The 115,343-nt window shown below is 33.8% G+C and carries 94 protein-coding genes; 48 read left to right on the top strand and 46 right to left on the bottom strand.

Going from position 1 to position 115,343, the window contains the following annotated elements; genetic code table 11:
* Positions 1 to 51 precede the first annotated feature (51 nt).
* Positions 52 to 2,130, top strand: a complete 2,079-nt coding sequence (locus tag QZ659_RS01815; RefSeq protein ID WP_291720999.1) for an OmpA family protein — start codon at positions 52 to 54, stop codon at positions 2,128 to 2,130.
* A 207-nt stretch (positions 2,131 to 2,337) separates the two neighbouring features.
* On the opposite strand, the gene QZ659_RS01810 is transcribed toward QZ659_RS01815, so the two are convergent.
* Complete coding sequence (locus QZ659_RS01810; protein ID WP_291720996.1) at positions 2,338 to 3,801, bottom strand: hypothetical protein; 1,464 nt, start codon at positions 3,799 to 3,801, stop codon at positions 2,338 to 2,340.
* 282 nt (positions 3,802 to 4,083) lie between these two features.
* On the opposite strand from QZ659_RS01810, the gene QZ659_RS01805 reads away from it, so the two are divergent.
* Entirely contained in the window at positions 4,084 to 5,022 is a 939-nt protein-coding gene (locus QZ659_RS01805) for a sterol desaturase family protein (protein WP_291720992.1), read from the top strand.
* Between the two features lie 206 nt (positions 5,023 to 5,228).
* On the opposite strand, the gene QZ659_RS01800 is transcribed toward QZ659_RS01805, so the two are convergent.
* The 5 genes from QZ659_RS01800 to QZ659_RS01780 all read right to left on the bottom strand — a co-directional run bounded on the left by QZ659_RS01800 (position 5,229) and on the right by QZ659_RS01780 (position 10,852).
* Positions 5,229 to 5,831 carry a hypothetical protein gene (locus QZ659_RS01800; RefSeq protein ID WP_291720990.1) on the bottom strand — a complete coding sequence of 201 codons (603 nt, stop codon included), beginning with the start codon at positions 5,829 to 5,831 and terminating at the stop codon, positions 5,229 to 5,231.
* 81 nt (positions 5,832 to 5,912) lie between these two features.
* Positions 5,913 to 6,566: a polysaccharide deacetylase family protein gene (locus QZ659_RS01795; RefSeq protein ID WP_291720988.1), complete on the bottom strand. Its 654-nt coding sequence runs from the start codon at positions 6,564 to 6,566 to the stop codon at positions 5,913 to 5,915.
* Positions 6,567 to 6,733: 167 nt separating this feature from the next.
* Complete coding sequence (locus QZ659_RS01790) at positions 6,734 to 7,516, bottom strand: DUF4249 domain-containing protein (protein ID WP_291720985.1); 783 nt, start codon at positions 7,514 to 7,516, stop codon at positions 6,734 to 6,736.
* Positions 7,517 to 7,608: 92 nt separating this feature from the next.
* Complete coding sequence (locus QZ659_RS01785; RefSeq protein ID WP_291720982.1) at positions 7,609 to 10,014, bottom strand: TonB-dependent receptor; 2,406 nt, start codon at positions 10,012 to 10,014, stop codon at positions 7,609 to 7,611.
* Between the two features lie 175 nt (positions 10,015 to 10,189).
* Positions 10,190 to 10,852, bottom strand: coding sequence for a hypothetical protein (locus QZ659_RS01780; RefSeq protein ID WP_291720979.1), 663 nt, complete (start codon positions 10,850 to 10,852; stop codon positions 10,190 to 10,192).
* Positions 10,853 to 11,013: 161 nt separating this feature from the next.
* Here QZ659_RS01780 and QZ659_RS01775 point away from each other — a divergent pair, with 161 nt between their 5' ends.
* On the top strand, positions 11,014 to 13,281 hold the full coding sequence (locus QZ659_RS01775) for a tetratricopeptide repeat protein (RefSeq protein WP_291720976.1): 2,268 nt from the start codon (positions 11,014 to 11,016) through the stop codon (positions 13,279 to 13,281).
* A gap of 6 nt (positions 13,282 to 13,287) precedes the next feature.
* Positions 13,288 to 14,151 (top strand): aminotransferase class IV, encoded by an 864-nt coding sequence (locus tag QZ659_RS01770; RefSeq protein ID WP_291720973.1) that lies wholly within the window; start codon positions 13,288 to 13,290, stop codon positions 14,149 to 14,151.
* A gap of 25 nt (positions 14,152 to 14,176) precedes the next feature.
* Here the strand turns inward: QZ659_RS01770 and QZ659_RS01765 are convergent, their stop codons facing one another.
* From QZ659_RS01765 to QZ659_RS01730, 8 genes are all read right to left on the bottom strand, one after another.
* On the bottom strand, positions 14,177 to 14,677 hold the full coding sequence (locus tag QZ659_RS01765) for a DUF4112 domain-containing protein (protein WP_291720970.1): 501 nt from the start codon (positions 14,675 to 14,677) through the stop codon (positions 14,177 to 14,179).
* Between the two features lie 189 nt (positions 14,678 to 14,866).
* Positions 14,867 to 15,955 (bottom strand): AI-2E family transporter, encoded by a 1,089-nt coding sequence (locus QZ659_RS01760; RefSeq protein ID WP_291720967.1) that lies wholly within the window; start codon positions 15,953 to 15,955, stop codon positions 14,867 to 14,869.
* 100 nt (positions 15,956 to 16,055) lie between these two features.
* On the bottom strand, positions 16,056 to 16,736 hold the full coding sequence (locus QZ659_RS01755; RefSeq protein WP_291720964.1) for a VOC family protein: 681 nt from the start codon (positions 16,734 to 16,736) through the stop codon (positions 16,056 to 16,058).
* A gap of 14 nt (positions 16,737 to 16,750) precedes the next feature.
* A complete protein-coding gene (locus QZ659_RS01750) occupies positions 16,751 to 17,548 on the bottom strand; it encodes a patatin-like phospholipase family protein (RefSeq protein ID WP_291720959.1) in 798 nt (265 codons plus the stop codon).
* A 33-nt stretch (positions 17,549 to 17,581) separates the two neighbouring features.
* Positions 17,582 to 18,301 (bottom strand): hypothetical protein, encoded by a 720-nt coding sequence (locus QZ659_RS01745; RefSeq protein WP_291720957.1) that lies wholly within the window; start codon positions 18,299 to 18,301, stop codon positions 17,582 to 17,584.
* A complete protein-coding gene (locus QZ659_RS01740) occupies positions 18,298 to 18,699 on the bottom strand; it encodes a type II toxin-antitoxin system death-on-curing family toxin (protein WP_291720953.1) in 402 nt (133 codons plus the stop codon). Before QZ659_RS01740 ends, QZ659_RS01745 begins: the two co-directional genes overlap by 4 nt.
* A gap of 9 nt (positions 18,700 to 18,708) precedes the next feature.
* Positions 18,709 to 18,912, bottom strand: a complete 204-nt coding sequence (locus tag QZ659_RS01735; protein WP_291720951.1) for a hypothetical protein — start codon at positions 18,910 to 18,912, stop codon at positions 18,709 to 18,711.
* A 660-nt stretch (positions 18,913 to 19,572) separates the two neighbouring features.
* Positions 19,573 to 21,960 carry a DUF2339 domain-containing protein gene (locus QZ659_RS01730; RefSeq protein WP_291720948.1) on the bottom strand — a complete coding sequence of 796 codons (2,388 nt, stop codon included), beginning with the start codon at positions 21,958 to 21,960 and terminating at the stop codon, positions 19,573 to 19,575.
* 552 nt (positions 21,961 to 22,512) lie between these two features.
* Between QZ659_RS01730 and QZ659_RS01725 the strand changes: the two genes are divergently transcribed.
* Together QZ659_RS01725 and QZ659_RS01720 are read left to right on the top strand one after the other, a co-directional pair.
* Positions 22,513 to 23,805, top strand: coding sequence for a hypothetical protein (locus QZ659_RS01725; RefSeq protein WP_291720946.1), 1,293 nt, complete (start codon positions 22,513 to 22,515; stop codon positions 23,803 to 23,805).
* Between the two features lie 276 nt (positions 23,806 to 24,081).
* On the top strand, positions 24,082 to 24,459 hold the full coding sequence (locus QZ659_RS01720) for a hypothetical protein (RefSeq protein ID WP_291720943.1): 378 nt from the start codon (positions 24,082 to 24,084) through the stop codon (positions 24,457 to 24,459).
* A 256-nt stretch (positions 24,460 to 24,715) separates the two neighbouring features.
* Here QZ659_RS01720 and QZ659_RS01715 read toward each other — a convergent pair whose 3' ends face one another.
* The 4 genes from QZ659_RS01715 to QZ659_RS01700 all read right to left on the bottom strand — a co-directional run bounded on the left by QZ659_RS01715 (position 24,716) and on the right by QZ659_RS01700 (position 32,147).
* Positions 24,716 to 25,177, bottom strand: coding sequence for a hypothetical protein (locus QZ659_RS01715; protein ID WP_291720940.1), 462 nt, complete (start codon positions 25,175 to 25,177; stop codon positions 24,716 to 24,718).
* Between the two features lie 97 nt (positions 25,178 to 25,274).
* Positions 25,275 to 26,747 carry a CCA tRNA nucleotidyltransferase gene (locus tag QZ659_RS01710; protein WP_291720937.1) on the bottom strand — a complete coding sequence of 491 codons (1,473 nt, stop codon included), beginning with the start codon at positions 26,745 to 26,747 and terminating at the stop codon, positions 25,275 to 25,277.
* Between the two features lie 20 nt (positions 26,748 to 26,767).
* Positions 26,768 to 27,877: an aminotransferase class V-fold PLP-dependent enzyme gene (locus tag QZ659_RS01705; RefSeq protein WP_291720934.1), complete on the bottom strand. Its 1,110-nt coding sequence runs from the start codon at positions 27,875 to 27,877 to the stop codon at positions 26,768 to 26,770.
* A gap of 79 nt (positions 27,878 to 27,956) precedes the next feature.
* Positions 27,957 to 32,147 carry a T9SS type A sorting domain-containing protein gene (locus QZ659_RS01700; RefSeq protein ID WP_291720931.1) on the bottom strand — a complete coding sequence of 1,397 codons (4,191 nt, stop codon included), beginning with the start codon at positions 32,145 to 32,147 and terminating at the stop codon, positions 27,957 to 27,959.
* Positions 32,148 to 32,514: 367 nt separating this feature from the next.
* Between QZ659_RS01700 and ychF the strand changes: the two genes are divergently transcribed.
* Complete coding sequence (gene ychF / locus QZ659_RS01695) at positions 32,515 to 33,612, top strand: redox-regulated ATPase YchF (protein WP_291720928.1); 1,098 nt, start codon at positions 32,515 to 32,517, stop codon at positions 33,610 to 33,612.
* Positions 33,613 to 33,653: 41 nt separating this feature from the next.
* On the opposite strand, the gene QZ659_RS01690 is transcribed toward ychF, so the two are convergent.
* Genes QZ659_RS01690 through QZ659_RS01680 form a run of 3 tightly spaced genes read right to left on the bottom strand, consistent with a single transcriptional unit; the run spans position 33,654 to position 38,123 of the window.
* On the bottom strand, positions 33,654 to 34,430 hold the full coding sequence (locus QZ659_RS01690; protein ID WP_291720925.1) for an MBL fold metallo-hydrolase: 777 nt from the start codon (positions 34,428 to 34,430) through the stop codon (positions 33,654 to 33,656).
* Positions 34,431 to 34,481: 51 nt separating this feature from the next.
* On the bottom strand, positions 34,482 to 35,549 hold the full coding sequence (locus tag QZ659_RS01685; RefSeq protein ID WP_291720922.1) for an acyltransferase family protein: 1,068 nt from the start codon (positions 35,547 to 35,549) through the stop codon (positions 34,482 to 34,484).
* 45 nt (positions 35,550 to 35,594) lie between these two features.
* Positions 35,595 to 38,123 carry a S9 family peptidase gene (locus QZ659_RS01680; RefSeq protein WP_291720919.1) on the bottom strand — a complete coding sequence of 843 codons (2,529 nt, stop codon included), beginning with the start codon at positions 38,121 to 38,123 and terminating at the stop codon, positions 35,595 to 35,597.
* 406 nt (positions 38,124 to 38,529) lie between these two features.
* Between QZ659_RS01680 and tnpA the strand changes: the two genes are divergently transcribed.
* Positions 38,530 to 38,997, top strand: coding sequence for an IS200/IS605 family transposase (tnpA, locus tag QZ659_RS01675; RefSeq protein WP_291720916.1), 468 nt, complete (start codon positions 38,530 to 38,532; stop codon positions 38,995 to 38,997).
* 106 nt (positions 38,998 to 39,103) lie between these two features.
* Here the strand turns inward: tnpA and QZ659_RS01670 are convergent, their stop codons facing one another.
* The 3 genes from QZ659_RS01670 to QZ659_RS01660 form a co-directional block, all read right to left on the bottom strand.
* A complete protein-coding gene (locus QZ659_RS01670) occupies positions 39,104 to 39,484 on the bottom strand; it encodes a CoA-binding protein (protein WP_291720913.1) in 381 nt (126 codons plus the stop codon).
* An 85-nt stretch (positions 39,485 to 39,569) separates the two neighbouring features.
* Complete coding sequence (locus tag QZ659_RS01665; RefSeq protein WP_291720910.1) at positions 39,570 to 40,466, bottom strand: DUF697 domain-containing protein; 897 nt, start codon at positions 40,464 to 40,466, stop codon at positions 39,570 to 39,572.
* Between the two features lie 9 nt (positions 40,467 to 40,475).
* Positions 40,476 to 40,946 (bottom strand): DUF6389 family protein, encoded by a 471-nt coding sequence (locus QZ659_RS01660; protein WP_291720907.1) that lies wholly within the window; start codon positions 40,944 to 40,946, stop codon positions 40,476 to 40,478.
* Positions 40,947 to 41,138: 192 nt separating this feature from the next.
* Here QZ659_RS01660 and QZ659_RS01655 point away from each other — a divergent pair, with 192 nt between their 5' ends.
* Positions 41,139 to 41,954 carry a hypothetical protein gene (locus QZ659_RS01655; RefSeq protein WP_291720904.1) on the top strand — a complete coding sequence of 272 codons (816 nt, stop codon included), beginning with the start codon at positions 41,139 to 41,141 and terminating at the stop codon, positions 41,952 to 41,954.
* An 89-nt stretch (positions 41,955 to 42,043) separates the two neighbouring features.
* Here the strand turns inward: QZ659_RS01655 and QZ659_RS01650 are convergent, their stop codons facing one another.
* From QZ659_RS01650 to murD, 3 genes are all read right to left on the bottom strand, one after another.
* Complete coding sequence (locus QZ659_RS01650) at positions 42,044 to 45,100, bottom strand: amidohydrolase family protein (RefSeq protein WP_291720901.1); 3,057 nt, start codon at positions 45,098 to 45,100, stop codon at positions 42,044 to 42,046.
* A gap of 253 nt (positions 45,101 to 45,353) precedes the next feature.
* On the bottom strand, positions 45,354 to 46,460 hold the full coding sequence (locus tag QZ659_RS01645) for a hypothetical protein (RefSeq protein ID WP_291720898.1): 1,107 nt from the start codon (positions 46,458 to 46,460) through the stop codon (positions 45,354 to 45,356).
* A gap of 2 nt (positions 46,461 to 46,462) precedes the next feature.
* On the bottom strand, positions 46,463 to 47,839 hold the full coding sequence (gene murD / locus QZ659_RS01640) for a UDP-N-acetylmuramoyl-L-alanine--D-glutamate ligase (RefSeq protein ID WP_291720896.1): 1,377 nt from the start codon (positions 47,837 to 47,839) through the stop codon (positions 46,463 to 46,465).
* Between the two features lie 248 nt (positions 47,840 to 48,087).
* On the opposite strand from murD, the gene QZ659_RS01635 reads away from it, so the two are divergent.
* From QZ659_RS01635 to QZ659_RS01600, 8 genes are all read left to right on the top strand, one after another.
* Positions 48,088 to 48,300, top strand: coding sequence for a DUF2945 domain-containing protein (locus tag QZ659_RS01635; protein WP_291720893.1), 213 nt, complete (start codon positions 48,088 to 48,090; stop codon positions 48,298 to 48,300).
* A gap of 21 nt (positions 48,301 to 48,321) precedes the next feature.
* Complete coding sequence (locus tag QZ659_RS01630) at positions 48,322 to 48,966, top strand: HupE/UreJ family protein (RefSeq protein WP_291720890.1); 645 nt, start codon at positions 48,322 to 48,324, stop codon at positions 48,964 to 48,966.
* Between the two features lie 127 nt (positions 48,967 to 49,093).
* Complete coding sequence (locus tag QZ659_RS01625; protein WP_291720887.1) at positions 49,094 to 49,429, top strand: hypothetical protein; 336 nt, start codon at positions 49,094 to 49,096, stop codon at positions 49,427 to 49,429.
* 423 nt (positions 49,430 to 49,852) lie between these two features.
* Entirely contained in the window at positions 49,853 to 51,130 is a 1,278-nt protein-coding gene (gene nqrF, locus QZ659_RS01620; RefSeq protein WP_291720884.1) for an NADH:ubiquinone reductase (Na(+)-transporting) subunit F, read from the top strand.
* Between the two features lie 144 nt (positions 51,131 to 51,274).
* A complete protein-coding gene (locus QZ659_RS01615) occupies positions 51,275 to 51,727 on the top strand; it encodes a hypothetical protein (protein WP_291720881.1) in 453 nt (150 codons plus the stop codon).
* Between the two features lie 205 nt (positions 51,728 to 51,932).
* The gene (locus tag QZ659_RS01610) at positions 51,933 to 53,018 is read left to right on the top strand and encodes an efflux RND transporter periplasmic adaptor subunit (RefSeq protein WP_291720879.1); all 1,086 of its coding nucleotides are present in this window, start codon (positions 51,933 to 51,935) and stop codon (positions 53,016 to 53,018) included.
* Positions 53,019 to 53,112: 94 nt separating this feature from the next.
* Complete coding sequence (locus tag QZ659_RS01605) at positions 53,113 to 56,292, top strand: efflux RND transporter permease subunit (RefSeq protein ID WP_291720875.1); 3,180 nt, start codon at positions 53,113 to 53,115, stop codon at positions 56,290 to 56,292.
* A 152-nt stretch (positions 56,293 to 56,444) separates the two neighbouring features.
* The gene (locus QZ659_RS01600) at positions 56,445 to 57,896 is read left to right on the top strand and encodes a TolC family protein (protein ID WP_291720872.1); all 1,452 of its coding nucleotides are present in this window, start codon (positions 56,445 to 56,447) and stop codon (positions 57,894 to 57,896) included.
* A 235-nt stretch (positions 57,897 to 58,131) separates the two neighbouring features.
* Here QZ659_RS01600 and QZ659_RS01595 read toward each other — a convergent pair whose 3' ends face one another.
* The 3 genes from QZ659_RS01595 to QZ659_RS01585 all read right to left on the bottom strand — a co-directional run bounded on the left by QZ659_RS01595 (position 58,132) and on the right by QZ659_RS01585 (position 61,169).
* A complete protein-coding gene (locus tag QZ659_RS01595; RefSeq protein ID WP_291720870.1) occupies positions 58,132 to 58,956 on the bottom strand; it encodes a SprB repeat-containing protein in 825 nt (274 codons plus the stop codon).
* An 87-nt stretch (positions 58,957 to 59,043) separates the two neighbouring features.
* The gene (gene rdgB / locus QZ659_RS01590; RefSeq protein ID WP_291720867.1) at positions 59,044 to 59,655 is read right to left on the bottom strand and encodes an RdgB/HAM1 family non-canonical purine NTP pyrophosphatase; all 612 of its coding nucleotides are present in this window, start codon (positions 59,653 to 59,655) and stop codon (positions 59,044 to 59,046) included.
* Between the two features lie 110 nt (positions 59,656 to 59,765).
* Positions 59,766 to 61,169 carry a cyclic nucleotide-binding domain-containing protein gene (locus tag QZ659_RS01585; protein WP_291720864.1) on the bottom strand — a complete coding sequence of 468 codons (1,404 nt, stop codon included), beginning with the start codon at positions 61,167 to 61,169 and terminating at the stop codon, positions 59,766 to 59,768.
* Between the two features lie 181 nt (positions 61,170 to 61,350).
* On the opposite strand from QZ659_RS01585, the gene QZ659_RS01580 reads away from it, so the two are divergent.
* The 5 genes from QZ659_RS01580 (at position 61,351) to QZ659_RS01560 (ending at position 64,915) form a co-directional block, all read left to right on the top strand.
* A complete protein-coding gene (locus QZ659_RS01580; protein WP_291720862.1) occupies positions 61,351 to 62,175 on the top strand; it encodes a Nif3-like dinuclear metal center hexameric protein in 825 nt (274 codons plus the stop codon).
* A gap of 61 nt (positions 62,176 to 62,236) precedes the next feature.
* Positions 62,237 to 62,692 (top strand): hypothetical protein, encoded by a 456-nt coding sequence (locus QZ659_RS01575; RefSeq protein ID WP_291720859.1) that lies wholly within the window; start codon positions 62,237 to 62,239, stop codon positions 62,690 to 62,692.
* A 292-nt stretch (positions 62,693 to 62,984) separates the two neighbouring features.
* Positions 62,985 to 64,337 (top strand): stage 0 sporulation family protein, encoded by a 1,353-nt coding sequence (locus QZ659_RS01570; protein WP_291720856.1) that lies wholly within the window; start codon positions 62,985 to 62,987, stop codon positions 64,335 to 64,337.
* A gap of 31 nt (positions 64,338 to 64,368) precedes the next feature.
* On the top strand, positions 64,369 to 64,707 hold the full coding sequence (locus tag QZ659_RS01565; RefSeq protein WP_291720853.1) for a carboxymuconolactone decarboxylase family protein: 339 nt from the start codon (positions 64,369 to 64,371) through the stop codon (positions 64,705 to 64,707).
* Entirely contained in the window at positions 64,700 to 64,915 is a 216-nt protein-coding gene (locus tag QZ659_RS01560) for a hypothetical protein (RefSeq protein ID WP_291720849.1), read from the top strand. Before QZ659_RS01565 ends, QZ659_RS01560 begins: the two co-directional genes overlap by 8 nt.
* 5 nt (positions 64,916 to 64,920) lie before the next feature.
* Here QZ659_RS01560 and QZ659_RS01555 read toward each other — a convergent pair whose 3' ends face one another.
* A complete protein-coding gene (locus tag QZ659_RS01555; protein WP_291720847.1) occupies positions 64,921 to 65,124 on the bottom strand; it encodes a hypothetical protein in 204 nt (67 codons plus the stop codon).
* A 63-nt stretch (positions 65,125 to 65,187) separates the two neighbouring features.
* On the opposite strand from QZ659_RS01555, the gene QZ659_RS01550 reads away from it, so the two are divergent.
* The 3 genes from QZ659_RS01550 (at position 65,188) to QZ659_RS01540 (ending at position 67,193) form a co-directional block, all read left to right on the top strand.
* Positions 65,188 to 65,643, top strand: coding sequence for a thiol-disulfide oxidoreductase DCC family protein (locus tag QZ659_RS01550; protein ID WP_291720844.1), 456 nt, complete (start codon positions 65,188 to 65,190; stop codon positions 65,641 to 65,643).
* Positions 65,644 to 65,732: 89 nt separating this feature from the next.
* The gene (locus QZ659_RS01545; protein ID WP_291720841.1) at positions 65,733 to 66,353 is read left to right on the top strand and encodes a hypothetical protein; all 621 of its coding nucleotides are present in this window, start codon (positions 65,733 to 65,735) and stop codon (positions 66,351 to 66,353) included.
* Between the two features lie 630 nt (positions 66,354 to 66,983).
* The gene (locus tag QZ659_RS01540) at positions 66,984 to 67,193 is read left to right on the top strand and encodes a thiol-disulfide oxidoreductase DCC family protein (protein ID WP_366935837.1); all 210 of its coding nucleotides are present in this window, start codon (positions 66,984 to 66,986) and stop codon (positions 67,191 to 67,193) included.
* Positions 67,194 to 67,330: 137 nt separating this feature from the next.
* On the opposite strand, the gene QZ659_RS01535 is transcribed toward QZ659_RS01540, so the two are convergent.
* From QZ659_RS01535 to QZ659_RS01520, 4 genes are all read right to left on the bottom strand, one after another.
* Positions 67,331 to 68,722: a serine hydrolase domain-containing protein gene (locus tag QZ659_RS01535; protein ID WP_291720838.1), complete on the bottom strand. Its 1,392-nt coding sequence runs from the start codon at positions 68,720 to 68,722 to the stop codon at positions 67,331 to 67,333.
* 389 nt (positions 68,723 to 69,111) lie between these two features.
* The gene (locus tag QZ659_RS01530) at positions 69,112 to 69,495 is read right to left on the bottom strand and encodes a hypothetical protein (protein WP_291720835.1); all 384 of its coding nucleotides are present in this window, start codon (positions 69,493 to 69,495) and stop codon (positions 69,112 to 69,114) included.
* Positions 69,496 to 69,878: 383 nt separating this feature from the next.
* Complete coding sequence (locus QZ659_RS01525) at positions 69,879 to 70,322, bottom strand: hypothetical protein (protein ID WP_291720832.1); 444 nt, start codon at positions 70,320 to 70,322, stop codon at positions 69,879 to 69,881.
* 243 nt (positions 70,323 to 70,565) lie between these two features.
* Positions 70,566 to 71,576, bottom strand: coding sequence for an RluA family pseudouridine synthase (locus tag QZ659_RS01520; RefSeq protein ID WP_291720829.1), 1,011 nt, complete (start codon positions 71,574 to 71,576; stop codon positions 70,566 to 70,568).
* 481 nt (positions 71,577 to 72,057) lie between these two features.
* Between QZ659_RS01520 and QZ659_RS01515 the strand changes: the two genes are divergently transcribed.
* From QZ659_RS01515 to QZ659_RS01500, 4 genes are all read left to right on the top strand, one after another.
* Positions 72,058 to 73,248 (top strand): fatty acid desaturase family protein, encoded by a 1,191-nt coding sequence (locus QZ659_RS01515; protein WP_291720826.1) that lies wholly within the window; start codon positions 72,058 to 72,060, stop codon positions 73,246 to 73,248.
* A gap of 249 nt (positions 73,249 to 73,497) precedes the next feature.
* Positions 73,498 to 74,385, top strand: a complete 888-nt coding sequence (locus QZ659_RS01510; RefSeq protein WP_291720823.1) for a M28 family peptidase — start codon at positions 73,498 to 73,500, stop codon at positions 74,383 to 74,385.
* A gap of 335 nt (positions 74,386 to 74,720) precedes the next feature.
* A complete protein-coding gene (locus QZ659_RS01505; RefSeq protein ID WP_291720820.1) occupies positions 74,721 to 76,040 on the top strand; it encodes a hydroxymethylglutaryl-CoA reductase in 1,320 nt (439 codons plus the stop codon).
* Between the two features lie 112 nt (positions 76,041 to 76,152).
* Positions 76,153 to 77,076, top strand: coding sequence for a GYDIA family GHMP kinase (locus QZ659_RS01500; protein ID WP_291720818.1), 924 nt, complete (start codon positions 76,153 to 76,155; stop codon positions 77,074 to 77,076).
* 62 nt (positions 77,077 to 77,138) lie between these two features.
* On the opposite strand, the gene QZ659_RS01495 is transcribed toward QZ659_RS01500, so the two are convergent.
* Positions 77,139 to 78,206, bottom strand: a complete 1,068-nt coding sequence (locus QZ659_RS01495; protein WP_291720816.1) for a leucine-rich repeat domain-containing protein — start codon at positions 78,204 to 78,206, stop codon at positions 77,139 to 77,141.
* A 277-nt stretch (positions 78,207 to 78,483) separates the two neighbouring features.
* On the opposite strand from QZ659_RS01495, the gene QZ659_RS01490 reads away from it, so the two are divergent.
* Positions 78,484 to 79,476 carry an ADP-ribosylglycohydrolase family protein gene (locus tag QZ659_RS01490; protein ID WP_291720813.1) on the top strand — a complete coding sequence of 331 codons (993 nt, stop codon included), beginning with the start codon at positions 78,484 to 78,486 and terminating at the stop codon, positions 79,474 to 79,476.
* A 4-nt stretch (positions 79,477 to 79,480) separates the two neighbouring features.
* Complete coding sequence (locus tag QZ659_RS01485) at positions 79,481 to 80,449, top strand: KpsF/GutQ family sugar-phosphate isomerase (RefSeq protein ID WP_291720810.1); 969 nt, start codon at positions 79,481 to 79,483, stop codon at positions 80,447 to 80,449.
* Here QZ659_RS01485 and QZ659_RS01480 read toward each other — a convergent pair.
* Together QZ659_RS01480 and phbB are read right to left on the bottom strand one after the other, a co-directional pair.
* Complete coding sequence (locus tag QZ659_RS01480) at positions 80,446 to 80,802, bottom strand: Rho termination factor N-terminal domain-containing protein (RefSeq protein WP_291720808.1); 357 nt, start codon at positions 80,800 to 80,802, stop codon at positions 80,446 to 80,448. The two genes, QZ659_RS01485 and QZ659_RS01480, sit on opposite strands and share 4 nt — an antisense overlap.
* A 277-nt stretch (positions 80,803 to 81,079) precedes the next feature.
* Positions 81,080 to 81,826, bottom strand: coding sequence for an acetoacetyl-CoA reductase (gene phbB / locus QZ659_RS01475; protein WP_291720807.1), 747 nt, complete (start codon positions 81,824 to 81,826; stop codon positions 81,080 to 81,082).
* A gap of 590 nt (positions 81,827 to 82,416) precedes the next feature.
* Between phbB and QZ659_RS01470 the strand changes: the two genes are divergently transcribed.
* The 4 genes from QZ659_RS01470 (at position 82,417) to QZ659_RS01455 (ending at position 87,282) form a co-directional block, all read left to right on the top strand.
* Positions 82,417 to 84,807 (top strand): N-acetylmuramoyl-L-alanine amidase, encoded by a 2,391-nt coding sequence (locus QZ659_RS01470; RefSeq protein WP_291720806.1) that lies wholly within the window; start codon positions 82,417 to 82,419, stop codon positions 84,805 to 84,807.
* Positions 84,808 to 84,965: 158 nt separating this feature from the next.
* Positions 84,966 to 85,811, top strand: a complete 846-nt coding sequence (locus QZ659_RS01465) for a class I SAM-dependent methyltransferase (protein WP_291720804.1) — start codon at positions 84,966 to 84,968, stop codon at positions 85,809 to 85,811.
* Between the two features lie 252 nt (positions 85,812 to 86,063).
* Entirely contained in the window at positions 86,064 to 86,747 is a 684-nt protein-coding gene (locus QZ659_RS01460; RefSeq protein ID WP_291720803.1) for a hypothetical protein, read from the top strand.
* A 145-nt stretch (positions 86,748 to 86,892) separates the two neighbouring features.
* A complete protein-coding gene (locus QZ659_RS01455; protein ID WP_291720801.1) occupies positions 86,893 to 87,282 on the top strand; it encodes a VOC family protein in 390 nt (129 codons plus the stop codon).
* 69 nt (positions 87,283 to 87,351) lie between these two features.
* On the opposite strand, the gene QZ659_RS01450 is transcribed toward QZ659_RS01455, so the two are convergent.
* The gene (locus QZ659_RS01450) at positions 87,352 to 89,778 is read right to left on the bottom strand and encodes an endonuclease MutS2 (protein WP_291720798.1); all 2,427 of its coding nucleotides are present in this window, start codon (positions 89,776 to 89,778) and stop codon (positions 87,352 to 87,354) included.
* 356 nt (positions 89,779 to 90,134) lie between these two features.
* Between QZ659_RS01450 and QZ659_RS01445 the strand changes: the two genes are divergently transcribed.
* The 4 genes from QZ659_RS01445 (at position 90,135) to QZ659_RS01430 (ending at position 94,480) form a co-directional block, all read left to right on the top strand.
* Positions 90,135 to 92,297, top strand: coding sequence for a 7TM diverse intracellular signaling domain-containing protein (locus QZ659_RS01445; protein ID WP_291720795.1), 2,163 nt, complete (start codon positions 90,135 to 90,137; stop codon positions 92,295 to 92,297).
* 23 nt (positions 92,298 to 92,320) lie between these two features.
* On the top strand, positions 92,321 to 92,830 hold the full coding sequence (locus QZ659_RS01440; protein ID WP_291720791.1) for a hypothetical protein: 510 nt from the start codon (positions 92,321 to 92,323) through the stop codon (positions 92,828 to 92,830).
* A gap of 4 nt (positions 92,831 to 92,834) precedes the next feature.
* On the top strand, positions 92,835 to 93,662 hold the full coding sequence (locus QZ659_RS01435; RefSeq protein ID WP_291720788.1) for a phytanoyl-CoA dioxygenase family protein: 828 nt from the start codon (positions 92,835 to 92,837) through the stop codon (positions 93,660 to 93,662).
* Positions 93,663 to 93,754: 92 nt separating this feature from the next.
* Positions 93,755 to 94,480, top strand: a complete 726-nt coding sequence (locus QZ659_RS01430; RefSeq protein WP_291720785.1) for a pyridoxine 5'-phosphate synthase — start codon at positions 93,755 to 93,757, stop codon at positions 94,478 to 94,480.
* 50 nt (positions 94,481 to 94,530) lie between these two features.
* Here QZ659_RS01430 and QZ659_RS01425 read toward each other — a convergent pair whose 3' ends face one another.
* From QZ659_RS01425 to QZ659_RS01410, 4 genes are all read right to left on the bottom strand, one after another.
* On the bottom strand, positions 94,531 to 94,746 hold the full coding sequence (locus QZ659_RS01425; RefSeq protein WP_291720783.1) for a hypothetical protein: 216 nt from the start codon (positions 94,744 to 94,746) through the stop codon (positions 94,531 to 94,533).
* A 97-nt stretch (positions 94,747 to 94,843) separates the two neighbouring features.
* Positions 94,844 to 95,386, bottom strand: coding sequence for a DUF2480 family protein (locus QZ659_RS01420; protein ID WP_291720781.1), 543 nt, complete (start codon positions 95,384 to 95,386; stop codon positions 94,844 to 94,846).
* 55 nt (positions 95,387 to 95,441) lie between these two features.
* A complete protein-coding gene (locus QZ659_RS01415) occupies positions 95,442 to 96,722 on the bottom strand; it encodes a hypothetical protein (protein WP_291720779.1) in 1,281 nt (426 codons plus the stop codon).
* 215 nt (positions 96,723 to 96,937) lie between these two features.
* Positions 96,938 to 98,233 carry an aminopeptidase P family protein gene (locus QZ659_RS01410; RefSeq protein WP_291720776.1) on the bottom strand — a complete coding sequence of 432 codons (1,296 nt, stop codon included), beginning with the start codon at positions 98,231 to 98,233 and terminating at the stop codon, positions 96,938 to 96,940.
* Positions 98,234 to 98,518: 285 nt separating this feature from the next.
* On the opposite strand from QZ659_RS01410, the gene QZ659_RS01405 reads away from it, so the two are divergent.
* Positions 98,519 to 99,058 carry a hypothetical protein gene (locus QZ659_RS01405; protein ID WP_291720773.1) on the top strand — a complete coding sequence of 180 codons (540 nt, stop codon included), beginning with the start codon at positions 98,519 to 98,521 and terminating at the stop codon, positions 99,056 to 99,058.
* 139 nt (positions 99,059 to 99,197) lie between these two features.
* Entirely contained in the window at positions 99,198 to 100,499 is a 1,302-nt protein-coding gene (gene hemL, locus QZ659_RS01400) for a glutamate-1-semialdehyde 2,1-aminomutase (protein WP_291720770.1), read from the top strand.
* A 157-nt stretch (positions 100,500 to 100,656) separates the two neighbouring features.
* Here the strand turns inward: hemL and QZ659_RS01395 are convergent, their stop codons facing one another.
* Positions 100,657 to 101,691 carry a glycosyltransferase family 2 protein gene (locus QZ659_RS01395; protein ID WP_291720767.1) on the bottom strand — a complete coding sequence of 345 codons (1,035 nt, stop codon included), beginning with the start codon at positions 101,689 to 101,691 and terminating at the stop codon, positions 100,657 to 100,659.
* 209 nt (positions 101,692 to 101,900) lie between these two features.
* Here QZ659_RS01395 and QZ659_RS01390 point away from each other — a divergent pair, with 209 nt between their 5' ends.
* From QZ659_RS01390 to QZ659_RS01380, 3 genes are all read left to right on the top strand, one after another.
* On the top strand, positions 101,901 to 102,509 hold the full coding sequence (locus QZ659_RS01390; RefSeq protein WP_291720764.1) for a superoxide dismutase: 609 nt from the start codon (positions 101,901 to 101,903) through the stop codon (positions 102,507 to 102,509).
* 228 nt (positions 102,510 to 102,737) lie between these two features.
* Positions 102,738 to 103,403: a PH domain-containing protein gene (locus tag QZ659_RS01385; protein WP_291720761.1), complete on the top strand. Its 666-nt coding sequence runs from the start codon at positions 102,738 to 102,740 to the stop codon at positions 103,401 to 103,403.
* A gap of 80 nt (positions 103,404 to 103,483) precedes the next feature.
* Positions 103,484 to 104,323 (top strand): hypothetical protein, encoded by an 840-nt coding sequence (locus QZ659_RS01380; RefSeq protein ID WP_291720759.1) that lies wholly within the window; start codon positions 103,484 to 103,486, stop codon positions 104,321 to 104,323.
* A gap of 41 nt (positions 104,324 to 104,364) precedes the next feature.
* On the opposite strand, the gene QZ659_RS01375 is transcribed toward QZ659_RS01380, so the two are convergent.
* On the bottom strand, positions 104,365 to 105,075 hold the full coding sequence (locus tag QZ659_RS01375; protein ID WP_291720756.1) for a M24 family metallopeptidase: 711 nt from the start codon (positions 105,073 to 105,075) through the stop codon (positions 104,365 to 104,367).
* 415 nt (positions 105,076 to 105,490) lie between these two features.
* On the opposite strand from QZ659_RS01375, the gene QZ659_RS01370 reads away from it, so the two are divergent.
* The 4 genes from QZ659_RS01370 to QZ659_RS01355 all read left to right on the top strand — a co-directional run bounded on the left by QZ659_RS01370 (position 105,491) and on the right by QZ659_RS01355 (position 111,481).
* Positions 105,491 to 107,506 carry a SpoIIE family protein phosphatase gene (locus tag QZ659_RS01370; RefSeq protein WP_291720753.1) on the top strand — a complete coding sequence of 672 codons (2,016 nt, stop codon included), beginning with the start codon at positions 105,491 to 105,493 and terminating at the stop codon, positions 107,504 to 107,506.
* Between the two features lie 371 nt (positions 107,507 to 107,877).
* Positions 107,878 to 108,726, top strand: coding sequence for a hypothetical protein (locus QZ659_RS01365; RefSeq protein ID WP_291720750.1), 849 nt, complete (start codon positions 107,878 to 107,880; stop codon positions 108,724 to 108,726).
* A 148-nt stretch (positions 108,727 to 108,874) separates the two neighbouring features.
* Positions 108,875 to 110,398 (top strand): AAA family ATPase, encoded by a 1,524-nt coding sequence (locus QZ659_RS01360; protein WP_291720747.1) that lies wholly within the window; start codon positions 108,875 to 108,877, stop codon positions 110,396 to 110,398.
* A gap of 63 nt (positions 110,399 to 110,461) precedes the next feature.
* Positions 110,462 to 111,481: an aldo/keto reductase gene (locus QZ659_RS01355; protein WP_291720744.1), complete on the top strand. Its 1,020-nt coding sequence runs from the start codon at positions 110,462 to 110,464 to the stop codon at positions 111,479 to 111,481.
* Between the two features lie 98 nt (positions 111,482 to 111,579).
* On the opposite strand, the gene QZ659_RS01350 is transcribed toward QZ659_RS01355, so the two are convergent.
* On the bottom strand, positions 111,580 to 115,343 hold a 3,764-nt coding region (locus QZ659_RS01350; RefSeq protein WP_291720741.1), incomplete at its 5' end, for a leucine-rich repeat domain-containing protein.

Below are 115,343 nucleotides of genomic sequence, written 5' to 3'. Positions count from 1 at the left end.
ACTGTCTTTTCATTCGTAATTAGTAATTAAATAATTCGTAATTCACAAAATATGAATATTCTATCTCAAAAAAGTAATTCTATTAAGCTCTTTGCAGCTTTGACTTTACTTTTTGCATTTTTTACAGCTTGTTCGTCTGTCTATCAGAAGGCAGAATCCGAATTTGATAGAGCAGCGTACAACAAAGCCATTACCCTCTATCAATCATATCTTGCAAAAAACCCAGCGAAGGCAGCTGAAGTCAATTACAAAATTGCAGAAGCCTATCGCCGTTCGAATCGTTTGGAAATGGCATTACCTTACTATGAAAAAGTTAAGGAAGCTGGAACAGACAAGCTCACAGCAGGCGACCGTGATACACTACGCTATTATACAGCAGAAGCCTTGAAAGTCAATAAAAAATATGATGAAGCAAAGGCACAGTTTGAAGATTATGCTAAGTTTGGCATCAATCAAAAACTCAAAACGTTAGCGCAAAGTGAAATTGAAAACTTAGAAAGTATCAACGAAATTGCAGAAGCAAACAAATATGTAACTGTTGTTCCTTGTGATGGTATCAATACAGAAAATTCTGATTTTGCACCTACCAAATGGATGAACAAACTGGTTTTTTCATCAGATAGAAGAAAAGAAGATATTTATGAAGGAACAGGACAAGGTTTTTACGACTTGTATCTCTTTGAAAATGAAAACGGCATTTCTGACACTACCAATGCTTGTATAGGCACAGTTAAACTTTGGGGAGGAGATGTTTTTAATAAAGCAGGAACACACGACGCTTCGGCTACCTTTTCTCCAGATGGAAAAATGGTAATTTTTGCTCGTAGTGGAAATGGCGATAAAAAAGGAGAATCAGATAAAGAAGTCAGTCTTTATACCTCATCTTTAAATAATGGGCTTTGGTCAGATGCACAGCCTTTGAAGTACGTAAATAGTAGCTATTGGGATGGAACACCACATATTTCTAAAGATGGCAAAACACTTTATTTTTCTTCTAACCGTGCTTCTAGCAAGGGAGGTTTGGATATTTATAAGGCAAGCTACAATGAAAGAGACAAAACGTGGTCAAATGTGCAGCGTTTGGGAGACGACATAAATACAGAAGGCAATGAAATGTTTCCTTATATCGATGAAAAAGGACGTTTCTTTTTTGCTTCGGATGGACAGGGTGGCTTAGGAGGCTTGGATATTTTTGTACAAGAAGAAATACCAAACCCAGAAGACACAGCTACAATGATTAAGAAAATTCGTAATGTAGGTGCGCCAATCAATAGTACTGGCGATGATTTTGGACTTACTTTTACAGAAAAAGACGATAAAGGAGGATATTTTACTTCAAAACGTCAAATAACAGAAACAGAGCCAATTGAAGAAGTAAATGATAATATTTATCGCTTCCATTTAGATTCTTTAGATATTCGTGAGGTGCGTTACGTACTTTGTGGAACAGTTGAAGGAGTGGATATGGTAGAAAATACTCGTGGTTTCCTTTCTGGAGTAGAGCTAGATTTAAACTTAGGGACAGACAAAATTGTAAAAGTTTCTACAGATGACAAAGGAACATTCTTGTTTGATACTTCACTTGTCATTGGAAAAATCTATGATATTGACGTGATGGCTTCTGGTTATTTACCAAAAGAAGATAATGCTTTCTCAACAGTTGGGCGTGGCTTAGATAAGAGCAAACTTACTCAAATGTACACTACAGTTTATTTTGATACGGCTTTCGTCTTGACAAAAGACTTCTTTGAAACAGGTGATGGAGAAGGAAAAGACATGCTTCCACCAGAAATTGAGATTTTATACGAATTAGATAAGGATAGACTTACTCCAGAAGCAAAAGCTAAACTAGATAACTTTGTAGTTTTCTTAAATGAATACTTAGAAATGTATCCAGAAGCAAAACTGATTATGGGTTCTCATACCGATTCAAGAGGTTCAAATGGATATAATCAACGTCTTTCTCAACGTCGTGCTAATTCAGCTGTAAAATATATCATTGAAAAAGGAATTTCTAAAGACAAAATCAAAGCAGTAGGTTATGGCGAAACTCGTTTGAAGATTCCTAGAGCTAAAAATGAAGAAGAGCATCAACTCAACCGTCGTACTACGGTAGAGGTAGTGAAATAGATGTATTATTTTATGTCAATTTTAAAAAGACACCTCATTGTTGAGATGTCTTTTTTGTTTTTACACTTTTCAAGTGAGGTTATACCAAAATAAAAGCTATTCTACCCTAATATTTTTGGTATGTTCTATGAGAATGACCTCATTTTCTACTTAGGGCAGCGCAATAAGGGCAGTACCGACATAGTGCATTTAATTTTTATTTTGGCATTACTTTACAACAATCTTTATTGTCTTTTTTCCTGTTGTTTCTCCTCTAAAGCTATTTGTAATAGTCAGCTTAGTTTTTCCTTTTTTCTTTGCTTCAAAAACATAGGTTTTGGTAGCTCGGTCGCCTCCTGTTTCTCCTTCTATCTGTACTGTATGATAGGCAAAATGAGCATCGACATTTTCTAAAACCTCCTCATTTTCTGAAGTAGTATATACCCACGCTCCCACAGAACCATGTACATCGGCTTGGTAATATATTTTTTGCCCTACTTCCAATATAATTTTATTGTCTTTGAGAGGTTCAATCTTTACCATTTCTTTTGTAGGTTCAAATTTTTTCGTTTTTTTCATTGCGTTAATAGCTTGCTTATTTTCTATAAGATTCAAGCTCAAAACCACCGTTTGATTACAAACTCTACCACTTCTTTTGGCAGGTATCCATTGATTTTCTCTTAGGTATTTTAATAAGATTTTATATAGTTTATCATCTTTCATTTGATGTAATGGATGTACTCTTACTTTACCATCTTTCAAAATTGTCAATTCAAGCGTAATATTACCAGCATAGTTTATATATCTAGAAATACCATTTCGTCTATTTTCAAAAATTAAATAGTGTTGTAGATTTTCAAAAAAGGTAGCAAAACCAATTTTAGGAAAAGCATCTTGATTAACAAAATCAAAAAACTCGGTTTCTATGGGTTCAATTTCTGGGACAGGAAAAGGGGCTTTACCTTGTAATCTATGTATAACCGAAATCAATGAATCTCTTTCCCACCTTGCTTCTTGTTCTAGTTTTTTATATTTATCTTCTGATTTTTTTGCATAATCAAAATAGGATTGTATTAATCGGTTTTCTCTCTGAGTAGGTCTTTGAGAAAGTGTGGAGATGAGGTAATGTGTTTGAAACCATTTTTTTGCTTGAAAGAGAAACTGTTTTTCATCAATTTGAAAAAAACCATTAGACAAATCATCATAATGTAAGGTAGAATAATAGAGGTTTTCTTTTCCCTTTCTAAAGATATATTCCTTACCATTATTTAATTCTAAAAATATGCTGAATATATTTTGATGGTTTGGGTAAAAAGCCTTGACTACAACACTATCATTTTTAGTTACTCTACTATATGATACTTCTAAATCTTTTTCATAGTAATAGTTGTATGAAGGTTTTGCATACACTTTTACGGAAAGTTTTTTATCTGTAAGAACAAAGTCATGATATTTTATAGGTAAAGTATCAAAGGAGTAATTAAAATGATTGACATAGAGTGTATCATCTAAATTTTTAAGTTTATCAACATCAAAACTTCCCAAGAAAGGCAAAGTACGTTTATATCTGTTTCCTATTTTGATGATAGTAGAGCTTTTTTCATATTCTAAATCTATAGAATCTGTTATATCATAAAGTTCTATTTCTACTTGATTTACTTGTGAAAAACAAATAACTGGAAACAGTAACATTAAGGTTATGTTAAGCACATTTTTACGCATATCTAGTTTTTTTATTCGAATTGTTTTTAATATTTTGTCTGCTAATGAAATTAAAGGAATTGCTTTTTTGTAGATTTAATTAGTAATAACTTATGCAAAACAAATATCACTAATTTCAGTAATTATGATGATTGTTTAAGTTGTATTCCATAAAATATATAAAAAGGCATTTCAACTTTACCAAAATCATTCTGTTAAAAACCACCACCTCTACTATATAAATAGACTGTATTTTACAAAAAAAACTTTTATATGTTACTTCTACACATTTTTTTATCTGCTCTTAGTAATAAACCTGTATTTGATTTGAGCAATTTAGAAACCTTAAACCAGCAAATCAATGACTTGAATCCTCCTCCAATTATTGTTTGGGCTGTTCCTGTGATGCTTTCCTTAGTTGCTTTAGAATATTTTTTAGAGCGAAGAGAAAAAAAAGAACATCAAGAAAAAAAAATCACCTACAACAAACACACATTTTTCCCCTCTGTTCTGATTGGCTTGGGAAATCTTATCTCTACAGCACTAGCTAAAGTTCTTACTTTTGGAGTGGTTTTGTTCTTTTTTAGTATCAGTCCATTTTATATAGAACCGTCTTGGTGGTCTTTTATCCCTTGCTTTATTGTATTAGATTTTTGTAGATATTGGGCGCATCGTATTGCACATCGCCAACGTTTTTGGTGGGCTACTCACGTTACACATCACTCTTCAGAAGACTATAATTTTACAGTTTCGTTTCGCCTTTCTTGGGTGCAGCAGCTTAAAGTGGTCTTTTTCCTGCCTGTGGCACTACTGGGTTTTCATCCTATAACATTTTTTATTTGTCATCAAGTAGCTGTTTTGTATCAGTTTTGGATTCATACCGAACAAATCAGAAAAATGCCAGCTTGGTTTGAGTATTTCTTTGTAACGCCATCTCATCATAGAGTACATCATGGAATAAATGAGCATTATATCGACAAAAACTATGGCTCTACTTTTATTATTTGGGATAAAATGTTTGGTAGCTTTCAGCCAGAAGAAGAGGAAGTTGTATATGGCATCACTACGCCAATTCATAGTACAAACCCTGTACGCCTAGTTTTTCATGAGTTTGTAGATATTGCCAAAGACTTAAAAAAAGTGCGTTCTCCAAAGCAGGCATTCAAAGTATTATTTAGCCCTCCTGGTACATATAATCCAGATGAAAAGTAATTTTTTATAGAATACTGGACATCAATAAATAGATACTTTCTATTCTGTGATTCATAGAACAGGGAAAAAATGCTGTTCGTTGGTATTTTAGCGTAACGATACCAACAATTTTTTATCTCATGTTCAGTCCTATATTTTTTTACTAAAAAAGAGCTTTAGATAACCATTGTCTAAAGCTCTTTTTTTGAGAGATTCTCTAATTTACTTTATTTCCACAATTTATACGAAAAACGAACATCAGCAGCAGGATATATCATTCCACTTTCAAAGTCCCAATCATATCCGTATCCTAAACCTAAATTCAGATTAAAAAAAAAACGTTTTCCCATAGGTCGCTGAATCCCCCAATGTACATCCCAAAGTGTAACATTATTGAGTTGATAAATGGATACATCATTAAATGTACTAGGACTTAATTCTCTTGAAGCGTATTTAAAGCGAAAACCAACATAGTTTCCACTATTATTCAATACAGATTTTCCTTTATCCCATCTTTTTTGTCTGTTGTAGTAGAGTTTGTATTTGGCTTGTAGAAAAAATGCTGGATTATTGAGTACCCAAGTATTTTCAAATTGGTTTTCAAAAATTGTATATCCACTTCCCAAGCCAGCTAAAACCTCAAAAGTAGATTTTTTAGATAGAGGTAGTTCTACCCCTAACCCAATGCCTTGAACTAAACCCACTTCTACCTTAGGAACAAATTTTAATGGAGGCAGAGAATCTGTTTCTCTCGTAGTTTGAGCTGCTAAAAAATGGGAGGAAAGGCAAAATAATGTAAGTAAAATAAAAATTGAAAAAAGATTTTTCATGGCAAAATTACGTTTAGTTTTGATTGTTTTTTCTAATTCAGAAGCTAGACGCAATTTGTATTTGTTTAGTTGCACAGCAGTTTATAATCTCTCAAAAACAAACCCTTTTTCAGAAAAATATTCTAAGTAACGAGGCAAAGTATAGAGCATGTTTTTTGCAGCTTTTATACTGTCGTGAAACGTAACAATAGAACCCGATTCAGTGCATTCAATAGACTTTTGAAGACATACTTTACGAGATAAAAATTTATCAAAATCACCTGTCAAGACATCCCACATCACAATCTGATATTCTGTCGATATTTTTTGAAACTGTTCTGGCGTAATTCTTCCATACGGTGGACGAAAAAGTGAGACCTGTTCAAACATGTCTAAATTGGAATATTCTTCTAAAATACTGGTTTTGCCCTTATTTATGTTTTCATAATACATTTCATTTTCAGTAGTCCAGCCATTTAGATGATTTTGCGTATGATTGCCGACAGAATGACCAGCCTCTACTACTTTTTTAAAAATATGAGGGTGTTTTTTTACATTATCCCCAATACAAAAAAAAGTTGCTTTTGCATCAAATTTTTCTAAAATAGAAAGTACATTTTCCGTGATTTCTGGAATGGGTCCATCATCAAACGTTAAATAAATAGTAGGCTTTTCGGTAGGCTTAAACCAAAGCAGATTTGGAAAAAGCCACCGAACAATTTTACCACTTTTATGAGGATAAGGTTTAAAACGCATTTTAATCAGTTATCAAGGTGAAACAGCATCTCTTGAGTTATTATTGTCTTTTAAGTCAAAAAATTCGTAATTCTTTCATAAAACTTTACTCTTCATCTTCAACAACCACTGTAACCGAAACCATAGAGGAAGTCATAAAAAGTCCAAGTACATTTTCACCTTTTATGTTAGTAATTGACAGGAGGAGGGCTAAAAAGTCCACCGTCATTGAAAACCACATCTACCAAATCATCATAATAATCATACGCCTCTTTGGTAATAGAGTATTGTTCCAAACGAACTGTATCGCCCAACTCATACGCATAAGGAAGCTGCAAACCATCTATATTTTCACCAACAGCATCATCTGCAGAATATAGTAAGTCACCTGCATTGTCATAAATTAATGTATCATTGACATAATTTCTCCAAAAATAATAGTCTCTTGTTTCTTGTGGTTCTTTCGCATAAAAAAACAAATAATACCCTTCATCTTGAAAGCGAGACTCTGGCACAAAACGAATTTGAACAGAATCTATATCAGTAGTTGGAAAAATTGTACTTTCAGACGTAAATGCTTCATTTTTATATTCAATACGTAAATTGTAAGTATTTCCCACAACACCTTTGTAATTAGAATCTTGAGGCAAATATAGTCCTGCTTCTTCACTACTTTCCAAAAAATCCATTTTATTTCCATTTTGGTCGGTAACAGAAACTATTGCACCAGAAACTTTGGGTTCTTCTGAAGGGTCGTAAAAGTCCAAGCTTTCCCCTAAGCGAACAAAAGAATATCCTTCTACATCTACCACTTCAGCCTCTACAATCAAGGCTGGGTCATCTTTCCCACGAAGTTCTAAATCAATAACTTCTTCACACGAAGAAAAAGCGATAATGATAAAAAGCAAAATATATGCTTTGTTTAAAAATGATATATTTTTAGCTACGCTGAGCTCATAAATTCGGTTCATAGTTTTTATTGAATTGTATTGTTGTTAAATATACAAGCAATGATTTTTTATAGCCATTGTCGGTGTCTCCACCGACAATTTATAGCTGCAAATTATTTTTTCTTTTTGTCAAATGAGAAGGTAAAGTTGTAGGTAATAGAAGGAATGATTCCAAAAAGTGTTGTCTTGACAGCTTCATATTCTCCTGTTCCTTCTTCGTTTTCATCTTGTTTTTCTCTGAAATAAATAGAAAAAGCATTTTTGCGATTATAGAAATTATAAATAGAAAAATTCCAACTTCCTTTCCAGTTTCTCCTGTGTTTGCCATCAATAGTGAGCGAAATATCGGCTCTGTGATAGTCTGGCAACCTATCTACATTTCTTGCTCCATCTTCATAATAATCTACAATCTGATTTCCTACTTTATATCTTCCGACAGGAAACGTAACAGCCACACCCGAAGTATAAATAAAATTACCTGCTAGTGTAACTCTAGGAGAAAACTGATGCGCCAAAACAATCGCTAAATTATGAGGACGGTCGTAACGAGGACTATACGCATTTCCTAAATTAATTTCATCTATTTGACGCTGTGTAGTGGAAAGTGTATAGCTTATCCAACCTGTTGTCTGTCCATAGTTTTTCTTTACATAAAACTCTAATCCATACGACCACGCATCTCCTGCTGCCAAAGCCTCCTCAATGTTGTCATTCAAGAGTAAGTCCTCTCCATCTCTAACATCAATTTGATTTTGCATAGATTTGTAGTATCCTTCTATGGATGCTTCCCACTTATTATCATCAAAATTACGAAAATAGCCTAAAGCAACTTGGTCGGAAAGCTGTGGTTCAATGTATTTATTGGTAGGAATCCAACGGTCGAAAGGAAGGGCTGCCGTATTTGGGGAAACCGTTTGTAAATACTGGCGAGTACGATTGTAGGATGCCTTTACAGACGATTTTTTATCGATAAGATAATTAATAGCCAAACGAGGCTCAAAACCTGCATAAAAACTGTATGATTCAAAACTATCATAACGAAGCGTATCTGTAATGTTTGCATCTGTTCGTGGCTGTCCTTCTGCATATTCATATTCCTCTGTTTTTCCTACATTTTGGAACATAGAAAAACGCAAACCGTATTGAAGGGTAAGTTTCTGCGCTATTTTCTGTTCATTTGCCACATAAAAAGCATTTTCAATGGCAAATTTATCACTAAGTTCAAAAGAATTGAAGATAGACTCGTCATTTTGAGGCTTAATTTCAGTTGGGTTGAAATGATGATAAATATTTTCCGTTCCGAACGTAATAAGGTTATTAGGATTTAGGAAATAATCAAAATCTAATTTGATAGAATAATCTGTGATACCAGACCTCCATGTAAAGTTTTGTGCACCATCATCTATATCAAATCCATAGTTAAATTGGCTATAAATAGCTGTTGTATTTAAAAACAATTTCTGATTGAAAATATGATTCCAACGCAGCGTAGCCGTTGAATTGCCCCAATTCAAGCCAAACCCTTCTCCAAATTTAAAAACATCTCTACCAAAATAACCCGATAAATAAATACGGTCTTTATCTGAAATTTCGTAGTTCGCTTTTGCATTAAAATCATAAAAATAAAGTTGATTTTGTCTGAGAGCTGTATCTCTAGCAAACCTCAAAAACTGGTCTGCATACGTTCTGCGTCCAGATAAAATGAACGAACTTTTATCATTGATAGGAGCTTCTACAGTCAAACGACTAGAAACTGTTCCTACACCACCCGAAGCAATAAACCTTTTATTGTTTCCATTTTTCATTCGAATATCGATAATAGACGACAAACGTCCTCCATATTGAGCAGGAATTCCTCCTTTGTAGAGCTTTACATCTTTGATAGCATCTGGATTAAATACTGAAAAAAAGCCCAAAAGGTGAGAAGCATTATAAACTGGGGCATCATCTAAAAGAATTAGATTTTGGTCGTTTGCACCACCACGCACAAAGAGTCCTCCTGTTCCTTCGCCAGCGCTCTGTACCCCTGGAAGCAAAGTAAGTGTACGCAATACATCAACTTCTCCTAAAAGAGCAGGTAACTTTTTAACTTGTTCTACCTCTAATACTTGTGTACTCATCTGTACTTCGGTTATGTTGGCATCTGCATCTCGTTCGGCTGTAACGACAACCTCTTTTAACTCACTCGCCTCACTCATTTCTACATTGAGCGTTATATCTTTTGTCAAATCAATTTCAAAAATTTGATTTTCAAATCCGATATAAGAGACCAAAATTCTGTATTTACCCTCTGAAAGCGTAAGGGAATAAAATCCATACTCGTTAGCAACTGCGCCAGTACCTGGCATTTTTTCTACCAAAACGGTTGCGCCAATAAGTTCTTCTCCACTAGCAGCATCTCTAATTTTTCCACTAAGGGTATAGCGATTTTCTTGAGCAAAGGCTGAAAAGGAGTAGAAAGTAGAAATAAAAAGTAGAATGGAAAAAACGCATAAAAAATGCGTGTAACTTCGTTTCATAAAATAGTTAAGTTGATAAAAGAAATTGATTTAGTGAATAAGTTATAATATTGTGTTGGAAGTTTGATATGCAAAGGTCGTATTTTCAAATTACTTGACGAATAATAAGTTTGCAATCCCTCATTTAGTTTACAAAAAAAACTAAGGTTTAACGTGCTTTAACTTCTTACTTATATTAGAGTAGGCTTTTCAAATACAAAATAGCAAACGGCGTAGTGAACCATAAAAATATTTGTCCTAAAATTAGAGCTACTCCGTATTTTTGTTCGAAAATATCATTCAATACAATTTCTCCTTTATTGACACGATACAAAACTCTAAATTGTGAATAAAGATTGACTAAAAATGCGATTCCTAATTGAGAATAAGTTAGCCAAGTAGTAGATTTAGCATCCAAGATTCCTAAGTAGGTTGTTACGAACGGATAGCAGCCCCAGTAGAGAAATCCACCCAAAATTAGAGGTGTGATTCCCAGTTCGTCGAAAGAAAAAAGCATCAATATAAAAATAGCTAACATCAGACAAATAGCATCAATTACTATTTTTTCTAAAACAAATTGAGTAAAAGACCCTTCTGTAAAGGCTTGATGCAGCGCAATAAGCAGAAAAACAGAACCTATTAGAAGTTGCTGAATGATTTGATGTTTGGTATTGTTTGATTTCGCATTTAGCAGTAAAGCTGAACTCATAATCTGATAAACCAGTAGAAAAAGCCAACCTATCAGAATAATTGAACCAGAAAATTCTCTATAATTCCAAAGCATTAGGATATATGCAGTCCAAGGCAAAAGACAAAGTAGTAAAATTTCTAATTGTAACAATATTTTTTTGATGCTCATTTTTGGCTGTTTGGATATAAATTTAATTAGCTCTCTATTTTTAAAGTACGAAATAATCTCTTTTAAGGAAAGAAAAGCCATCTAGCATTTTGTTAGTTTATCTACTTTGTCGTATTTTGTTTAAAAAAACTATTCTAGCTGCTTAAAATTCAAAAAACACAGTGTTTTTCCTTCCTCCAAATCTAAAAAAAGGAATTTATTTTCTAATCCTGCTACAATTATACTTAGTTGGATTTGGTGTTGATAATGCTTTCTGTCAAAATAAAATAGATAGCTTGCTGCACGAGATAAAAAACTATTCTCAAAATAGAAGCAGAAGCAATATTGTTCCGATTGCATTACTTTCTGAGCTTTCCAATGAGTATCTTCATTCTGACCCAATAAAAGCTAAAGAATACGCTCATAAGGCATTAGATTTAGCAGAACAACAAAAAAATAATACAGCTAAAATTCTTGCTCTGAGCAGTTTAGGGAGTTCGTATGAAATACGTGGAAAATATGATTCTGCCCTTACTTATTTCGAAGAAGCCTATCGATTAGTAAAAAAGACAAATAACCAAACTATTCAAAGAGGCGTTGTTTTGGAAAAAATAGGTGTAATCTACAAATATAAAGGCAAATACGATCAGGCAATAAACTACTTACTGAAAGGACTAGAAATAGCAGAAAAACTAGAAGATGATAAGTTACAAGGAAATATTCTCAATAGCATAGGAAATGTCTTTACAACAAAGGAACAACCTCTCAAAGCCTTAGAATATTATGAAAAATCTTTAGTTTATAAGAAAAAAGCAGGAAACAAGCGTGCCATTTCAAACTCAATGGGCAACATTGCCATTATCCACCAACAATTAGGAAATTATAGCAAGTCTATTCAAATTTTCAAAGAAGTATTAGAAATAAAGCAAGAAATTGGGGATAAAGAAGGAGAGGCTGGCGTTTATTTTGGAATGGCTCAACTCTACGACTCACAAGGAAAATACAAGCGAGCTTTAGAAGAATTTAAAAAAGCTGCCAAAATCGACGAAGAGTTAGATTACAAATATGTTTTGGCTGATGATTATAGACAGATGGGGATGATGTATTCAAAACTAGGAAATAATACATTGGCTATTTTTTATGTAAAGAAAGCTGTCAAGATAGCACAAGAAGTTAATTCAAATCAGATTCTATTACAGGTTTATAATACGCTTACAGATATTTATGAAAAGAAGAAAGATTATCAAAATGCTTTTGAAGCATTGAGAAAGTCACATCAATACAACGATAGCATTTTTACAGAGCAAAAAGAAAAACAAATCACAGAAATCAATACTAAATACGAAACCGATAAAAAAGACAAAGAAAACCAACTTCTGTTAGCTCAAAATAAATTACAAGAGCAAGAATTAGGCACACAAAAAAGCCTTATTGGGGGAGCTATTTTTATAATTTTCATATTTTTTGGTTTGGCAATAGTTCTTAATCGTCAGCGTATGGCAAAAAATAAAGCCAATATTTTACTTCTTCAAAAAAATAAAGAAGTAGAACAACAAAAAGAAGAAATAGAAATCAAAACAGAATACGCCAACAAGCTCAATGAGGAAATACAAAGCACGTTAGACATTGTCAATGAGCAAAACCACAACATTACCTCTAGTATAAAATATGCCAAGCGCATTCAAGATGCTATTCTGCCCACACGAAAAGAAATGCAACAATCTTTAGGAGATGACTTTTTTGTCTTGTACAAACCAAAAGATATTGTGAGTGGTGATTTTTATTTTGTAAAAGAAATAGAAAATACTACGATTGTTTGTGTGGCAGACTGCACAGGACATGGCGTTTCGGGAGCATTTATGTCAATGTTGGGTATAGAATCTCTACACAAAATCACGAATCAGAATATTACTTCTCCCTCTCAAATTTTGGCTAATCTTCATATTCAAATCAATAACCTTCTTCATCAAGACGATACGAAAGACCAAGATGGAATGGATGCTGTGGTACTGGCTTTTAGAAAAGAAAATAACAAGTTCGTTTCTGTAGATTATGCAGGAGCAATGAATCCTTTGTACTATTTTCAAAATGAGAAGCTCAAAACCATTAAGGCAACTAAAAAATCGGTTGGAGGAACGATTTATGTCAAGAAAGAAGAGGCAGCCTCAACTTCAAGTCCTGTTTTTCAAAACCATACAATTCCACTCCTAAACGAAAATAAAAATACGATTCCAACACAATTTTATCTTTCTAGTGATGGTTACCAAGACCAGTTTGGAGGAAAAAAAGGTAAAAAGCTAATGACAAAAAACTTTAGAAATCTACTACAAATATTAGCTTCCAAGCCTGTTTCAGAACAAAAACAGATGTTAGAAAATCATTTTGAAGATTGGAGAGGCAAATATGAGCAAGTGGATGATGTTGCTGTAATGGGAATAAAAATTGTCTAAAAAATTATGCTCAACCACAACGGAAAAGTTTATACAGATAAAAACACACTTCTTTTTTCTGCTCAAAACAGAGCTTTCTCATATTCTGATGCGTTCTTTGAAACGATACGAGTAATCAAGAAAAATTCAGAAAACTATCATATTCCTTTGTGGAATTATCATTTCAACAGGCTTTCAAAGGGAATGCAAGCATTTGGGTATGATAAAATAGAAAGTGATGTTCTAAAAAATGAAATTCTGAAAACAGCCATTGCTTCAAAAAATAAAGATACAGAAACTGATTTTAAAACTCGGCTAACCGTTTTTAGAAGTGAGGGAGGACTTTATACACCTACAAATACAAAATCAGAATTTGTTATTGTCTTGACAGAAATCCCAAAGCTGACAACAAACTTATCTCTTCCTATCAATAAAAAATATGTCTTTTTTGATGACTTACCTCTTTTTCCTTCTCGTTTTTCGTCTTTCAAAAAAGCTAGTGCATTATCTTATATTTTGGCTGGAAAATACAGAAAAGAACATCAAGCTGATGAAGTTTTTTTATTGAATGATAAAGGCAGAATTGCAGAGGCAGGAGCAGCCAATGTTTTTATTTTAGACAAATCAAATAAAAATCAGTTACATTTTATCACTCCTCCAGCTTCGGAAGGTGGTGTTATGGGAACGTTGCGAAATTATTTGTTAGACCACCAAGAAAATTTTGATATACGAGTTGAGGAAAAACCTATTACAAAACAACAACTTGAAAGCTCAGAAATTATTTTTACCACAAATGCTGTTCAGTCTGTACAGCTCATTAAAGTTTTGAAAAATGAGCAGTTGGAAAGAATGAAGATTTTTGTTGAGAAGGTTAATCAAATATTTAGATAAAAACAGAAAACAAATAATATAGATTTTATGGGTTTGTTGTTTGTATTCCTCCAAAAAAGCTACTCAATGCCAACCAAGTTAGATAAATAGTGCCTGCTACAAAGCCTGCAAGCAAAACAAGGAAGCCTATCGCTACAAACCAAACTACATACTTGCTAGATTCCTTGTGATTTCCAGAAGTATAATAATCTTTCAAAATATCTACATTTTTTCGGTTAGCTTTATACGCCACATCAAGAAAATCGCCTAAGAAGGGAAAAAGTCCGATAAGATAATCAAAGGTTATATTTCCTAAAATTTTCATCAATACAGACAAACTTACGCCGTGTCTCACAATCGCCACTACCATTGAAGCAGAAATAGCAAAACTTACAAAGTCGCCTGCCATTGGAAGAAGTCCGATAAGTGGGTCAAGACCAAAACGAACATTTGTCGCTGGAATTTTAAAAACATCATCTAAAACGGTTGAGGTTTTGTCTATCCATTGTAGTTCTTTGGGAAGTTCTTTTTTTGTTTCTAGTTTCATAGTTTGGTGAAATAGTGGTATAGATGCTGATTTGATAATACGAACAAAACAACAATTTGTTTTCTACTTCTAATTAGAGTACTGGACACGAGATAAAAAGTTGTTGGTGTCGCTATGTTAAAATACCAACTAACGGTATTTTCCCCTGTTCTGTGACACACAGAACAGCAACTATCTGTTCATTTCCAGTTAATAACTCTCAATTTCTTTTTCCTTATGTTTTTCCATCAAATAACCATAAGGTTCTAAGCCATTTGTATGCGAAAAGATAACTCTCAAAACACCAGCCACAGGCAATGCAATAATAGCTCCTACAATTCCCCAAAGGGCTGAAAAAACAACTACACTAAAAATAGTCATAAAAGGGTTGAGTTCTATTTCATCTCCAATAATCCAAGGAGTTAGAACGTAACTTTCAAAGACTTGAGCTATTGCCACAACGGAAAACACAATAATTCCTGCTGTAAAACCTGAATAAAGTGAAGCCAAGATAATAGCAGCTCCACCTCCAACAAGATTTCCCACATAAGGAATAATAGAAAAAAAGGCTGCAAACAAAGCTAGAAAAAGAGCATACGGTACGCTTCCAATCAAAAAACCAAGATAATACATTATAAAAAGTAAAATCATAACCTTTCCTTTTCCTAGTAGATAATGACTTACTGTTTTTCCAGATTCTTTTATAATTTTCCTCATAACACCAGTATCTTTTTCAGCAATTTTATAGAAAAAATTGTGTAGCATTTTCTTCTGTGCCAGCATCAAAACGATATAAATAAGAATGATAAAAGATTGTGAAGATAATGTAGCTAAAGAAACTGCCATTTTTTTTAGATAGCTCTTTATTTGCTCTTTCAACGATTCTGAATTTGAAGCCATTCTAACAGGATTGAAACCCAAATTTTGCTTTGACCAGTTTTCTATCTTTTCTATTTTTTCCGTAGATTTTTGCTGAATTTTATCCCAGTCTTCTGAAATATTTTCTACTCTTTCTACTACAAGCCCACCAATAGACAAACAGATAGAAAGCAACAAAAGCATAGAACAAAGAATAGCCAGCCATTTGGGAAACTTCCACTTTTTCATAAAAAACTCATTAGGCTTGTCTAAAACTGTAGCCAAAATGATAGCTAGGAAAAGAGGCAACAAAACAGAAGATGCAAAATACAAAACTATTGTTATCAGAATAACACTTAGAAGTACTTTTAAAAAGTGATGTGATGAGACGGTAAGTTTTAAAGAATTAGAACCTTTAGAAGAATTTGAATTATCAGTCATAGCAAAAAATATTTTCTATTTGAAAAAACTATACTGACTAATAATAATAACAAAGCAGATTTTGTTTTATTTTTTCTATATGATATTTTATTCTCTCAGCTTACTTGCCAACCTTACTTAGTTTTCCATCTCTGAATTGTAATTTAAAAAGACTTTTTTCTACTTCAAAACTACCATAAAAAGGAGATGATTCGGTGCTTAACTGTGTTGGAAACCATTCTTTCTTGATTTCATTGTTTACTAAGAGGAATAAACCTTCTTGTGTTCCGTTTGTCCCAAAACGTTCAAAATCACCTTTCCAAAACTTTGAACCTATTTCAGTTTCCAAAAATGTATTCGTAATTGCAATATCTTGTGTTGGAGTTCCTATTTCATTCAGACACAAAATAGTAGAAACATCAAATTCTTTATTTACTGTTTGGTTTTCTAAATCATAACGAACAATAAATTCAGCGATATTTCCAACACCATCGTAAAAATACACAGAATCAGCATTCCAACTTTCAAAATTTTGAATTATTCTATCGCCCTCAATTTTTATAATATTCAACCTAGAATCTAGCCACTTTATAGCAAATTCTAGTTGGTTAGAAGGAATCAAAAAACAGTAGTGATAGATATGTTTCTGCTCACTTTTTCGGAAAGTTATCGTTGAAAACCCTGCTTGAAAGGTAAACTGCTTGCTATCTTCTTCTGTAATTTGAAAACCTAATACATTTTTATAAAAATGAAGTTGCTCCGTAAGCTGATTGGTAAATAGTGTAATTTCTCTGATTCTCATGATATATTAATTACTCAACTTTGAATATCAAAATTATTTAAAAAACCTTTTGCATAATCATAACCTATTTGGAAAGCTAGTTCGATATTTGTGTTTGAGAACTTAACCTTAGCAATTTCATTAGGTTCTAAATATACATCACATGTTGGCTCATCTTTTCTTACAAAATATGCTCCCACAGCTTGAAAATATCGTTCAATCACAGAGCGAGTAGAAGTAGGAATAAAATTATCAGCAAGTGGATTGGTATGAATACCAACAACGAAATGCTCTGACTCTTGTTGGTGAGCTTTAAAAAATGGTTGTGTAGGCAAATTTTCTAAAAGTCCACTATCTACAAAGTCGTATTTTCCAATTCGAATAGGCGAAAAAATAGCAGGAACAGCCATAGAAGCGAGCAGAGCAGAAATTAAATCGCCACTTTCAAAACGTTCAATAGTAGCAGTTTGTAGGCAAAAAGCAGATGTAGTCAAAGGAAAATGAAGTTCTTCAAAGGTTTTGGGTAGGTAAGTTGAAAAAAGCATTCGCAGCTTTTGAATAGAAATCATTCCGTTTTCACTCCACGTAGGTCGCAACCATTTTTTCCAACTTTCTGTCTGAAAAATAGCAAGTGTTTCGTCAGCAGAATAACCAGCAGCCCACATTGCTCCCATAATTCCTCCCATACTGACACCACTTATTTTTTTGGGTTGAATGCCTTTTTCTTCTAGTGCTTTCCAAATTCCTAGATGAACCAAAGCACGCCCACCACCACCAGACAAGACAATTCCGATAGGTTTTTGAGTAGAGTTAAACAGTTGTTTTTCTGACACGTCTTTATTATTTGATATAAAAAAAATGTATGGCTAATCTACAGGAAAAAACATTGTTTCTTCTTTTACAAAGACAAATAATTTTCCATTCCAATCATAAAAAATGTACTTGTAAGGTTCATTAGCAGATTTTGTAACACATCTAAAAACAAGTTGTTTGGTCTCTTTTTTAAAATAAACTTTGGAAGTTTTATCTGATTCTATTTTTCCACATTCGTAACTAGAAAACATTAGTTTTTTATCCTTTTCTTCTTTTTTTTGGTCTATTATTTTTCGCTGAAAAATATTTTTTTCTTTATCAATTTCTATCCAAATGGCAGTAAGCGTAGTCAGACAATCACTATCGAAAGGATTTCCGATGGTTTCTGCTTCTAAAACAAGATAATTTGAATAAGAGAGTTGATGAATAGCAATAATATTCTTAAAGTTTGCTTCTACAGCTTTTGTCGTTTTTTTCTGATTATCTAAAAAATGCAAATAAGACTTTGAAACCTTCGTTATAGAAGTAGATACAAATTCGCCATTGAAAGTAAAAACCTTGAAAGAAGAATCTGGAGCATAAACAATGTTGCTTTCATCATACTGCTCATAAATATGAATGCCATAATATTTTTGTTCAAACTCTTTGCTATTCAAAACTTTTAGATATTCTTGTATCTGCAAACTGTCAGCCGAGTTGATAGAATTTTCTTGTGCCTTTGCGCTTAGAAAAGGAATTACCAATAAAAACAATACAAAAACTATTCTCGTCATACTTTCTCTATATTTTCTTCAAACCAGTGTTGTACTTCTTCCAATGTCTTGTCTCCTGCTGCGACTGAAATAGTAAAATTTATAAGAGTTTCATCAGTCATTTCTTTTTTATAGAAATATCCATTTGCCTTCATAAAAATATGAGCAGATTGCAGTCCTGTTCTTTTGTTTCCATCTTGAAATACGTGATTAGAAACAATACTGTGCATATACAATCCAGCTTTTTGATAAATGGATGGGTACAAAGGTTCTCCAAACATCTCACTATCTATGATTTCCAAAAGATAGTCCAAACCAGATTCTTTCAAAAAATTTTGAGGAGGGGCAAACTTTCCCCCAAAACCTTCTACCTGTAAGCGATTGATAGTGATAATTTGTTCTTTTGATAGATAAAACATAGACATTTTTTAGGCTAATTCTTTCCAAACTTCTTTATACTGTTCTAAATCTTGTTTTAAAAGCCGTTCAAACTCTGAATTCTCAATATGTTTTTTATCTTGATTTTCTTTTTCTAAAAGTTCAGATACAGTTTTATAAAGAGCATTGATTTGCTCATCTGACATACTTTCTATTTTTCTTATTAGCTCTTTTTTTCTCTCTTGAAGGGTCATGATGTTTTGATTGAAATGTATTTAGGCTTCTAGCCTTTTGTTGTTCTAAATATAACCTCAAATTCTTAAACTTAACTAAAGTAAATGCAAAAACCACGGCAGGTATACCGAATACTTATCTTTCTTTTATTCATTTTTTGGTAACCGAGAAAGATATGGAAAGCAAACCTATGAATTTAGATTCTGTAATTTTTGTTTTCCTTGAAATAATAATATCTTAAAGGATAGTCAGTCATCAAGATTATCAACATAGGCAGTATAGGTAGATGTGTTATAACTGAAAAGATGCTGTGCCAAAAGCCATTATTTATAAAAGCTCTGGAAATAATAGTGATTAGAAAAAAGTCAAGAATTATTAAAATAGGAATTACTCTGTTTTGAGGTGTTATTAATCTTGCAACCACGGTTGAAAAAAGAAGTAGCCCTATAATAGCATTATACTTAGGTGTTTGGCTGTCAGGATACCAATTATACGCCATGAAAGCCATTACAATCAGGTAGATACATACTATAATTGTCAATGTTTGCCAAAGTCTCATTAAAATTAACTTTCTCTTTATCATCATTTGTTTTGTCTTTACAGTTATTTTATTGATAATAGTCTCGCTCATATTTTGCGAGTGGTCAATATGTGCAAATAATAGTCATTTTCGTTCATCTTCACTCCTCAATCTTATCTTTGTATTTGTTGTACAGGAACGAAATAATAACGAGTAGCGTACCCAAACACACAAAAACAATCGTTTTGGAAATAGTAGAAAGAGCTGCAATATCGTAAAAGAAAAGTTTTACAAGTGTGATAGCAAACCAAGCCAGTCCACCAATACGCAAGTATTTTTTCTTTCTCCAAATTCCTAAGCCTACTACAAAGAGCGCATATACTCCCCATAAAATACTCAATCCTAATTTGTAAGCATCTGCATTGCTCATTAGGCTCAAAATATGGATAAGTTCGGCACTTAGAAGCCACAGCACAGAAACGTGCAAGATAAAGTCAAAAAACGGAAGGAAATTGAACTTCAAAAATTCTTGCTTCGCCAATTTGAAAAGAGTAAACAAAAGTCCTCCAACAAGCGCAAAAGAAATATAACGTATGATAAGATTAAATACTCCAATGTTATAATATTTACCTAGTCTTTGAGTTACATAGCTTTCTCTAAGTTCGCTTAGTTCATACAAGCCTAAACTCATAAAGATAAATAAGACAAAAGCAGAAGCCAAGTAATACAGAATAACAGACATTTGAGTTTCTACTTTTTTAATAATATAGAAGCCTAAACTAATAAAAAACACAAGTGTGTAGTTAAGTAACCAAACAGATAGAAAATGTCTAAAATCATAATCATGAAAAGTCTCCATACCATATTCTCCCATTACTTCTATCTGTGAAGCCTCAAAAAGCTGATTGAAATAAACCGTAATCTCAACAAACAAAGGCAAATAAATAGCAAAAAGTAGCGTCGTGGTAATAACAACTGTTACAAAACTTAAAAAACCACTTGCCTTTTCTTTAAGAGGTGAAACATATTTATCATTTTTATTAAGCCAATCAATAAAGAAAAATGAGCCTGCGAAAATAACTCCTGTAAGAAAAATTACATTGAAAATAGGTAAAACTTCATTTACAACCATTTTACTTGTCTCATAATCATATACTCCAGTAGAAGCATCAATCGCCATTGCCCAATCTTGTAGCATACTAAAAGCAGCCAAAACCATCAGAGGAAAAGAGAGCGTTTCATAAACCCCGACTTTTTTCGTCCTGCCAATCCAAAATAAAAGTGCAGCCTGCAACGACCAAATCAGCGTAACCCAGTTTCCATCTAGCTGCACAGGAACGGCAATCGTAATAAAAACCAAGACCATTCCAGAAGCGAGGTAAAACAGATTTCTGTCAGCAAGTTTATTTTTATACAAGACTACACTCACTCCAAAGTGAATAATCGCATTTCCAAGCGTGAAAAGTCCGACTAAATTTTCTGTTTGTGGATTATCAATAAGCGTTACAAAACCAATTCCGTAGAAAATAAAAGAGTTGATGAGCATCAAAATCACATCACTAATCCCAAATACTTCTTTCTTTCGGATTTTGTACGCCAAAAATGAAATATAGAAAATAAGGAAAAATAGCGTTGAGAAAATTAGAGATAAGCTAAAATGTTCTTCCTTGCTGTATTTTGCACCGTACCAACCCAAAACAATCAGCCAAGTAAGCGAAAAAGCATTGATAAATAGCCACTTCCAATATTTTTTGATAGAAATAGCCAAAATCCCTAAATTGATAATTGCCATATAGATAAACAGTATCATCACTTTTCCAGAACCATCACTTAGCAAAAATGGCACACAGTATGCGCCCACCAGTCCAATATGAGCAATAATTTGTCTGTCGTAGTGTAGAGAAGCCACTACCGTAAAAATAGTGAAGACAACCATTAGCCCAAACGCTAACTCTTTAGGATAAAGCGCATAAAAATCATATCCCATAAAGGTTACGAAATAGAAAATTGCCATTGCACCACTCAGAAGTCCTGCACTGATTTGTTCGTATTTTTTCTTCAAATAAATAGCAAATCCTAAAAGACCAGCACCCATAAAATAGCCTAATACAATTCTTGTAAGAGGACTAATCATATCATTATCGATGGCATATTTTACACCAATACCTACTCCCAAAACAATAATCAAGACACCAACAATGTAAATTACATTCTCACCAATAAACTTTTCAAGGCTAGATTTATGACGAACTTTTGGATGTTGTTTTTCAAAAACAGGCGTTTTTCTACGAATCGGCTCTTGCTTTTGCCCCTGACTTTGCTTTTCAAATTCTTTTCTTTTTGTTTCTTCTTGTTGTGGAAAGTCGGAAGGAATATCTTTAAAGATAGGTTTTGTTTTCTCTTTTGGTTCTGTTTCAAAAGAAGTTTCATTTTGTAATCCTTCTATTTCCACACGAAGTTTGTAGATTTCTCTTTCAAAAATGGCTTGCTTGTTCTCAACAATAGAGAGTTTTCGCAAAAGTTCATTTATCTGCTGTTTATTATTCATAAGTAGTGATAGTAGTCAGTTTGGTAATGGGTTGTTTTAGAAAAATACGTATTTATTCTAATAAAACGAAAAGACACTTGAAAACACTTACGCAAAATAGTATTTTTTTGATGAGGGAGATTTTACAAAAACTGACTTTTACTTTTTTATGATTGGGAAAAAAGTAGAAGTTGTTTAAAGAATATAAAAAAGGGTCTTAATTTAAGTGATAGATTAGGTTCTGCTCATTGTTTCTCGTTCAAGCATTCTACTTGGACACATTTTTTGGCTACGCCGACTTTCAGTTCGTCAGCACATGCTGACAAAACGGTAAGCACAAGATAGAATCGTGCGCTAGAAAAATATTCTTAAACAACTTAAATGAATATATTGAGGAAATAAACTAAAAAAATAAAAAGTAGCAAAACTATTTTTAGTTATGAAGAGTTTTTTTATCTTTCGTCCTTGCTCTATTTTTTATAAAGCTAGTTAAAGATATTTTTTTAACTTTACTTGTTTCAATCAAAAACAGGCATAGTTGTCTTTCAGTTTATAATTGTTTCAACCAACTAAGTGGAAATCGTTTCAGCTATTTCAGACTATTTTTCAGACTATTTCTCTACCCTAGATTGGGCACAAATCAAGGTGTTGTTGGTATATCTATCTATTCCTATCTCTAGTGGAATTATTGGTTGGGCAACCAACTGGATGGCACTCTTGATGACTTTCTATCCCTTGGAATACATAGGTATTAAACCTTTTGGCTGGCAAGGAATCATTCCTTCAAAGGCTCAAAAAATGGCAACCAAATCAGTAGAAATGCTGACTTCCAAACTCTTACGCATAGAAGAACGTTTTGAGCAACTAGACCCTCTTATAATAGCTCGGCAGATGCGCCCAGAACTAGAAACATTGAGTGTAAAGATTATAAATGAGGCAATGGAAGCACAGGCAGGTATCATTTGGGAGAACACGCCTATACCTATAAAAAAACAAATTTATCAGCGTGCAAAAGATGAGATTCCGAATGCTGTAGTGGATATAATGGTAGAACTCAACGGACAAGTTGATAAACTCTTAGACCTCAAACGTATATCTATCGAAACCCTAATGGCAGACAAGCAACTTGTCAATGAAATATTTTTGCGTTGTGGAGCAAAAGAATTTAAGTTTATAGAAGTCTCTGGTTTTTGGTTTGGAGGTCTTTTTGGTTTGGCTCAAATGGTTCTTTCCTACAATTTTCCCTCTGGCTCATGGTTTATCTTACCTGGATGTGGCTTAGTAGTAGGTTATCTCACAAATGTATTGGCTCTAAAACTCATCTTCGAACCCTTAGAACCCATCAATATTTTAGGAGTATATAAATTTCAAGGATTATTTTTGAAGAGACAAAAAGAAGTAGCAAGAGAATATGCAAAAGTAATTACAGAAAAAATATTGCCTACTGAAGTAATGACAGAGTATTTGGTACGAGGTCCTGCATCAGACAAACTAGCCCTCATTATTAGTAGAGAAGTTAATAATTTAGTAGATGAAGTAGTGGAAGATATGGCTGGAGCATCTCGTCCAATCTTCACACTTTTAGCAGGAAAACGTATGGATATTGCCAAGAATATCATTATGTTTCATTTTATGAGAGAGCTGCCTATTGTAGTAAAGCAAACAGAGGAGTATGCAAATGAGGCTCTTGATTTAGAAAACACACTTGCTGAGCGTATGGGCAATCTTTCATTCAAAGAATTTGAAGGTTTTTTACGACCTGTATTTCAAGAAGATGAATGGATTCTGATTTTGGTAGGAGCTGTTTTGGGAATGTTAGCAGGAGTATTGCAATTTGTTGTGATGTGGTATTTTGGTTTAGCATAAAAAAAGTACAATTTTTTTCAAAAATCACACAAGTAATCATTCTTCAAAAGGCTATTTTTTATGTAATTTTGAGGAAAAACACCGTTAAAATTAAATTAACACAAAAAAAATGGCTTTTTTTTGATTTGATTGCAACCTTTTTGCTGTTTTTTGGGTCATGATAATAAAGGGCATAAAAATATAATTTTTCTTAGTTAAGAACTAAATATTTTTGATAAAGTCCTATTTTTTATCTCACTTATTAATAAAACCCATCTACTTCAAAATTGTAAACTCATGAAAGCCCAGAATATTCCATTTATCTTGATGATTGTCTTGATGCTTGGAGCAGGAATATCAGCCTGTCAAAGAATTAATCCCACAGAAAAAACTTCTCAAGGAAGTTTATTTGTTCGCACTGCTACTATTCAAATCTTTGATGATAATAATAGCGAACAACAAGAAAAACTATGTGGTCATACTGTGGCTTTTTTATTGAAAGATGGAACTTATATTTTACCTACTAACTTAAACAGCTTTTTAAAAAAACCTTCTCATAATCAAGTAGTTAATATTACCTACCGTTCAGAAGATAGCAAAATTGTAGATTGTACAAATGCAAAAAGTGTTTATTTGAGCCACGTTGATACTCCTTTAGGTTCAGAATTGAAATAATCAGAAACATTTCAAAAAATATAAACGAAAGTCTTGGGTGTTTATGCTCAAGACTTTTTCATTTTATTCCTCCCATAAAAAAATCACTTCTTTAATTTCTAAAGAAGTGATTGTTGATTTTGCTCTTACTTTTTCTGTATTATACCAATATAAAAGCTATTTTACACTTTATTTTGTTGCTCTACGAGGCTGACCTGATTATAATAAGGTCAATACCAATGTAGTTTTTAGGTGTAGTTTAGTTTTTATCTTGGTATTAGTTTTCAATAATTTCAATATCGATGATAGTAATGGGTCTGCTTTCTCCCACATAAGCCATACAAACAGCAACATCTTTATATCTATCATCTTTTTTAGCAGTTACGTACTGAATTTTGAGTTGCATTTTATCTTCAATCTCCAGTTTTTCAAGTTTTGACTTGTTATACTCATCTAAAGAATAGGGCTGCAAATAAACATTCGAACCATCATTGAGCCAAAGGTTGTCCCAAACTCCTACACCACATACTATATTCTCCACCGTAACATTTGCTACATTGATAATTTCACATTCTTCTACTTCACAAGTTGGAGTAGCACACCAATCTTCTTCATCTTCACACTGGAAAGCCGAAAAAGCAAGGAGTATTCCTAAGGCAAAAACATAAAAAGGAAAATTGATAGAAAAGGCTCTTTTAGCAGAACCAATAATTTCTTGTTTTGAACTTGATTTTGACATTGTTTTGAAAATTTAATAGAGTGAAAGTTATTTTCTGTGACTTTGTATCTATACGTAAACTCTTATGAGTTTGCAGCAAAGACACTAGATATTTCACTTAAACTTTTTTCAAACCCAACTTTTCACCTTCTTTAAGCATAAAGGCAAATGCTTCTTCATATTCATTTCTAATTTCACCTTCCAAAATAGCTTCTCTGATAGCCAACTTTATTTTTCCAACTTGAGCAGAAGGTTTTAAATTGAAAGTTTGCATAATAGTTTCTCCATCAATGACAGGCTGAAAATTACGAAGCTCGTCCTTCTCTTCTACTTCTGCCATTCGCTTCTCTACTCTATCAAAATTTTGAAGATAACGCTGTACTCGGTTATGGTCTTTAGATGTAATATCAGCACGACAGAGCTTCATAAGCGAATCTGTATCATCTCCTGCTTCAAAAAGTAATCTTCGAATAGCCGAATCTGTAATGGTTTTCTTAACTAAAGCTATCGGACGCAAATGTAATCGCACCAATTTTTGTACAAAACGCATTTTAGCGTCTAAAGGAAGTCGCAACTTTTTAAAAATATAAGGAGTCATTCTTGCACCTTTGTCTTCGTGCCCATGAAATGTCCACCCTGCTTTTTTATGAAAACGCTTTGTAGCTGGCTTGGCAATATCGTGCAAAATGGCAGCCCAACGCAACCACAAATCATCAGAAACCTGTGCTACATTATCCAAAACTTGTAGTGTATGATAAAAATTATCTTTGTGTCCCTTTCCATCAATATATTCTACACCATACAAATCTGTCATTTCAGAAAAAATAATTTCTAAAAGTCCACATTGAAAAAGTAACTTAAATCCATACGAAGGAGGATTTGACAAAATAATTTTGTTCAGTTCAGTCGTAATTCTCTCTTGAGAAATAATTTTGATACGTTCTTTTTGTGTAGAAAGTGCATCAAATGTATCTGCATCAATGTCAAAACCAAGTTGAGAGGCAAAACGTACAGCACGCATCATACGCAAAGGGTCATCAGAAAAAGTCTGCTCTGGCGCAAGTGGCGTTCGGATAAGTTTTTTACTTAAGTCTCTAAATCCATCAAAAGGGTCTAAAAATTTCCCATACGTTTCTGCATTCAAACTAACAGCCAACGCATTGATAGTAAAATCTCTTCGTTTTTGGTCATCTTCTAAAGTTCCTTCTTCTACGGTTGGTTTTCTTGAATCAAAATCATACGATTCTTTTCTTGCCCCTACAAACTCCACCTCTACTTTTTGGTTGGTTTTCTCATCTTGTAGGGTAATCATTGCCGTTCCAAAACGCTTGAAAATAGAAACTTTCACAAAAACTCCGTGCGCTTTTCCATACGATTTGGCAACGTGTTTGGCAAGCGTAATTCCACTTCCAATACAGACAATATCAATGTCTTTAGTTTCTCTTTCTCTATCCAATAAAAAATCACGCACAAAGCCACCAATGACATAGGTTTCTAGCCCTAAAGCATCGGCACTTTCTTGTATCCACTTAAAAATAGAGGTCTGATGTAGTAATTCTTTCAGTTCGGCTGGTTGTTCTTTAGTTTTCATAAGGCAAAAATAGTGTATTTTTATTTTTTAGATAAAAATTCTTTCAATATCTCAAATTCTTTGTCTGTATGTTGTGGAAAATTAGCAATTCTGAATGTATTTTGTTTCCATTTTCCATAGCCGTTTCCCAAAATAATATTTGACTGATTTGCTTTTTGTTTCAAAAAACTAAGTTTTGGTGCATTTAGTTCGATTGCCAAAACAGTTTGAGAACGAACAGATTTATTTTCTATCAATACTTTAAAATGATTTTCTTCAAAGAAACTATACAAATCAGTTGCTCGTTTCTCAATCTTTTGAGACGTAGTAGAAATATTTGGGACAAACTCCATTACTTTGGAAAGCAAATAAATATTTAAAACATTGGGAGTATAAGTTGTTTGAAACTGTTTTGCCTTTTCTACCAAAAATGAAAGCTGGTTATATCTGCTAAAAACATCAACAACGGCATTTCTTTGTTTTCTTTGGTAATTATAAAAATCAATCAGACGTGGCGAAAGTACCATAATTCCCAAACCAGCAGGCAATCCAAAACACTTCTGAACGGAAGCAAACCATGCATCAGCATCTTGAAAATTTAGATGTTGTCCTCCCCACGATGAAGTTGCATCTATAAAAATAAAGTCGTCTTTTCTATTTTTTCTAACTTTCGATAAAACTTTGGGAGAGATTTGTGTAGCATTTGCCGTCTCGTTTTGGCAAAGACAAATTATATTAGGAGATTTTTTACTTTGTGTGATTTGTTGAAAAACATTTTCTTTATCAAAATTCAGTTCTTCATTAATTTCAAACTCACTTCCAAAAGTAGTTTCTGGATAATTTGCATTTCTGTAGTCAAACCACTTTTTTCCAAATGCTCCGTTGTAGAAATGGTAAGTATTTGTTGTTGAAAAATTATCATTCAAAATATGCCATGCTTCAGTAGCCGACGAGGTAAAAACAATAGTATAATCTTTTGGAATAGTATGTTTTTCTTGTAGATTTTGCAAAATATTCTCATACATTTCCATAAACGTATCACTACGATGCTGAATACTCAAAATATTTTCTTGATAGGCTTCCTCTAACCAATCTCTAACTTGTGGATATACTTTTGAAGGACCAGGATAAAAACTTATGTTTTGGGGCATTTTGCTTTTGAAATATTTTGACATAAAAAAATGGTTTGAGTAAAGCTACACAAACCATTTTAAATTATTGAGTTGAATTTTATTCTATAACAAACTTAAAGTTTTCTACACCAAAGTCTGTTGCTACATTCAAAATATAGATTCCTTTTGAAAGTGATTTTGGAAGTGAAATTACAGTAATTCCATCTACAGAAGTACGAACAGGAATATTTGCCACTACTTCTTGACCTGTAACACTTACAATACGAAGTTGTTTTATCATAGAAGCATCTACCAAACCACGCATATAGAGTTCTCTTCCAGCTTTATTTGGATTTGGATATAAGGCAGGAGGTAGGTTATTTGTAGTGCGTGTAACAGATACAATTTTTGTGTTTACCCATTGACCATTGAAATCAACTTGCTTTAGGCGATAATATGAAGTTCCTAACATCGGTTCATAATCATTGAATAGATAATCTGTACGAGTGTTTTTACTTCCTTTGCCCTTTACTTTACCAATAGCCTTAAACTGCAAGTCTTCTCCAGCACGCTCTACTAAGAAATAATCATTGTCTAACTCGCTTGCTGTTGCCCAATGCACTACTACTTTTTCAGATAAATTTTCTGCATAAAGAGAGATAAGCTCTACTGGTAAAAGGCAAGGACCAATATCAGCATTCTGACCATTGTTTGTAAAATCACACTCTCCTTCATCAAATACAGCAGATGGGTCTGAAATATCATATTGTGGAAGTCCTACGCTAGGGTCATTAGAATCAACATTTCCTAAAGCGAATACAGTAATGTTACCTCCATTAGCAGGTACACTAAAAGTAAGTGTTATTTCTGCTCCCCCAGGAGCTAAGGCTTGCCCTAAGGTAAGAACTGCTAATACATTGGCAGCACTGGTAAAAGGGTCTCCATCGAAGAATGTAATTGGAGTATTAGCTGGCAAGGTAGCATCACCTAAATTGGTTACGATAGCTGTAATAAGAATTTCTCCAGTAGCCTCACAGTTAGAGTAATCTACACTACCTGAGTTTCCTCCATCAGATACTACACTTCCAGAAATAGAAATGATGCGTAAGTCTCCAGTCGGAGTAAGAGAGTTATTATCTTGGTCAAACAAAGATACTTGCTTGATAAATGAATTGAGAGGACCGTTTACTCCAGCCGAGTACCCTACTGCTGCGTGATTTTGCTGAACGGAAGGCACTCTTAGATTATCTTCAATATTAGTTACAAAATAAGTATGCTGATTCCATACAATTCTAGAGCTAACCCAGTCAGAACCAGAACCATACACCGTTACATTACCAATGGCATTATCATTAGGTCCGTTTAAGTCTTGTGCTGTTACAATAAGCTCTGTAAAGCCATCTTTATCTACATCAGCTACTAATGGATACTCGCTACGAGTACCTGAACGAGACGTACTAGAAGAGAGCAATGCACCTGTTTCTCCATTATAAACCAGTAGATTCTCCTCATCGCTATAGATTACCTCTGCATTTCCATCGCCATTAAAGTCAAATGTAGAGCCACTGGTTCGGTCAGAAGTCTCATCAATAGTTGCATTCCACTTTTGGGTAAGTGTTGCACCTATTTCTATACAATATACTCTATTTCTACCTCCTACAATAACCTCTAGTTGTGGGTCTCCATCTACATTAGCAAGGTTTGGACGACCTCCAATAGTAGTTACCTGCCCACCATCAATAAGTTTGAAAGTAGTTCCTATTTGATTTCCTGTGTAAGGACTCCAAACAAAGATAGCTCCAGCAGCTGTTCCTGTATTATCATAGCCACATGTAACAATATCTACTGTTCCATTATTATCAACATCTGCAATACTAGCTCTACCATCTGTAATATTAGCAGGAGCTGTAGTGAGTGGAGTAAGTGTTCCAGAAAGTAAATCTACTGCATAAATGACATTGCCCGTAACAAGCTCTAAACCTTGACATTCAGGTCCACACGACCCTCCTCCTGGAAGTGGGTCTCCAGGGCGATAAATATCGTATGCTACTGGGAAAGCAGCTTGTTGGGCATCATTAGGATGAATACCAGCACTTAAACTAGCATTTGGAGGCACTAAATTTTGAAGAGTAAGAGCATTATAAATAGCATTTCCTACATAGACTTCTGGAATACCATTTTGGTCGAAGTCAGCGAGAGCTGGTGTCATTTCACTCGTTTGAACTAATAAAGTACCTGTTGAAGAAGATACAGCTACTTCATTTCCAGTAGCTGCTTGCGATGCACCGTAAGCAAGAGAAGGATCAAACTCGTACCTATAAAGCCTTCTATCGTTTCCTGTAATAAATATATCTCCATTTCCATCATCATCCACATCTGCTAAAGCTAACATACTAAATTTATCTGTAACAGGAGTAGGAATTTGCTGAATTAAAGAGCCATTATCTCCAGAAAAAATATAAATATTGGGAGAACGTGGTTGTCCGTTCCTAGGTCCCCCAGTGTAAGGTGTGTTATATGGATTTTTAGAAACTATCTCTATATGTTCATTATCATCTGCAGCAGGATAATTTGGCCAAGAATCTGGTACTACATCTCCTACAAAAACACCACCACGCTGCTCTACTTCAAAACTAAGGTCGGTTTCAAACTCTGGAACAGGGTTTACATCTGGCACAATAGGCTGACTAATTGCGCAGTCTGGTGGTACTTGCCCAAAGAAATAATCATCACAAGCAGGGTCTGGAACAGCAGCATTACCATTACAATCATTGTCATAACAATCTACCAAACCATCACCATCATCATCACAACCATTATTACAAAGACCTGTTTCATCTGCTGCTAGTGCGACATTATCTATACCTAATGTAATTTCTTTATCTCCCACAAAAAAGTTAGCAGGAATAGTAAATGAAATAAGACCAGTTACAGGGTCAAGAGTTCCTGTTCCTAAGCCTAATCTGTTCGTTGGATTTGCTAAATCACGAATATAATAATCTGTTGAATTATTTGCACAAACAGGTAATACACCTAGCCCTGTCGCATCAAAAGAGAGTACAATATCTCCTGCATCACTTCCTTGATTGGTAAAACGAACATACCAAGTTCTATTTGAGTACTGTCCTGTTCCATCAGGGGATGTTCCTACTCCTGCGTTGTGTGCAGCAAACATGTAGTCTCCTACAGTATTTAAAAAACCTCCAGTAGCAGGGTTAGCCATAAAAAAACCTCCACTACTTTGTACATTGGCATCTACACGGTCTGTATTGGTGAGTGATGCACTAGCAGATTCTCTTCCAATTCCTATCATATTAAATCTGTATGTAGGATTTTGAGGATACATATCATCAGCAGATAAGGCAAACTGATATTTTGTAGAGAAATAATTTTCTACAATCTTTCTTTCTGTATTTTTCGCACTATTGTAATAAGTAATTTCTCCTATACGTCCTTGAAAATATGTTCCTCCCAAGTCTGTTGCATTAATGTTGTTATTAGCAACAGCAGCGTTAGTAACATCAAATATTTTAGAACCTCCATTTATAGCACCAATACCAACATCATCGCCATGAGATGCAAAAGTAGCTACTGGAAGTGAGTTTCTTACTATATTATCATTTATCGTCATCTGAGTTCCATTTAAGAAAGCTCTAAACGTGCCTCTTCCAGCTGTAACAGTATAAAAATTATCATAGAGAAGTGTTACCAAATAGTCTGTATTCGGAACAATAGTAGCTCTAAAACAACGATAGTATTCATTATTAGAGAATAAAGTACTTCCTCCACCTACATTTCCCCAAGTAGCATCTCCATAATTCCAAATAGCTACATACAACTGATCTTGTAATAAATAAATTGCCATTCCATTCGTTCCTCCTCCTTCTTCGTATAAAAACTGGACATTGTGCGTAATATTAGAGGTACGAAATGTCATAGTCATCATTTTCTCATTGAGAGCTGAAGTGTTGATTGAATTATCGTCTGCAATTCCCATCCACTCTGTGTTTGTTCTATCAAATAATACTGAAGCAGAGCCATAAACTCCTGTGTTATTATAATTAGGTTGATCTGCCACTGTACCTTGTGTAGCATCATTGAGCCCTCCTACAAGGATAGCCTCATCTTCCCAAAGAATGACATTGTCTCCGTTATTGCTAGTTGTACCGACAGTATAGGCCTGTGTTGGCAAAAGCCAAAAAGGCATTTCATTTCCTCCAAAACCTCCAGGGTAAAATTGTCCATAGCTTATGGAACTCACTCCAAAAATGCAACAGACTAAAATAATAAATAATGTAATTTTCTTCATGATAAATATTGATAGTATTTTTTTTGGCATGATATATTTTTGATTAAAATTAGTTTGAAACTATCATAATATAAAACAACTTACTATTTTACTGATATTTAGGAAATTATAAAAATTGAACTTTATTAAGTTATACTTATCATGTAAAATATACAATTAATACTTAGTAAAATAGCGCATGTAGGGCAAAAAACATTCCAATGAGGCAAATATAACTAAATTTGCTACAATAAGTTTTTGTCTTGAGCTATAAAAAAATTCATTTTTACTTGGTTATTGAAATACTTTCATAAGATTTCAAACTTTTTGTACCTTTGCGCTTTCAATTTTTAGAAATTAAACAGCATCAAAATATAAAAAATAAATTATGGGATTACGTTGTGGAATCGTTGGTTTGCCCAATGTTGGAAAATCTACTCTTTTCAATGCTTTATCTAGTGCAAAGGCAGAATCTGCTAATTATCCATTCTGTACGATTGAACCCAATGTCGGTATCGTAACTGTTCCAGATGAGCGCATTGGCGTACTTGAAGATTTGATTACTCCACAGCGAACTGTTCCAGCGATTGTAGAATTTGTAGATATTGCAGGTTTGGTTCGTGGTGCAAGTAAAGGCGAAGGCTTGGGAAATCAGTTTTTGGCAAACATCAGAGAAGTAGATGCTATTGCTCACGTAGTGCGCTGCTTTGAAGACGATAATGTAATCCACGTAGATGGAAAAGTAAATCCTGTTTCAGATAAAGAAACCATAGATATTGAGCTTCAACTCAAAGATTTAGAAACTGTTGAAAAACGTCTTGCTCGTGTAGGCAAAGCAGCACGTACTGGCGACAAAACAGCAAAAAAAGAAGCTGATATTCTTGAAAAAGTAAAAAACCACTTAGAGCAAGGAAAAAATGTTCGTTCTTTGGTATTGGAAGACGAAGAACAAAAACTGGTAGATGAAGCGTTTTTACTTACACAAAAACCCGTGATTTATGTTGCTAACGTAGATGAGGCTTCTATCCACACAGGTAATGCACTTGTAGAACAGCTTAAAGAATCTGTAAAAGATGAAAATGCAGAGGTGGTAGTGGTTTGTGCTTCTATCGAATCACAGATTGCAGAACTAGAAGATGAGGAAGAAAAACAAATGTTTTTGGAGGAATACGAACTTAAAGAATCTGGACTCAATAAACTCATTCGTAGTGCCTATTCTATTTTGAATCTGATTACTTATTTTACGGCAGGCGTAAAAGAAGTCAGAGCTTGGACAATTCAGAGAGGCTGGAAAGCTCCTAAGGCTGCCAGTGTTATCCATACTGATTTTGAGCGTGGCTTTATTCGTGCAGAAGTTATCAAACTTGGTGATTATCAGCAATACAAAACCGAAGTAGCCCTCAAAGAAGCTGGAAAATTAGCTGTTGAAGGTAAAGAATATGTCGTAGAAGATGGTGATATAATGCACTTTAGATTTAATGTGTAGTATAAAACAGTTTGGTGTCCTTTTTCTCATAGGACACCATTTTAAATTTTTATCTGCAAGCCATCATAAGCAATTTCAACATTTGCAGGAAGCTCTTCAGAAACTTCTTTGTGCAGCCCCATTTTATGACTGATATGAGTCAAATAGGCTTTTTGTGGTTGTAATTTTTCTATTACATCAAGTGCTTCTTGTAATGTAAAGTGAGAAATATGTTGCTCTTTTTGTAATGCCCCCAAGACTAATATTTTTGTTCCTTTTACTTTCTCTAGTTCTTGGTCAGAAATAAAATTAACGTCTGTGATATAGGTAAAATCGCCTATTCTAAAACCAAAAACAGGAAGTTTGTAGTGCAAAACATCAATTGGAGTAATAGTTACTCCTTCTATTTCAAAAGTTTCATTTTCAATACTATGTGTTTCTACACTTGGTACACCTGGATATTTGTATTCTGCAAAAATATAGGCAAACTCTCGCTTTAGTTGTTCCAAAACAGGTTGTCTTGCATAAATAGGCATATCTTTTTGCTGTACAAAATTAAAAGAACGCACTTCGTCCATTCCTGCTGTGTGGTCTTTGTGTTGATGAGTATAAAGAACAGCATCTAGTTTTGTAATGCGTTCACGAAGACATTGCTGGCGAAAATCTGCTCCTGTATCTATAATAAAACTCTTCTCTTCGCCCTCCTTATTTTCCACCTCAATATGAATAGAAACACGCAAACGCTTATCTCTATAATCTAAAGAATTACATACTTCACAATTACATGCAATAACAGGAACGCCTTGTGATGTTCCTGTTCCTAAAAATGTTATTTTCATTTATTTTATTTTGAATTTGAACACTCTCTGTTTTTTTTCATTTTAAACTGGCTATGAATCTTTCTGTTTGGATTCTTTCTTCTTACTCCAAGAAATACGACTTGAAAGTTTCATAGAAGGTTTTTCAACTAGAAGATATAACACATAAGCAACACCAGTACTCAAACCTACAGCTATCGGAAAAAGTAGAATTTCCTCTAAATAATTTGGAATATAATGACTCGTAAAATTAAGAAATGGATCTCCAACAATAGTGTGTGTTAGGTATAAAGAATAAGAAATCAGAGAGAAAAAATGAAGTATCTTATTCTCATAATTTGTAAAGGAAATGATTAGTAGAAAACTAATAAATGTTGCAATCGTAATTTCATATCCTCTGCAATAATAAGAAGCTATAAGCGACAAAATAAGCAAACAATAAAACTCTATATCTTTAATATGCTTTACATGGCGCAAAAATAAAATTATTCCCACCATAAAAACAGGCAACCAAGAAGGAAGAAAATTTGTATTGAATCGTAAAAATGTAGATATAGCTGTTATAAAAATTATGGCATAGCCCACGCATCTATACAATATTTTCTTGTGAGCAACAAGAGGAAAAAATAAGCCTATGTACAAATAATATTGAAACTCAATCGCCAGTGACCAAAAAACACCAATAATCCATCCTTTATTTTGAAGAATTTCTGGGTAATAACCAAAATAACGGAAAATATCTTTCAAAGGAATCATATACCCAAAATGTAGCATAATTTGTTGGAAATTAGGCGTAATATCTACTCCATTTCCATTCGGATTAAGCACTCTGACATAAGAAAAAGCGATTCCTAAGAAAATAGCTACTATATAGGGTGGTTCAAGGCGAGCCAATCTTTTTATAATAAATTTTCCATAATTATGCAGCTTAAAACCCTTATTGTACATCGAATAAGGAATTACGAAGCCAGAAATTACAAAGAAAAGTGTTACGCCATGGTTTCCATATTCAAAAATACGCATAGGGCTGTACTCATGAATATGTATTTTGGTAGTAAAAAGATGGTGATGGAAACACACACTCAAAGCAGCAATAGCTCTGAGTGTGTTCAAAATAGGAATATGTTTGCTTTCTTTCACTTTAATTATTTATCAAAATTGATTTATAGAGTAAAAAATCTTGTTTTACTCTTTCTCTTTTCCTATGGTTCTATCAAAGAGTTGATAAATACGCTTGTACTCATCTGCCCAGCTGGTTGGATAGACAAAGCCATGTCCTTCAATCGGATAAACAGCGAGTTCCCAGTTTTCTTTTCTAAGTTCTATAAGTCTTTGCGATAAACGAACAACATCTTGGAACTGAACATTTGTATCTAACATTCCATGGCAAATAAGTAAATCTCCCTCTAAGCCTTCGGCAAAATAAATGGGAGACGAACGCACATACGCCAAACTATCCTCAACAGGTGTATTCAGAATGTTAGCTGTATATGGATGATTGTAATGCGCCCAATCTGTAACTGAACGAAGTGCAGCTCCAGAACGAAATACTTTTGGCTCTTTAAACATTGCCATCATCGTCATAAAACCTCCGTACGAACCTCCATAAATCCCGATTCTATCTTTATCGATGCCGTGATTTTTGACAAGATAATCTGCTCCTGCTACATAATCTACAAGTTCTTTATTTCCCATGTGGCGATAAATTGCTGTTCTCCAATCTCTACCATAGCCTTTACTTCCCCTATAATCTATATCAATGACTGTATAACCTTGCTCTCTCAAAAGATTATGAAACATATATTCTCTAAAATACGCACTCCAACCATAATGAACATTCTGCAAATAACCAGCACCATGAACAAACATCACAGCAGCTTTATTTTTTACGTTGGCATCGGGTTCATAGAGTCTTGCAGGAACTTCTGCACCATCTGGTGTTTTGAAGGTAATGATTTTTGGCTCGTACCAAACGTATGGCTTTCTTCCTTCAGTCATAGAATCAGGTAAGTCTACTAGCTTTGCCTGTATTTTTTTTCCACTACTATCTACTACCATAGTTACATCTTTAGGATACCAAGAATAATTCTTGAATTTATCAGTAATTGAATTAGTAATTTCTCGTTGTGGAGCATTTGATTTATTTGCAAAAACTACCAACTCCCACGGCTTATTAGAATACGAATAACGAGCTATCCAATATTTCTCATCTGGCGACAATACAAAATCTTCATACACTCCTTTTTGAGAAGTTATTTTTTCTAAATCGTTTTTCTTGCCAAGTTTATATAAATGATATTCGTGATGATTTTCTTTGTTGGCTCTGACATAAAACGTGCTTTGGTCTTTTGAAAGCCAAACATCAGTTACTTCAAAGTTTCCATTTGTAAGCTGTTTTTTCTCTTTTGTTTTGAAATTATAGGTATAAAGATGAGAAAAACCAGTTTTTTCAGACTGAAAATAAACAGTTTCATTGTCTTTCCATCCTAGCGTTCCTGTTTCTGAATGCCAACCACTAATTCCTTCGCCTCCTATCCAAGCATCATCTTGCTGATAATCTACCAGTTTGAGTTTTTCGTTCTCACTTGTCCAATCCATTCCTACAATCCAACGGCTTTTAGAATCATCTGCACGGACTACCATCACACCTTTTTCTCCGTTGGGAGACCATTTTGTTTCATGAATCCAAACATTTCTTGGTGAACTTCTTTTCAAATCTTTTCCATACTCTGCATAAAAAGCAGGATTTTCCATCATTTTTGGCAAACTAGACAAATCTACTTTATCATTCGCTTTTGCATATCTGTCATATACGTGCAATGTAAAATTTGCTGTTGTAGTTCCTACTTTTGCACGAGCAGGTAAGTTTTCTGTATAGCCTAGTTCATTGATATAGTTCGGAACTTCGGTAGCTTTTGAAGAATATTCTCCCAAAACATAAACTACATAACGTCCGTCGTTGCTAATCTGAACAGATGAAACATATTTTCCATTCAAGGGAATTGCTGTCAAACGATACGGTTTGGGTTGTGCATTTTTGACCGAATCTTCAGCTTTATTTATTCTAACAATTTCTAAGAGGTCGGTTTGTTGTCTATTCAGCCATTTTTCAGCATCATTTAAGTAGCTTTCTCCTTTTTTATTTGAATCTACAAAAGAAGTAATTTGCTGTGTTTGTCCTATCTGCTCACCCTGTAACCAAAAATAAAACAAATCATTTCCTTTCTGATAAACAATAGCACTATCATTTCGTGTAAAACTAGGATTTTGTTCGTTTTCTAATGTATTGGTAAGACGTTTTGAACTTCCATTCTGAATATCTTGCAAATACAAATCTCCATCTACAGAAACCACTTTATCCGTTTTGGTACTGTTATAATTTTCAAAACTTGCATTATCTCCAAAAACGTAATTTTTAGGGTTCAGATTAAAATCATTTTCAGCAATTTTGAGAGGCGTTCCAATAGGGTTTCCGTTCGAAATGCTTTGTTTGTACCACGTTGGAAGAGGCTCTAAATATGACTTTTTAGAAAAATAAATCTCTTTTCCATTGTATGACCAACGCCCATTTTCTGGCAAGACACCTACAAATTTATCGCCTTGCATAATTTCATCAATTCTATCTAAAGCCTGTTCTTGACTTTCATATTTTTGAGCAAAGGAAAATGTCGTAGTAAAAAATAAAGAGGATAAAAATAAATATTTTAATTTCATTAGATGCTGTGTAGTTTGTTCTTGATTCTGTTTGAAATGGGAAATTAGTGAAAATTCTGTTTAATTCATTATTTTAAAAAAAACCAAGTTGTAGAGTAATGTAACATTATTTTTATCAAATCATACAAAGGGCTTATTACATTTCATTGCAATACAGCTGCACAATCTTTTAATAAATTTATTATTTTAGAACAAAGCAGAATTACATTTCGTTGCGATGCAACTCTCAATCACATCAACCATTAAATGCTACAAACAGGACGTTGCGATGCAACTGAATAACCTTTTATTTTAGAACAAAGCAGAGTTGCAGAGCAACAAGATATTTGTAGAAAATTAAACATATTTTTATCAGAAAGTTGCAGAGCAACGTTATATTTTCAATAAAGTTTATCAATTACAAATTATGGCAAACGTTTATTCTCAACTCTACATTCAAATTGTATTCGCTGTGAAAGGTAGAAAGAGTTTGATTAAAGAGAGCTTTAGAGTTGAGCTACAGAAATATATTACAGGAGTTGTACAAGCAAAAGGACATAAACTACTTGCTATTTATTGTATGCCAGACCATACACATTTACTCATTGGACTAAAACCTAATCTACCTATTTCTGAATTAGTACAAGACGTGAAAACCAGTTCAAATAAATTGATAAAAGATAAAAAATTCTTACAAACAAAATTTGAATGGCAAAAAGGATATGGTGCATTTTCCTACTCAAAATCTGCATTAGACAATGTTGTGAAATATATTTTAAATCAACCAGAACACCACAAGAAAAGAAATTTTAAGGAAGAGTATTTGCTATTACTCAAAAAATTTGAAATTGAATATGATGAAAAATACTTATTTGAATGGATAGATGAGATTTGACTTTTTTTTGTCTCCATTTCTATGATAAACATATTTGCAAAAAAATAAAAAGCCAAAGGCAAGCCTTTGACCTATGATTAATTACACCTTTGCAAATCTATATTGATTAATACTGCCCAGAACCTAGCATTACCAACGTACAAGCTACTTCTACTTCAATTCCTTTTTCTCTTGCTTTTTGCATTAGCTCTGGATTTTCTGTTCCTGGATTGAAAATAATTCGCTTTGGATTGGTTTCTAAAATATAATTGTACCATTCTGGTTGATTTCGAACTCCCACATAAAGCGTTATTGTATCAATATCGTTGTGAATAGTTAGTTCTTGATTGTCTGTTTGATGCTCAATTTCTTTTCCAAAAACTTCTCCCTTTTTTATACCAACAGGAACAATATCGTGATTTTTATTTGTCAATCGTTCGGCTGCCAAGTAAGCATAACGAGATGGATTTGGTGTTGCTCCTAAGATGAGCGTTTTTTTATTTTGCATGGCTGTTTTGATTTTTAGATGAAAAAATTGCAAAAAACCGTAAACGAGTAGTAAAGCCGTCGTTTACGGTTTTTAACTATAAGAACTACAATTTTTCCATCAGTTTTGTTTTCAAGCGTTGGAATTCTTCTTCTGTCAGAATGCCTTTATCCTTCAAACTAGCAAGTTGGCGAAGCTCTGCCAACACTCCAGCCGATTCTTTAGCAGACTGATAAGATGGAGAAGATTTATCCACAGCACTGTTTGGTGGAACACCTTCTGCTTTTGGAGCTTTTTGTGAAGTGTTATTTCTTGTTGGATTTGCTTGGTGAGGTGCTTCTTCTTCTTGATTGAAGTTAGAAGTTGTCTTAGTTTGCTTTGATTCTTGTTTTTGGTATTTTTCATCCACTACTTCCTCAAAATCCATCACTTCCTCAAATTCAAAATCTTTTTCATTTTCCTGTTTTACTTCTTCTCCAGAAAATTCAGCGTAAGCAGCCTTAGCACGTTTTTCTACTTCGTCTTTCATCTGCTTGGCAAAATCTCGTCCTTTGATAAGTTGCTCATCATAAAATCCTTTTACTGCATCTGCATCAAAATCTTCTAAATCACCTCCTTCTCTAAAGTGTTTGGCAAATGTTTTTCCTGCTGCATACGTCGATGCGCCAGACAAAACAGCCATTCCAACACCTCCAGCTACACTTCCCCACCCTGGAATGAGTTTGAGTGCTTGCGCTCCTAACTTGGATAAAACACCACCAGAGAGAGTTCCAAGCCACGATTCTATATTGGCATTGTTGGCAGTAACTCCATTTATTTCTGCTAGTCTTCTGACCATATCTGCCTGAATGACCGTAACGGCAATCATATCAGCCAATGGAATAGGAATAAGAGATGCTCCCATTGCCCATATTACAGAGTTTTCAATAACTTTATCAGCACGCTCGTTGTCGTCGTCTAAGCGCATTTTGTCTTTTAATTTGTAGAGAAGATAATCCCACATAGGTAATTTTTAGTTTATTTTTAATGATAATATTTGTATAGCTCCTTCAACAGCAACAATTGTAACTGGAAGAGTAATATTTTTTGTTTCAGCTTGATTCCAAACTTCTAATAACCATTCACCAACAATATTAGAAAGTACAGCATTTACATCGAACTCAGCCTCAAAACCCATCATAGGAACATCTGGTTGAAACCCATTTCTTGTGTATTTTACTTGAAAAATATTTGCCGAACTTCTAATAGGTTTATTAAGAACATACAACTCTTTTCCTCTTAAAGATACATATATACTAAATCCTCCATCTCCCTCTTGACTAAGAAAAATGGTTAGTTCAACTTCCTTGGTTTCTTTAGGTAAAATACTTAAAACTACATTGAGTTTTTTGGCTACCTCTGTAAAATGCAAGTCTAAGATTTTTCTTAGTTTGATTGTATATTCTTCCTCCTTCACTTTGTTGTTAGCTACTTGGTTATACACAGTACGTAAAGTAATTCAAGATAGTTGGCTTTATAGGTTTTATTAACGCTAAGATAAAAAAAGGGTTATGAAATTTTAGAGAACAGCACATTATCTTTTCTACTTAGACTATTTACTTTTCATATAAATTGCTTCAAATTAAATTATTTTTGTCTTTAAAGTAAAAATTATTTTATAAATAGCTCTACCCAAATGAACTACCATACCCACATATTAAACTCTGAAAATCACTCTCACATCTTAGGCAGACAAGATGCTGTTACAGGCGATACAATCAAAGCAAATGATGAAGTTGTTTTTTGTAGTGCTTGCCAGTCTGTTTTTTTGAAGGATAGTTGGGAGTATATGAATGAAGAATATTGTGGACAGAGAGAAACACTTGGTTTTGTTCCTGCTCAAGAAAAGGAAATTAAGGCTGGAAAGAAGGATAAATTACTTTTAGAGGTTTCTGCTGATATGAAAACATATCGTCTATCAATTATTGTTATATATTTTACTTTGATTATATGCATTCCTTCAATCTTTGGATTCTTGTATATTTTCATAGAACCTCAAAGCTCATTTACAGATAAAGTATTTTTTTCAATTTCTGCACTAATTCTTAGTTTTTTACTTATAATAGCATCTAGAAATGCCGTCAAAAATGCAAAGAAAAATTATTATATAGGAACTACTCCACTTCAAGTTTATCAAGACAAAATAATCTCATTTAATAAAGTATATCAATGGAAGAACGTTGAAACAATAATTCATACATCATATAGTATCTTTAGCAAGATTCCTGATAAACTTGAAATCAAGTTAGTAGATGAAACTATTAAGATTAATTTATCTTCAAAATATCCTTACAACACTGAATTTTTGATTAAAATAATGAAGTTGGCTATAACTAAAAAGATTACTTTCTATGCTTCTACTAGTAAAGAACTTCAATTTTTATTAGAGGAAAAACAAAAACATAACAGAAAAAATATAGTGCTAATTAATAACACCTTGTCTTTAAATTAATTCAAAATCAAAGAACACAAACTGAAAATACAATTTCAATCTGTGTTCTTCGCTTTTATAATTTCTCACGCTAAAGAGTGAGCTACATTTTATTCTTCTCCTCCATTGACTGTTTTCCAATAGTCAAACTGTGTTTCTTCACAATCCCAAATATGTTGCTTTTTGAATTTGATGCCCATTGTTGGTGCGCCTCCTTCTTTAGCTGAAATCATCTTTTGAATAATTCTTTCACGTTCTGCTGCTAGTTCACGGCGTAATTTTTCGTCATTTTCTCTGTCAAAATACAAAATACCATCTACAAATGTTTTTTCTGCTTTTGCATACACAGAAAGTGGATTATCCGACCACAAAACAACATCAGCATCTTTTCCAACTTTTATACTTCCTGTTCTCTCAGCAATGCCTAACATTTTAGCAGGATTGAGCGTAACGAATTTCCACGCTTCTTCTGGAGAAACGCCACCATATTTTACTGTTTTGGCAGCTTCTTGGTTGAGTCTTCTTCCCATTTCAGCATCGTCAGAGTTGATAGAAGTAAGTACGCCAGCTTGATTCATAAGTGCAGCATTGTACGGAATAGCATCTTTTACTTCATACTTGTACGCCCACCAATCAGAGAAAGTAGAACCAGCTACCCCATGTTTTGCCATCTCTGGAGCAACTTTATAGCCTTCCAAAATATGAGTAAATACATTGACTTTAAAACCAAATTTTTCAGCGACACGCATAGTTGCCAAAATTTCAGAAGCAATATAGGAATGACAAGAAATCAGACGTTTTCCATTGATGATTTCTAAAAGTGCTTCCATTTGTAAATCAGTTCTAGTTGCCATTGGATTTGCTTTTTTAGCTGCTTCATATTCTTTTGCTCTTGTGAAAGCATCCATCATAAACTGCTCTACTCCCATTCTTGACTGTGGAAAACGGCTGTATTCCGACCAGTTTGAATGCTTTACGTTCTCTCCTAGTGCAAATTTGATACGCTCAGGTGCGCCTTTAATTTTCATTTCTTCGGCTGTTTTTCCCCAACGAAGTTTTACTACTGCTGACTGTCCTCCAATCGGGTTTGCCGAACCGTGAAGCTGTTGAATAGCGACTACACCACCTGCCAAATGACGGTAAATATTTACGTCTTCTGGATTAATAACATCTCCAATTCGAACTTCTGAACTATTTGCATATACGCCTTCGTTTACTCCTCCAGAAATAGCAATATGAGAATGCTCATCAATAATTCCACTTGTAAGATGTTTTCCTGTTCCGTCGATAGTAGTTGCTCCATTTGGTGCAGAAAGATTTTTACCTATTTTACTAATTTTTCCATTTACTAACAGAACATCCGTATTTTCTAAAATTCCATCAGCTTCGTTTGTCCAAACCGTTGCATTTTTTATCAAAACGGTTTCAGATTTTGGCTGTTCTTGGAAAGCATAAGGCGCAAAAGGAAACATAGGTTTAAAGTCTTGCAAGGTAGAATCTACTTTTGGCGCATCTCCAATATTCTGATTGATTTTCATATTCGAATCTGAATTTTTGGCGTTCCAAGTAACCCACTTTCCTCCTGACGTACGTGTTGAACCCGACCAATATTTTCCTTCTGAATCGTACCAACCTGTAAGGCGAGTGGCTTCTGTTTGGTTTTGAGGAGAGAATTGTAACGCAAAAATTCCCTTTTCGTAAGAACCTTTTGCTTTGAGCGTATCTTTTCCATCAATAACTTTATAATTTAGGTTATCTTCTTCTCCAGAAACTTCCAATTTATAAAGTTTTGGTTTGCCATCTTCTTCTAATGTCAAATCATAAATACCTGCATAGCTAGAATTTGGATATGCTGTAACTTCATTTTTCTGACCTTTTATCCAGTTTTGATACACTTTAGTTTTTGACAAAAATAAATCTCCAGAAGTAATAATAAAGTTAGCAATCGCACCTTTTTTAAGCGTTCCCAAATTGTTTTCTTCTCCCAAAAGTTTTGCTGGCGTGTAGGTAAGAGCTTTTAGAGCTTTTTCTTTTGAAAGACCAGCACCAACAGCTTTTCTAAGGTGTTCCAAAAATTTAGATTTGTCTTTCAGTCCGTCAGTAGTAAATGCAAAATCTACATCTGCTTTCTCCAAAATTCCTGCGTTGGCAGGGGCATACTCCCAATGTTTGAGAGCTGTAAAAGAAATAAATTGAGCATCTAGTGGGTCATTTACATCAAAAGCTTTTGGAAATTCAAGAGGAAGAATAAAAGCAGCACCCGTATTTTTTATCAAATCAACGGCTTGATACTCGTCTCCACTTCCTTTTAAAATATATTGCTTTCCAAACTCATCTCCTAATCTATCAGCACGCACAGCATTGAGTTTATCATCTACTTCAAAGATTTGAGGCAGATTTTGAATGTTATTCCACGATGCCAACGTCAAGTTTTTATCCTTTGCATTTCCACTAGCATACCACTTTCCATCCAAATACGTTTGGCGCAAAAGAGCCATTGAACCCATCAGAGAAGTCGGATAAGATTGTGAAGAAGAACCTTTATTAAATGAAAGCCCTACGGCTGCATCAGTTTTGTAAAGCTGTTCGTTTGCAGCTCCTTCTCCTAAGAAAACAAGAGCAGAAGTTCCTCTGACAATACCATCTTGTTGTTGTGAAAGAAGTGTTCCAAAGCCCAATTTTCTAAGTCCTTCAGCTTCTTTTTGTGTAACTTTATTTGTTGGGTCAAACATTTCACTTGCCTTGTGGTGCGCTTTCACAGCTTCATTGTTTCCAAAAGCATAAGAAGTTTGTGGAGTAAGTTGAAGTTGCCACCATGCGCCTCCTTTAGATTTTTCTATGGCTGGCATTCCATAGTCTGAATATAAATCAATGAACGACGGATATATCACTTTGCCTTTCAAATCTTCTACGATAGCACCTTTAGGAACAGTAATATTTTTTCCTACTTCCAAAATTTTTCCATCTTTAATGACTAAAGTAGCTTCAGAAATTTTGGTTTTGTAGTCTGTATAGATGGTAGCATTTGTAAACGCATAGACTGTATTGCGCTTATCTGTAATTCCGTTGGTATAAAATGTCTGTTGGGCAAACACTTTTTGACACGAAAAAATAGATAGAAAAAATGCAACAAAGACTATAAAAAGCTGATTTTTAGAGTTTTGCATATTAAATAATTACGACCTGCCAAAGCAGCGAAGCTAATTAGTAAATTAAAAATTACGAATTGAAATACGAAGTCAATTAGAAAGCCAACGGAATTAAATAATTATTTAGCAAAGCTAATTGAAAGATGGGAAAGTTAATTAGCTGTTTTCAAACAAGCCAAACCTTTTACTTCATTACTTCTTTGTAGGCAAGTTATGGAAAGCTATGGTTTTTTATATCTTAAAAAATGATAAAACCAAAATAATCTAATCTCTACTCTGCTGAATCTGCTATTTTTTTATTCGTTTTATCAAAAAGAAGTTTACGAAGCTCTGGATTTTTACCAAACTTCCAAATCAGTCCATCGATATAATAATGATAAATAACAATCATTGTGAAGGGAACAAAAAGCAGTTTTGCCCAGCCATTTGTCATTAGTCCGACAATTTCTATTGTACCGACTACCAAACCATAAATCATAGCGACACCAAACCACTTCAAGACTACATTTTTAATATGGGAAAAACGCTTTCGTTGATAGTGCATTACAAAACCTTGGTATTGAATATTATGATAAACAGTTTCTAAAGATTCTGCTACCAAAAAAGGAAGAGCTGTAAGGAAAAACACAAAATAATGCGTAGAGAGTGCAGCTACTAAAAATAATATTTTGGGAACATTGATAGGTTGCCTTTTATACAAACGCCATCCTTGGCGCAAGACAAACAACACCAAAAAGAAGATAAAAACGCTCCAAACAACCTCTGTAATCTGTGGAGGTAAGTAAGGAAAATTAGCTGTAAGCTCTCTATAAATCACAACAGGACTTTTTATATCAGAATAATCTCTAAAAAAACAAACAAACATTCCAGAATAGAAAAGCCCTAAGTCTAAGTATTCATCAATTTTTTCAAAATCTTGGTTTACTCCTTTATATGCCTTTAAAAAACCAGAGTGCTGACGGATAATATGCCAACTTCCAAAAAAAGCAGCAAAAACAATAAGTTCTTTCTCAAAACCCATAAGTGTTATGGCAAGTCCAACGACAATAAAGGCAGCCAACCCCCATGTATGCATGTGTTTTCGTTCTTCAAACTCCTCTTTATCGGCGTGTGTTCTTGAAAAGGTTTGAAAAATATGAGGATGGTCAAAAATAGCTGTAAAGACAAAATAAGTTAGAATAATTGAATCTCCGTGAGGAGCTAAATCTAGTGTTTCAGCCCATAAAAAAATAGCTAAAAAGCCTAGTGTAAAAACACAACTACCTATAAAAAAGAATCCATCGTAGCGAGAACTTACAATCCAATTCATTGAAAAACGACTAGACAAAGTTGATTTTTGTTCTTTCTTTTTGTTCTTATTTTTTATAGATGCTTCCATAGCTATACGCTTTCAGTTTCTTTTTTGTCTTTTATATTTAGGGCAAGTTCTTGTACGTAGCGACGAAACTGGTCGCCTCGGTCTTCGTAGTTTTTAAACAAATCAAAACTAGCACAAGCAGGAGAAAGTAATACTATGTCTTCACTTTCAGCCAAACTAAAGGCTATTTCGATAGCTTTTTTGATAGAATCAGTTTCTCTGATTTCGCTTACCTTTCCTTTAAAGAAAGTAATCAGTTTTTCATTATCTTTTCCCAAACAAACTATTGCACGCACGTTTTTCTTGACCGTTTCTTCAATCAGTTCGTACTCATTTCCTTTATCTACTCCTCCAGCAATCCAAATGAGAGGTTTATCAAAACTCGCTAGTGCATAAGAAACAGCATCTACATTGGTAGCCTTCGAATCATTAATAAAAGTAACTCCTTTGATGGTCTTGATTTTTTCAAGTCTGTGAGGAGCATTGACAAATGATTTTAATCCTTTTACAATTTGCTCATCTGAAAGTCCTACAATTTGTGCAGCCATTCCAGCAGCCACAATATTTAGGAAATTATGTTTTCCCTTCAATGGCAAATCAGCTATTGGAATGTCAAGCATTTGTGCAGGAGTTGCCGAAATTCGAATTTTGTTTTGCAGAGACAAATACTCACTCTGTTTTGAAATATTAATAGGTAACATTCTGCCTGCCAAACGATGGAAACGAAGGTATTTTAGTGTTTCTATATCTTCTTCATTGTAAATAAAAAAGTCTTTATTACTCTGATTTTCGTTTATCTTAAATTTGGACTGTACATAGTTTTCTATTTGATAATTATATCTATCCAAATGGTCTGGAGTAATATTGAGTAAAATAGCAACATGTGGACGAAACTCGTCAATATCGTCTAACTGAAAGCTGCTTACCTCCACAACATAATAATCATAATTATCTTCTATGGCTTCTCTAGCCAAACTTTTACCTATATTTCCAGCTATACATACATTCAAACCTGCACTTTTGAGCAAGTGATGGGTAAGCAAAGTTGTTGTTGTCTTACCGTTCGTTCCAGTGATAGCAATGATTTGCCCTGAAATAAAACGAGAAGCAAATTCTATCTCTGAAACTACTTCAATGTGTTCCAAACGAATAGCTTCCATAATAGGAGCTGTTTCAGGAATACCGGGGCTTTTGATAATCAAGTCTGCTCCTAAAATAATAGATTCTGTATGCTTTCCTTCTTCATAAAAAATTTTATGGTGTTCTAATTCGTATCTATTTTCATCAGAAAGTTTGTTTTTTTCTGAGAGCAGAACATTATATCCTTTTTCAGCAGCTAGGCGAGCTGCACCTACACCACTTTCTCCACCACCCAAAATGACAATATTTTTCTGTTTCATAGTTGCAATAATTAGAAGGACAACATAAATTTACCATACAAATGTAAACTTCCAAATTGGAATGTCTATAACTTTAATTTAAAATTTACACAAAAAATACTTCTAAAGCAATATTTGACTAAACAAGGAAAGAGAAAGTATTTTTTGATTCATTTTTACGTTGAAAAACCAATGCTTGACTCCTAAACAAGTTTCATAATAAATCAGTTGGTTTAAAAGTTTAATCACTCTAATAAAAACCTATAATTATGATTCGTACAGGGACAAACGTAAAATGGAAATGGGCAGACGGCACTGCTACTGGAAAAGTAGTAGAGACAGCCACTGAAAAAATGGTCAAGACTATCAAAGGACAAAAGGTAGTCAGAGAAGGTGAAGAAGGCAATAAAGCTCTTTATATCGAACAAGAAGACGGAACAAAAGTTCTCAAACTTGAAAGTGAAGTAGAAAGAGCTAACTAAAACTATTTGAAAACAGCAAAGATGAACGAATTTTTTACATTTATGGGAATGGGGATTGAACATGTTATCTCATTTCCAGAAGGTTACGACCACCTACTTTTTATTTTAGCTCTTAGTGCTATCTATACTTTTTCAGACTGGAGAAAAGTATTGATGTTGGTTACAGCTTTTACAGTAGGTCATTCGTTTACGCTTCTTCTGACAGTATATGACTTCTCGCCCATCCCAAGTTCAGTTATCGAATGGCTGATTCCTCTGACAATTCTGATAGTTTGTATTATGAATTTTGTGATAAAAATTGAAAACAAAACAATAATTACAGATTCTGAAATACTAGATTTATCAAATCAGACTAAAGAAGTTACTTCTCCTTTGATGCTCCGTAGATATACTATTGCTCTTTTTTTTGGACTTATACACGGTTTGGGATTTGCTAATTACTTGCGTCAGATGTTACCCAATGATTTGTTTTCTCCATTATTGGGCTTCAATATTGGTTTAGAGATTGCTCAAATTATCATTGTTTTGGTAGGTCTTCTTGTAGGTTTTTTAGTGATAAAATTTTTAAAATTTAGTCAAAACCGTTGGAAGATTGTACTTTCAACTATTGTTTTTGTATTTGCTCTACACCTTTTTGTAATGCAGAGTTTGGCTTTGTTTGAGTAGTTGTATGAACCCTCTTAAATATTTTTTTAGCAGCAATAAAAAAATTATTGAAAATTCTTTTTTTGGACAAGTTACTATTCAAAAGTTGAAACATGGTAGCTTTTCATATAGTTGCATACGCCATTTTATGCCAGTGAAGTATAAAATTTCTATATTTTTAGAGGGAAAAAATAACGATAATTTCAGTTTTGCCAATTCTTTTTTTAGAAAAATTGAATCTTCTTATCCAGAAGTAATTACTGCTATTACTCCACTTCTTGAAGATACTTTGCAGAACTGGAAAGAAAATTTTAAAATAAAAGATTTTAAACAAGAATTTCAGATTGTAAGTCTATCAATTCCTATTCAGAAAGAAGATTCTATAATTTGGGAAATTACTTTTGAAACTATACACGACCCAAATCATCAATTCACTGTCGGAATGTCTGATATGGAAGCTAAGTGGTTGAATATAGATGGCTAAATCTAATAAATTTAGAAGCTTTCCTAAGAATTAAACTTTATTGATCCTTAAGGAATTTGTTTCTCATCAAAAGTAACAGTAAATATGGATTTAAGTATTAATACATTTTTCTAATCTTGCCCCTGCCAAGTGATTGAAATACTATCCTGTTTCAACTTTATCCAAACAATTTTCTACTACATTCCTTTTTCAGAATAGCTAATACTTTTCATAAAGACTTAAAATATCAATTCAAGCCTTGTCATATACAGACTTCTATACATCTCAAAACTAAACAGATAGCAGGGCTTCAAAATAAAAACACGTTTTTTGATGCTTTTCTATTGGTATTTGAGGATTTTTGAACGTATATTTGTAGCTATTATCAATACTTATTAAAGTAATTTATTCAAACGCAAAAATAGACCTAAAAAAACAGAGTACATGATTAACATAACTGTAATTCTTGCAGGGCTTGCTGTTTTCGGAGTTGTTACACTCCTACTTGTTGGGTTGCTTCTTGTTGCAAAGGCGCAATTAGTCCAGAGTGGAGACGTAAAAATTGTGGTAAATGGCAATGAAGAAGACCCTATTGTTGTTCCTGCTGGTTCAACTCTCCTAAGTACTTTGGGAGACAACAAAATATTTTTACCTTCTGCTTGTGGTGGTGGTGGTACTTGTGCCATGTGTAAATGTGCTGTTGATGAAGGAGGAGGAGATGTTTTACCAACCGAAGTAGGACACCTTAGCCGTACAGAACAAAAGGAAAATGTTCGCTTGGCTTGTCAAGTAAAAGTAAAGAAAGACATGCAAATCCGTATTCCAGAAGAAATTTTTGGAATCAAGAAATGGGAATGTACAGTTAGGTCAAACTATAATGTAGCTTCATTTATCAAAGAATTTGTAGTAGAGTTACCTAAAGGAGAAAGCCTACACTTCGAATCGGGAGGTTATATTCAGATTGATGTACCACCAATTACAGTAGATTTCAAAAATATTGATATTAGTCCTCTTCCAAACGACCCAGCTGGAAAAGATAAATTCAGAGACGAATGGGACAAATTTGGACTATGGGACTTGAAAATGGTAAATGATGAGCTTGAATTTAGAGCTTACTCAATGGCAAATCACCCAGCAGAGGGAAATATTGTCATGCTTAATATTCGTATTGCTACTCCACCTTGGGATAGAGCAAACAACAAATGGATGGACGTAAACCCAGGTAAATGTTCTTCTTATGTATTTAATTGTAAGAAAGGCGATAAAGTCTCTATTTCAGGACCTTATGGTGAGTTCTTTATTAAAGATACAGGTAAAGAAATGATTTATATTGGTGGTGGTGCAGGAATGGCACCTTTGCGTTCACATATCTTCCACCTATTCCATACCTTAAAATCTGACCGTAAAGTATCATTTTGGTATGGAGGACGCTCAAAAAGAGAACTTTTCTATGTAGATGAGTTTAGAGCGATTGAAAAAGAATTTCCAAACTTTACTTTCAATATTGCCCTTTCAGAACCTCTTCCAGAAGATAATTGGGATGGTTATGTAGGATTTGTTCACCAAGTTTTGATTGATAATTATCTTTCTAAACACGAAGACCCCGAAGAAATTGAATTTTATTTCTGTGGACCTCCAATGATGAATGCAGCTGTAATTAAAATGTTAGACGATTATGGCGTTCCTCAAGAACATATCATGTTTGACGACTTTGGTGGATAATTTTATAGTTATCAATTATTAGTGATTAATTATTGACAAAATGCTTGAATTTTTCTTTCTTAAAAGAAATTTCAAGCATTTTTTTTGTCCTTAGCTTAACTAAAATTTTGCAAAGCCAATCCTTCTGACTACATTTGCGACCAAATGAAAAAACTTTTCAACATATCGTTTGTCTTATTAGCTTTTTTCCTCTTAGGAGGGAATCAGTCTTTGTATGCCCATACAAATACGGTAGATGAAACTAAATCTTCAGAAGATTTTTTTGAAAAGTTTTTACACAAATTTGAGCTTAATACTTCAGATACAGACCTCCAAGTAGGTATTACTATTCTTCAGTCAGAATCTTCTCACGATAGAAATACACAAAATAAAGATTTTGATTTTCCTCTCTTTGAGAAAGAAGAAAAAGAGAAAGAAGATAAATTTTCTTCTTTTGAAATAGTGTCAAAACAGCCTATTTCTCTTTTATCTACTCCTGTCGTTTTCTTTTTTGATAGATTTTACCAATATAATAAAAGCTATCTCCGAAGAAATGAAAGTCTTAATTACTTCTTATTCCACAAATGTTATGTTCTGTTCCAAGTGTTCAGATTGTAATGCCGTTTTTTCTTCTCTTTAGGTAGGAGTCAAGCTTCAATTTCCCTACCTCATTTCATATATCAGCTTTCTTAGTGATTTTTCGCACGTATTAAATCCATTATACCATTTTGTGTAATGCTTTGATTTTAAAATACCTGTGCTACACTTAGGCTGTATATATCCACTTTTTTTAGGTATTACAAAAATTATAACAAAGATTATCATGAATAAGATATTACTTGGGCTTATGTGCTTATGTATTTGTGTATGTAGCGTAAGCTGCCAATCCCACAAAGAAAAAAAAGAAGAAAAAACTCACTTTTTAGTTACAAGTCCCATCAAAATGGATACTTCAATTACAAAAGAGTATGTTTGTCAAATTCATTCTATTCGTCATATTGAACTTAGAGCGTTAGAAAAAGGCTATTTGCAAGATACGTATGTAGATGAAGGACAACTTGTAAAGAAAGGGCAAATGATGTTTCAGATTATGCCAATGCTCTACGAAGCAGAAACTAAAAAAGCACAAGCAGAAGTAGATTTTGCAAATATTGAATATCAAAATACCAAAAGGTTAGCTGATAGTTCAATAGTTTCTCCCAACGAACTTGCGCTTGCTAAAGCAAAATTAGACAAAGCCAAAGCAGAACTCTCTCTTACACAAGTGCATTTAGGATTTACAAAAATCACAGCTCCTTTTGATGGTATTATGGATAGACTAAAAGTAAGACAGGGAAGTCTTTTAGATGAAGGCGAACTGCTAACTACCCTTTCAGATAATAGCACCATGTGGGTGTATTTTAATGTTCCTGAAAATGAATATTTGGAATACCAATCTCACAAAAAAGAGGATAGTGTTACAAAAGTAAAATTGGTAATGGCAAATAATAAACTATTCCCACAGACAGGAAGAATTGATGTTATTGAAGCTGATTTTAATAATGAAACTGGAAATATTGCTTTTCGTGCTAGTTTTCCCAATCCAAATCAACTTTTAAGACATGGCGAAACTGGAAATATTCAGATGAATATTCCATTTAGAGAAGCTATCATTGTCCCACAAAAAGCGACGTATGAAATTTTGGATAATAAATATGTTTTTGTGGTGGACAAAGATAATATTGTGCGTTCTAGGCAAATCTCTATTGGAGCAGAAATGGAAGATTTGTATGCGATTAGTGAAGGACTAAAAGAAACTGATAAGATTCTTTTAGAAGGACTGCGTAAGGTAAGAGATGGCGACAAAATTACCTACGAATATAAGAAGCCTAAAGAAGTGATTTCGCATCTGAAAGTATATACAGAATAAAAATTTAGGCAAAGCGAAAAATAGCCGTTGTTGGTGTCTCCACCAACAACCAATATATTCTATCATAAAAGACCTTCTAAAAAAATAAAATATCATGTTTAATAAATTTATTCAGCGACCTGTGCTTGCCATAGTGTTATCGCTTATCATAATCTTTATGGGTATTTTGGCAATGAATACCCTTCCTAAATCACAATTTCCAGATATTTCTCCTCCAATGGTTATTGTGCGTGCTTCTTACCCTGGTGCAAGTGCAAAAGTTTTGACCGAATCTGTACTGATTCCACTAGAGCAAGCCGTAAATGGTGTTCCAGGAATGAAATACATGACTTCTGATGCTACTTCGGCAGGTGAAGCTAATATTCAAATTGTCTTCAATTTGGGAACAGACCCAAACCAAGCTGTTGTAAATATCAACACACGTATTGCACAGGTTTTAAACCGTTTGCCTATTTTAGTTCAACGTGAGGGAGTAATCGTAAACCGAATTATTCCAAACATGCTAATGTATGTAAACTTATACAGTAAAGACACAAAAGCAGATATGAAATTTCTTTTCAACTTTGCTGGTGTTAATATGCTTCCAGAGTTGCAGCGTGTTTCTGGTATTGGACAAGCAAGTATTTTGGGTAGCCGTCAGTATGCGATGCGTGTTTGGCTCAAACCAGACCGTATGCGAGCTTATAATATTTCAGCAGATGACGTTATGGAAGCCTTAGAAGACCAAAGTGTTATCGGTTCTCCTGGGCGAATTGGTAGAGGAGACGGCAAAACGTCGCAATCTTTAGAATATGTTTTGACGTATGAAGGACGTTTTAATGATGTTGAACAGTATAAAAATGTAATCATCAAGGCAAATGGGGAAGGCGAAATTTTACGATTAAAAGATATTGCCAATGTAGAGTTAGGAAGTGAATACTATGACATTTATTCTAATCTGAATGAATATCCTTCGGCTGCGATTGTCTTAAAACAAAGTTATGGAAGTAATGCTAGTGAGGTAGTAGAAGAAGTAAAAGCAAAGCTAGAAGAGCTTAAAAAAACATCCTTTCCTGCTGGAATGGATTACGAGATTAGTTACAACGTATCTGATTTTTTAGATGCTTCGACTGAAAACGTAGTTCATACCCTTAGAGATGCTTTTATTTTGGTGGCATTGGTGGTATTTCTATTTTTAGGAGATTGGCGTTCCACACTCATTCCAATTCTTGCTGTTCCTGTTTCGCTTATTGGAGCATTTATTTTTATGCAAATGTTCGGCTTGACCATAAACATGATTACTCTTTTTGCTCTTGTTTTGGCAATTGGTATAGTTGTCGATGATGCGATTGTGGTGGTAGAGGCTGTTCATGCCAAGATGGAAGAAGAACCAAATATATCGCCTTTCAATGCTGTAAAAAAAGTATTGGGCGAGATTAGTGGAGCTGTAATAGCAATTACCTTGCTTATGACGGCTGTTTTTGTTCCTGTAGCTTTCATGACAGGTCCTGTGGGAATTTTTTATAGACAGTTTTCGATTACCATGACTTCTTCCATTATTATTTCTGGATTGGTTGCTCTTACACTTACACCTGTTTTGAGTGCCATGATTTTGAAAAAACATGCTCACGGACACGACAAAAAACGTAATATTTTTACTCGCTTTATAGATGGATTTAATTTCTTATTCGAAAAATTAACTAACGTATATGTCCGTTTGTTGAATCTTATCGTAACTAGAAAATTATTAACAGGATTTTTGATACTTCTTTTTGCAGTTGGAATTTTCGGAATTACACAAATTATGCCTACTGGTTTTATTCCAAGCGAAGACCAAGGAATGATTTATGCCGTTGTTCAGACACCTCCCGGTTCAACGCTAGAGCGTACTAATGACGTAACTCGCCAACTTCAAAAAATTGCTGAAGAAATAGATGCTATTCAATCGGTTTCTGCACTAGCAGGTTATGAAGTTTTGACGGAAGGACGTGGTTCTAACGCAGGTACATGTATCATCAACCTCAAACCGTGGAATGAAAGACACGAAACAGTACACGAAGTTATTGAAGAACTAGAGGAAAAAGCAAGTGAAATTTCAGGAGCTGTTATTGAATTTTTCGACCCTCCAGCCGTTCCAGGGTATGGGGCAGCAGGTGGATTTTCACTCCAGCTTTTAGATAAAACCAATACTGGAGATTATGTAGAGCTAGAAAAAGTAAACAATGAGTTTATGGAAAGACTAGAAAAACGTCCAGAACTGACAGGTTTGTTTACTTTCTTTAGTGCCAATTATCCTCAATACGAGCTTGTTATTGACAATCAGTTGGCAATGCAAAAAGGTGTGTCGATAGGAAATGCAATGAATACACTTTCTATTATGGTTGGTAGTACGTATGAGCTTGGTTTTATCAAGTTTCAACGTTATTTCAAAGTATTTGTACAGGCTTCTCCCGAATATAGAAAACTTCCAGAAGATGTTTTGAATATGTGGGTAAAGAATGACAAGAGGGAAATGGTACCTTTTTCTGCTTTCATGACTATCAAAAAAACACAGGGAGCAAACGAAATCAACAGATACAATATGTACACTACGGCTTCTATTAGAGGAGGTTCGGCAGAAGGTTTTAGTAGTGGAGAAGCAATTGCAGCTATTCAAGAAGAAGCAAAAACTTTACCTAGAGGTTATGACATTGATTGGGGTGGACTTTCCAAAGATGAGGTTTCTCGTGGAAATGAAGCTATTTTTATTTTTGTTATTGTTTTAGCGTTTGTGTATATGGTTTTATCAGCACAATACGAAAGTTTTATTATTCCTTTGGCTGTTATTTTTTCACTTCCTGCTGGGGTTTTTGGTTCGTTTGCCTTACTCAAGTTTATGGGACTTGCCAATGATATTTATGCACAAGTAGGTCTTGTGATGCTTGTAGGACTTTTAGGTAAAAATGCCGTTCTGATTGTAGAGTTTGCCGTTCAGAAGCAACAACAAGGTGCAACAGTTTTGGAAGCTGCCATTGAAGGAGCAAGAGTTCGTTTCAGACCTATTTTGATGACTTCTTTTGCTTTTATGGCTGGACTTATTCCTCTTGTTCTGTCGCATGGTGCTGGAGCTATTGGAAACCGTACTATTGGAGCATCTTCGCTTGGTGGAATGCTCTTCGGAACTATCTTCGGTGTTATTATCGTACCAGGGCTGTATTACATCTTTGGTTCGATAGCAGAAGGAAAACATCTAATTAAAGATGAAGATGAAACTCCTCTGACAGAAGAAAAACACGCTTTAGAGACTAATTCATAAAGGTTATCACAGTTATTTGCGTAGGTCAGACTTCCAGCCTAACGAAAAATATTAAAAGACCTTATTTCAGTCAAAAATTAAGTTTTTGATTTTACAGACCAGTTTAGAAGACTGGTGTACAAATATAAAAGCACCCAAAAAACATAAAAATCATGTTCAAATTTAAAATATATAATTTCAAACTGTATAATTACCTATCAATACTCTGTATTTGTTCGTTTTTTACGGCTTGTTCCATTCCTAGTTTGGTAAATAGAAATTCTACCCTTGGCAAAACGCCAAATAATTATACTAATCAAACAGATACTACCAATTCAGCCATCGTAAACTGGAAGCAGTATTTCAACGACCAAAATTTGATTGCCCTCATTGATACAGCACTCAAAAATAATCAAGAATTGAATATTACGCTTCAAGAAATACAAATTGCTAGTAACGAAGTCAGAGCTAGAAAAGGAGAATATTTACCTTTTTTAGACATAGCAGCAGGAGCTGGAGTAGAGAAACCGAGCCGTTTTACAAGCCGAGGAGCAAGCGATGCCATTACCGAAATTGAAGAAGGAAGAAAAACGCCAGACCCACTACAAGACTACATGATAGGAGTGTATGCAAGTTGGGAAGTTGATATTTGGAAAAAGCTGAGAAACGCCAAAAAATCGGCTTATCTCAATTATTTATCTTCTATTGAAGGCAAAAACTTCTTGGTTACTCATCTGATAGCCGAAATTGCCAATGAATATTATGAGCTTTTGGCATTGGATAATCAGTTGGCTATCATCAATCAAAACATTGAAATTCAAGATAATGCGCTACGAATTGTGAAGTTGCAAAAACAATCAGGTAAAGTAACTGAGCTTGCCGTCAAGCGTTTTGAAGCACAACTTTTGAATACAAAAGGATTGAAATATGATATTCTTCAAGGCATTACTCTTACTGAAAACCGAATTAATTTTTTATTAGGACGCTATCCTCAACCCATTGAGAGAGATTCGGACAATTTTATGAATGCAGTTCCGAATGTGGTCTTAGCAGGGATTCCTTCACAACTTTTGGCAAACCGTCCAGATATTAGACAGGCAGAGTTAAAGTTACAAGCAGCAAAATTAGATGTCAATGTAGCGAGAGCTAATTTTTACCCTTCCTTGAGACTTACAGCAGGAATAGGATTGAGAGCTTTTAATCCTGCTTTTTTGGTCAAAACGCCTGAATCTATTTTATATTCTTTGGCTGGAGATTTGGCTGCGCCCCTTATCAACCGAAATGCTATCAAAGCCACCTATTTAACAGCTAACGCCAAGCAAATTCAAGCTATTTACGACTATGAAAGAACCATTCTGAATAGTTATTTAGAAGTTACTAATCAGCTTTCGTATATCAATAATTTGGAACAAAAATATAACTTAGAAGTGGAACAAGTAGAAAAACTTAATCAAGCAACAGCTATTTCTAATGACTTATTTCAATCTACAAGAGCTGATTATATGGAAATTCTCTTGACACAGCGTGATGTTTTGGAGGCTAGAGTGGAACTTATCGAAACCAAAAACCAACAAATGCACGCTACTGTGAATGTATATCGTGCTTTAGGAGGAGGATGGAGATAGTCAATATTTAATGAAAGTTTTAGAATTTGAAAAGCTCAAAAACAATAATACAAAGTTTTTGAGCTTTTTATCATAAAGAATTATATTAAATACTAGGTAACATGAACTTGGGATTAACAATACGATTTTTATTTGTTTAAAACAGATTAAACATAGTTTTTGGTCTGCTCAAGGAAACCCTAAGGGTCTTCAAGCCCCTTAGGGTGTGTTTAAGTAGCTTGTCTTCAGATAAGTGTTAGTTGCGTGGTGTACCATCTTCTACCCAACACTCTATTAACTGTATTTCTTCATCTGTAAGAGAAAGTCCTGAAGATTGTGGAGGCATAGAACGAGAAGATGCACGTGCTAAAACCCTTGAAGAATTTCTAGAGACTTCATCAAAACTTGTAAGACTTGGAGCCTGTCCTCCAGAATGACAACCCGAAATAGCGCAATTAGTATTGATAATAGAAGCTACATTATCCACATAGTTTACACCTGTTGTTAGTGTAACTTCTGCTGTTGCCTCACAGTTTTCTGTGTCCTTTAAAGTAACTCTGTATGTTCCTATTGCAAGGTTAGAAAAAGTAGCATTACTTTGAAAAGCCCCACCATCTAAGCTATATTGATAACTTCCACTTCCTCCATTAGCTATAACTGTAATAGAACCATCGTTTGTACCACAACCTGCATCTTCTGAAGTTAAGGAAATAGTTGGCGCATCTGCATTTTCAATGGTTGCTGTTTGGCTAGTTGTACAACCCTCTGCATCTTTTACAGTAACAGTATATTCTCCAGCAGCTAAATTTTCAAAAATTCCACTACTTTGAAAGTCGCCACTTCCCAACTGATAGGTAAGAGTTCCTGTTCCTCCTGCTCCTGTGGCAGTTATTTTTCCTGTATTATCTGTACAACTTGTATTTTCAGCAGTAAGTGAGAGCGTTGGAGGGCTACTACAAGGTGTGTCTATTGGGTCTGGGTCGGGTGTAGGTTCTGGCTCATCGCTGCCTCCACAGGCAAAAAGTACGATAGTAGAAAAAACAGTTAAAAATAAGAGCGACAGAAAAGAATTATTTTTCATAAAAATAGTTTGGTGTGTAGAAATAAGAGTTTATAATCAGTTTTGAAAGGGTATTTCTCTCAATTTAAGGATTATATTTTATTTAGGCTACACTTTGTTAAGTTTATTTAGAAACTCCACCAACTTTCTTGTTGCAATTGCTCTATGACTAATTTTATTTTTTTCTGATAAAGGCATTTGAGCAAAAGTTTTTTCATATCCATTGGGAATAAAAATAGGGTCATAACCAAAACCATCCTTTCCTGTTGGTTCTTCAATGATTTTTCCCTTTATAATTCCTTCAAACTGATGCTTTTCTCCATCCAACACCAATGTAAAAACAGTTTTAAACTGTGCGCTTCGGTCAGTATTTCCTTTTTGAGCTTGTTCTTGAAGATTTTTCAAAACGAGTTTCATATTTTCGTTTGAATCTCTATACGAACCAACGATTTTATCAGCATACATAGCAGAATGAACCCCTGGTTCTCCACCAAGTGCCTCAATTTCTAAACCTGTATCATCAGCAAAGCAGTTTTCATTGTAGTTTTCATAGACATACATTGCCTTTTGCTCAGAATTTCCTTCAATGGTAGGCGTAGTTTCTGGTATTTCTTCCGTACAGCCAATTTCTTTTAGGCTTACCAGTTGGATGTTTGAGGGTAGAGCTGCACTTACCTCTTCTATTTTTTTAGGGTTGTTTGTAGCAAAACAGATTTTCATAGATGTATTATAAATTATGTAATAATCAGTATATAGCCAATATAAAATTAAGAATAAGACCATCGTCAAAGGTAAGCCTTTGCCCTACATTTATAATTAAACATTAAGAACTAAATAATAGTCATTTTCTTGTCTATTTCTAAAGCCATAGCTTCTTGGTCAAGTTCAATTTTCAAGACTTTTATATAATCTACGACCTCATCAAGATATTTATTCATGTCTTTTTGTGTAACATACGTATGCACTACATAAACTTTTTCATCTACCAAACCTACTTGTTTGCTATTCCAAACGCCTTTTGCTTCCTTACTGGTTGCGCCTCCAAAACGTTCTGCCAAAAATTTCAGCGTTTGTTCTACATACTTACTTGTATCAATAGGCTTATCAACAGAAACAGTAGAAGGAATGAAAACACCAATTTGATGTGTACGTTCCAAACGGTCTATTATTGAACCTAACATTTCTTCTATCGGACGAGGAATTCTATAACCAGCATCTTCCGAATCTACCAAAGAAGGCAAATCTGGCAAATAAGGAACATCAAAATCTGAACTACCATTAAATTGTACTTTTTCGTGTTCTGGACTGCAACGGTTTATGATAGTAAAGATAGTCGCTTCATCACTTCTGACATGGTCACGGATTTGTTTATGTAGGCGATTCACAACGTGCATTCCATCTTCCAGAGGTGGCGTAACGATAATTATTTGATTGACAAACTCTAAAAGCATTGCCAAATTCTCATCGATATAAGTCTGATTTTTTAGCGTCATGATGATATTATCATAATCTGACATCATCGAATCTAAAAACAGTGTAAGGCGAGCCGAAAGTGGAAGTTCTGTATTTTCGTCTTGAGAAAGTAGAATATCATATCCCGAATTGTGTTTGTAAATTCTCGTTTTTTTACGAATATTCAAATCTGTAATCAGATTTTGAGGTGTTGGATATTCTGTGTAAACTGTACTTTGTTTGGTTTGTCCGTGCAAAATACGAGCTAGTGTATTGCCGATATTTGTTCCTCCTGCATGTGGGGTAAGACTAAAAACCAAAATCAAGCGAGCTTTTTTAGAAGCTCTTGTTTGTCTTCTATTCGATTCTACCAAATATTTCCCCAACATTTTACAAAGCCCAATACCGATTTGTGGATAATCGTGCATCATCTGAATAAAATCATCTCGCTGAATAACCAAAACATCTACATCACTAAGTGCAGAAACGGTTGCCGAACGAGGCTGATTTTCTAAAATCCCTACTTCTCCAAAGGTATTTCCAGCCATTAGGTAAGCAAAAATTTGTTCTTTGCCACTGGCAATAATTTTTTTTACTGCTACAATACCATTGATAATTAGATATAAACTATCACTCGCCTTTCCTTGCCAAACCACCGTTTCATCTGGAAAAAACTGACGCATTTTGGCTTTCGCTGCAATTTTTTCTAAGGCTTCTTGAGGCAGAGAGGTAAAAAGAGGAGATTGCTTTAGAGATTCTACTTTATTGATACGGTCTATCACGAAACTGTTTTGTTAGGCTTTTAGGAAGAATAGATTTTAGTCAGAATGAAGTCTAAAGTTACTATTTTTCTTAGTAAAATGGTAAAGATTTTTAAGTTTAGTAGTTAAATGCTAAATTTATAATTTGACATTAGAATCATTATACACTTGTCTGTGTACAAGCTACATTTTATATAAAGAAATGACATATACTTTCTCACAAATCGCTTCCTACTTAGAATCTATTGCAGCACTAAATTATCAAGAATCGTATGATAACTCTGGACTTTTGGTAGGCGAACCCAATACCGAAGTTACAGGGATTTTAGTTTCTTTAGATGCTATCGAATCTGTAATTGATGAAGCCAAAGAAAAAGGGTGTAATTTGGTGGTGGCACATCATCCTATTGTTTTTAGAGGACTTAAAAGTTTTACAGGAAAAAACTATGTGGAGCGAACAGTAATGAAGGCACTTCGTGAAGGAATAGGAATTTATGCCATTCATACCAATTTAGATAATGTAGAAGACGGCGTAAATGCCAAAATATCTGAAAAAATCGGACTGATAAACAGGGAAATATTAGCTCCTAAAAATAATATTATAAATAAAGGTATAGACGATAATCAAAAAGTAGGTTCTGGAATGATTGGCGAACTACCCACTTCCATATCTATTCATGCATTTTTAGCTCACTTGAAGACAAAAATGAACCTTCCTCTCATAAAACATACAAGTTTGGATAGCTTTCAAAGTAAGAATATAAAGAAAATTGCTGTCTGTGGTGGGGCAGGGAGTTTTTTATTAAAAAATGCCATTAAAAGAGAAGCAGATGTTTTCATTACGGCAGACTACAAATACCACGAATTTTTTGATGCTGAGAATAAGATTGTGATATGCGACATCGGACACTATGAAAGTGAGGTTTACACAAAAGATTTGTTAGTAGATTTTCTTGTCGAAAAGTTTTCAGATATAAAAATAGAGGCTTGTAAAGTCAATACAAATCCTATAGAATATTATTTTTAAAATGGTAGAGATAATGCATGCATTATCCTCCTTTATCGTTTAAAGAAATTATATTTTGAGTATGAGAATATATACTGTGTATTTTTTATTTGCAACAATTTTATTGTTTATACTGATATTAGCCTCTTGCAATCCTTTTGGAAAAACTGATGTGATGAACTATGAAGATGAGTTGAGTGATTTGATAGGAAAACTAGAAAAGTATCCTCAAGGTTATTATGATGAAGATGAAATTGATGAGGTCTCAACATTTTATCTTCGTAGGTTAAGAATTGATTCAATCATAAAAAATGGAGATAAGTCATATTGCTCATATTGTCATGGCTTTATAGAGGATAGTGACAGCTTGGTTATTTTCATAAACAAATCTGATAATATGTTTGACACAGAGAAAAGGATAATCTATGATTACAAGAAAGAGCCTCGTAATTTTAAAAATCAGATTATTAGTGGAGCAGCGTATGAGTTTACACAAGTAGGAGAAAGGTGGTATTATTCAGAAACTGGGTTTGATTAGTGTATAGGGTAAACGCACGAAAAAAAAGTATAGCCATTTAAATCAAATAGAAGCTCTTTTTTACTTTGATTATTTATATTACTCTGACAAGTAAAGTTTATTTAAAGCTAAGTGAGCTAGTATAAAAAGTTTCGTGCGTTTACCCTAATTAGTGTACAATTTCAGAATACTATTAACAAAAAATTTGTAATTTTGATGGTTATAATAGATTTGAACTTAGTCAAATCACTTTCATAAAAATAGACTACGTACGCTAAAAATATATGTTTTTAGCGTTAAAATATATAGTAAAATGAGTTGTAATTCATGTGCCACTACGGCACAAAATAAAAATATAGATGAAAAAGATACTAATAACGAAGAACCCAAAGGATGTCAGAGCAATGGAAACTGTGGAACATCTGGTTGTAATCGTTTAAATTCTTTTGACTGGCTTTCTCAAATGGAACTTCCTGACACAAAGCCTTTTGAAATCATAGAAGTAAAGTTTAAAGGAGGAAGAAAAGCATTTTGTAGAAATATAAATGGTCTTCATCTCATTACTGGAGATGCTGTAGTTTTGGAGGTGGAGAGAGGTTTTCATGTGGGGCATGTATCTTTGCAAGGCGAACTCGTCCGATTACAGATGAGAAAAAAACGCATCAAGACAAACGATGAAAGTATTTGTAATATTCTCCGAAAGGCAAGTCAAGCTGATGTAGATAAACTTATTGAGGCAAGAAACCGAGAGTTGCCAACCATGTATCGCACAAGAGAAATTATCAATCAATTAAACTTGGCGATGAAGCTCTCTGATGTCGAATATCAAGCTGATTGTTCGAAGGCAACTTTCTATTATTCGGCAGATGCAAGAGTAGATTTTCGTGAACTCATTCGACTTTTGGCAGGAGAGTTTAGAATCCGTATAGAAATGAGACAGATTAGTTTGCGTCAGGAAGCAAGCAGAGTGGGAGGGATAGGCGTTTGTGGGCGTGAGCTTTGTTGCTCTACTTGGCTAACCGATTTTAAACCTGTCAGTACGTCGGCGGCACGTTATCAAAACCTTTCTTTGAATACAGCCAAACTTTCTGGTCAGTGTGGAAAACTAAAATGTTGCCTCAATTATGAATTAGACACATATCTGGATGCTTTAAAAGATATTCCAGAGGTAAAATATTTGCGAACCCAAGAGGGAGAAGCACAGCTACAAAAGACAGATATTTTCAAAAAACTAATGTGGTTTAGTTATAATTCTGAAAATGTATGGTATTCCCTTACGATTGAAGAGGTAGAAAAAGTGTTGAGTTTGAATAAAAAGAATGAGTTTCCTTCTTCACTTAAACCGTCTGAATGGGTTTCTGATGGCGAAATATCAGATACAACACAGCAAGACAACCATATTATTGATGCTGAAGAGTTTGAGAGAAATGTTAGACGAAAAGCTGAAAAAGAAGATAGGGTTGAAATTGAAACAAAACGCCAAAGACGCACACGCAGACCACGTAGAAATATCACAAAGGCAGAAGAAGTTAGAGAAAATACTTCTAACCAACTACCTAATACAGAAAATCAGCAACATCAAACCAATAAAAATAGAAGAAGAAGAAACAATCGTTTGAGACAATCTAAGCCTCAAAACAAAAAGACAAAAAACAATGAAAAATAAACTATTTTTTTAATCAACCACTATAAAAAAGATGAATCAAGTAGAAGAGTTTAATGCGTATCGCAGCAAAATGAATGAGAAAATTATGGCTGCTGATAACAAAGTTCTGAAACGTATTTTCAATTTAGATACAAATGCCTATGCAGAAGGAACACTAGACATAAAAACAAAGGAACTCATTGGACTAACTTGTTCAATGGTCTTGCGTTGCGACGATTGTATCAAATATCATTTGGGAAAAGCAAAAGAAGCAGGAATTTCTGATGAACAAATCATTGAGGCGATGGCAATTGCTAACCTTGTAGGAGGAACTATCGTAATTCCACATCTTAGACGAGCTATGGAATATTTGGAAGAGTTAAATGCTTAAACTGATAAAAACCTATTTCAAATATTTCCTTGAAATAGGTTTTGTATTTTTTGAACTCACTCAAGGTCAGCCCCAAAGGGCAGTACTGAAGATTAAGGTAACTGGACTTACACAACATGCTGCTCTGTGTGAGCAGAGAAAAAATACCGTTCGTTGGTGTTTTAGCGTAGCGACACCAACAACTTTTATGTCATTTCCAGTAGTCTAAAGAAATTATATTTCTTTATCAATATGATATTTCCTTCTAATCTCGTTGATGAGGTGTAACTTTTGTATGACAAAGCTTTTTGGATGAACATGTGAAAATAACCTTTGCCATTCTTCAAAACGTTCTTTTTCAGCATTTTTAAAGAGGTTTACACTAATTTTTTTTGTTTGTAAAAATTTTTCAAACTCTTCTTTTAGATTTTCTTCCATAAACTTTTTAACTAATTCGCTCGTTTTAAAACTACATTTCGATACTAAAATATAAAATCATAAATGGAAACACTTGTTCAAAAACAAGAAAAATTGAATTTTCAAGAAGTAGCTCAAAACAAAACTATCATTTTATTCGATGGCGTCTGTAATCTTTGTAACGGAGCTATCAACTTTGTGATTGATAAAGATAAAAACAATAACTTTCATTTTGCTTCGTTACAATCCGAATTTGGACAAGCTCTTTTGGCTCACTTTGGAAGAGATACAGCAGATTTTGATTCTATGATTGTCTATGAAAACGGAAAAATAAGAACCAAATCGACAGCAGCTCTACGCATAGCAGCAGGACTTTCTGGTGGATGGAAGTTTTTTAGTGTCTTCAAAATTATTCCTACTGTCATAAGAAATGCAGTTTATAATCTCATTGCTAGAAACAGATACAAATGGTTTGGACAAAAAAATGAGTGTAGAATCCCTACGCCAGAACTGAAAGCTAAGTTTGTAGAAAAACTTTAAAAATAATACAATACACGGCTAGAAGCCGAATACGTATTCCTCACTTGGCACAACCGAGCGAGAGAAGATGGGGGTACAAAACCAAAAAAATGAGATATTTTAAAATTTTTCTTTTTATTGTCTTCTATGTTTGTAATGGATGTGGACATGGCAGTACGTCTTATCCAAATGAAACAAAATATAGTCAAGGTAAAATACAACGTGTAGAAAATTCCTTATTTGTAGAAAATAGCATTATTACAAAAAAAGATAGTTCTTTTCTTGAATCTTTGAACCATTTAGTTGTACTAGATTCTGAGATTAAAAGTGATATAAATTCCATTTTATCAGATAGCTTAATAAATTTAGAAATATCTTATTCTAGCTATATAGATACTATGATGCAAATTAGTAATTTAAATAGAGCAAAAGCATTGTATTTTTTTAGCAATAATTTTGGAGTTGTAATAGATGATAGTTTAAGTGTTAGAAAACTAAGTCTTACTTGTAATTTAACCGAAAATAATTATTCTTACATAGACGCAAGCAAACTTGTTAAATTAGAATCTTTGTTTGTACAATGTGATAGGTGTAAAGTTGTATTACCTAAAAATCCTATCAAAAGGTTGGTCATTCAAACTGACGAGATGGATACTTCTTATATTCAATCTGACAGTTTACCAGTTCCTGCTCGGCTGCCAAAAATAAATAAAAAAAGTAGCTCTAACTAGCTTCCAAACGAGGAGATTACCTGTTGATTCAACAACAATTAACCAACAAAAATGAAACAAGTTTCTGAACTAAAACAAATTAAAATAGAATAATGAACTCGTTTCTCAAAAAACATCGTTTCATCATATTAGTTGTATTAGCCTCTACTTTATATAGTATATATATACATTTAGACTATAAAAACGCTAATAAAAGATATTCAGTTTCTGATTACACTACTGTAACCCACACAGGAAAAATTTGGTTAATCAAATCAACTTTTATGTATAAAGGTAAAAGATACACTATCTCTAATATCGTAGAAAATAATTGCGCTAACAGAGTGATGAATAGTAAAAATCGATTTATTATTGAGTTTAAAAAAAATGAACCTAATGTAGGTACAATAATTTGCAATTATGAAGTCTTTGACAGCAACTTCGTTGCTCCCTATGAAGGTTGGAGTACAAACCCTTTACTAGTTCCTTCTTGGCTACCGAAAAATGAATAAAAACATCTCACCCTTGTTGGTGTTTTAACGAAGTGACACCAACAAAAAACTACTAAAATTTACTTCATTTTATCTGTGCCTATTTTGTTGGTCACTATAACGGCAAAGCCGAAATTAAAGACCAACAAAGGTGTAAAAAATAAGAACCAAATCGACAGCAGCTCTACGCATAGCAGCAGGACTTTCTGGAGGATGGAAATTTTTCAATGTCTTCAAAATTATTCCTACTTTCATAAGAAATGCAGTGTATAATCTCATTGCTAGAAACAGATACAAATGGTTTGGACAAAAAAATGAGTGTAGAATTCCTACTCCAGAACTAAAAGCAAAATTTGTAGAAAATCTTTAGATTTGTAAAACAATACGCTATTCTGACTGACTTTAAACATACACAGCTGGAAGCCGAATGCATAGTAAATCTGTAACTATGAAAAAATAAATACTACCAAATAAACTACAATAACCTTCATTATTAAAATATCGGCTTTATTGTACAGCTTTTAATATGTGGTTAGGTATCATTTCGTTGGGTGGTGTACTTTTTCCATATAACTTGTAGGAGTTATAGTTTCCACCTGTGAATACTGTTATCATATCAAGTTCTGGCCAAATATTTATTTTTTGTCCACCATTTCCCGAAGCCAAATAAGAGTTGTACTGCTTACCATCAACAATAAAATATTTATGTTCCCATAAATATCCATAATCACCTTTTTCCATCTCAAAACTTTTATCTATCCATTCTTTTGATAGGATTTGTTTTCCATTCCATTTACCATTATCCTTATACATTTTTGCTATTTTTATTAAATCTCTAGGTGTAATGTACATTTGACTAAATGTTTTAGAGCTAGTAGGGTTCGGTTCAAAAGTCCATTTATAATTAGTAATTTCCATTGGTTCATAGAAATATTTTTTGGCAAAATCTTCTATTTTTTCATTGGTAGTTACTTCTACCAAACTTCCCAAAGTAAGCGCACAGCCTGTACAATAAGATGAAGATTTTCCTGGATTTTGTACTATAGGCAAATCAAGAGTATATTTTACCCAATCTTCACTCTCCATCATTTTTAGTTCGTGCCCTTTACTTTCTGGATTATTGTTTTGGCAGTCCATTCCATGGCGATAGGTTAAGAAATTCTCTATTGTAATTTCCTTTTTCCTCTCATCCATATTTTGAATGTTTTGATATTTTTCTTTGAAGAATGGTAAGAGTTTTTCTTTTTCACTTTTAATAAATCCTTTGTCAATGGTAATTCCAAGTATTCCACCTATTATAGGTTTGCTGGCTGACCTTAGTTGATGTGGAGTATTTTCGTCATAGCCATAAAAATATTCCTCAAGTACTAGTTTGTTGTTTTTATAAATTAAGATACTATGTACATCCTCAAAATCTCCCTTAATGGTTTTTTTGACCATATTAATAATAGGTTCTGGATTTGTAAACTCATCTTTTAAAACACCAGTTAATAATCCATCATTTTTCTGTTGAGGTGGTTGATAAGAATATTCATTTGGGTTTTGGAAGAGACTTCTTCTTGGAAACATTTCTACTTTTTCAAATTCTTTATCAATAAGTTTGAAGGTTTCACCATTTGTCTTATAACTGATAACATTAGCCTCTTTATTTCTTTCAAAAACAACTGTTTGGTTGCTAATATCGACAAAACTATCTTTTTCAATATACTTTAATGGATATTTAGCATTATCTAATATGGCATAAAGGGTTGTGTCAAACTCTGAAGCAATAAGATCTAGTGTACTTCCTCCAACGTATTCATAATGACCTTCATACTCGCTTAGTTTTTGATAAGGAGACTTGTTTTTAGGCAATGAACATCCAATTAGTAGAGGGATTAAAAATAATAAAGTTTTCATTTCTTTTGTATTTTATTTGAAATATTTTTTTACACTAAAATAATGATTAAAAAATGGCACGCACCATTTTAGTATATTGTATATATTTATTTTTTACAAATGTAAGTTAATGAAAAGAGATAAAATGTCAAAACATCAGATATATAAAACAACAAACTGATTACATTTTGCATACCCAGTTCCTGCTCGGCTACCGAAAAATGAATAAAAAAAACGGCTGTCGCTCGTTTCCAAACGAGTGACGACTATATATTCGGCTTCCAGCTGTGTTTTTTGTATTTGCTTTACACTCGCAAATCTAAGATTTGCAAAACTGATAGGTCGTAGTCTCCACTTCGCTCAAGATAACGCCCAACACTTATTTTTTTTATTTTTCTGCTGATGGAAGACTATGGGCAACGGGGGGATTCAACTATTGAAAATATCATACCATCACATTGGAACTTGATATAACCTTGTGGTTGAAAATCAAAAGTAAAATGTACAAAGTATCTACTATCTACTTTTTCGAATGAAAACTTCGTGATTTCTATATTTCCAATACTAAAATCATTGGTATATGCGAAGTTAATTTCTACGTTATTTACTCCACGGAAAAATAAATTTGTAAAAATATTACGCATATCTATTTTATCGGAATACGATTCTTGACCACACCAATAAATTTTCATTCTAATATCTACTCCCTCATTTATCCATTCTATAGATGTAATGCTACTCTCGTCCAGAATTATACTTTCTAGTTGTTCATTCTCTATAATTATTTTTTTCATGTATTAATTTCCTCTTTTAGTTGGTTTAGCTAATTCTTTAATAATATTAATTACTTCATCGTATGTAGGTACGTGGGTTTTTTTCTTATCTACTCCAGTTCTAGTTACACCTTTTTTATCTGTATGGCTAAACGTCTCATGCGTATGAGAAGTTCCATGACTTTTGTTATCTGCTTTACTAAAATGTGGTCTTTCTTCCAGTTCCTGCTCGGCTACCGAAAAATGAATAAAAAAAAACGGCTGTCGCTCGTTTCCAAACGAGTGACGACTATATATTCGGCATCCCTGCCGTGATTTTTGTATTTGCTTTAGCTATGTTAAGAATATTGGGTTATATTTAGAATAACGAAATATAGAAGGCTGGAAGCCTAAATACATATTGCTCACTCGGCAAAGCCAAGCGAGGGCAAAAGAATATCCAATAATGCTTTATCTGTTATATTTATTCTACCTACCTCTCTGTATCCTTTTTCTTCCTCACCATTACCAAATATCCAAAATTCTGTTGGTTCTTCAGAATCTTGATATAAATCTATAACAATACTATCTGATGAAACGCATAGCTTGACATCTATCTTATTTATTGGTGAAGAGTGGTGAGGCTTTATTTTTTCTATCTCTAACAACTGGTTAATGAATAGAGTTCTATTATCACCTGTAACTTTTGATTCATTTACTGTAATAATTACGTTCGGTGAAGATGCATATCGTTTTATGTCCTCTATAGCTCTGTCATTTTTAAGATTTACAGATTTCCTAGATAACGCCAACACAATAAAAAACATTGAGAAGAGTGATAGTAAAATATAAGTATGTTTATTTTTCATCTTGTATTTTTTAAACCAAAGAAACGTTAGTTTAACTTTTCACTCTTGTTGGTGTTCTAATGACGTGATACCAACAAAAAACTACTAAAATTTACTTCGTTTCATTCCTCTGTCTGTATCTATTTTGTTGCTCACTGCAACGGCAAAACTGAAACGAAAGACCAATAAAGGTGGAAACTAACGTAGATTTTAGAGTAAAATAGTATTCATTCTAAAATTTACCCTCAAAAAACCAGAATTAGTTTATGTGTATTTCACATAATTTTCCCATTTCTCTAAAACTTGTAAAATATCATCTGGAAGCTCTGTATCAAATTGCATCCATTCTTTTGTAGTTGGGTGTTCAAAACCTAATGATTTTGCATGCAGGGCTTGACGTGGCAAAATTTCAAAACAATTTTCTACAAAAGCCTTGTATTTTGAAAATACTGAACCTTGTAAAATCTTGTTTCCTCCATACATAGGGTCGCCAAAAAGAGGATGTCCGATATGCTTCATGTGCGCTCTAATCTGATGCGTACGTCCAGTTTCCAAATTACATTGCACTAAAGTAACATAACGCAAACGCTTGATAACTTTGTAGTGTGTAACGGCTCGTTTTCCTCGCTCTCCATCTGGATGAACACTCATCACACGACGGTCATTTTTTCCTCTTGCAATGTGTCCTTTTATCGTTCCCTTGTCTTCTTTAACCTCTCCCCAAACTAAAGCAATATATGTTCTTTCAATACTGTGATTAAAAAACTGTTTTCCTATAAAATCTTTAGCTTCTAAGTTTTTGGTAACTACTAAAATACCTGTCGTTTTTTTGTCTATTCTGTGAGAAAGTCCTAAAAAATTTTCTCCGTTTTGTTGCATGTGATACGCTACAGCATTGGCAAACGTTCCTGTCCAGTTGTCGGTAGCAGGATGCGAAACCATTCCAGCAGGTTTATAAACCACCATTAAATCTTTATCTTCATAGATAACATTGAGAGGAATGTTTTCTGGTTCTACCTTCTTTAAATCTCTGACTGGTTCGGGAAGATTTACGCTAATAATATCGTGTGGTAATACTTTATAGCTCGGTTTTATCTCCTTATCATTTACCTTTATGTATCCTGCCTTAATAGCTCCCTGTACACGGTTACGAGTAACTCTAGGCAAACGTTCTAACAAGTATTTATCAATTCTTAAAAGCTCTTGTTTTCCATCTACATCTATACGATAATGCTCGTACATATTTTCATCATCGTCTTCAAAGTGTTCGTCCATACTGTATTCTTTTTTAGTCTCTTAGGTTTTTATTCATTTACAATGGAATAAAGTAAAGAGCATATTTTTCAAAAATTAGAATGCAAATTTACAAAGTATCTTTTCCTAAACAATTTTTTATTCCTAATCATGGTTATCATAGTTTCGAAGAATAGTTATTTGAAGATAAAAAACCACTCATTAGCCGTTGTCGGTGTCCCACCAACGACAGAACTCAACTCACTTGTGATTATTCTCTGCTTTTAATTTGAAAAAACTGCTAAAATCTCCTTTTTTTGATTAATTTTATAAAAAATGACTAAAATCATAGATTGTTTTTCATTTTACGGCTAAATTTGTGTATAATCTATTGTTAAATAAATTTAGACCAAATAAAAACTAGATAGTTCAATCACGAAAAATGAATTAGACATAAACAACATATTTAATAAGGAAATAAGAAAACCAACTTCACTTTACAAATAACCCTCCCTTCCCTTTTATGGAAAATCAAGTTATTGAAAAAGCTATTCAGAAAAAAGCTACACAAAGTTCATCATCTCAACAAATTACTTTTAAAGAGTACAAAGAAAAACTAGAACAAAGAAAAGCTCCTCGCTTCGACAACCAAGAGCAAAGAGATTTTGTCAAGACACTCAACCAAAGAGTAAATAATTATTTTAAAGAAAAGAACATTTCAAGAAATGCCAATGCAGAAATGATTTTCAAATCTATTTTTCACTTAACAATATGGATAGGCTCGTATAGTCTTCTTATTTTTGGTGGATTTAGTGTCGGAATTAATTATCTACTTTGGGCTATTCTTGGCTTTTCGATTGCAATGGTTTGTGTCAATATCGGACACGATGCCATTCATGGCGCATATTCCAAGTACAAATGGGTAAACCAGTTGCTTTCACATACCTTCAATTTCAATGGAGCAAGTGCCTATATGTGGAAACGTATGCACAATCAAGCTCATCACACCTATACAAATATCGACGGACACGATGAAGATATTGCACCTGTTCCGATTGTAAGACTTTCAGCAGAAGCTCCTTTGTGGTCGGTTCACCGTTATCAGCACATTTACTCGTTTGGTCTTTATTGCTTGAGTACGTTCTCTTGGGTATTTATGAAAGATTATAAAAAGTTTTTCACTAATACAGTAGGAAATTATACTGGTGAAGACCATCCTAAAAGTGAGTATTTTTTCTTGTTTTTCTACAAGTTTATAAATTATGCTCTTTTCATTGCAGTTCCATTTATTATGCTTCCTCACGGCTGGGTTCATACCTTGCTAGGTTTTTTATTGATGCATGCAGTATCTGGTTTTTCACTTGCTGTAATCTTTATGTTGGCTCACGTAGTAGAAGATGCTCATTTCTTTTTGCCTAACGAAGAAGGAAATATGGAAAACTCTTGGGCAGTTCATCAGCTTTACACCACAGCCAATTTTTCAGAGAAAAGTAAACTAATGGCATTCCTCACAGGTGGTCTAAACCAACAAGTAGAGCATCATTTGTTTCCAAATATTTGTAGTATTCATTACCCAAAACTTTCTGCTATTGTAAAGCAAACAGCAGAAGAATATGGACATCCTTACTTAACAGATAATTTTCCAAATGCAGTAGCGTCTCATGTTCGCTTTTTGAAGAGAATGGGCAATGAAGAACGTCCTGTGATGCACTAGAGAATTTAAAATGATACGTTAAAAATTAGAAACTGAAAAGAGATTTGATAAATTAGAAAATCAAATCTCTTTTTTTGTACATAAAATGTAACTCACTTTTTAAAAATAGAGGAAAAACAAATTATTGAAGGTCTGCTCTGGCGAGACTGACCTAATAAACCGAGGTCAGTACCGATAAGAATACAAAAATACATTAGCTTCGCTCGCTTTTAGGTCTTAAACAACTTTTTCATTACAAAACTATCAGCAATGAACTTCATCCAAAATATTTTTTCCAAAAACCATCATCTGAACCTGTTAGAAATTGTCCAAAAGCTAGAAAATAAATCAGATACAGAACGTTTCAAGTTTATTATTGATTTTTTAGAAGAAAATGAAATTGGTTATGAAATTCAGTATTACAAAACAGGTAGTAATATCATTGTCAAAACGAATCAAGAAAGTAGAGATAAACCTTTCATTGGAATAAGTTCACATTTTGACGTGTATCCTAACTCGGCTGGTGCAAATGATAACGGTACTGCAATTGCTGTTTGTTTGGATATTCTGATACGTATCAAATACGAACAAGAAAAGAATGCTAATTTTTTGGGTGAATTACCTTTTCAAATACGGGTGTTCTTTTTCGATGAGGAAGAAAATAAGCTAAAAGGCTCAAGAGCTTATGTACAAGAGTTTGGAAGATGGGAAATTAAAAGAGGTGAAATGCTAGGACTTATCAATCTTGAAATGTTGGGACAAGGAGACAGATTAGCCCTTTGGAATTTGGAAGAAAGCGAAAAAACAGGAATCGTTTTGGAAACCTTAGAAAAGACAGCAAAAAGAAATGGTATTTTCACAAAACGTTTTGACCAAATTGTTACTAATTCTGCCGACCATGTGAGTTTTAAAAATGCAAAATTACAAGATGCTTTTACTATCACGTCGCTTTCAGATAAGGATATAGAAATTTCTAAGAATTACTATAAAGCACAAGACGAAGGGGCAAGTATCATGACACTAATGGATATTATCCAAAAAGCTCCCATTTTTGAGCATTATCACAAACCAACAGATTTGAGCAAATTTCTCAATGAGAAAAGTATGCAGAGAGTTTCAAGTTTAATTTGGCAGACTTTGATGAATATAAATCTATAGATTACTTCCTTAGAACAAGAAAATAAATTAAGGTCAGTACCTCCAAAAATTAGTCTGCTCTACTAGGCTGACCTTATTTTCAAAAAAATGTACATTTCGTATGATTAATTTATATTTTTCAAAACTTTTTGAAACTTTTGAAAGTATAAGAGAGTGTAAACAATTTTCTTTCTTATTTTTGCTTTAAAATTACTTTTAATGGTAATTTTGCAAAAACATATCTTTCAATATCAAGTTAGTAAGCCGTATTTGCGCTTTATTGCATCTCTACTTACTCATTTGAGAATTGTTCTTTTGAGCTTTCAAAAAACAATTTTACCTTAATACAAAAAAGTATGGAATTAATTTCAGGATTTTCAAAACTCTCTAAAGAAGAAAAAATTACATGGATTGCCAGCCAGCTAGGAGAGTCTTCAGACGAGTTACTCAACGAATTTGCTAGTTTTTGGCATTCAGACCCACACAAGCAAAAAGTCTTTGATGAGTTTAGTGAAAATACACTTACCAACTATTATATGCCTTTTGGTGTTGTTCCAAATGTAGTTTTAAATGGTAAAACGTATGCTGTTCCGATGACAATTGAGGAGAGTTCGGTAGTGGCAGCAGCTTCAAAGGCAGCCAAATTTTGGCAATCAAGAGGAGGATTTCATTCTGAAATTATTTCTACAAAAAAAATAGGACAAGTACACTTTCTTTGGAAAGGCGATTACAATAAAATGTATTGTGTTTTTGATGAAGCAAAAGAACAAATGCTCAAAGACACAGCCAGTATTACCAAAAATATGCGTGAGCGTGGTGGTGGCATTTTGGATATTGAGCTTTTAGATATGCGTCATTTAGATGATAACTATTATCAAATCAAAGCTACCTTTGACACTTGTGATTCGATGGGCGCAAACTTTATTAATTCTTGTTTGGAGCAGTTTGCTAAAACTCTTCAAAACTGGGTTGCCTCAAAAGATATGTTCACAGACGAAGAAAGAGATGTTACGATTGTGATGTGTATTCTTTCCAACTACACGCCAGAGTGTTTGGTCAAGACGTGGGTAGAATGTCCGATTGAAGAACTCGGAACAGTTGATGGATTAGACGCAAAAACCTTTGCTTTCAAATTTTTTAAAGCCATCGAAATTGCAAAAAATGATGTTTATCGTGCCACGACGCACAACAAAGGAATTTTTAATGGAATAGATGCCGTAGTTTTGGCAACTGGAAATGATTTTAGAGCTGTTGAAGCCTGTGGACATACGTATGCAGCACGTTCTGGGCAATATAGAAGTTTATCAGATTGTAGCATAGAAAATGGAATTTTTAAATTTTGGTTAGAAATGCCGATTGCTGTCGGAACAGTTGGAGGGCTAACTTCTCTTCACCCACTTGCCAAACGCTCATTAGAAATGCTTGATAATCCGTCGGCAACACAACTGATGCAGATTATTTCTACAATTGGACTAGCTCAAAACTTTGGTGCAATCAAATCACTTACCACCACAGGCATTCAAAAAGGACACATGAAAATGCACCTTTTGAATATCCTGCGTAACTTTGAAGCTACAGAAAAAGAAGTCAAACAAGCAGTCGAACACTTCAAAACAAATACTGTTTCTTTTAATGCTGTAAGAGAATTTTTAGAAACAGTTCGTACCCCTGCATAAAGCCAAACCCTAAGGGTCTTCGAAGACCCTTAGGGTTTAAATATTTATAAAACACACAAAAACCGTTTATAACTAACAACTTTTTTACTCTTCCAAAATCCCTCTTTATTTTATGAATCGTTTTCACGGAAATGGAAAACTGCTCCTTAGTGGGGAGTATTACGTGCTAGATGGTGCAATGGCATTGGCCGTTCCCACTCAAAAAGGGCAATTATTACAAGTTTCGTATGCTCCATCTGAACACCGTGTGTTGCATTGGAAAAGCTACGATAGCAACGGACAAATTTGGTTTGAAGCTCGTTTTGATATAGAAACTTTTGAGGCTTTAGAAGGCTATGTTTCTCAAAAATCATTGGTTTTACAAAAAATTTTACAGACTACACGTAAAATTTCTAAGAATTTTTTAGTAGGGAAAGAGTATGTTTTGGTAGAGACTTTTTTAGAATTTCCTCGTCTTTGGGGATTAGGAAGTAGTTCTACACTTATTCATAATATTGCAAAGTGGGCAGGAATCAATGCTTTTGATTTGCTTGCTAAAACAATGGGAGGTTCTGGCTACGATGTGGCGTGCGCTGAATCTGAAACACCCATTTTGTATGAACGTCAAGATGGAATACCTCGCTCTATTTCAGTAGATTTCAATCCTCCTTTTAAAGAAAATCTATATTTTGTTTATTTGGGCAAAAAACAATCTTCAGCAGAGGGAATTTCATATTACGAAAAACTAAAGAGTAAAAAAGATAAATTAGTAAAAGAACTCTCTGGAATTACGCAAAAAATTGTAAACTCTAAAACACTAGAGGAGTTTGAAGAACTAATTTCCCAACACGAAGAAATTATTGCTAAAAATATGGCAATGCAACGAGTAAAAGAACTCTATTTTTCTGATTATTGGGGAGAAATAAAATCTCTTGGTGCTTGGGGAGGTGATTTTGTTTTGGCAACTAGCCGAAAATCAAAAGAAGAAACACAAAACTATTTCCTAGAAAAAGGAATGGATACTTTTCTTACCTATGATGAGATGGTAAAAGGGTAGTTTATTTTCTTATGAAAGCTTTAGCTCCATTCTTTCGATTTTATTTGAGGGAATGGAGTTTTTTAGTATAAATAAGTTTCTGATGTGTAATCATGCTCTTCAAGTTGTTTTAACTTATTAAGTTCAGATTCTAAGTGTTTAATTTCATTCCCTCTTAAATACAATATTCTAAGGTTAGGCATTTTATACAATACTTTTGGAAAGTTTATGATACTATTACTTTCCATTTGCAAACTTTCTAGTTTTTTTAACTTGAAAAAGTTATTAGGAAGTTTAGAAATATTATTTCTAAAGAGTTTTAATTCTTTCAAGTGTTCTAATTCTACTAATTTACTTGGGAATTCCTCTAAATTACTATCTTCGATATAGAGTTTTTCTAACTTATTTAATTGAGTTAATGTATTCAGTTCTTTAACAGAAATTTTACTGTTACTTATATTTAATTCTTTTAGGTTTTTAAAAAGGAAAAGTTCATTAGGTAAAGAATCTAATTCCATATATGAAAAGTTAAGATGTGTGATTGTATCTGGTCTTTGTTTAGATTCTGCAATAAATCTCTTCATATACAATTCTTTCATTTTTTGATGCTGTGAGTAGCTTTTTTCTCTAACTTGAATTTTTTGAGAACCTCTCACTCTCATTGTATCTCTAAAATTCTCTAGTGTATCATAACAAACGAAAACCATATCTAAAGAAATATGTATACTATCTTTTATTTTTGGATTTCGTTTACCCAAAATTACTTTGCTAAAAATAGGTTCATAATCGTAAAAGTAAGTACAACTACCAACTTCTCCTTGGCTTTTTACAGTATCAGAAGCAAGAGTTAAGTCAATGTCAAAACCTGTCATAAAACCTTCACTCATATTTATAAGCAAAGTATCATTAATTAACCTACATACAGTACGGTATTCAGATATTTCATTTTTACCTTTTAATTCTCCATCACTAAAAATTACCACCAAAGGCTCACTAAAGTCATAATCAGCATCATAAATAAGCTGATGTTTTGGTTCTTTGATTTCCTTCTCCTCAACTCCATTATTTTGAAAAAATGAACCATCAAAGGCATAAAACAGACAAGCCAGCATAGAAGCCAAAGCAACAGCAAGGAAAAGTATTTTTTTCATGATATAAACTACTTTTTTTATTCTAAATTATCTACAAAATACATTTTTTAAATCTAAAGAGAAAATGTTCGTTTAAACTTATAATTTATTTTCTATACTTTTCCAAAATTCCATAATGTTGTTGGTGTTATTCACGCTCAAACACAAAAAAAAAGTGAAATTATAAAATAGTTTGGGATGTATCTCAAACTATTTTTATTTTAGCGTTCTTTCAAATCAAAGTTATATTTCCGTCCCCTAGCAGTTTTACATATTCAGAAAATCAATTATTCAAACAATGGAACAACAAATAAAAAATGCCTTTTTTGGTTTTGCTGTGGGTGATGCACTTGGCGTACCTGTAGAATTTCAAAGTAGAAGAAAAATTGCTGAAAATCCTGTTACGGATATGAGAGAGTTTGGAACGCATAATCAGCCTAAAGGAACATGGTCAGACGATAGCTCAATGGCTTTTTGTTTGGCTGAAAGCCTCGCTACGCCTCCAAATACTGAAAAGACGGAAGTTTATGATATTGGAGATATTGCGAATAACTTTGTAAGGTGGTACTACGACAAATTTTGGACACCTCACGGAAGAGTGTTTGATATTGGAATTGCTACGGTTGGTGCAATCCAACGACTGAAAAAAGGAGAAAGTCCACTCCTTTCTGGAGGAATAGGGGAACGTTCTAATGGAAATGGTTCTTTGATGCGAATCTTGCCTCTTGTTTTTTACAAAGGTTATTTTTTTGAAGAAAATATAGAAAAGCGTTTTAAATTAGTTTCAGAAGTTTCTTCGATTACGCACATGCATTTTCGCTCTGTTTTTTCGTGTTTTATCTATACAGAATTTGCCAATATTTTGCGTCATCAGATAGAAGATAACAAGCAAGATAAAGTGGTAGCTTATCAAGAGTTACAAAAACGAATAAATGATTTTGCTCTAGAGTTTGAGTTTAACACAGAAGAAGTTGCTCTTTTTGATAGAATTTTGAAACATGATATTACTACCTTTGATGAGGATTCCATTAGCTCATCAGGTTATGTGCTGCATACATTAGAGGCTAGTCTTTGGTGTTTTATGAAATATGATTCTTATTCTGAAAGCGTCTTGAAAGCTGTAAACTTAGGTAAAGATACAGACACCACAGGTTGCGTAACAGGTGGAATAGCTGGACTTTATTATGGAGCAAATGCAGAAACAGGAATCCCTCAAGAGTGGATAGATGTGATTGTTAAGAAGGAAGAGATTGAGGATTTATGCAATAGATTATATACACTGAACCAATAAAATAATGCAAATCAAAACAAACCTTCATTTAGAAGCTGCCAATGAAGTTTTTGACTTAGAAATACAGGCTCTTAAATTAGTAAAAAAACAAATTACCACTACTTTTGAAAAAGCCATAGATTTTATTTTGTCTTCAAGAGGAAAGGTAGTCGTAACAGGGGTAGGCAAGTCAGGCATTATTGCACACAAAATTTCAGCTACATTTGCCAGTACAGGTACACCTTCTGTGTTTTTAAATGCTTCGGAAGCCTTACATGGAGATTTGGGGATGGTAGCCAAAGGTGATATTGTGATTATGCTTTCTAAAAGTGGAACTACAATTGAACTTGTCAAGATGCTTCCTACCCTTCATAAAGTAGGTGCAAAAACCATAGGTATTTTTAGCAACACCCAAACTCGTTTGGCACAAAACCTAGATTTGATTTTAGATGCGACTGTTGAGCGTGAAGCCTGTCCCTTAAATCTTGCTCCTATGAGTAGTACAACGGTTTCTTTGGTTATTGGAGATGCTTTAGCTGCAGCACTCATAAAAGCAAGAAATTTTCAACCAAAAGATTTCGCAGTTTTTCATCCTGCTGGACAGCTTGGACGAAATCTTTTACTGACAGCTTCTGATGTGATGCACAGTCAAGAAAACCTACCTATCGTTTCAAGAAAAAATTCTCTCAAAGAAGTTGTTATTGTAATGACAAAATATAATTTGGGAGCAGTTTGTGTCTGTGAAAATAATAAGTTGGAAGGAATCATTACAGATGGAGATGTAAGACGTTTTCTTACTCATTCTGATACGCTCACAGCCAAAGCAGAGCAGATAATGACATCAAACCCTATTTCTTTACAAGCTCAAATGCGCCTTTCAGAAGTTTTGAGTATAATGGAAAACAAAAACAGACAGATTTATGTCGCTCCTGTGATAGATAGCCAAAATAACTGTTTAGGACTTGTCAGAATGCATGATATTTTGAGCTATTAACCATTATTTCTAGTGTGTTCTTCTAAAGCCGTAATTAGTTCTGATTTATTCATTGTAGAACGTCCTTCTAAATCAATTTCTTGCGCTATTTCATAGAGTTCCTTTTTTGTCTTTAGCTTATAATTCAAAATTTTAGCTTCCTGTTTGGGCGTAATTTTTTTGTCTTCTATTGGGGCTTTTTTCTGTTGTTTTTCTTCCTTTGCAGTTTCCAAACGAGCATCTACTGTTCTGGTTCGAACTGGTTTTATTTTTTCTTTCGAAAAAGGTAACTTTTCTTCTAAAGTAGCTCCTACTTTTTTTACAGCTACCCAAGAGCCATAAAATGCAATTTCAAGTAAACTTTTGATTATCATGCTGTTTTAAATTTTTAAAGTTGTTTAAGACCTTCTTTTGTTTGAATATAAAGGAAAACTTAGAAGTAAGTTAAAGGTTTTATTATAATCCTACAAATAAAAAAGACTTCTACAACAAATCGTCGTAGAAGTCTCAAAATTTAGAGTACTGAACATCAATATATATTTGCTATTCTGTGAGTCACAGAACAGGAGAAAAATACCTGTTGTAGCATAGCGACACCAACAACTTTTTATCTCGTGTTCAGTACTCTACTAAAAATTATTTTCTTATTTTTTAATAAACATGTTGTCCTCCATTAATAGCAAAGTTTGCTCCTGTTACAAACCCAGCCTTGTCTGAAGCAAGATAGGCAATAATTTCTGCGATTTCTTCTGGAGTTCCTAATCTTCCCATTGGAATATCAGCAATAATTTGGTTACGAATATCTTCTGGAACTGCCATTACCATATCAGTAGCGATATAACCAGGAGAAACAGTATTGATAGTAACACCTTTACGAGCTGTTTCCATTGCCAAACTTTTTGTAAAACCGTGCATACCTGCTTTAGCTGCACTATAATTTACTTGTCCGAACTGTCCACGCTGACCATTTACAGACGAAACATTGATAATTCTTCCAAATTTGTTTTCCAACATTGGATTGATGGCGTGGCGACAGCAGTTGAAAACACTTGTCAAATCGGCATTGATAACCGAGTTCCACTGTTCAAAAGACATTTTTCTAAAAGAACCATCACGAGTAATACCAGCATTATTTACTAAAATATCAACTTCTCCGACTCTTTCTTTAATTTCTTTAAACATTTTTTCTACTTCATCGAAGTTAGAGACATCAGCCATTACTAAAGGTAAATCGTATCCATCATTTTTGAGATTCGTATTCCACTCTTCTGCTTTCTCTTTATTACGATAGTGTGCCACGACTGTGTAGCCTTCATCATGCAACTTTTTACAAATAGCAGTTCCAATTCCACCTGTTGAACCTGTTACGAGAGCTACTTTTTTATTGTTTTTGTCCATTGTTAAGATTTGTTTGTGTGTTTATTCTGATTTTTATTGATGTGTTTTTTATTAAACTTAGAGCAAAGCTACTACTTTTTCTGTTAATAAATGATTAAATCCCTAACTTTTCATACAAACTTAAACAACAGGAGAATAAAAAGTATTATCATATTCTAAAAAATTAAACTATATAAAGTTTTATCAAATCACTTTTTATCAAAAAAACTAATATAGAATTAGAAAATACAGATACTAAAAATAAAAGTTGGCGTTGTAAAACCATTAATATTGAAATATTTTTTTAGGCAAAAAAAGCTAAATAGATACTCTTTTTCTCCAATCAGTGGCATTTTAAAGCAGTTAAGATTAAAAAAGTAAAAAATAATATTTGTATTTTACAAAAATAGATTGCTATATTTGAAGTGTAGAACACATCTAAAATATAAGGTCTAGTCAAATTAAAGTCTTAAAAAAAGACTAAAAAAAATGATTTATGCCATCTCTAAACATAAAATTATTTTGAGATATATTTAATTAGTTCTACAAACAATATTTTACAACCAAAACGTTAAATAATCCCTTTCTTTTTTTATAAAACACAAAAACCAATGAAAAAATTTATTTTTTCAATCACTTTATTCTTGTCCTTTGTACCCTTAATTTTTATAGGTACAGCTATAGCACAAAATAAAACTACTACAACGTCAAGTTCAGAAAAAATTACTTTCAAGAACGAAGGAAGAACACAGAGCCATTTTTCTTTATCTGAAGCAAGTAGTCTAACAGAAAATCAGAACTTAACCTTTGATAGCCATCGTAATATTACGCTAAAGGACATACAACAAGGGGGAAGTTTTACTACAAAAGCTATCAGAATTAACCTTAAAAATCCTACTCCTTTTATTTCTGCCTACACAACTTGGAAAGGAGAAAATTTGCACGACGAATTTCTAACCATTGCACAAAGAACTTCTATTGATGGCATCACATGGAACATTTGGGAACAAACAGCCTTCGACGGACACGTAAATGTGGAAAATCTTAAGGAAGCCAAACGTCTTACTTCGGTGGCTAGTTTTTTACCTAAAGAAACTCGTTTTGTTCAGTACAAAATATCTTGGAAGGCAGGAAGCGAACAAATGCCTAGCATAAAAGATGTTGAGGTGTCGTTTTATAGCCCAGGCGAAACGCCAAAAGCTACACTCAAAAAGGCAAAAGACGATATGACACACTACATGCAAAGTGGTGGGTGTTCGCAGCCTCCAGTAGTCTCTCGTAGCAATTGGGGAGCTCGTGCGCCACGTAGTAGCTATTCGTACACAGACGTTACACACTTGGTAGTACATCACGCTTACGGATACGATTGGAATGACGGCGCAGCAGCTGTAAGAGCCGTTCAAGATTTACATCAAAATTCTAATGGCTGGTCAGATATTGGTTATAATTACTTGATTCATAAGTCAGGGGTTATCTATCAAGGGCGACCAGAAAACGTAATTGGAGCACATTTTTGTGGTTATAATTCTCGTACACAAGGCATCTGTATGTTGGGAACATTTACAAGTCAAAATCCAACCAACGCAGCCATGACGAGTTTGAAAAAACTACTGGCGTGGAAAGCAAGTAAAGAAGGTATCAATCCTTTAGGCTCATCTTATCATTACTCTACTGGTGGAAATGTAAAAAATATTGCTGGACACCGTGATGGTGGTGGCTGTACGTCTTGCCCAGGTAATTCGCTGTATGCACTTTTGCCTAGCGTAAGAGCCGATGTAAACTCTATGATTCAGAACGATTGTGGTGGCACACCTCCTCCACCTCCACCAACAGGCGACACAACTCCTCCAACAACGAGTATTTCTGCACCAACTTCTGTAACAGATAATTTTACAGTTACTTTCACAGACGATGATAATGTAGGCGTAGTTCGTCGTTTTTATCAAGTTTTGGAATCTGTAAATGCTGAGTGGAGAGGAAATAAAGGAAAAGGTTTTTTCAATGATAACTTTGGAAATGTGTCTATCCATTCAGACTATACAAAAGGTTTGGATGACTGGGAAGGAACTTGGTGGGAAACTTCAGAAGGACGTTTAAGACAGTCTAACCTTAACTCAAACACAGCTCTATCCACAGAACTTTCACAAACACAAGGCAATGCTTATCTCTATAATTTTGCAGCAAAAGTAAACAATACTTCTGGCGCACGTCGTTTTGGAATGCACATTATGGCAAATTCACAAACACAAAGTCAGCGTGGAGATTCGTATTTAATTTGGTTCTCTACCGATGCAGGAAAGGTTTATATTTATGAAACAATAAATAATACGCTTTACACTCGTGCAAGCGCAACACTTTCTACTGATAATTCTTGGGCAGATTACAAAATTGCATACAGTACAAACTCTGGAAAAATAGAAGTATTCAAAAATGGACAGCCTGTATTGGATTGGACAGATTCCAGTCCACTTACTTCTGGAAGTTATATTTCTCTTCGCACCAATGGAGCGTCTGTAGATTTTGATGACTTGAAGGTTTATAAATCTCGTGGAACAAGTCAAACTGTTTTTGTAGGAACAACAGATTGGAACGACGTGCGAGTAACAGGAAGTCCAGCTGCAAAAATCAAATCTCTTGTCAAAGATGCAGCTCACAACTGGTCGGCTTTGGGAGATGCAGAAGTAAACATTACAAGTATTTCTACAAAAGTTGCTACTACGCTTGATGAAGAAGAGGCAATTAGCTCACTATCACTCTACCCAAATCCGATGGCAGATAACCACTTGAATGTAGTGTACTCGCTAAAGGAAGCCTCTGATGTTGATATTCGCTTGTATAATGTTTTGGGAGAAGAAATTTCTATCCTTTATAAAGGTAACAAGCAAGCAGGAAATCAAAACCAAGAGTTTGAACTTTCTAACCTTCGTCTAAAAGCAGGAACATATATCATCAGAATTTCTACTAATGAAGAAATGAAAACACTTCGACTGGTAAAGATTTAAAATATTATATATACAACAGTCTTTAGAATGTTTAAACTACAACCCTTCAAGCTATGAAAATCAGTTTGGAGGGTTTTTCTTATCTACCTTTTCATTATAATTCTGTATTTTTGCATAAAATTATACAATAAAAACATAAAAAAAGAACCAGCTTTTGTATGGCAGCTAGTAACACAGCATTAGACGAAAAAGGAAAACACGAAGAACTTCACCAAAGAGAAGCAGATTTTCACGACGATTGGGCAACCTCAGAAGACCTTGCAGAAATAGATGTAGTCGCTCTTTTTGAAGGACTTTGTGCCATCGAAAATCGTTATATGGTTGAGCAGATGGGCGACCTTAGAGGAAAGAAAATTCTTGACGTAGGCGCAGGACTAGGAGAGAGTTCAGTTTATTTTGCAATGCAAGGGGCAGAAGTTACCTATACAGATATTTCCCCACAGATGGGAGAACTAGCAAAAGAACTAGCTGCAAGATATAATGTAAAGATAAATGTAGTGATTTCTCCTGCCGAGAAGATGGTTTTTGAGAAAGATTATTTTGATATTGTCTATTGTGCCAACCTAATGCACCACGTCCCAGAATCTGAACATACACTTTGGTTAGAAAATATCCATCAATTTTTGAGAAAAGGTGGAAAACTCTACACGTGGGATCCTATCAAATACAATCCTGTGATTAATGTGTATAGAAAAATGGCAATGGAAGTCCGAACTATCGATGAAATGCCTTTGGGCTTTGATATTCTGAAAAAATATAAAGCTACTTTCTCAAATGTGCATCACAAAGAGTTTTGGCTCTCTACACTTGTTTTGTTCTTGTATTATTATTTTATCAAGAGATACAACCCTAATAAAGTTCGTTACTGGAAGCGCATCTATAAAGAAAATGAAAAAACAATTGGCTGGTGGTTCAAACCTCTTTCAGCACTAGATAATTTTCTTCTGAAAATTCCTCTAATCAATCGTTTGGCGTGGAATATTGTGATTGTGGCTGAGAAGTAAGCTAGATTAAAATTACATATATCGGTCTGCTCCACGAGACTGACCTAACTTAATTAAGGTCAGTACTGATATAAAAAACACACTATAACGTATTGATAATCAATAAATATAATCCTAAGTTCACTTTAATTTAAAAAGCAGTTACAAAAATCAAGTAACTGCTTTTTTATTTGAACTAGATAACGTTGATTGTTTCGCATTTTATTTCCCTAAATTTGCACTTTATTTCATTTCACATTATCAAATTTATATATGAAAATAAAGCAAATTATTACTTCTGCTTTTTTGCTACTTTGTCTTTGTTCTACTGCCTTCGGACAAATCACTAAAAACCCTTATGCGACCATTGAAATGGGAGAAGAATATTCTATTTCCCGTAGTGGTGGAATTGGTTCGATTGTAGGCTATGACAAAACAGGCTTTTATCTATACAAATACGAAACAAAAAGTTTTTTTAGAAGAGAAAACTATCTTGAGCGTTACGACAATGACTTAAAACGTACCAATTCTGAAAAGTTAGAACTTCCAAAAAATTGTTCTTTGGTAAGAATCACACAGTTGGGAGAAGAACTCTATATTTTCACAGAATTTTTAGATAAAACAGCAAAAGAAAAAACGCTTTTTGTCCAGCAAATAGACAAAAGTACATTAAAGCTAAAAGGCACTGCCAAGCAAATTGCACAAATTTCTTTCGAAGGCAAAAGTAGGTTTAATAGTGGTTCTTTTGGTTTTTCAGTGGCTAGAGATACCTCAAAAGTATTGATTTATTATGACCTTCCCTATGAAAAAAATGCCAATGAGAAGTTTGGATTTCATGTGCACTCAATACGGTGGATGCTAGTGGAAAACAAGAACGTACAAGTCTTATCAATACGCCAAAGCGAGAGGAAATTGTACGACCTAAAGTTTCGGCACAGGTTTCAAAAAATGAAATGATTTTGTTTGCCAAGCGCAAGAAAAAATATCAGTTTATCAGAATCAAATTCAAAGAATAAACTTTATCATAAAAATGGTAAGACACCAATAATGGCGAAAAAAGCTGTTGTTGGTGTCCCTACCAACGACCAAAATTATCTATACTATGATTCAAAAAATTAAAGAAACGTGTCTTTATGTGAGTGATTTGGATAAAACTCAAAATTTCTATCACAACGTGTTAGAGCTTCCCATTATTTCAAGAAAGGAAGATGCTTTTATATTCTTTAGAGCTGGTTCGGATGTACTTTTGTGTTTTATGAATGAGTATGCAGCTTCACAAGAACATCTACCTGCTCATTTTGCCAATGGAAACATACATTTTGCTTTTGAAGCCAAGGTAGAAGATTATCAACTGTGGAAAAATAAAATCAAGGAAGCAGGTATTGAGATTACACATGAACAAGAATGGAAAAATAACCTTATGTCATTCTATTTTGAAGACCCTAATAAACACGTTTTAGAAATTGTAAGTGAAGGAATTTGGGATGAGTAGAAATGTAAAAAAGGTCAGTATTTTTAAAAACACTGACCTTTTTTATAGTAAACTGAATGAGTTAGACTTTTACCTAAGTGTAACTATTGTTACACCTGCGCCACCTCGGTCGGCGTGTTCGTCTTTCATCGTCTGTACTTGTGGATACTGACGAAGTGCATCTCTGACCACTTGGCGTAAAACACCTTCTCCTTTTCCATGAAGAATACGAAGATTTTTCTGTGAGAGCATCACAGCATCATCCATAAAAGCCGTTACAATAGGATTTACTTCTTCGGCACGCTTTCCACGCACATCCAAATCTGGACTAAAATCAAGAACTTTTGTATGAAGCGTTGAACCTGCACTAGAAGAACTATTACCGTTTTTATTTCCTGTAATAGAAGAAGGTAGGACTTTTTCATCTACTTTCTGTAAACGGTTCATCTTGACAGTAGTTTTTAAAGCTCCAATACGAAGCAAAACATCTTTGTTTTTGATAGACAAAACTTCTGCAATGGCTGTCTGTCCTTTTATCTGAACAAAATCACCTTCTTCAATTTTGCTATCTACATAACGAATAATTTCGTCCTCATTTTTAGAAGTTTCTTTTTGAATAGGCTCAACAGTTACTTTATCTAGTTCATCTTGCAAGCCTTCTAAATCTTTTCTAAGAGCTTTCGTCTTTTGCTTGTCGGCTTGATTTTCCTTTATGCTTCGGATAGTATTTTCTATGCGCTTATTGGCGTTTTGCAGAAGTTCTTGGGCTTCTTTTTTAGCCTCTTGCATATACTTTTGCTTGTTTTTCTTCAAATCATCTTTGAGTTGCTGATTTTCTTTAAGCAATTTATCTACTTCAATGCCTTGTTTTCGGAGGTTGGTTTGTTGTCTGTCTAGGTTGGAGCGTTGTTTTTCAAGTTGTCTTAAAAGTCGTTCTACTTCTAACTGTTCGCCTCCTAGTTTTGAGTGTGCAGATTTAATAACATCGGAAGGCAAACCTATTTTTTTAGCAATTTCTAAGGCAAACGAGCTTCCTGGTTTTCCAATTTCTAATTTAAAAAGTGGCTCTAGGTTATCTACATCGTATCGCATTGCTCCATTGACAATAAATTGCGATTTTTCTGCCATAAATTTGAGATTGGCATAATGCGTCGTAATGACAGCATACATTCTTTGTTTTTCAAATTCTTCTAAAATTGCCTCTGCTATTGATGCACCTACTTGTGGCTCTGTTCCTGTTCCAAATTCATCTATAAGGGCAAGGGTTCGCTTGTTTCCTGCGATGAGGAATTTCTTCATATTATAAAGATGCGAACTGTACGTACTTAGGTCATTATCTATGGATTGTTCGTCGCCAATATCTATAAAAAGCTGGTCAAATATTCCTACTTTAGAACCTTCTTGAACAGGAATCAAAAGACCTGTCTGATACATATATTGAAGTAAACCAACCGTTTTTAAGAGAACCGATTTACCCCCAGCATTAGGTCCTGAAATAAGTAAAATACGCTGATTCCCATCTAAATAAAGTGTGTTTGGGTAAACTTTTTTTCCTTGTTTGGTATGAGATAGATAAAGAAGAGGGTGAAAAGCATTTTGCCAATCTATTAAAGCACGTTTTTCGAAAGTTGGGTTAATAGCATTTAATTTGATAGCAAAACGAGCCTTTGCACGGATAAAATCTACTTGAGCTAAAAATTCGTAAGCATATTTTAAAGTATGCAGATGAGGGCGTAAAAATGTTGTAAGGTCTGTCAGAATACGTACAATTTCAAAGCGTTCTTGATGCAAAAGCTGCTTAATATCGTTATTCAAATCTACAATTGCTTCAGGCTCTATGAAGATAGTTTGTCCTGTTGATGATGTATCGTGAACAATTCCTTTTAGCTGTTTTCTGTATTCTGTTTTGATAGGAACTACCATTCTACCTTCTCTAACTGTCGTTTCTACATCAGAACGTAGATAATCGTTTTTTCTAAGTCCTTCTACAATAGAAACGAGTTTTTTACGAAGCGTAACTTGTGTTCGAACAATATCTTGACGGATTTTTTGAAGCTCTGCTGAGGCATTGTTTCGCATCTGCCCTTTGTCGTCAATTACTCGTTCTATATCTTGAATAACCTCATAAGGCACATCAATATCTTGACACAAGGCTTGCAAGCGTGGAAACTCTGCTTTAGGCTGCCTTCTAATAACTCTAAGCGTTTGATAGAGCGTATCCAAAGAACGCTTTACGTCGTAAAACTCACTTTCTGTTAGAAAATTATTGACAATAGAGGCTTTGGCAAGATATGCCGAAACATCAAAGTAATAACTTTCTGGTGGGCTTTGTCCTGTTTCTATAAGTTTTTTAAACTCGGCAGTCTGCTCTGTGAGGCTGGCAATGGCTTCATAATCGTTATGAAATTCCATTTTATCAATTAGTTGCCTTCCCAAAATGCCTTGACATTCTTCGCCTAAATATTCACGAATTTTATCGAATCCTAATTTTGTTTCTATATTTTGAGGGTAAACCATTTTTTTCATTTATCAGTAAACACTTACCAGTAATTGGTTACTGGCATTTTTTGGCGACTCAAAGGTACGCCTTTGATATAAAATATTGTAATGCCTAGATAACCCAGTTTTTACAATTTTGATTCAAAAAGAAAAATATTTTTTAAAACCCACTGTAAGTCAGCAGTTTATCTATTGATATCAGTACTCTAAAGTTTGTATATCTTTTACCTCATGAAAGCCTAATACCTTGATAATAGAAGATAACTACTCTATATGTTTTATTTATAGTGTTAGCTTTAAAATATTGTCTAATATTATCATAAATTCACTATTTTTGTTTCTCTTACCTACTCAGATTTTTTTTACTGATACAGATGATTTTTTCGATTTTATTTTTCCAAAATAGATATACAATAAGAAACAATAATTTAGTTTTCTATGTTTTTCTTATTCTCTATTTTTTCAATTTCTCTACACATGCTCAAACCATTATCCTAAATGAGAAAGAAGGTATTTCTAGCTTGGGAAATACTCTGTATTATTATATAGACAATGAAAACAAAAATTATTCAATAGAAGAAATTAAAAGTAAAGATTTCGAACAAAAATGGCTTCAAAACCAATCTGAACACCTTAATTTAGGCTATTTATCTGCTCCTGTCTGGCTTAAATTGGAAATAGAAAATCAAACTGATATAAGTAATTGGCAACTCAACTTAGATATGCCCTTTACAGATAGTATTGATTTTTATCATGTAAAAGAAGGTATTTTAATACAGAATACTCAAACTGGTTGGCTATTTCCCTATCACTCTCGTGGTGATATAAAAACAAATGGATTCGTTTTTCCATTACAATTACAACCTCAAGAAAAAAGTACATACTATTTTCGTATTCGCTCTAATTACCCTGTCTTACTACCTACTTATATATTTACAAAGGAGCAAATCCATCAAGAATCCAAAGACAGCCATATTGGTTATGGTATTTATTTTGGAATGCTTCTAATCATGATGCTTTATAATCTAGTTATATTCTTTATAATTAGAGACCGAAACTATATCTACTATGTACTAACTATCATCTGTACTTTCCTAACTTTTGCTGGCGTAAGTGGATATTTATTCAAATATATTTACCCTAATTTTCCTGCTGCTAATGTATATTTTACTCGTGCAGCAATGATTGGAATTACTATTACAGCTTCTATTTTCACTACTAATTTTCTCAATCTAAAAAAAGAATTTCCTTCACTACATAAATTTTTCTTATTCATTATAGCTTTATCTATTATTGCTTACCCTATCAATTATTTGCTTTGGAGTGGCGCAATAAATGCTATTATCAAGCTGGTATCTGTATCATTTCTAGCGACTGGAATATATTGTTGGTATAAGGGAAATAAATTTGCACGTTTTTTTGTTTTAGCGTGGGCTTCTTATCTGATAGGAGGTTTTTTGATAACACTGCGTAATAGTGGAACGCTTCCTATTAGTTTTTGGACAAGTCATGGAGCAGAAATTGGTTCTGCCTTAGAAGTAGCTCTAATTTCTGTTGCTTTAGCAGATAGATATAGAGCTATAAGAAGAGAAAAAAATATTGCTACAAAAAAGGCTTTACGTTTGGAGCAGCAAAGCAAAGAAGAATTGGAAAGTAAAGTAAAAGAACGCACTCAAAAACTTAATGAAAGCAATGAAGAGCTTGCCCAGACTAATGAAGAACTTGCTCAAACGGTTGAAACAGTAGAAAAACAAAAAGCAGAAATCGAACTCAAAAGTATTGCGCTTTCCAACAGCATTAATTATGCCAAACGCATTCAAGAAGCTGTTTTGCCGTCTCAAAATGAAATTTGTAAATATTTTGAAGATTGTTTTACACTTTATTTACCTAAAGATGTAGTGAGTGGAGATTTTTATTTTTTCTTAGAGAAAAAAGAGTACACATTTTTTGCTGTGGCAGACTGTACAGGACACGGAGTTCCAGGGTCTCTCATGTCAATGATAGGAATAAATTTATTACGTGAAATTATCATTGAAAATAATTATACTTCACCTGCTCAAATATTATTGACGCTGCATCAACAAATCGTTTCACTTCTCAAACAAAAAGATACAGGAAACAAAGACGGAATGGATATTTCACTTTGTGTTATCAATAAGTTAGAAAACAAAATTTGTTTCTCTGGAGCAAGAAATCCACTTATCACCATAAAAAACAATGCTATTGTAGAGCATAAGGCTAGTAAATTTAGCATTGGAGGTTCTTTAAAAACAGAAGGAATTTCCTTTGAAGATACCATCTTAAAAATAGATAATCAGACTTCGTATTATATGTATTCTGATGGTTATCAAGACCAGTTTGGAGGAAAACAGAATAAAAAATTTATGCGTAAAAACCTCAAAACCCTTCTTCAATCTATCCATCAACTTCCCTTTGATGAGCAAAAACAAATTTTGGAAAATACACTTTCCACATGGATGCAAGAAGCTGATGCTATGCAAATAGATGATATTTTGGTAATGGGATTCAGAATATAATCATTTACCATTTTATAAAAATTATGTCCTCCTTTGAAATATTAAAAAATAAAAGTAAAAGTGATTTAGATATTCTTTTTGAAAATTCTAGTATGGCTACTTTTGAAAATATAGAAGGATATAGTTTCATAGGATACAATACAAATTCGATTACAGGTTTTCTTGGTTTTAGAAATTTTATAAAAGTATTTGAGACCTCACAAAAAACGGGTTATAATATAATAGTTTCTCAAAACAAGACTTCCAATCATTCTAACTACATCAAAAAAAACAAAAAAGGCAAACCTTTAAAACAAGGGTTTTATGCTCTTTATAATCCTGCTAAAATAGACATACAAGGATTGGTCATTGATTATGGAAAAGGTAAAAATCATTTTTTAGAGCCTGCCAGATTTCTTAAAGACTACCTTGTTGTTCCTTATCCCCAAAAACCAAATATTCTTTTAGGAAAAGCATTTTTGAAAATAGGTAAGCATCTATTTTTTTTATCTTATTTTATTCTAAAGAAATTCAAACCACTTAGCCAACTCTAAAAAAATGCAATTAATATTTGATAAATGGGATAGTGATTTAATTCCTCAATATAAAGATGCCGTACAAAAAACAGGTTTTTTGCATATCAGAAACTACATTACACCTAAAGAAATAGAAAATATATTTGAAGCTCAAGCCAATATCGAAAAAAAATGGATTGAAGAGGATAAAGAAGAAATGTTTGGAGTTCCTATTTTATATGGAAAAGATTTAGATGGCAAAACTATAATACACCGAAGTCCTTTTATGTCTTTAAATACATCCTATTTTGAAGAATCTGGGCTAATCAGTAGAATGAAAAAACTTTTGGAAGTTGTTGGAAAAGAGTTTAGAATAGGAGAAAATGAAAATGATGGAATTGTTTTTAATCATTATTTAAAAAAAGAACAAGAAGCATCAAGAAGAAAATTAGGATGGCATACAGACAGTGGTAGAGATTTTTGGTCATTAGAAAAACCTAAACTTTACTATAATATTGGCATCCATTTAGATGACTGCCCTAAAAATAAAGGAGGACTGCGCCTACTTTTGGGTTCTCATTTACAATCTATATCAAGTATGTTGTTTAAAAAATGGCATTTTATAGACCATCGTCAAGATAAAAATGAGTATTGTGTAGAAACTAGAGCAGGAGATATGACCATACACGATGCTAGAATTTGGCATCGTGTGGCTGAATGCCCTGCACATGGTGAAGCAAGTAGAAGAAGAGTTTTGTATATTCCGTTTGTAAGAGGAGAGGTAAAGGAAAAAACAGAGCAAAGCAAACCACCTATTTATCTCGTTATTTTAAAGAAAATCAACAAAGTAAAAAGCAGCCTACTTCAATAGCATCATAAAATATGAATTTATAACAAATAGTAGCATCAGATAATTTGTAGTTTTGTCTTATAATCTCAACTATCAAATTATTTATTTTATCTATGGCTTTAGCTAAACTTAGTGTAAACATTAATAAATTTGCTACACTGCGCAACGCAAGAGGAGGAAACAATCCAAACTTAGTACAAGTAGCAAAAGATTGCGAACGCTTTGGAGCAGAGGGAATTACAATTCATCCACGTCCAGACGAGCGTCATATCCGTTATCAAGATGCCTTTGATTTGGCAAAAATTGTTCAGACAGAATTTAATATTGAAGGAAATCCACAAAAGGGGCGTTATTTAGAAATTGTGAAGGAAATAAAACCTACACAGGCGACTCTCGTTCCAGATTCAGATGATGCACTAACTTCTAATGCAGGCTGGGACACTATCAAACATCAAGAGTACCTCAAAAATACCATTTCAGAACTCAAAAACTTAGGTATTAGAGTTTCAATTTTTATAGACCCAGTAAAAGAACTTATTGAAGGGGCAGCCAAAACAGGAGCAGACAGAATTGAATTTTATACAGAAAGTTATGCTCAAAACTTTAAAGAAGATTCAAAAAAAGCCATTCAAAACTATGTAGAATGTGCAGAATTAGCTCATACACTTAGCTTAGGAATCAATGCAGGACACGATTTAGATTTAGATAATCTGAATTACTTAGCTAAAAATCTTCCTCATTTGAAAGAAGTTTCCATTGGTCATGCACTCGTTTGTGATGCTTTGTATTTGGGTTTAGAAAATACAATTGGGCTTTATAAAAGAGCTTTAAAATCATAAAAAATAATACCCTAAGAGTTTTTAAAAATCCTTAGGGTATGAAAATAAAACTAGATTTTTTTGCACTCCTTAATTTGTATAGGTGTTCCCCACATAAAAACTCCAAATCCCATAGCTTCTTCAGCTTTTACCTCTACTTTCAAACCTTCTTTTTGAAACTCTGAAGAAAGGTTTTCGGGTTTGTATTCTGTGCCGTCATCAGCAATAATTCCCCAAAATCCACCTTCTAAATCTTGATAAACTACTTTTCCTTTGAAATGTGTCATAATTTTTTTTAATGATTAATTGTTAGTGATAAATGATAATGTTTTGCCAAAAGCAAGCCTTTTGACCTACTAAAAATTGAATAACCTAAACATATAACTACTGGTTACTGCTTACTGATATTTTCGGTTTTTTATAAACAGGAACACTGCTACATGCTTCCCCAAACATAATCAGTTTTGCTATTGGAGCCAGCCTACGAGTAGCTTCTCCGTACACAAAATTTGGAATTTTTATTTTGCTGCACCCTTTAATGACAACTTTTTTATCTAAAAATTGCTGCCAATCGTAAGTATTGAAAATGTCTCTGTAAAGCTCGCTTTCTAGTTCTGATTTTGTTCCAATAACTACCTTTTTTGCATAAGGTTCAATATTAGAAACTATTACCATAAATGCCCACATCGGAACAATAGCATCTGCTGAACAAACGACATTTACAAACTTGCCTTGATACTGACTCCAATCGTATTGTTTTACAAATGCTCTAAAATCTTTTTCCCTTAAAATAAGTTCTTGAAAGAGATTTTGTTTTATATCGTATTCTATTCGCTCGCCTTCTGGATAAATTTCTTCCAAATCAAATGTTATGATGGAAGAATTAGTGATTTTATTTAAAGGTTTTTCTATTGTATTTTTTTCCATAGCTTTTTTAAATAACCGTCGTTGAGCTTTAGAAGCGTCAACGAGGTTTTGTAAATTATTTTTTCATCATTTTGAACGTAAAAAATGTTAGAACTACAATGATTGCTCCCATCAGAAACCATAACCAAAGTGAGTTTTCAAAAAGTGGTTTGACTTTTTCTACTTCCTTTTGAGGGATTTTTTCTTCATCACTAAGTATTAGTGAAGTCAAATCATTAGGAATAGTATTTTCAAAACGAGTAATGTCGTAGTTTGGTTTTTGTATTCTTTCATTTCCATACGCTAAAAAATAACTTCTATTTTTATCTGATGGAGAAACTCTAGCAAAAAGTTCTTTTGTATATACTTTGACTCCAACCTTTCCAATATCTAAGGGCTGATTGTCTTGGTTATCAATAATGATTTGATATTTTTTTGCTTTTACATTCGGATTCAAAGAAAAATCAGAAACTCCATTTTCTTTTTCTAGTGATGAGAGTGTGCTAGTATGAAGCGTTACAAAATTATAAATCACTCCTTTTTCAGTTTTGGTACTATCCAAAAGATATTTGAATTGAATTTTTCTGTAATAATCAAAATCATTTTTTACTTCCAAAGAAACGACATCTAAAACAGCAGAATACGCTATTTCAAAATCAATAACTGTTTGTTTTTTTTCTTTATCAATCGTTAGATTTTTAGATACAACTTCTAAATCTTCAGAAGAACCTTCTACAATTTCTTGTAAAAAAATACTAGCAGAAGCAAGTTTAGGTTCATTCTTTTGAAAGTTTGTTTGGTCTGATAATCTTAACCTATAATATTTATACTTTGATGAAGCAAAAGCAAGATTTGTAAAACTATAATCTGTAAAATCATTCTTGATAGAAACAATACGATAATCCTTCAAAATCTCAAACCACTCATTTTGGTTTTGACTTCCTTCTAGCTTTACTTTCCAATCAAAATTATCATTCTCAAAATTTAATTTGATTAGATTTATTGCTTCTTCTGTATCAGATGTTTTTTCTAATGTGAAGAAATATTCTTGTTCTTTTTTTGCTGTATTGATAATTTTAAAATCTACTTGACTACTGTTTACAAAAGTTGGTCTGAGCTTGTTTATCAAAAACGGAACTTCTACCGTATCTGTATTGTCCACTCCAAAAATACGCACATCAGAAAAATCTGTACTTGCTTTTTCAGTTACTTGGGTAGGCAAAATCAATTTGTACCACTCTGTCTGCTTGCTATTTTCTATGCCTTTTATTTCTCTCTTATAAAGGAAATTTTGAGCAAAAATAGAGTTGCTAGACAACAGTAAAATTGCAACAAGTAGTAAGGTCGTTTTTTTCATTTGCTATTAGATTAAGATAGTTGCAGCGCAACATCATGTTTGTAGTTCTTTTTTAATAATTCATCTTTTGAGCTGCATCGCAGCGTAATGATGGTGTATTTATTGTAAAATATTTTTAATATAACGCTGCTCGGCAGCTTTTGAATGAATTTATATTATCAATCTACTACAAATATGGCGTTGCTCTGCAACTGAAAATTTAGCAGTTATATTTTCTATTTTGAGTTCATCAAATCTTCAATTTCCTCTACTTCAATAGGAATATTTCCCATCAAATCGTCGTAGCCATTTTTTGTAATGACAATATCATTCTCCAAACGAATACCTATTTTTTCCTCTGGAATGTAAATCCCTGGTTCGACGGTAAAGACCATTCCAGCCTCTATTTTTTTATCAAAAGCACCATAATCGTGAACATTGATTCCTAAATGGTGAGTTGTTCCGTGCATAAAATATTTTTTATATAACGGATTATTTGGGTCTTGGTTTTTGACTTCCTTTTTATTTAGAAGACCTAAATCAATGAGTTCTTTTTCCATTAAACTCCCTACTTCTTTATGATATTCGTCTAAAGTATTTGAAGGATTTAGAAGTTTCATTGCCTCACGCTGCACACGCAACACGGCATTATAAACAGCTTTTTGGCGTGTGGTAAATTTTCCACTCACAGGAATCGTTCTTGACATATCAGAAGCATAACCAGCATATTCTGCCCCTACATCAAATAAAATCAAATCGCCTTTTCTACAAACATTGTCGTTCTGTACATAATGCAATACACAGGCATTTTCACCTGCTGCAATAATTGGCTCATAAGCAAAACCTTTTGAGCGATTGATAATAAATTCGTGCAATAATTCGGCTTCTATTTCATACTCCATTACACCATCTTTAACAAATGGCAAAATACGGCGAAATCCTTTTTCTGTAATGCTACAAGCGTGGCGAATGAGTTCTACTTCTGTTTTTTCCTTGATTGCACGGATTTTATGCAAAATAGGTGCGCTTCTTTGGTAATTGTGCAAAGGAAAACGATGTTGCATTTCCTTACGGAAACGGTCGTCTCTAGTTTCTGTTTCTACGCCTTGTCTAGTGTGTTCGTTGGTGGTAAGATAAACATTTTGAGCGGGGAAAATTAAAAATCGTTGTAAAATAGACCAAAACTCGCTTGTCCAAAATACTGTCTGTACACCTGATTGCTTTGTGGCAGCTTCTTTTGTGAGCTTTTCGCCTTCCCAAACTTTAATGTGTTCGTTGGTTTCCTTTACGAACAAAACTTCTCTATACTTTTCATCTTTAGCATCTGGGAAGAGAACTAAGATGGTTTCCTCTTGTGCAATTCCTGTCAAATAATAAATATCCGAATGCTGAACAAATGGCATTGTACCGTCTGCACTCGTCGGCATAATATCATTTGAATTAAAAACAGCAATCGAATTAGGTAATAAGTCTTTAACAAACTTTTTACGGTTTTTTTCAAAAAGTTTGCTCTTTATAGGTTTGTGTCGCATAAATTGAGAATAGAATAATGATTATTTTGATTTCTTCCAGTTTACTCAAATGTACAAAATTTTCTAGGCAAGGCAATGAGTATTTAGCTACACTGAACTATTCGTTTGATAATGGATAATAAAAAATTGTGAATACTATGTTTCTACTCAATATTTTACACCAATAGTTGTAATTTTTTCTCTTTTACTACTACATATTTTACAAATTATTATAATCAAATGCTTCTAATGAGTTACTAATTTTCAACCTTTAGCTCAGCGAAGCTAATTATACATTTACTTATAATGTTACCAACAAAAGCAAAAACTAAAGCCATTTCCAAAACAGAAGATGAGATTATATGGAAAAAAAGTTTTTGGAAACGCAAAACAACTATCCTTTATGCAGGCAGAGAAATAGGTTATTTCAAGATGAGGGGAGTCTTTTTGCTAGGAGGAAGAGGAATATTATTGGATAGAGAATTTGAAATCAGGTCAAAAAATTATTGGAGTTCAAAATTTGACATCATAGACAAAACAAGTGATAAATATTTAGCCACCATAAAATTCAATGTTTGGACATCTAAAGCAAGGCTTTATGTAGATGGAGAGGTTTTCCGTTTCAAACAAAATATGTGGGGCAATGGCACGTGGTGGTGGCAGCGTGAAAATGGAACTCCAGAAGAACAAAATGAAAAACTTATCAAAACTTCTATCTCAAATTATTTTTCTGGAAAGGGAGCTTTTCGTTTTGGTAATACAGGGGAAAGCAATCTCAATGCACTTATTTTAGGTGGTCTTTTTATCAAGACAATGAATAGCGAAGGTTATACGATGAACTATTGATGTAAAAATGTTTCGTCGAATTACGATTCAATCCAAACAATTAAATTCTTATGTTTGTAGTAGAAAATAAATTAAGATTTTAGAATTGAGATACACTTTTTCCAAATTTCAATTTTACGTAAGAATTAAAAAAACATCCATGCAACCTGTAACACTAACTAATAGTCAATCCCTTTTTTCAGAAGCTCAACACCATATTCCTGGAGGCGTAAACTCACCTGTTCGTGCCTTTCAAGCTGTCGGAGGAACACCTGTTTTTATAAAATCTGCCAAAGGTGCATATCTTTTTGATGAAGATAACAACAAATACATCGATTTGATTGGTTCTTGGGGACCGATGATTTTAGGACACGGACACGAAGAAGTTACAGAAGCCATCATCGAAGCTGTACATCGTTCGTCTTCGTTTGGCGCACCTACACGTAGAGAGGTAACAATTGCAGAACTGATTTGCCAAATGGTGCCATCCATCGAAAAAGTAAGGATGGTAAACTCAGGAACAGAAGCAACTATGTCTGCTGTGCGTGTGGCTCGTGGTTATACAGGAAGAGAAAAATTTATCAAAACAATAGGTTGTTATCACGGACACGGCGATTCTTTTTTGATTGCAGCAGGAAGTGGAGCAGCTACGATGGGAACACCCAACAGCCCTGGGGTAACAAAAGGGACAGCAAAAGATACTCTCTTAGCACCTCACAACGACTTGGATGCCATTCAGTACTTAGTAGATGCTAATCCAAATGAAATTGCAGCCATTATTATTGAGCCTGTGGCTGGAAATATGGGATGCGTCTTGCCAAAAGAAGGATATTTAGAAGGTCTTAGAAAACTTTGCGACAAGCACGGAATTGTACTTATTTTTGATGAGGTAATGACTGGTTTTAGATTGGCTAAAGGTGGAGCACAAGAAGTCTATGGCGTTACACCAGACATGACAACACTTGGGAAAATTATTGGGGGAGGAATGCCAGTAGGAGCTTACGGAGGTAAAAAAGAAATTATGGACTGTGTTTCTCCTGTTGGAAAAGTATATCAAGCAGGAACGCTTTCTGGAAATCCAGTGGCGATGGCAGCAGGTTTAGCTCTGCTTTCTATTTTGAATGATAACCCTCAAATTTATCAGAATTTAGAGCAAAAAACGACTAAAATAGCTGAGGGGATGCGAAAAGCCATCAAAGAACAAGGCTTAAACTATACAGTCAATCAAATTGGTTCGATGACAAATATTTTCTTTACAGATAAAAAAGTAGAAAACTTTGAAGATGCTCTCACCTGTGATACAGCTCTTTTTGGTAAGTATTTTCATGCTATGCTCAACCGTGGAATTTATATTGCTCCTGCACAGTTTGAAAGTTGGTTCTTATCTAATGCTCTTTCAGACCAAGATGTAAATAGAATTATTGAAGCCAATGAGGATGCACTTAGAGAAATTCATTCTTAATTTTTTGATGGTATTACACAAAGTATGATAGTTATTCATTTCAATTTGTTTGGGTAAGTTATCGTTGGTAAGACACCGACAATGGCGAAAAATAGCCGTTGTTGGTGTCCTCAACAACCAATATAACTCATCATACTTTTTACAACATAGCCACTTATTATATAAGTTTTTTAAATTTCCACCCTAACTTTCCCATTGCAGAAAGCGAATTGTATTTGCTTGTCTGGTACATTGAGTCTAAGTTGAGAGAATTATAAAAATTTGAATAATTATCTTTTATAGCTTCACAATACTCTATTACGTGCTGATATGCCTTATTTTCAAATGCTACTGGAATTTTTCTGTATAAAAACATAGCAACAATTTTGTCTATATCTATACTTTGAATTATTTGCTCATCAATATTATAAATTACTTGCTCATTAGAATCAATTCCTAAATTTTTTAGAATATTAATTCCTTTTATAGCTTTTTCATTAGACTTTAGCGTGTAAAGCAACCTTAAAAATACTTTATCTTTTTCTATTTCAAACTTACTTTGCTGGCTGACAGTCTTACTCTCTGGATGCAGGCGATAAGCAGAAAAAACATCTTCTACTTGCATTATCTCATAATTTAAAGCAATGCGTAAGAGCAAATCATAATCCATACTGTAATGCAAGGATTCATCTACTAAATCTTGATGATTATTGACATCATAACTTTGTTTTTCAAATATATTTCTTTTAAAGAAACTTGAAGGCTGAGGAAAACACATGTGCGTAAAATAATCTATACTCAAGTCAGAATTATAACCTGCCGTTATTTGGTCTGAATAGCCTTCTCCAAAAGTCTTGGTTTTTCCATGAATGAGTGAAACACTAGGATTTTCTAAAAAATGATTGGCTGCATTTGGTAAAGCGTTTTCTAACAACAAATCATCACTACAAATCCACGTCAGAATATCACCCGTACTTTTTCGCATTCCTTTATTTATAGCTTCGCTTTGTCCTTTGTCCTTTTCTGATACCCAATAGGCTAAATGTTTTTCATATTTTTTGATTATTTCTACTGTGTTATCCGTACTTTTTCCATCAATAATAATATATTCCAAATTTGGGTATTCTTGTGATAAGATAGAATCTATGGTTTCTTCTATAAAATTTCCTTGATTGAAAGATGGTGTAACGACTGTAATTTTAGGTAAATTCATCTTCTTACATTTTTTATAATTGTTTCAGAAGTAAAATTAAGTAAATTTAGGCAGATTATTTTTCAATCTTTTGAAACAGAAAGTTGTAGCTTTTTATCAAAACTTTCTCAAACAATTCAGAAGTATTGAGGTTTCTCTTTGTATAATTCGTTCTATTTTTTCTGAATGAATTTGAAGTTTTATTTTTAACCCTAAATTACTTTTTACTTATGGCATTCGAACTTCCTAAGTTGCCTTATGACTATAACGCTCTTGAACCACATATTGATGAGCAAACAATGACTATCCACCATACAAAACACCATCAAGGCTATACTGACAAGCTCAACGCAGCTATTAAAGGTACAGAGTTGGAAGGAAAAAGCATTGAAGAAATCCTTAAAAGTGTAGGTTCTGCTAGTAAAGCTGTTCGTAACAACGGTGGTGGATTCTACAATCACGACCTTTTTTGGCAAGTAATGTCTCCAAACGGAGGTGGCGAACCTTCTGGAGAGCTTGCAGAAGCTATTAACAAAGCATTTGGCTCTTATGCAGATTTCAAAACAAAATTTGAAGAAGCAGCCAAAACACAATTTGGTTCGGGATGGGCTTGGCTTATCGTAAAAGCTGACGGCTCTTTGGCTGTTACAGGAACTCCAAACCAAGACAACCCACTTATGGACATCGCAACTGAAAAAGGAACTCCAGTTTTAGGAATTGATGTGTGGGAACACGCTTATTATTTAAAATATCAAAACAAACGTCCAGATTATGTAGGTGCATTTTGGAACGTTGTGAATTGGGACAAAGTAGCTGAAAATTATGCAGCAGCTAAATAAACTACCAATCATCTATTAATAAATCTTTAAAAAGCGTTTTATCCTATTGTGATAAAACGCTTTTTTAGTATATTTTGATTATGGAAGTATCAAAATACCAAATTTTGAGCAACCTTACTCTATTTTAAACCGTACAAAAGACTTTAACAATCTACATACGTATATTTAAGTTTTGTAGATTTTTTTGTTCAACCATTTATACCTAATTTTTTAAACCTAACTTATTTTATGTTCAAGAAAATGGCTTCCGAAGCTCTAGGACTTAGCGATATTGGAAAAATTATTCCACCATCAGACTACAATAAAGTAGAAGCTGACGATTATATTCTACACGAAGATGGAGAAAAAATATTCTTTTTGATAAAATCTAAACAAGACGAATACTGTTTTACTAATCGTGCTTTAATTCATGTCGATGGAACAAGTGCCATGAGCAAAAAGCGAACCCTCAAAAGATATGAATACTATAAATATCCTGTTTCTTCTGTCTTGTTAGAAACGGCTGGAACGATAGACTTAGATGTAGAAATCAAATTCAAATTAGGAGTAAGAAATAGTGCTTCTTCTATCTCAAAAACAAGCTCAGCAGCTAGTGGAGGAGTCTCGTTTTCTATTGATGTAGATAAAAATCAGTTAGAACAACTCAAAGACCTATACAAAGCACTTTATGCTATGTCAATGATAGAAAGCAGTAATTATTCAGATTACAACGGTGCGTATGATACATTGAACAAAGCTATTCAAGTGATGGCAAACAACCGAAGCGAGGGCGTAAACCAAGCTGAAGAATTGGAAAAAGTAACTAATTATATTTCTAAGTTTTTAGGTGATGCCAAGCAAAAATATGTCAAGAAAGATTATTCAGATGTATTTTTGAAGTACATTAATAATTAGACACGAATTAGAAAAAGATTATAATAGTTCGCTCAAACTGTCGTTGAGATTTTATATAAAACCTTAACGACAGTTTTTTTATGCTCAAAAAAGTCTTTTCTTTCCTTCTTCAATGCCTTTTAATTATTTTGCTGACTGTTTTCACTCAAATTGGAGGAATTATATGGGTAATTACGTGGCTAGAAGCCAATATTTTCTGTTATAAAATTAAGAAGAAATCATATTCAAAATACTTTACAGTCAAACTCGCTTTATTTTTGGCTTTTTACCTATTTGCTACTTTTGGAATTGTTCCTCTAGCAGCAGAAAAATATAGCAATAGAGTTGCTCTTCCCATTTTGACAGAAAACAACATACAACCCACAACGATTTGGACATGTATTTTGAATCGTCATTATGTTAGACCAGAACTAAAAAATGCTCTATTCAACATAGGGCAAAACTTGGAAAAAAAATATCCCAACTCAAAAGTGAGTTATTTGGATGCTAATTTTCCATTTTACAATGGTTTTCCACTCTTACCTCATTTGAGTCATAATGATGGAAAAAAGATAGATTTGAGCTTTTTCTATTTGGATAAAGAAACGCAACAACCAACCAATGAAAAACCTTCTTTTTCTGGATATGGAATTTATGAAAAAGCAAAAAAAGGAGAGTACAATCAGCCAGAAATTTGCCTAAAACAGAGTTGGTACTACGAAATAGGAAAATATACAAAAGTGTGGAGTAACGAAGACGACTATACTTTTGATGCCGAAAGAACAAGATATTTGATGACACTCATTGTAAAAGAAAAATCTATTAGAAAATTTTTCTTAGAACCACATCTTAAAAATCGCTTAAAAGTAGGTTCTTCTAAATGGCGTTTTCATGGCTGCCGAGCTTCAAGACACGATGACCATGTTCATATTCAGTTGTAATCAATTAAATAATTACTCAAAAACTGGTAACTGCTAACTGTTTACTGGTAACTGTCAGTAAGGAGTTGCTCATAAAAACCTCCAATACCAAGTTCTCTATCTACTAAATGAATTTCCAGTATAAAATTTCTAGGATTTCCATCCTTATCTTTAGTTTGCATAGCAACATGATTTTCTGGATGAATGTAAAGCGTTTTGTCTTCCTTTTCTAGCTTTTCATGAGGAAAACGCCCTACAATATGTCCTGCAATCTCACCTCCGAACTCCCAACCGTGGTCGTTTGCCATTTGAGTAGCTTTATTGTACAATTCTGCTCCTGTAACCTCTCTATTTTTAGCAACTTGCTCTAAATACCAATTTCTACATTCATCCCATATTTTTTCTACGTCATTTTTGAGTTTGAGCTTTTTAGGATTCTCTCCAATAACATACGTTCTGCCCAAATCGGCTTCCCATTCTTCAAAAATAGGTCCTAAGTCTAAAAATAAAATATCGTCCTCTTGTAGTTTCAATAAAGGAGGATTTTCATAATAAGGTAAAAGAGTATTTATTCCTGCACGCACAATGCGTGTATGCCAATGGCGAGTAGTGCCGAAAAGCTCATTAGCAAGCTGATAAATTTCTTGACTGAGTTCTTCCTCTGACTTTCCTACTTGAATCAAACTACGATTTTCAATTTCAGAAAAAAGTTGAATAGCTTTTTTTTCTGCTTCTATGAGGGATTCTAAAGGTGTTTTGGTAATTGATGACATAAGAATACTTCTTTCTATAATTTAGTTAATGGGTAAAAATACACTAATTCAACGAAAAAAATATCCTTTCTACATAAAAAATATATTTCCCTTTTTTTTAGGTACAATTTTTCAGCTATTTATTGCGTATTACATATAGAATACAGTTTTTAGATAGATTATCAACCTTCTATTTTTTCGGATTTTCTTGTGTTTTTTAAGAAATTTTACGCATATTGCATAGTGTTTTGTCTATCTAACTAGACAAGTTTGGTCTCATGACTTTACTGTAAAAATTAGATTGTGGTAAAATAATTACAAAAATATGAGCCATGTAGCTCAAAAAATACAATAAAAATCCATCCAAAAAACTGACATTATACTATTTCATTAAGTAATGAATATATATAAAAAGCTTGTATTGTTTTGTTTATCAATGGTTATCTTCACAGGAGGAGTAATCTACGTTTTTGTGGATTATGAATCACGTCAGACCTTAGAACAACAAATTACAGCCCGTATTGAAAAACAGTCTGAATATGCTATGAGTAACATAGACCGTTTTATTTATGAGCGAGTTACAGATATTCAGCAATTTTCACAAGATCCCATTCTTTCAGACCAGTCTATTAATCAAGCAGAACTAGCTGACCGTATAAAAGAAATTCAACTTAAAAATGAGTTGATGTATGAAAGCACCTCATTTTTTGACCCTATGCGCTTACGTTTATCAGATTCTCGTGATTTGCGTGTTGGAGAAGTACATGAGCTTACCAACTATTGGGAAAAGATAGACCAAGGACAACAAGAGTTTACAATGGACATTTCTCAATCGGTTTCATTGGGAATACCTGTGATGCACTTTGCTGCCGTAGTAAGAAATGATATTGGAGAACGTGTCGGCACTATTGTTACTCGTGCTGATTTATCTTGGATTAACAGCATTTTTGATGAATCTATTGCAAACGATTCATTAATGAGAAATGCTGATATAGATTTGTTGGATAAAGAGGGCACAATTCTCTACTCTAGCACCAACCCAGAGGGAGTTCTGAAAGAGAAGTATCATAATATGGAACAACTGGCTTACTTTTCTGAAAACGAGCAAGAAAAAAACCATGTTTTTGAAGACAAAATTTATTTTTATACTCGTGAGTCTGGTTACGAAACGTATGCAGGAAATAATTGGATTTTGCTGATAGCACTTCCTAGAGATTCTGTGTATCAACCTGTTTATGCTTTACGTACAAAAATAGGAATTACTTTTATTGGGGTATTACTGTTATCTATTCTTATTGCCTTTATTGCTGCTCGTTTTGTAGTAAAACCTATTTTAAGACTAACTGCATCAGCAAAAGAAATGGGAGAAGGAAACTTAGAGGCTGTTCCAAATATCAAAACCAATGATGAAATAGGAAAACTAGCACAAAGTTTTGGGCAAATGGCAAATAAACTAAAAGCCAAAATGCGAGAGCAAGACGAATTAAATATGGAGCTTGCTGCTATCAACGAACGCATAGAATCAAAATATGTACAGATTAATGAACAAAAAGTAGAGATTGAGCTTTCAAAAGACCAAATTGAAATGCAAAACAATGCACTTGGAGAGGCATTCAAAGAAATTGAGAAACAAAACAAGTCTATTACATCAAGTATTCATTATGCTGAGCGTATTCAGCGTTCAACACTTCCCGAACACGGTATTTTCAATAGATATTTCCCCAACTCTTTTGTTCTTTACAAACCTCGTGATATTGTAAGTGGCGATTTTTATTGGTTTGATGAAATTGTTAAAGACGGAAAGCGTTATCTAACACTTGCTGTGGGAGACTGCACAGGACACGGTGTTCCAGGTGGATTTATGTCTATGCTAGGTAATAACCTACTAACAACTGTTGTAACTATTGGAGGACAAATAGAGCCTGCTCTTGTTTTGGAAGAAATAGATTACGACATACGAAAAGTTTTGCACCAAGACGAACACTCTGATAATAGTCAAGACGGAATGGAAATCGCTTTTTGTACGATAGATTTAGACACACTCACGATGAAATATTCGGGAGCAAACCGTTCTTTGTATTTTTTTAGAGATGGAGAGTTTACAGAAATAAAAGCAGATAGAGCTTCTTTGGGTGGTGTTAGTAAGATTCGTAAAAAGAAAAACCTTACTAATTTGCACCTTACGACACACGAAATTCAACTTCAAAAAGATGATATTTTCTATCTCTTTTCAGATGGCTACAAAGACCAATTTGGTGGAGAGTTCGGTCGTATTTTTTCAAGTAAGAAATTTAAAAATCTACTTTACAAAATTCATCAAAAGCCAATGGAGCGTCAGAAGGAAATATTGGATGAAGAAGTTACAGCTTGGAGTGCAATTTCCAGTCAAAAACAAACAGACGATATAATTGTATTGGGAGTAAAAGTAGGTAATTTAGACTTTGGTATTTAATATATCCAGAGCAAGAAAAAACCTTATTTTTTACCTCTTTAGTGGCTTTATAAAAGAATATTTCATACATTATTACAAAAATCACTTATTTGGCAAGACAGTTGTATTATTGCAAATAACTTTCAAGTAAGCTGGTAAAAAAAGACAATCTACTTTCATATTTTTAGTAGTTTATTAGCCGAAAGAAAAAATTGGTAACGTATTTGTAAACCTTTAAATAATAACAAAGAATTTACTTAGAAAAATATCAAAATACATTCTCAATAAATCATTCTATATGAATTTGAATTTAACTTGAGTTGAATTTAAAATTAAACAAGTTGATTCTAAAAAATAATCTTTATTCTAAACTTTAAAACCGTATAGCCATTATGACAAAAGTATATGCTGGTATTGTAGGCGTTATTTTTTTGATGTTCAGCACTGCTGCTACAATGAACATGAAGCCAAAAGATGATTTTATCAAGTCAATCATTGAATCAATTCCAAACCCATTAGAGCTTACTACTCTTATTAAAGCAACAGGTACAGAATATGTAAAAAGCGAGCTTGCTAATTCATCTTCTGCTAGTAAATATACAGATAGTTATGAGCGTGCGCTCAATCTAGGTGTATATGGTACAGATTTAGGTTTTGCTAGTATTTACAACAAAAACCAAGATGTATTAGACTATCTTTCTGCAATCAAAGAGCTTGCAAATGGTCTTAACATCGGACAGTTTTTTGATGCTGAAACACTAAAAGAACTTACTTCTAATAGTGATAACTTAGAAGAACTTATCCGTAGCTCAACTCGTAACTTACAAGACATCAATGAGCAACTTCAAACTGAAAAGCGTGAACATCTTAGTGTTTTGTTTGTAACAGGTGGTTGGATTGAATCTACTCACTTACTTGCTGATATGTATAAGAAAACAAAAAATGCTGAAATGAAAGAGCGTTTGGCAGAGCAGAAGATAGTTCTTGAGCGTCTTTTGTTAGCCTTAGATGCACACAAAACACAGCCTAAGTTTAACTCTCTTATTGCACAGCTTAAAGAAGTTCAGAAAGTATATCGTAATGTAACAGAAGAGACAACAAAAGGTGAAATCAAAACTGTTATTACAGAAAATGGTCCTGAAACAATAGATACAAGTAAAACTACTTACAAAATGAGCGATAAGCACGCTAACGAGCTTAGCGCACTCTTAAACGGAATCCGTAGTGGTTTTATAAAGTAGTCGTAAAAATTTTATAAAAATAAAAACCTATCAAATTAATTTTTGATAGGTTTTTTTATTGAAAGATATTATCAAAACTATTTTTATAGCAAGTAGTTCTAAGAGTTTGAAGACAAGAAATTATTACAAGACTTTTCTATACAACTTTATGAACTACCACCAACTTAAAAGCACCCAACTTTTAGAACTCAAAACGATTCAAGACCTCAAAAAGGTAGGCTATCAGCCTAAATCTATCAAAGAAGAATTAAGAGATAACCTTATCCATAGCTTACAGAAGAAGGGTAATCCATTTGAAGGAATTTATGGCTACGAACAAACAGTTATTCCAGATATAGAAAGAGCTATACTTTCTCGCCACAATATTAACCTTTTGGGACTTCGTGGACAAGCAAAAACAAGAATTGCTCGCCTTATGGTAGGGCTTTTAGATGAGTATATTCCAGTACTGAAAGGCTCTGAACTCAACGATGACCCACTTGCTCCTCTTTCTCGCTTTGCCAAAGATTTGATTACAGAAAAAGGCGATAGCACAGAAATTGAATGGCTACATAGAAATGAGCGTTATACAGAAAAATTAGCCACTCCAGATGTAACCGTTTCAGATTTGATAGGCGATGTAGATCCGATTCGTGCAGCAAATTTAAAACTCAATTATTCAGATGAGAGAGTTATTAACTTTGGTCTTATTCCACGCTCACATCGCTGTATTTTTGTTATCAATGAACTTCCAGACCTTCAAGCTCGCATACAAGTCGCACTTTTTAATATTCTACAAGAAGGTGATATTCAGATTCGTGGTTTCAAATTGCGATTGCCTTTAGATATTCAATTCGTCTTTACTGCCAACCCAGAAGATTATACCAATCGTGGAAGCATTGTAACTCCTCTGAAAGATAGAATTGGAAGTCAAATTATTACTCATTATCCAACAACTTTAGAAATTAGTAAGAAAATTACACACCAAGAATCTAGCTTGGCAGAAGCTCAAAAAGAAAAAGTAAAAGTAGGAGAAATAGCAACAGATTTGGTTGAGCAGATTTCTTTTGTAGCAAGAGATAGCGAATACGTAGATGAAAAAAGTGGTGTTTCAGCTCGCCTAACAATTTCGGCGTATGAAAATTTGGTTTCAGCTGCCGAGCGTAGAATGCTCATCAACAATGAAAAATCTACATCTGTCAGAATGAGTGATTTTAGAGGTGTTGTCCCAGCTATTGCAGGAAAAATAGAACTTGTTTATGAAGGAGAACAAGAAGGAGCAGGAATTGTGGCTGAAAGTCTGATAAATAAATCTATTCGTGAGCAATTTTTGCAGTTTTTTCCAGACCCCGAAAAACAAAAGAAACTAAAGGAAGATAGCTTGTATTATATGATGCTCAAATGGTTTGGCGATGGAAACACCGTCGATATTATGAATGATGCTTCACAGGAAGAATATGAAAAACAACTCAAACAAGTTCCTTTATTAGAAAAAATTGTAACCAAGAAACATCCAAAAGCAAAAGACGATGAAAAGCTATTTTTGATGGAGTTTCTATTACACGGATTAGCAGAATATTCAGCTCTTAATAAAAATGTATTGGCAAACGGAATGGTATTTAAAGATTTATTTAGCTCTATGTTCTCCATGCCTGAATCTGACGATGATGATGATGAATTTGAAGATTATTAAAATACTTATTCCTTTGTGGCACACAGAACATAAATTTTGTAATTATAAAACTAACTCATGACAATGAACTACAAACTTTTTGGAAAAAGTGGATTGCGTGTTTCAGAACTTTGCCTAGGAACAATGACCTTCGGCGAAGAATGGGGAACAGGTGCAGATAAAGAAACCAGTAAAAAATTATTCGATACCTTTACCAATGCTGGGGGTAATTTTTTAGATACAGCCAATCGCTATACAGAGGGAACAAGTGAAAAATATGTAGGCGAGTTTATTCATTCCGATAGAGATTATTTTGTATTAGCTACAAAATACACGCTTTACGACAACCCCAAAGACCCTAATGCAGCAGGAAATCATCGTAAGAATATGATGCGCTCAGTAGAACATAGTCTCAAACGCCTAAATACAGAGTATATTGACTTGCTATGGGTGCATATGTGGGACGGCACGACGCAAGAAGAGGAAATGATGCGTGGACTTAACGACCTTGTCAGTAGTGGAAAGGTACATTATATCGGTATTTCAGATACACCTGCTTGGGTAGTTTCTAAAGCAAATACGCTTGCTCATTTTAGAGGCTGGTCGCAGTTTGTAGGTTTGCAAATTGAGTGGAGCTTGATAGAACGCACTGTAGAACGTGATTTAGTTCCGATGGCAAAAGATTTTGGAATGGCGATTACGCCTTGGAGTCCTTTAGGTTCTGGAATTTTGACAGGAAAATACAATGACAAAATGATAGAGGGAGGTCGCCTGTCTTCTGAAAGTAAAAAATACAACAAACACAATCTCAACATTGCCAAAAAGGTAGTAGAAATTGCTGATAGCTTGGGCGTTTCGGCAGCACAGGTATCACTAGCTTGGCTGAAAGCTCAAGATTCACAAGTTATTCCCATTTTGGGAAGTAAAAAAGTGCATCAGTTAGAAGACTGCTTAGGTTGTCTAAACGTAACACTTTCATCTGAAAATTTGGAAGCACTAGATAAAGCAAGTGAAATAGATTTAGGGTTTCCTCATAAATTCTTGTCTTCTGATAATGTTCAAAATCTTGTTTTTGGAGAGAAAAAAGATAAAATCATTCGTTAACAAAAAGTCTAATCCTAACTCAATAAAAAACTTCCTAATTCTGAATAGAACTAGGAAGTTTTTTATTTTGATGTAATGTTTACAAAAAATACTACACTTTACTCCTCAATAACGAACTTTCTTAGAGCAAACCCATCTTCTGTCTGAATTTGTAAATAATATATTCCACCAGTCAGATTCGTAGTCTCTACTTGGTATTGAGTTGAAGAAATACGCTTAGTTTTCAAAGCTATTTTTCTGCCAATAGCATCTATAAGTGTGAAAATAGGTTCTCCATTTGGCGTATTTGTTCCAAAATCTATAAAGAATTTTCCATTATTAGGATTTGGGAAAATATTCAAATTTCTTAGCTCTATTGGTTCTTCAACACCAGTAATTGTTTGAGTAAAGATAATTGTTTCAGAGACTGAAGTACAACCTGTTGCTGTTCTGACGAGCAAACTATATTCTCCAGTTTCTGTTGGAGTATATGTATTTTCAGTAGCATTTTCAATGATTACTCCATCTTTCAACCACTGATAAGTTACAGTTTCTTGGCTACTTACCGTACTTGTAAAGACTTCCTCATTTACTAGCTCAATGCTAATTTCTGGTTGAGGTAAAACTGTTATTTCTATGGTATTGGAAAGAATTGTACACCCATCTGTTGTCAAGACTTCGGCTGTATATGCTCCTGCACTTGTAACTGTATAGGCTCTCTCATCTGCAAATGCCAAGACAATACCATCTTTTTTCCAACGAATTTGTCTAGCATTATCAAAGGCTTCATCTATCTCCAACTTCAAACCAAAAGGTTGTCCTTCACAAAATATAGCTTCTGTTGGTTCTTCAATTTGTAAGCTCAAGCCATCTTGACATTCTACATTAAGTGTTACAGAACGGCGTTGCAAGGTCAGATTTGGTAAGCTAGAATTTGTAATTAATGCTGTATATACTCCAATATCTTCATTTTTCACGCTATTAATTGTAAAGTTTTGAGTAGAAGCAACAGAATTTCCATCTCTGAGCCATTGATAAACATTTCCATTTCCTTCTGTCGGAACAGTAAATGAAACAGATGAGTTGAGGACTGCTAAAACTTCTTCTTCTTCTCCAATAGGAGCTTGTGGTGCATAATCAAATATTGAATAACGACTAACAAAAGGCAGTAAATCATCAAACTCTAGTTCATTTTCAGCAACTCTAAACGTAGATAGATTAGAAAGTTCTAATAATCCACTTGGTAGATTTTGTAGATTGTTAGCATTCATTTCAAAAGTACGCAAGTTCAATATATTTCTAATATCTGATGGAATCAAAGCAATAAAATTTCGATTAGCATAAAACTCTTGTAATTTCGTAAGATTTGTTAGAGCGTTTGGCAACTCTGAAAGCTCATTGTCACTTACATTCAAAACTAAAAGCTCACTCAAATTTCCTATCGTTTCTGGAAGAGACGCAAAATTATTGTCATTCAAATACAGTGTTCTCAAGTTTTGTAGATTTCCTATTTCATTAGGCAATTCGGTAAGATTATTTCTTGAAAGCCATAATGATTGAAGGTTGGTAAGATTTCCAAAAGAAGCTGGAATAGCTCCTTCAAAATTATTTTTATCTAAGTCTAAATACGTGAGTGTTGTTATATCACCAAGAGAAGATGGAATTTCTCCTTCTAACTCATTATCAAAGAAACTCAAATAACGAAGCTCTAAGAACAGTTCTGCATCAAAAACATCTGGAAGAGTTCCTGTTAAATTACGAGAAGATAAATCTAACTCTCTAACCTTGTCTCCGACTATTGTAACGCCTTGCCATGTAGCCACAGGTTGTGTCAAATCCCAAATTTGCGTCCAAGTAGTAGAGCCTCCTGTGTCTTCAAAGATTCTGACCAAAGCCAGTGAGTCTGTTGAGTTTATGAAACCTCCAACTTCTAAAGTAATTGGTCTTCTCTCTAAAGTAAGTGCTGTAGCAACTGTATTTGTTATCTGACATACATAAACGCCTGCATCAGAAGGAACTGCACTTGTAATTTCAAGTGTTGCATTAGTTGCTCCAGCAATCAAGTTTTGGTCTTTATACCATTGATATTGATTAAATCTTCCTTCTGTTTCAGAAGTAAGTGTTATGGATTCTGACTGCCTAACAGTTTCAGTACGGCTATTGTAAATTTTGTCTTGTGGATAGTATGTAAAATTAGAAATCGCTCCTACAAAATTCTCTGCTGAAGCAAAATTTAATTTATTACCTCCAATATTCAAGGCAAAATCACTTTCTCGTCTTCTTTCCAAATTTAATACTGAATTAGGAAGTGTTCCAATTAAATTATTGTTTGAAAGGTTTATAGAAGTTATGCCTCTACAATCTACGCCAAGTCCAGTCCAAGTAGCCACAGGCTCTTCCAAATTCCAAGGACGATTCCAGTTTTGCCCTCCCATTTCATTATATATTTCTACTAAAATAAGTGAATCGGAAGGAGCAACATAAAACTGTGGTTCTATGATAACAATTTGCTCATCCGTAGAAGTATTGCCAGCAGAATCTATGGCTGTCCAAACAACAACGGTTTCTCCAAGTGGTAACTGCACTGGCGCATCGTTGAATACTCTGAATAAGCAATTATCTGAAACGATTGGCATTCCAATATTTAGACTATCTCTAGTAGCCACACAAGCATATAAATCAGCAGGTAATGTGATGTCTTGAGGAGCTTCGATAGTTGGAGCTTGAGCATCTTCAATTGTAATGGTAAACTGATTTGGAGAAGAAGTATTTCCATTTCTATCCGTTGCTGTCCAACTTACATTAGTAACACCAATATTGAATCGTATTGCCTCTAAAGAAGAAACATCTCCAAGCGTTGCTCCACTCAAAAGATAACGATAGGAAGCTACACCACAATTATCTGTTGCTCTACCATCTGGAATACGTTGTGTTGTATTAGTCGTTCTGTTTGTATAGAAACAGTTGGTAGCATCTGTATTTCTAGTAAAGTTTTGCATTGGTGTTAAGACAGGAGGCTCATTGCTATCTATTACAGTAACTGTAAATGAGCTAGTAAGAGAAGAGTTACCTGCAGCATCAATAGCTACCCATGTTACGGTAGTTTCACCTTCATTAAAAATTTGATTTTCTAGTGTGTTTACAGTTCCTGTTGTTGCACCTGTAAATACATATTCTATTGACATAACACTACAGTTGTCGGTAGTGTGGTCAGTTAATATTTCATTATCATCAATATAATTATTGCTACTTGAACTATTTTCAAACGTACATCCTTGATTTGGAACTACTGTTTGAGAAGGGAAAGATGATGTAATAGTTGGAGCTTCTGTATCAACTGTAACGACTACATCTCTTGAATTTCCAACACAGCCATTTGCTTCTGGAGTGATGGTATAAATTACTGTTCCACTTCCTGATAAGGTTTGTATTATTAAGCTTCCACTTCCTGCACTTTGTCCAGATACAGAACCTGTTGAAACTACCGTCCAAGAAAAATTTGTTCCTGCCACAACACTACTTAAAGCAATGTCTGTTTCTGTTCCACTACATATTGGCGTAGAAAATGTTGCAGTTACGTCTGGAATTGGATTGACAGTAATCGTAATGCCTGTACTAGTAGAAGAACAAGAATTAGCATCAGTTACTACAACATCAACTACTTGACCATTACTAAGAAGTGAACTTGTAAACGTAGTTAGAGAACCATTTTGTACAGAACTTCCATCTATTCTAAAATCATAGTTGGTGCCTCCACTGGCAGTAAAAGTAATAGATTCTCCATCACAAATTGTGGTTTGAGAGGCTGATAAAGTAGCTGTGGGTAAAGGATTGACAGTAATCGTAATGCCTGTACTAGTAGAAGAACAAGAATTAGCATCAG

The organism is Bernardetia sp. (assembly GCF_020630935.1).
Taxonomy (GTDB): Bacteria; Bacteroidota; Bacteroidia; order Cytophagales; family Bernardetiaceae; genus Bernardetia.
The sequence above is the reverse complement of the archived record's forward strand: the minus strand, read 5'-3'. Positions and strand labels throughout refer to the sequence as shown.

What these genes read in the sequence shown, in the direction of transcription:
- QZ659_RS01815 (WP_291720999.1), top strand. Translation starts at nt 52, where the DNA reads ATGAATATTCTATCTCAAAAAAGTAATTCTATTAAGCTCTTTGCAGCT.
- QZ659_RS01810 (WP_291720996.1), bottom strand. Translation starts at nt 3,801, where the DNA reads ATGTTACTGTTTCCAGTTATTTGTTTTTCACAAGTAAATCAAGTAGAA.
- QZ659_RS01805 (WP_291720992.1), top strand. Translation starts at nt 4,084, where the DNA reads ATGTTACTTCTACACATTTTTTTATCTGCTCTTAGTAATAAACCTGTA.
- QZ659_RS01800 (WP_291720990.1), bottom strand. Translation starts at nt 5,831, where the DNA reads ATGAAAAATCTTTTTTCAATTTTTATTTTACTTACATTATTTTGCCTT.
- QZ659_RS01795 (WP_291720988.1), bottom strand. Translation starts at nt 6,566, where the DNA reads ATGCGTTTTAAACCTTATCCTCATAAAAGTGGTAAAATTGTTCGGTGG.
- QZ659_RS01790 (WP_291720985.1), bottom strand. Translation starts at nt 7,516, where the DNA reads ATGAACCGAATTTATGAGCTCAGCGTAGCTAAAAATATATCATTTTTA.
- QZ659_RS01785 (WP_291720982.1), bottom strand. Translation starts at nt 10,014, where the DNA reads ATGAAACGAAGTTACACGCATTTTTTATGCGTTTTTTCCATTCTACTT.
- QZ659_RS01780 (WP_291720979.1), bottom strand. Translation starts at nt 10,852, where the DNA reads ATGAGCATCAAAAAAATATTGTTACAATTAGAAATTTTACTACTTTGT.
- QZ659_RS01770 (WP_291720973.1), top strand. Translation starts at nt 13,288, where the DNA reads ATGCTCAACCACAACGGAAAAGTTTATACAGATAAAAACACACTTCTT.
- QZ659_RS01765 (WP_291720970.1), bottom strand. Translation starts at nt 14,677, where the DNA reads ATGAAACTAGAAACAAAAAAAGAACTTCCCAAAGAACTACAATGGATA.
- QZ659_RS01760 (WP_291720967.1), bottom strand. Translation starts at nt 15,955, where the DNA reads ATGACTGATAATTCAAATTCTTCTAAAGGTTCTAATTCTTTAAAACTT.
- QZ659_RS01755 (WP_291720964.1), bottom strand. Translation starts at nt 16,736, where the DNA reads ATGAGAATCAGAGAAATTACACTATTTACCAATCAGCTTACGGAGCAA.
- QZ659_RS01745 (WP_291720957.1), bottom strand. Translation starts at nt 18,301, where the DNA reads ATGACGAGAATAGTTTTTGTATTGTTTTTATTGGTAATTCCTTTTCTA.
- QZ659_RS01740 (WP_291720953.1), bottom strand. Translation starts at nt 18,699, where the DNA reads ATGTTTTATCTATCAAAAGAACAAATTATCACTATCAATCGCTTACAG.
- QZ659_RS01735 (WP_291720951.1), bottom strand. Translation starts at nt 18,912, where the DNA reads ATGACCCTTCAAGAGAGAAAAAAAGAGCTAATAAGAAAAATAGAAAGT.
- QZ659_RS01730 (WP_291720948.1), bottom strand. Translation starts at nt 21,960, where the DNA reads ATGAATAATAAACAGCAGATAAATGAACTTTTGCGAAAACTCTCTATT.
- QZ659_RS01720 (WP_291720943.1), top strand. Translation starts at nt 24,082, where the DNA reads ATGAAAGCCCAGAATATTCCATTTATCTTGATGATTGTCTTGATGCTT.
- QZ659_RS01715 (WP_291720940.1), bottom strand. Translation starts at nt 25,177, where the DNA reads ATGTCAAAATCAAGTTCAAAACAAGAAATTATTGGTTCTGCTAAAAGA.
- QZ659_RS01710 (WP_291720937.1), bottom strand. Translation starts at nt 26,747, where the DNA reads ATGAAAACTAAAGAACAACCAGCCGAACTGAAAGAATTACTACATCAG.
- QZ659_RS01705 (WP_291720934.1), bottom strand. Translation starts at nt 27,877, where the DNA reads ATGCCCCAAAACATAAGTTTTTATCCTGGTCCTTCAAAAGTATATCCA.
- QZ659_RS01700 (WP_291720931.1), bottom strand. Translation starts at nt 32,147, where the DNA reads ATGAAGAAAATTACATTATTTATTATTTTAGTCTGTTGCATTTTTGGA.
- ychF (WP_291720928.1), top strand. Translation starts at nt 32,515, where the DNA reads ATGGGATTACGTTGTGGAATCGTTGGTTTGCCCAATGTTGGAAAATCT.
- QZ659_RS01690 (WP_291720925.1), bottom strand. Translation starts at nt 34,430, where the DNA reads ATGAAAATAACATTTTTAGGAACAGGAACATCACAAGGCGTTCCTGTT.
- QZ659_RS01680 (WP_291720919.1), bottom strand. Translation starts at nt 38,123, where the DNA reads ATGAAATTAAAATATTTATTTTTATCCTCTTTATTTTTTACTACGACA.
- tnpA (WP_291720916.1), top strand. Translation starts at nt 38,530, where the DNA reads ATGGCAAACGTTTATTCTCAACTCTACATTCAAATTGTATTCGCTGTG.
- QZ659_RS01670 (WP_291720913.1), bottom strand. Translation starts at nt 39,484, where the DNA reads ATGCAAAATAAAAAAACGCTCATCTTAGGAGCAACACCAAATCCATCT.
- QZ659_RS01665 (WP_291720910.1), bottom strand. Translation starts at nt 40,466, where the DNA reads ATGTGGGATTATCTTCTCTACAAATTAAAAGACAAAATGCGCTTAGAC.
- QZ659_RS01655 (WP_291720904.1), top strand. Translation starts at nt 41,139, where the DNA reads ATGAACTACCATACCCACATATTAAACTCTGAAAATCACTCTCACATC.
- QZ659_RS01650 (WP_291720901.1), bottom strand. Translation starts at nt 45,100, where the DNA reads ATGCAAAACTCTAAAAATCAGCTTTTTATAGTCTTTGTTGCATTTTTT.
- QZ659_RS01645 (WP_291720898.1), bottom strand. Translation starts at nt 46,460, where the DNA reads ATGGAAGCATCTATAAAAAATAAGAACAAAAAGAAAGAACAAAAATCA.
- murD (WP_291720896.1), bottom strand. Translation starts at nt 47,839, where the DNA reads ATGAAACAGAAAAATATTGTCATTTTGGGTGGTGGAGAAAGTGGTGTA.
- QZ659_RS01635 (WP_291720893.1), top strand. Translation starts at nt 48,088, where the DNA reads ATGATTCGTACAGGGACAAACGTAAAATGGAAATGGGCAGACGGCACT.
- QZ659_RS01630 (WP_291720890.1), top strand. Translation starts at nt 48,322, where the DNA reads ATGAACGAATTTTTTACATTTATGGGAATGGGGATTGAACATGTTATC.
- QZ659_RS01625 (WP_291720887.1), top strand. Translation starts at nt 49,094, where the DNA reads ATGCCAGTGAAGTATAAAATTTCTATATTTTTAGAGGGAAAAAATAAC.
- nqrF (WP_291720884.1), top strand. Translation starts at nt 49,853, where the DNA reads ATGATTAACATAACTGTAATTCTTGCAGGGCTTGCTGTTTTCGGAGTT.
- QZ659_RS01615 (WP_291720881.1), top strand. Translation starts at nt 51,275, where the DNA reads ATGAAAAAACTTTTCAACATATCGTTTGTCTTATTAGCTTTTTTCCTC.
- QZ659_RS01610 (WP_291720879.1), top strand. Translation starts at nt 51,933, where the DNA reads ATGAATAAGATATTACTTGGGCTTATGTGCTTATGTATTTGTGTATGT.
- QZ659_RS01605 (WP_291720875.1), top strand. Translation starts at nt 53,113, where the DNA reads ATGTTTAATAAATTTATTCAGCGACCTGTGCTTGCCATAGTGTTATCG.
- QZ659_RS01600 (WP_291720872.1), top strand. Translation starts at nt 56,445, where the DNA reads ATGTTCAAATTTAAAATATATAATTTCAAACTGTATAATTACCTATCA.
- QZ659_RS01595 (WP_291720870.1), bottom strand. Translation starts at nt 58,956, where the DNA reads ATGAAAAATAATTCTTTTCTGTCGCTCTTATTTTTAACTGTTTTTTCT.
- rdgB (WP_291720867.1), bottom strand. Translation starts at nt 59,655, where the DNA reads ATGAAAATCTGTTTTGCTACAAACAACCCTAAAAAAATAGAAGAGGTA.
- QZ659_RS01580 (WP_291720862.1), top strand. Translation starts at nt 61,351, where the DNA reads ATGACATATACTTTCTCACAAATCGCTTCCTACTTAGAATCTATTGCA.
- QZ659_RS01575 (WP_291720859.1), top strand. Translation starts at nt 62,237, where the DNA reads ATGAGAATATATACTGTGTATTTTTTATTTGCAACAATTTTATTGTTT.
- QZ659_RS01570 (WP_291720856.1), top strand. Translation starts at nt 62,985, where the DNA reads ATGAGTTGTAATTCATGTGCCACTACGGCACAAAATAAAAATATAGAT.
- QZ659_RS01565 (WP_291720853.1), top strand. Translation starts at nt 64,369, where the DNA reads ATGAATCAAGTAGAAGAGTTTAATGCGTATCGCAGCAAAATGAATGAG.
- QZ659_RS01560 (WP_291720849.1), top strand. Translation starts at nt 64,700, where the DNA reads ATGCTTAAACTGATAAAAACCTATTTCAAATATTTCCTTGAAATAGGT.
- QZ659_RS01555 (WP_291720847.1), bottom strand. Translation starts at nt 65,124, where the DNA reads ATGGAAGAAAATCTAAAAGAAGAGTTTGAAAAATTTTTACAAACAAAA.
- QZ659_RS01550 (WP_291720844.1), top strand. Translation starts at nt 65,188, where the DNA reads ATGGAAACACTTGTTCAAAAACAAGAAAAATTGAATTTTCAAGAAGTA.
- QZ659_RS01545 (WP_291720841.1), top strand. Translation starts at nt 65,733, where the DNA reads ATGAGATATTTTAAAATTTTTCTTTTTATTGTCTTCTATGTTTGTAAT.
- QZ659_RS01535 (WP_291720838.1), bottom strand. Translation starts at nt 68,722, where the DNA reads ATGAAAACTTTATTATTTTTAATCCCTCTACTAATTGGATGTTCATTG.
- QZ659_RS01530 (WP_291720835.1), bottom strand. Translation starts at nt 69,495, where the DNA reads ATGAAAAAAATAATTATAGAGAATGAACAACTAGAAAGTATAATTCTG.
- QZ659_RS01525 (WP_291720832.1), bottom strand. Translation starts at nt 70,322, where the DNA reads ATGAAAAATAAACATACTTATATTTTACTATCACTCTTCTCAATGTTT.
- QZ659_RS01520 (WP_291720829.1), bottom strand. Translation starts at nt 71,576, where the DNA reads ATGGACGAACACTTTGAAGACGATGATGAAAATATGTACGAGCATTAT.
- QZ659_RS01515 (WP_291720826.1), top strand. Translation starts at nt 72,058, where the DNA reads ATGGAAAATCAAGTTATTGAAAAAGCTATTCAGAAAAAAGCTACACAA.
- QZ659_RS01510 (WP_291720823.1), top strand. Translation starts at nt 73,498, where the DNA reads ATGAACTTCATCCAAAATATTTTTTCCAAAAACCATCATCTGAACCTG.
- QZ659_RS01505 (WP_291720820.1), top strand. Translation starts at nt 74,721, where the DNA reads ATGGAATTAATTTCAGGATTTTCAAAACTCTCTAAAGAAGAAAAAATT.
- QZ659_RS01500 (WP_291720818.1), top strand. Translation starts at nt 76,153, where the DNA reads ATGAATCGTTTTCACGGAAATGGAAAACTGCTCCTTAGTGGGGAGTAT.
- QZ659_RS01495 (WP_291720816.1), bottom strand. Translation starts at nt 78,206, where the DNA reads ATGAAAAAAATACTTTTCCTTGCTGTTGCTTTGGCTTCTATGCTGGCT.
- QZ659_RS01490 (WP_291720813.1), top strand. Translation starts at nt 78,484, where the DNA reads ATGGAACAACAAATAAAAAATGCCTTTTTTGGTTTTGCTGTGGGTGAT.
- QZ659_RS01485 (WP_291720810.1), top strand. Translation starts at nt 79,481, where the DNA reads ATGCAAATCAAAACAAACCTTCATTTAGAAGCTGCCAATGAAGTTTTT.
- QZ659_RS01480 (WP_291720808.1), bottom strand. Translation starts at nt 80,802, where the DNA reads ATGATAATCAAAAGTTTACTTGAAATTGCATTTTATGGCTCTTGGGTA.
- phbB (WP_291720807.1), bottom strand. Translation starts at nt 81,826, where the DNA reads ATGGACAAAAACAATAAAAAAGTAGCTCTCGTAACAGGTTCAACAGGT.
- QZ659_RS01470 (WP_291720806.1), top strand. Translation starts at nt 82,417, where the DNA reads ATGAAAAAATTTATTTTTTCAATCACTTTATTCTTGTCCTTTGTACCC.
- QZ659_RS01465 (WP_291720804.1), top strand. Translation starts at nt 84,966, where the DNA reads ATGGCAGCTAGTAACACAGCATTAGACGAAAAAGGAAAACACGAAGAA.
- QZ659_RS01460 (WP_291720803.1), top strand. Translation starts at nt 86,064, where the DNA reads ATGAAAATAAAGCAAATTATTACTTCTGCTTTTTTGCTACTTTGTCTT.
- QZ659_RS01455 (WP_291720801.1), top strand. Translation starts at nt 86,893, where the DNA reads ATGATTCAAAAAATTAAAGAAACGTGTCTTTATGTGAGTGATTTGGAT.
- QZ659_RS01450 (WP_291720798.1), bottom strand. Translation starts at nt 89,778, where the DNA reads ATGGTTTACCCTCAAAATATAGAAACAAAATTAGGATTCGATAAAATT.
- QZ659_RS01445 (WP_291720795.1), top strand. Translation starts at nt 90,135, where the DNA reads ATGATTTTTTCGATTTTATTTTTCCAAAATAGATATACAATAAGAAAC.
- QZ659_RS01440 (WP_291720791.1), top strand. Translation starts at nt 92,321, where the DNA reads ATGTCCTCCTTTGAAATATTAAAAAATAAAAGTAAAAGTGATTTAGAT.
- QZ659_RS01435 (WP_291720788.1), top strand. Translation starts at nt 92,835, where the DNA reads ATGCAATTAATATTTGATAAATGGGATAGTGATTTAATTCCTCAATAT.
- QZ659_RS01430 (WP_291720785.1), top strand. Translation starts at nt 93,755, where the DNA reads ATGGCTTTAGCTAAACTTAGTGTAAACATTAATAAATTTGCTACACTG.
- QZ659_RS01425 (WP_291720783.1), bottom strand. Translation starts at nt 94,746, where the DNA reads ATGACACATTTCAAAGGAAAAGTAGTTTATCAAGATTTAGAAGGTGGA.
- QZ659_RS01420 (WP_291720781.1), bottom strand. Translation starts at nt 95,386, where the DNA reads ATGGAAAAAAATACAATAGAAAAACCTTTAAATAAAATCACTAATTCT.
- QZ659_RS01415 (WP_291720779.1), bottom strand. Translation starts at nt 96,722, where the DNA reads ATGAAAAAAACGACCTTACTACTTGTTGCAATTTTACTGTTGTCTAGC.
- QZ659_RS01410 (WP_291720776.1), bottom strand. Translation starts at nt 98,233, where the DNA reads ATGCGACACAAACCTATAAAGAGCAAACTTTTTGAAAAAAACCGTAAA.
- QZ659_RS01405 (WP_291720773.1), top strand. Translation starts at nt 98,519, where the DNA reads ATGTTACCAACAAAAGCAAAAACTAAAGCCATTTCCAAAACAGAAGAT.
- hemL (WP_291720770.1), top strand. Translation starts at nt 99,198, where the DNA reads ATGCAACCTGTAACACTAACTAATAGTCAATCCCTTTTTTCAGAAGCT.
- QZ659_RS01395 (WP_291720767.1), bottom strand. Translation starts at nt 101,691, where the DNA reads ATGAATTTACCTAAAATTACAGTCGTTACACCATCTTTCAATCAAGGA.
- QZ659_RS01390 (WP_291720764.1), top strand. Translation starts at nt 101,901, where the DNA reads ATGGCATTCGAACTTCCTAAGTTGCCTTATGACTATAACGCTCTTGAA.
- QZ659_RS01385 (WP_291720761.1), top strand. Translation starts at nt 102,738, where the DNA reads ATGTTCAAGAAAATGGCTTCCGAAGCTCTAGGACTTAGCGATATTGGA.
- QZ659_RS01380 (WP_291720759.1), top strand. Translation starts at nt 103,484, where the DNA reads ATGCTCAAAAAAGTCTTTTCTTTCCTTCTTCAATGCCTTTTAATTATT.
- QZ659_RS01375 (WP_291720756.1), bottom strand. Translation starts at nt 105,075, where the DNA reads ATGTCATCAATTACCAAAACACCTTTAGAATCCCTCATAGAAGCAGAA.
- QZ659_RS01370 (WP_291720753.1), top strand. Translation starts at nt 105,491, where the DNA reads ATGGTTATCTTCACAGGAGGAGTAATCTACGTTTTTGTGGATTATGAA.
- QZ659_RS01365 (WP_291720750.1), top strand. Translation starts at nt 107,878, where the DNA reads ATGACAAAAGTATATGCTGGTATTGTAGGCGTTATTTTTTTGATGTTC.
- QZ659_RS01360 (WP_291720747.1), top strand. Translation starts at nt 108,875, where the DNA reads ATGAACTACCACCAACTTAAAAGCACCCAACTTTTAGAACTCAAAACG.
- QZ659_RS01355 (WP_291720744.1), top strand. Translation starts at nt 110,462, where the DNA reads ATGAACTACAAACTTTTTGGAAAAAGTGGATTGCGTGTTTCAGAACTT.